The organism is Cupriavidus sp. JZ107, assembly GCF_053903255.1.
In genome coordinates this window covers 1,034,618-1,149,960 of record NZ_CP096481.1, presented here as the reverse complement: position 1 = coordinate 1,149,960, position 115,343 = coordinate 1,034,618, and the positions used below count along the sequence as shown (strand labels likewise).

Here is a 115,343-nt window from a genome sequence, read left to right as displayed (position 1 = left end):
AATAGCGAGCAGTAGTTCCGATCGACCCAAGGAGATAGGCATGGCTTCGTCAGCTGTTCTGCAAAACCACATCGATGTCGCGGTGCCCGCGGGGACCAGGACCGTCGCGGCGCCGGAGGGTGCCGCCAATTTCCTGGTCGCCGGCAACAAGGACAACGTCGCCAACTATGCGCGCGAAGGCAACGACCTGCTGATCGAGTTCAAGGATGGGCAAACGGTGCGCATCCAGGGCTTCTTCGCCAATGGCGTCAACTTCAACAACCTGGTGTTCGTCGAGGGCGAGTCGCGCTGGCTCGCGACCTTCGACCAGGCGCTGATGGCAGGCGGCGACAACGTCCTCGAATCGGCGGTGGTCTACGAGCCGATCGCCGATGGCAGCGCGGCGCTGCTGGGCATCCTTGGGCTGGCCGCTGGCGCCGGCGTGATCGCCGCCGCCGCGGGCGGCGGCGGCGGTGGTGGCGGCGATGACCGTCAGCCGACGGCGGCGCGTCCGACGGTCAGCCTGATCGACGACCAGGCCCCGGTCACCGGCGCGATCGCCAACGGCAGCGCGACCAATGACGCCACGCCGACGCTGCAGGGCACCGGCGCCATACCCAACGGCCGCATCCAGATCTCGATCGACGGCCAGCCGCCGGTGACCATCAACGCCGACGCCAACGGCAACTGGAGCTACACGCCACCCGCACTGCCGTCGGGCCAGCATCAGATCGTCGTCACGCAGACCGGCAGCGATGGCAAGACCAGCGAGCCCACGGTGATCGACGTGACGATCGACACCACGGCGCCCGCCACGCCGACGCTCAACCCCAGCAATGGCGCGACGCTCAGCGGGACCGCGGAGGCCGGCAGCACGGTCGGCATCGACCTGAACGGCGACGGCACGCCCGATGCCACGGTCGTCGCCGATGGCAACGGCAACTGGACCTATACCCCGACCTCGCCGCTGCCGGACGGCACCACGGTGACCGTGGTCGCCACCGACCCGGCCGGCAATACCAGCGAGCCCGCGACGACGACCGTCGACGCCCAGCCCCCGGCCACCCCGACCGTCAATCCGACCAACGGCACCACGCTGAGCGGCACCGCGGAAGCGGGCAGCACCGTCGGCATCGACCTGAACGGCGACGGCTCACCGGACGCCACCGTCACCACCGACGGCGGCGGCAACTGGACGTACACGCCGACCTCGCCGCTGCCGGACGGCACCACGGTCACCGTCACGGCAACGGACCCGGCCGGCAATACCAGCGGCCCCGCGACGACGACCGTCGACGCGGCCGCCCCTGCCGCGCCGGCGATTTCCGGCGTCACGGACGACACCGACCCGGTCAGCGGTCCGCTGACCTCGGGCGGCAGCACCAACGACACCACGCCGACGATCACCGGTACCGCGGAAGCGAACAGCACCGTGCAGATCTTCAACGGCGCCACGCTGCTCGGCACCGTGACCGCCGACGGCAGCGGCAACTGGACCTTCACGCCGAGCACGCCGCTGGCCGACGGCAGCTATTCGTTGACGGCGACGGCGACCGATGCGGTCGGCAATGTCAGCGGACCGGGAACCGCCTTCGTCCTCACCGTCGATACCGCCGCTCCTGCCGCCCCGGCCATCACGCAGGCCACCGGCACCACACTGGCCGGCACGGCCGAAGCCGGCAGCACCATTGCGATCGACCTGAACGGCGACGGCACGCCCGATGCCACGGTCACCGCCGATGGCGGCGGCAACTGGAGCTATACCCCCGCCACGCCGCTGGCCGACGGCACCACCGTCAGCGTGACCGCCCTCGATGCCGCCGGCAACAGCAGCGGGCCCGTCACCGCCACCATCGACTCCGTCGCGCCGACGGCACCGTCGATCGGCAGCGTCACCGACGACGTGGACCCGGCCAGCGGCCCGCTGACCTCGGGCGGCAGCACCAACGACGCCACGCCGACCATCGCCGGCACCGCGGAAGCCAACAGCACCGTGCAGATCTTCAACGGCACCGCGCTGCTCGGCACGGTCACCGCCGACGGCAGCGGCAACTGGACCTTCACGCCGACCACGCCGCTGGCCGACGGCGGCTATTCGCTGACGGCCGTTGCCACCGACGCCGCCGGCAACACCAGCCTGGCCAGCACCGCATTCGACTTCACGCTCGATACTGCCGCCCCTGCCGTACCGGTCATCGCGCAGGCCAATGGCACCACGATCATCGGCACCGCGGAGGCATACAGCACCATCGCGATCGATACCAATGGCGACGGCACTGCCGACGGCACCGTGACGGCCGATGGCCAGGGCAACTGGAGCTTTACGCCGGGCGTACCGCTGGCCGACGGCACCGTGGTCAGCGTCACCGCAACGGACGCCGCGGGCAACGTCAGCGCGCCGGCCGACGAGACGGTCGACGCGGCGCCGCCCGCCGTGCCGACCATCGATCCGACCAACGGCACGGTGCTCCAGGGCACCGCCGAGGCCGACAGCACTGTCCGGATCGACACCAACGGCGACGGCACGGCCGACGCCACGGTCACGGCCGATGGCGCGGGCAACTGGACCTACACGCCGGCCACGCCGCTGGCCGACGGCACCGTGGTCAGCGTCACCGCGACGGACGCAGCGGGCAACACCAGCGCGCCGGCGACCGAAACCGTCGATGCCGCGCCGCCCGCACTGCCGACCATCGACCCGACCAACGGCACGGTTCTGCAGGGCACGGCCGAAGCGGACAGCACGGTCAATATCGACACCAATGGCGACGGCACGTCCGATGCCACCGTCACGGCCGATGGCAGCGGCAACTGGAGCTACACGCCGGCCACGCCGCTGCCCGACGGCACCGTCGTCACCGTTACGGCGACCGATGCCGCCGGCAACACCAGCGCGCCGGCCACTGAGACGGTCGACGCCGCGGCGCCAACCGCGCCTTCGATCGACACGGTGGTCGACGACGCCGGTCCGGTCTCGGCGCCGCTGACTTCCGGGGACAGCACCAATGACAGCACCCCGACGATCGCCGGCACCGCCGAAGCGAACAGCACGGTACAGATCTTCAACGGCACCACGCTGCTGGGCACCGTCACCGCCGACGGCACCGGCGCCTGGACCTTCACGCCGACCACGCCGCTGACCGACGGCAGCTACTCGCTGACGGCCACCGCGACCGACGCGGCCGGCAATACCGGCCCGGCCAGCGCGGCGTTCGACTTCACGCTGGACACCGCCCCGCCGGCCCAGCCGTCGGTCGACGACAGCAACGGCACCACGCTGACCGGCACCGCGGAAGCCAACAGCACCGTGCAGATCGACACCGACGGCGACGGCACGCCCGAGGCGACCGTCACCGCCGACGGCAGCGGCAACTGGACCTACACGCCGACCACGCCGCTCCCCGACGGCACCGTCGTCACGGTTACTGCCGTCGATGCCGCCGGCAATGTCAGCACGCCCGATACGGTGACGATCGACGGCACGCCGCCGGCCGCGCCGGCAATCGACAGCGTCACCGACGATACCGGCACGGTCACCGGCCCGGTGGCATCGGGCGGCAGCACCAACGACACCACGCCGACGATCGCCGGTACCGCGGAAGCGAACAGCACCGTGCAGATCTTCAACGGCGCCACGCTGCTCGGCACCGCGACCGCGGATGGCACCGGCAACTGGTCCTTCACGCCGACCACGCCGCTGACCGACGGCAACTACGCGCTGACCGCGGTTGCCACCGACACCGCCGGCAACACCGGCCCGGCCAGCACGCCATTCGATTTCACCGTCGATACCGCCCCGCCGGCCGTACCGCAGATCACCCAGGCCAGCGGCACGACGATCGCCGGCACCGCGGACGCCAACAGCACCATCGCGATCGACACCAATGGCGACGGCACCGCCGACGCCACCGTGAGCGCGGATGCCGATGGCAACTGGAGCTACTCGCCTGCGACGCCGCTGGCCGATGGCACGGCCATCAGCGTCACCGCCAGCGACGCGGCCGGCAATACCAGCGCACCGGCCACCGACATCGTCGATGCCACGGCGCCGAACGCGCCGCTGATCACCACGGTGACCGACGACGCCGATCCGGCCAGCGGTCCGCTGACCTCGGGCGGCAGCACCAACGACACCACGCCGACGATCGCGGGCACGGCCGAGGCCAACAGCACGGTGCAGATCTTCAACGGCACCACGCTGCTCGGCAGCGTGACCGCCGACGCCACCGGCAACTGGACGTTCACGCCGACCACGCCGCTGGCGGACGGCAGCTACGTGCTGACCGCCACCGCAACCGATGGCGACGGCAATGCCGGGGCCGCCAGCGCGGTGTTCAACCTGACGGTCGACACGGCGGCGCCCGGCGTGCCGCTGATCACGCAGTTCACCGGCAACACCATCGCCGGCACGGCGGAGGCCAACAGCACCATCGGCATCGATACCGATGGCGACGGCACGGCGGACGCCACGGTCAGCGCCGACGGCAGCGGCAACTGGACCTACTCGCCGGCGACGCCGCTGGCCGACGGCACCGCCATCGCGGTCACGGCGACCGACGCCGCGGGCAACGTCAGCGCGCCGGCGACCGCGACCATCGACGCGGCCGTTCCTGCCATCCCGACGATTGCCAGCGTCACCGACGATGTGGACCCGGTCAGCGGCCCGCTGACTTCGGGCGGCAGCACCAACGACAGCACGCCGACGATCGCCGGTACGGCCGAGGCCAACAGCACGGTCCGGATCTTCAACGGCACCACGCTGCTGGGGACCGTCACCGCCGATGGCACCGGCAACTGGACCTTCACGCCGACCACCCCGCTGACCGACGGCAGCTATGCGCTGACCGCCACCGCGACCGATGCGGCCGGCAATGCCAGCCCCGCCAGCGCGGCGTTCACCCTGACCGTCGATACCGCGGCGCCCGCCGCCACGGTGGCCATCGCTGGCGTCACCGACGACACCGGCACCGCGGGAGACTGGATCACCGGCGATACCACGCCGACCTTCAGCGGGACGCTGAGCGCGCCGCTCGCTGCCGGCGACCGGGTCGAGGTCAGCTACGACGGCGGCAATACCTGGACGCAGGCGAGCGTCAACGGCACCACGTGGTCGTGGTCGGCAAGCAATCATCAGTTCGCCGACGGTAACCACTCGGTGGCGGTCCGGGTCATCGATGCCGCCGGCAATATCGGCAGCAGCACCACGCAGGACTTCACCATCGAGACCGACGTCGCGCCGGAAGTCTCCGCGCAGGAATCGGGCGGGCTGCTGGGCATCGTCGACGCCAACGTGCTGGGGCTGATCGACCTGAGTTCGCAGCAGGTGTTCGGCGCGAGCGACTACAACAACAACATCCAGCAGGTGGTGCTGCGCTACGGCGGCCTGATCGGCCTGCCGCTGCAGCGCCTCGGATACAACGCTGAGCTTGCCGCGGAGCTGGGCATCAACGTGGTTCCGCTGCACGACCCGGGCATCCTGGGCGTGATCGGGGCACTGTCGACGCTGACGATCACTTCCGCCGACGGCGGGCCGATCGATACGCTGCGGCTCAACGAGCTGCTCGGCTCGGTGACGATCGAAGGCGGCCTGCTGGGCGTCAGCCTGGACCTGCTGTCGAATTTCACGATCACCGCGACCGACACCACGGGGCTGACCGATACCGCCAGCGCCAGCCAGCTGGCAAGCGCCGAGGTACTCGCCGGCCTGCTGGGCTCGAGCCAGTCGAGCGCCATCGTCGAAGGCACGTCGGGGGCCGATACGCGTACCGGCACCAGCGGCAGCGACCGGCTGTACGGCTACGCCGGAGACGACACGCTCGATGGCGGCGACGGCAACGACCTGCTGCGCGGCGGCGCGGGCAACGACACGCTGATCGGCGGCAACGGCAACGACCTGCTGATCGGCGGCGCCGGCAACGACACGATGACGGGCGGCACCGGCAGCGATGTGTTCCTGTACGAGGTCGTCAGCAACGACGGTACCGGCGGCAACGGCAGCGACATCATCACCGACTTCACGGTGGGGACGGCGCCCGGACAAGCCGGCTCCGACGTGATCGACCTGTCGAGCCTGCTGGTCGGCTACACCGGCGATGGCGACGGTCCGGCGCACTACGTCGACGGCGTGGCGACGATCGATGCCGGCGACAACATTGGCGACTACCTGAGCGTGACCACCGACGGCACGAATACGGTGATCCATATCGACCGCGACGGCACCGGGGCCGCCTTCGGCTCGGAAGCGCTGGTCACGCTGAACAACGTCAATACCGATCTGGAGACGCTGCTGGCCAATCGTCAGGTTCTGGTCTGAGCGAGGCGGGCGGCGGTCTCCCCGTTCCGCCGCCCGCTTCGCCGGACCCTTTCCATCGATCCCGTCACCGACCCGTCATCGAGCCGACCACCAGGAGACGCGCCCCACCGCATCGACCCGCCCTGCACTACCCCGTCGGCCGCGACGCTGCCTCGCGACCGATGCGTGGCCACATGTCAAAGCCTTCACCGCGGACCGTGGTGATTTCGTGAAACCGACATCGTTGAGATCCATCGTGGCCCTCCTTGCCAACGGAGCGCGGACCCGGCAGCGCCCGCTCCATTCCCGGCATCGTGCCGGGGACACGCTGCGTACCCCGCCGGTATCGGCGACGCTGTCCGCCTTTGCCGCGCTGGCGATGCTGGTCCTGCCCTGCCCAGGGCCGGCATCGGCGGCGCCCTACACCGCTTCCACGACGCCGGCGCCGTCGGCGGCCTCCGCCGGCATGCCGAGCCCCTCCACGCCGCAGCGCATCGCCCTCGACGGTCTGACGCTGCGCAACGCGGTCGGCATCGCGATCGCGCGCCATCCCGACATCAGCCGGGCGAACGCCGTGGTCACGCAGAACCTTTCCGAGATCTCGGTCGCCAAGGCCGCCTGGTACCCGAAGATCGAATACGGCGTGCAGCCCGGCTACGGCGGCAGCTTCGGCAGCGGCGGCAACGACCTCGGCTCGCGCGCCTCGGTCGGCGCCAGCCAGTTGCTCTACGACTTCGGCCGCACCCGCAGCAAGGTCTCGGCGGCCGACGCCAATCTCGGCAAGAGCCAGCATCAGCTCGCCGATACCGTCGAGACGGTGGCGGCCAATACCGCCGATACCTTTGTCGAACTGGCCGCCAGCCAGGCCGTGATCGCGGCCGCGCAGCGGCAGGTCGAATCGATGAACGAGACGCGCGCGCGCATCGGCGAACGCGTGCGCGCCGGCCTGTCGGTGTCGTCCGACCGCGACCTGGCCGAGGTGTCCACGCTGCGTGCCAATGCCGAAGTGCTGAAGGCGCGCAACCGCTTCGACGTCGCCGCCACCAGGCTGGCCGAGCTGATCGGCGCGCGTCCGCAACAGGTGGCAGACCTGGCCAATACCAGTGGCGTGATCGAGCGGATCACGCGCGAAGGCGGCGGCGGCCGCGACGACCAGATCGACGACACGCCGTCGGTGCAGGCGGCACGCGCCGCCGTCGATGCCGCCGCGGCCAATGTCGACCTGGCGAAGGCCGAGCGCTACCCGTCGGTCAGCGTCGGCGTCAGCCGTTCTCTGTCGACCGGGCGCGCCAACGCCAATGACGATACCTGGGTCGGCCTGTCGATCCGCGGCGACTTCTCGCTGGGCCGGCTCGCGCAGCACCGCATCGCCGCGGCGCAGGCGCAGGAGCGCGCCGCCGCCGATGCGCTGGAGAACCAGCGGCTGCGCACGCGCACCGCGCTGTATGCGGCGCAGACCGAGGCGGAAGGCGCGGCCGCGCGGCTGGCCAGCTACCGCAACGTGATCGAGCTGTCGCGCTCCTCGCGCAATCTGTACTGGCAGGAATACATGCTGAACAAGCGCTCGCTGACCGAGGTGATCACGCGCGACCGCGAGATCTTCCTCGCCGAGGAAGAATGGATCAACGCCATGGCCGACGGCATCCGCGCCCGCATCAAGGCGTATGCCGCGGTCGGCAAGTTCGTGGAGCTGCTGCGGCAGCAGGAAGGCGCACGCGATGAATGACCCCACTGCGTTGAGCGCGCTGGCGCAGGCCGCCGGGCAGTCCCCGCAAACGCCCCCGCGGCAGGCCCAGGCTCAGCGCCAGGCCGAACCCGAGGCACAGGCGACGCTGCAGCCATGGATCGATGCGATGCTGCTCGCCGCGCGGCAGCTCAACGTGCAGGCCTCGCCCGAGCAGCTGCGCAATGCCGCGGCGTGGAGCGGGCGCGACGAGGCGCAGCGCGAGACCGCCATCGTCGAACTGGCCGCATCCGCCGGCCTGTCCGCGCAATTCGTCGCGCTGCCGCCGGCGTCGCTGTCGCCGGTGATGCTGCCGGTGCTGGTGCCGCTGGGCCAGGGCAACACCAGCTCGGTCGGCATGGTGATCGCCGTCGCCAACGGCGTGGCCACGCTGCTGCTGCCGCTGGACGGCAAGCCGGTCGAGCGCAGCCTGACGCTCGATGCGCTGGCGTGCGAAACGAGCGGCCGCATGCTGCTGGTGCAGGCGCGCACCACCCGGCGCGGCGACCGGCTCGACGCGTATCTGCGCGCGGCGCCGGACTCGTGGCTGACCGGCATCTTCACCGCGCACTGGCGCACGATGCTCGACCTGGGCCTGGGCTCGCTGTTCGGCAATCTGCTGGCGGTGGGTACCTCGCTGTTCGCGATGCAGGTGTGGGACCGCGTGGTGCCGGCGCGCTCGCTGCATACGCTGTGGGTGCTGGCCTCGGGCGTGGCGCTCGCGCTGGCGCTCGAACTGCTGATCCGGACCGCGCGCGTCTCGATCACCGACCATTTCGGCAAGCGCGTCGACATCAAGCTGTCGGCGATGTTCTTTGCCCGCGTGCTCGATATCCGCAACGATGCGCGGCCGCGCTCTCCCGGCACGCTGATCGCGCAGCTGCGCGATCTCGAACAGCTGCGCGAGCTGTTGACCTCGAGCACGCTTGGCGTGCTGATCGACCTGCCCTTCGTCGCGGCCTTCCTGTTCATCATCTGGGTACTGGGCGGCTGGCTGGTGGCGATTCCGCTGGCGGCGATCCCGCTGCTGATCCTGCCGGGGTTGCTGGCGCAGATCCCGCTGGCCCGGCTGTCGCGCGAGGGAATGGCCGAGGCCGCGCTGCGCAATGCGATCCTGATGGAGTCGATCTACCGCGCCGAGGACATCAAGTCGCTGCAGGCCGAGCCGCGCTTCCGCGGGCTGTGGGACCACGCCAACCACGTCAACGGCGAGATCGGGCTGAAGCAGCGCTTCATCGCCGGACTGCTGGTCAACGTGTCGCAGACGGTGCAGCAGATCGCCTATGTCGGCGTGGTGATCGCCGGCGTCTACGGCATCCTCGACGGCAACCTGTCATTCGGCGCGGTGCTGGCCTGCTCGATCCTCACCAGCCGGACCATCGCGCCGCTGGCGCAGATCCCCGCGGTGCTGGGCCGCATCCAGAACGCGCGCGTCGGCAAGAAGGCGCTGGACGAGCTGCTGCGGCTGCCGGTGGACCACGATCCCGACAGGGACACCTATCACAAGCCGGTGCTGCGGGGCGGCTATCGCTTCGAGAACGTGGCCTTCGGCTTCGACCCGCAGGAAAAGCCGGTGCTGACGGTTCCGCAGCTGCGCATCGCGCCGGGCGAACGCATCGCGATCCTGGGGCGCGTCGGCGCCGGCAAGTCGACGCTGCTGCGGCTCGCCGGCGGGCTGGCTTCGCCGACGCAGGGCCGCATCGTGCTGGACGACACGCCGATGGAGCTGATCGACGTCGCCGACATCCGCCGCGACATTGGCAGCGTGCTGCAGGAATCGAGCCCCTTCTACGGCACGCTGCGCGACAACCTGCTGATCGCCAATCCGCTCGCTACCGACGAGCAGCTGCTGCGCGCGCTGCGGCTTGCCTGCGCCGACCAGCTGCTGCTGAACCAGCCGCACGGGCTGGACCTGCGCATCCGCGAGAACGGGCTCGGCCTGTCCGGCGGCCAGAAGCAGGTGCTGGTGCTGGCCCGCACCTTCCTGCGCGACCCGCAGGTGCTGCTGCTGGACGAGCCCACCGCGTCGCTGGACGAGGGTACCGAACTGGCGGTGATCGAACGGATGCGCCAATGGCTGGGCCGGCGCACGCTGATCGTCGCCACACACCGCTATCCGGTGCTGGCGCTGGTCGACCGCATCGTTGTCCTCGAGCGCGGGCGCGTCGTCCGCGACGGGCCGAAGGACGAGGTGCTGGCCCAGCTCAAGCGCACGGCGGTGCCACGAACGGCGGCAGCGCAAACGCCGGCCAAGCCGGCGGCGCCCGCCCAGGCAACGGCCGCGGAGTAGCGCCATGGACAAGATCTCGATGCGTGCACGATTCGAAGACGGCGCCGGCGGCGCGCGCCTGCTGCTGTGGCTGGGCATCGGCGCGATCGCGGCCTTCCTGCTGTGGTCGGCCTTCGCCAGCCTGGACGAAGTCGCGGTCGGCGAAGGCAAGGTCACGCCCGCCTCCAAGGGCCAGATCATCCAGAGCCTGGAGGGCGGCATCCTGGCCGAGCTGGCGGTGCGCGAGGGCGATGTGGTCGAGGCCGGCCAGCAGCTCGCCACGCTGGACCCGGTGCAGGCCCGCTCGTCGATGGAGGAGACGCTGGAACGGATCGCCGCGCTGCAGGCGCGCGCCGCGCGGCTGCATGCGGAGATGAACGACGCCGACTCGGTCAACTTCCCGGCCGAACTGGCGCGCGATACCGCGGTGGTCGAACGCGAGCGGCAGCTATTCGTCGCCAACCGCCGGGCCTTCCGCGAGAACCTCGGCAATCTGCGCCAGCAGCTGCGCCTGGCCGAGCAGGAGCTGCAGATCGCGCTGCCGCTGCTGCGCACCGGCGCCACCAACGAGGTCGAGATCCTGCGGCTGCGGCAGAAGGTGGCCGAGTTCGCCACCAAGCTCGATTCGACGCAGAGCGAGTACTACGTCGCGCTGAAGGCCGATTACGCGAAGACGATGGCGGACCTGGGCCCGCTGCTGAAGGTGCGCGAGGGACGCGCCGACCAGCTGCGCCGCACCGCGATCACCTCGCCCGCGCGCGGCATCGTCAAGGACATTCGCGTCTCGACGATCGGCGGCGTGATCACGCCAGGCGGTGTGCTGATGGAGATCGTGCCGCTGGGCGACCAGTTGCTGATCGAGGCACGGCTGTCGCCGCGCGACATCGCCTTCATCCATCCGAACCAGGAGGCGACGGTCAAGATCACCGCGTTCGAGCCATCGATCTACGGCACGCTGCCGGCCAGGGTGGATCGGATCTCGCCGGACACCATCGAGGATCAGGTCGACCGGCGCATCTACTACTACCGCGTCTATGTGCTGACCCAGCATGCGTTCCTGGAGACGAAGGACGGCAAGCGCCATCCGATCCTGCCGGGCATGGTGGCGACCGCGGAGATCCGCACCGGCCGCCGCACCGTGATGGACTACCTTGTCAAGCCGCTGAACCGCGCGGCGGAAGCGCTGCGCGAACGCTAGCCCTTGCGCATCAGCCCCGCTCGACTAGCCCTTGCGCAGATAGGTGACCAGCCGGTCGATCACCGGCGCATTGCGCCGCGTCAGCAGGCTGACCACGATCGCGACCGCAAACCCGGCCGGCACGCCGAACGCGCCCGACGCGATCGGATCGACGCCGAACCAGCGGTCGCCGAAGATGCCGGTCATCCGCGTGAAGAACGGGTAGTTGACGAAGATGTAGTAGATCGACACCGACAGCCCGGCCAGCATGCCGGCGAACGCGCCGGCCGCGGTGGTGCGCTTCCAGAAGATCGCCAGCACCAGCACCGGGAAGAAGCTCGACGCGGCCAGCGAGAACGCGGCGCCGACCAGGAACAGGATGTTGCCCGGCCGCAGCGAGGTCACGTAGGCCGCGAACAGGGCGACGCCGAGCAGCAGGATCTTGGCGGTGGTCACGCGCCGCTGCTGGCTCGCGCCGCGGTCGACCATGTGATAGAAGACGTCGTGCGACAGCGCGTTGGCGATCGTCAGCAGCAGCCCGTCGGCGGTCGACAGCGCCGCGGCCAGCGCGCCGGCGGCGACCAGGCCCGAGATCACATACGGCAGCCCGGCGATCTCCGGCGCGGCCAGCACGATCATGTCGGGCTGGATCATCACCTCGGCCCACTGCACGATGCCGTCGCCATTGACATCGCGAATGCCGAACACCGGCGGATCGATGCGCCGCCATTGCGTGACCCAGGCCGGCAGATCGGTATAGGGCGTGCCCACCAGATGGTGCAGGAACTCGTACTTGACCAGCGCCGCCAGCGTGGGCGCGCTGACGTACAGCAACGCGATGAAGAACACCGCCCAGGCCACCGAATTGCGGCTCTCCTTGACCGACGGCGTGGTGTAGAGCCGCGTGAGGATGTGCGGCAGGCTCGCGGTGCCGAGCATCAGGCAGAAGGTCAGCAGCACGAAGTTCAGGCGGTCGGTCTTGCGCTCCGCTTCCGACGGCGAGGGATAGGGCTCGGTGGCCGGCACCGGCGGCTGGCTGCGTGCGAGCGCTTCCTCGCGCTGCTGGGTCCATTGCTGCAGGGCGGCGGCCGGGTCCAGCGGATAGTCGGCGCGCTCGCGCTCGACCGCCTTGATCTCGCGCAGCGGCGCGTTGCGGGCGCGCAGCTCGAGCAGCCGCGCATTGAGCCCGTCGCGCACCTCGTCGAACGACTGCGGCAGCCGCGCGATGCGCTCCTGCAGCTCGATCGCCTGCTGCCGGTAGTGTTCGCGCACCGCGAGCTCGGCCGGATCGCGCAGCAGCTCGCGTTCACGCTGCCCGACATCGGTCAGCACCGTGCCGTAGCCCAGCTGCGGCACCGCCTCGCCATGATGCTTCCACGCGATCATCGACACCGTGACCAGGAAGGCCACGATCATCACGATGTACTGCGCGACCTGGGTCCAGGTCACCGCGCGCATGCCGCCGAGGAACGAGCAGACCAGGATGCCGGCCAGGCCGAAGAACACGCCGACGGCAAAGTCCACGCCGATGAAGCGCGTGACCACCAGCCCGACGCCCTGGATCTGCGCGACCAGATAGACGAAGGAACACAGCGAGGCGGCCAGCACCGCGATGCCGCGCACCGGCAGGTTGCCGCCCGGCTTGCCGTTACCGTAGCGCGCGGCGAGGAAATCCGGAATCGTATAGCCGCCGTACTTGCGCAGATACGGCGCCAGCAGGAAGGCCACCAGGCAATAGCCGCCGGTCCAGCCCATCACATAGGCCAGCCCCTCGTAGCCGGAGGCGAACAGGATGCCGGCGAGGCCGATGAAGGACGCGGCGCTCATCCAGTCGGCGGCGATCGCCATGCCGTTGAACATCGCGGGCACGCGCCGGCCCGCGACGTAGTATTCGTGCAGGTCGGCGGTGCGGCAGATCAGCCCGATGCAGGCATAGATCGCGATGGTGATGAACAGGAAGACGTAGCCGAGCCACAGCGCGTCGGCGTTGGAACGCTCGAGCAGCCCCATCATGCCGATGAAGCCGAACAGTCCGAGCGTGAACAGGCCGTAGTACAGCAGCAGCCGGCGGCGAAAGCGCGACTGGGCCTGGGCCATGGGCGTGGGGTGGGCGGGACGGAGAGGAAGAAGGCGGCGGCAGCCAAATGCGAAGCGGGCGCCGTGATCGCGGCGCCCGCTTCGCGCGGCCGGTCTTACTTGGCCTGCCGCAGCTGTTCGAGGATCGCGGGATTCTCCAGCGTGGAGGTGTCCTGCGTGATCTCCTCGTTCTTGGCCAGCGAACGCAGCAGGCGGCGCATGATCTTGCCCGAGCGCGTCTTCGGCAGGTTGTCGCCGAAGCGGATGTCCTTCGGCTTGGCGATCGGCCCGATCTCCTTGGCGACCCAGTTGCGCAGCTCGTTGGCGATCTGCGCTGCCTCGTCGTCGGTCGGACGCGCGCGCTTGAGCACCACGAACGCGCAGATCGCCTCGCCGGTGGTGTCATCGGGACGGCCGACCACGGCGGCCTCGGCGACGATCGGGTTGGCGACCAGCGCCGACTCGATCTCCATCGTGCCCATGCGGTGGCCCGACACGTTCAGCACGTCGTCGATGCGGCCCATGATCGTGAAGTAGCCGGTTTCCTTGTCGCGCACCGCGCCGTCGCCGGCCAGATAGAGCTTGCCGCCCAGTTCGGCCGGGAAGTAGCTCTTCTTGAAGCGCTCCGGATCGCCCCAGATGGTGCGGATCATCGCCGGCCACGGACGCTTGACCACCAGGATGCCGCCGCTGCCGTTGGGCACGTCCTGCCCGGTCTCGTCGACCACCGCGGCCATGATGCCCGGCAGCGGCAACGTGCACGAGCCCGGCACCAGCGGCGTCGCGCCCGGCAGCGGCGTGATCATGTGGCCGCCGGTCTCGGTCTGCCAGAAGGTATCGACGATCGGGCAGCGGCCGCGGCCGATGTTCTCGTGGTACCACATCCAGGCTTCCGGATTGATCGGCTCGCCGACGGTGCCGAGCAGGCGCAGGCTCGACAGGTCGTACTGCTTCGGATGCACGGCCTGGTCGGCCTCGGCGGCCTTGATCAGCGAACGGATCGCGGTCGGCGCGGTGTAGAACACGCTGACCTTGTGCCGCGCGATCATGTCCCAGAAGCGGCCGGCGTTCGGATAGGTCGGGATGCCCTCGAACATCAGCTGCGTGGCGCCGGCCGCCAGCGGGCCATAGGCGATGTAGGTGTGGCCGGTGACCCAGCCGATGTCGGCGGTACACCAGTACAGGTCGTCGGGCTTGATGTCGAAGGTCCATTTCATCGTCATCAAGGCCCACAGCAGGTAGCCGCCGGTGCTGTGCTGCACGCCCTTGGGCTTGCCGGTCGAGCCCGAGGTATAGAGCACGAACAGCGGATGCTCGGCATCGACGGGCTCGGCCTCGCAGGTTTCGGGCTGGCCGGCGCAGACCTCGTCGAGCCAGCGGTCACGCCCCTCGACCCAGTTGACCTTGCCGCCGGTGCGGCGATAGACCACCACGTGCTTGACCGCCTCGCAGCCGCCCAGCGCCAGCGCCTCGTCGGCGATCGCCTTCAGCGGCAGCGCCTTGCCGCCGCGCATCTGCTCGTCGGCGGTCAGCAGCGCCACCGCGCCGACGTCGACCAGCCGCTCCTGCAGCGACTTGGCGGAGAAGCCGCCGAACACGACCGAGTGCGTGGCGCCGATGCGGGCGCACGCCTGCATCGCACAGACGCCCTCGACCGACATCGGCATGTAGATGACGACGCGGTCGCCCTTCCTGATGCCCAGCGCCTTCAGGCCATTGGCCAGCTGGCACACGCGCGCATGCAGCTCGCGATAGGTGACGCGGCTCACCGTGCCGTCGTCGGCCTCGAACACGATCGCGACCTTGTCGGCGTTGCCGTTCTCGAGATTGCGCTCCAGGCAGTTGTACGAGGCGTTCAATTGGCCGTCCTCGAACCACTTGTAGAACGGCGCATTGCTCTCGTCCAGCACCTTGGTGAAGGGCTTGGACCAGACCAGCTGCTCGCGGGCATGGCGCGCCCAGAAGCCTTCGTAGTCGCGCTCGGCCTCTTCGCACAGCGCGCGGTAGGCGTCCATGCCGGAAATGGCGGCGCTCTTGGCGAACGATTCGGGTGGGGGGAATACGCGATGCTCTTGCATCACCGATTCGATGGCGGACATAGCTCGTCTCCTGAAAGGCCGGATATGGCTTCGATACTTTTGCCGCAACGCTACGCTGCGCGGCTTACTGCAACCTGACGCTGTCCTTGCCTGTCCTTTCCGTCCTCCGCGTCCCTCCCCGCTTTCAGGGCGAAGGCGCATTGCGACGCAGCAATGATGCCGGCTGCGCGGGCGCGCCGCGGGGATGGTCGCGGCGTCCGCATGTGAAGCCTAAGCCTTAAGGCTAGCATAGCTATAATCGCGCGGCGCGTGCGATGGCGCGCGCTGCCGCGCCGATCGAGACTGGCTTGCGGCCCGCTCGCAGCGCGTTGGCAGCGCGTTGGCAGCCCGTTTTCGCCCAATATGCCGCGCGATCTCGGTCATCGCCCCGCTCGCGCGAAGTGCCACCGAGTACCGAACCCGTGCCCCCTTCCGTTCCCCTGAATGCCCTGCTGCTGGCCGCGTCGATGGCGCTGGTCGGCAGCAATGTCGGCCTCGGCAAGGCGATCGTCGCCCATGTGCCGATCCTGCTGTTCGCGCTGCTGCGCTTCGTGATCGCCATCGTCTGCCTGTCGCCGTGGTACCGTCCCGCGCGGATGCGCCGCGTGTCCCGCCGCGAGTGGTTCAACCTGTTCCTGCAGGCCTTCTTCGGGACCTTCCTGTTCACGCTGCTGATGCTCGGCGGCGTGCGCCTGACCAGCGCGATGTCCGCCGGCGTCATCACCAGCACGATTCCCGCAACGGTCGCGATCCTGTCGTGGCTGGTGCTGCGCGAACGGCTGTCGCGCCGCACCGTGCTGGCGGTGCTGCTGGCGGTGGTCGGCATCGCGGTGCTCAATATCGCCCGCGGCGGCCAGCCAGGCGGCGCGAGCGGCGATGCGCTGCTCGGCAACCTGATGGTGATGGGCGCGGTGGTCTGCGAATCGATCTACGTGATCCTGTCCAGGCGGCTGGCGCAGACGCTGGCCGCGATCGAGATCTGCGCCTATACGCATCTGATCGGCGGCCTGCTGATGCTGCCGCTGGGGCTGGTGCCGGTGCTCGACTTCGATGCGAGCGCCGTGCCGCTGCACGTGTGGGCCATGGTGCTGTGGTACGCGCTGTCCGCCAGCGTGTTCTCGTTCTGGCTGTGGATGAAGGGCATCCGCCATGTGCCGGCGCAACTGGCCGGCGTGTTCACCTCGGTGCTGCCGATCGCCGCGGCGCTGTACGGCATCGTGTTCCTCGGCGAAACGCCGGGCTGGGCGCACGGCGTCGCGCTGGTCTGCGTGCTGGCGGGCATCGCACTGGCGAGCTGGCCCGGCAAGTTGGCGCGCGCGGCGGCCGCACGCGGGGACCGCGGAGGCGTTGCCGGCGGCATGGAGCCCTCCCGTGTCGAGTCCGCCAGCGTCGAGTCCGCCGGCGTCGAGTCCCGACATGGCGCCACGGTACAATCCCGCGGCCGCTGACCGGCGCGCCGCATGATCGGCGGTCGGCCGGCGCGTCTTTTCCGTACCGAGCAACACAACCCCTTACGCAAAGCTAACGCAACCACCATGGCATCGAACTTATCGCCGGAGCCGCATCGGATGCGCCCGATTCCCCGTCTGATCTTCGCCTCGCGCTGGCTGCAGCTGCCGCTGTACCTTGGCCTGATCGTCGCGCAAGGCGTCTACGTCTATCACTTCCTGATGGAGGTCTGGCATCTGCTGGCCCACGTCACCGAGTACGACGAGAACAAGATCATGCTGGTGGTGCTGGGCCTGATCGACGTGGTGATGATCTCGAACCTGCTGATCATGGTGATCGTCGGCGGCTACGAGACCTTCGTCTCGCGGCTGGGCATCGACAACCATCCGGACGAGCCGGAATGGCTGGACCACGTCAATGCCGGCGTGCTGAAGGTCAAGCTGTCGATGGCGCTGATCGGCATCTCGTCGATCCATCTGCTGAAGACCTTCATCGACGCGGGACAGCGCGACACCCATACAATCATGTGGCAGGTGGTGATCCACGTCGCCTTCCTGTTCTCGGCGATCGCGATGGCGTGGGTCGACAAGATGATCACGCACTCGCATCCGGCGCTGCAGGATCGGGGGCTGTAACTCGAACTGCGCACTGAACAAAAACCGCGGCCGGCGCCGCGGTTTTTTATTGCGCCGCGGTCGTCGACCGTTTGTCCGATATTCGCGCACGATGTGGAATTAACGCAACTTTTAACGGCAGGCAGCCGCCCTCCGTCCGGGACGCGTCTGGCGAGGGGGTGTATGATTCGGGCGGAATTTTCGTCCGCTTTTGTCCGACTGCCCTCCCCCACAAGACATGACCGTCATCAAGCAAGAAGACCTGATCCAGAGCGTCGCCGACTCCCTGCAGTACATCAGCTACTACCACCCGATGGACTACATCACCAGCCTGGGCCGTGCCTACGAGCTGGAACAAAGTCCGGCGGCCAAGGACGCGATCGCGCAGATTCTGACCAACAGCCGCATGTGCGCCGAAGGCAAGCGCCCGATCTGCCAGGACACCGGCATCGTGACCGTCTTCGTCAAGGTCGGCATGGACGTGCGCTGGGACGGCGCCACCATGGGCCTGACCGACATGATCAACGAGGGCGTGCGCCGGGGCTACACCCACCCCGACAACGTGCTGCGCGCCTCGATCGTCAACCCGCCCGAAGGCGGCCGCAAGAACACCAAGGACAACACGCCGGCCGTGATCCACTACGAGATCGTGCCGGGCGACAAGGTGGACATCCAGGTCGCGGCCAAGGGCGGCGGCTCGGAGAACAAGTCCAAGTTCGTGATGCTGAACCCGTCCGACTCGATCGTCGACTGGGTGCTGAAGACCGTGCCGACCATGGGCGCGGGCTGGTGCCCGCCCGGCATGCTCGGCATCGGCATCGGCGGCACCGCCGAGAAGGCGATGGTGATGGCCAAGGAATCGTTGATGGAGTCGATCGACATCCAGGACATCATCGCCCGCGGTCCGAAGGACTGGATCGAGGAGCTGCGCGTCGAGCTGTACGAGAAGGTCAATGCGCTGGGCATCGGCGCGCAGGGCCTGGGTGGCCTGGCCACCGTGCTGGACGTCAAGATCATGGCCTGCCCGACGCACGCCGCGTCCAAGCCGGTGGCGATGATCCCGAACTGCGCCGCCACCCGCCACGTGCACTTCACGCTGGACGGCAGCGGCCCGGCCAGGCTGGAAGCGCCGGACCTGTCGCAGTGGCCGAAGGTCGAGTGGGCACCGAACACCGAAACCTCGAAGCGCGTCGACCTGAACACGCTGACGCCCGAGGAAGTGGCCTCGTGGAAGCCGGGCCAGACGCTGCTGCTGAACGGCAAGATGCTGACCGGCCGCGACGCCGCGCACAAGCGCATCGCCGACATGCTGGCCAAGGGCGAGAAGCTGCCGATCGACTTCACCAACCGCGTGATCTACTACGTCGGTCCGGTCGATCCGGTGCGCGACGAAGTGGTCGGCCCGGCCGGCCCCACCACCGCCACGCGGATGGACAAGTTCACCGAGACGATGCTGTCGCAGACCGGCCTGATCGCGATGATCGGCAAGGCCGAGCGCGGCCCGGTGGCGATCGAATCGATCCAGAAGCACAAGTCGGCCTACCTGATGGCGGTCGGCGGCGCGGCCTACCTGGTGTCGAAGGCGATCCGCGGCGCCAAGGTGCTGGCGTTCGAAGACCTCGGCATGGAAGCGATCTACGAGTTCGACGTCAAGGACATGCCGGTGACGGTCGCGGTCGACAGCAGCGGTACGTCGGTGCACAAGACCGGCCCCGCGGAATGGCAGGCCAGGATCGGCAAGATTCCGGTCGCGGCGGGTTAAGGGTCTGAGTTCGGTGAGTCTGCGGCGATAGCCATCGCCCGCGACCATCGGCCGCCCGTGCCCCTCTCCCCAACCCTCTCCCGCAAGCGGGAGAGGGAGCACACCCCGGGCAGTCTCCGGCGCGATTGGTTGGCTCCCCTCGCCCGCTTGCGGGAGAGGGGCCGGGGGAGAGGGCAACCGCCCCCTATTCCCCTTAGCAAGCTCTCCCCCGTGTCCCCCTTCCCCATCGGCATCTTCGATTCCGGCCTCGGCGGCCTGTCCGTGCTGCGAGAGGTGCGCGCGCTGCTGCCGCACGAAAACCTGCTCTATCTCGCCGACTCGCGCTATGCGCCCTATGGCGACAAGCCGCAGGCGTTCGTGCAGGCCCGCACGCTGCAGGCCTGCGAATGGCTGGCTGCGCAGGGCTGCAAGGCGCTGGTGGTGGCCTGCAATACGGCCACCGCGCACGGCATCCAGGCGCTGCGCGAGCGGCTGCCCTTGCCGATCGTCGGCGTCGAGCCGGGACTGAAGCCCGCGGTGGCGGCCAGCCGCAGCAAGGTGGTCGGCGTGCTGGCCACCGCCAATACGCTGGCCAGCGACAAGTTCGCGCGGCTGCTGCATTCGCTGGAGGACCAGTGCCGCTTCGTCTGCCAGCCCGGCGGCGGGCTGGTCGCGCGCATCGAACAGGGCGATGTCGACGGACCGCTGGTGCGCGAGCGGCTGCAGACGTGCCTCGCGCCGATGCTGGAAGCCGGCGCCGATACGCTGGTGCTCGGCTGCACCCACTATCCGTTCCTCAGCGAAACCGTGCGCGAGCTGATCGGCGGGCGGATGACGCTGATCGATACCGGCGTCGCGGTCGCGCGGCAACTGCAGCGCAAGCTGGCCGAGCACGGGTTGGCGGCCGACGCCGGCAGCGGCGTGGACGCTGGCGCGAATCCGATCGCGGTGGCGCGCTACTGCACCACCAGCGATGCCGAACACCTGCGCCGGATGGCGCGGGCGCTGCTGCATGTCGATGCCGCGGCGGAAACGGTGATGATCGAGCCGGCGCCGATCACGCCCTGATCTCGCGCCTCCTTGCGGCCCCCTTGCGCGGCGCCGCCCGGCGTTGTTGTCTTAGCGCACGAAGCCGACCTGACGGCGCTCCCTGACCTCCGGCTTGACCGCATGTTCCTGGCGCAGCTGCGCGAGGAATTCGTCGGGCGTCAGCGCCTCGCCCAGCAGCGCGCATTGCCGCTTGACGGTGGCAAAGTCGCCCGGCGTCAGCCCGTCGAGCCCGGCCAGCTCGCGCCGCATCGCCTCGTCGAGCGCGGACGCATCGCCATCGAGCGCCTCGTCGACGAACATCGATTCGCGCTGCGCCGGCAGCAGCGGCATGAAGCGGATCTTGAACGAGAAGCGGCGCAAGGCGGCCTCGTCGAGCCGGTCGAACAGATTGGTGGTGCAGACGAAGATGCCGTTGAACCGCTCCATCCCCTGCAGCATCTCGTTGACCTCGGACACCTCGTAATTGCGCACCGCCTGCTGCCGGCTCTGCATGAAGCTGTCGGCCTCGTCGAGCAGCAGCACCGCGCCGTCTTCCTCGGCGCGCGCGAACATCGCCGCGATCTGCTGCTCGGTCTCGCCGACGTACTTGCTCATCAGGTCCGAGGCCCGCCGCATCATCAGCGGCAGCTCCAGCGCGGCGGCGATATGTTCGGCCAGCGCCGTCTTGCCGGTGCCCGGCGGGCCGTAGAAACACAGCGTGCCGCGGCGCCGCGCCTGCAGCGCCTGGATGATGCGCTCGACGCGATAGCGCGTCTCCAGGTTCAGCCGGTCGAGCCGGTAATGCGTGACCACCGGCCGCGTCTCCGCTTCCGGCCGCAGGCCCATCGCGCGGTCGGCGTGCTCCAGCTGGCGCAGGATCAGCGTCTCGACCGGCTCGCCGATGCCGGGCTGGGCCAGCTGGACGAAGCGCGCAGCCGATTGCACCTGCGCCGGCGTCAGCGTGCGGCGCGCCGCCAGCGACGCGATAAAGCCATCGCTGACCGCCAGTCCGCCCAGATGCTTGCGGATGATGTTCTCGCGTACCTGTGGCGGCGGAATGCGCAGCTCCAGATGGAACTGGAAGCGGCGCAGATAGGCGGGATCGATCTGCCGGATCGAATTGGAGATCCAGATCACCGGCACCGGATTGCGCTCGAGCGTCTGGTTGACCCAGGCCTTGCCGTTGACCGAACCGCGCGTGTCCTCCTGGCCGAACAGGCTCATCAGCTCCCGCGCCGAGCCCGGGAACACGTCCTCGACCTCGTCGAACAGCAGCGCGGTATTGGCGCGGCCGCGCAGGAAGGCCTGCGACACCTGCAGCGAGCGGTAACGGTCCTTGCCCGACAGGCTGTTGCCGTCGCGGTCCAGGCAGTCGACCTCGTACAGCTCGCAGCCGGCCTCGCGCGCGAGCAGCCGCGCAAATTCGGTCTTGCCGGTGCCGGGCGGCCCGTAGATCAGCACGTTGACGCCCTCGGCATGCTGGCGCGTGGCGTTGGCCAGCAGCGCGGTCAGGTAGCGGGCATCGCTCTCGACATGGGGATAATCCGTGCTCGACAGCGTCGGCGGCGCGGCCGGCCGCGTGAACACCGCCATCATCTCGGCCTCGTCGGCGTAGTTGCCGAGCAGCACATGCAGCAGCCGGTCCGACAGCCGCATCAGGTCGCCCAGATCGGTCACGCTGTTCTCGGGCAGCGGCTGCTCGATCAGGTTCAGCGTCTCCAGCCGCGAGCCCGGCCGCAGCGAGGCGGCGACCTGGGCCGCGGTGGCGCCGGTCAGCCCGGCCAGGATCTGGAACGCCTCCTGGCTGTGCGCGACCTTGCAGTCGACCATCACGGCGCGCAGGTCGCGCTTGTACTTGGCCAGCGCGGCGAACAGCAACAGCTTGCGCTCGTGGTCGGGCAGGTCCAGCACATGGCTGAGCATGTCGATATTGCGGACCAGCAGCACGCGCTCGCCGTCGAGCCGCGCGGCCAGCGCGGCGGCCGATACCTCGAACACGGTCAACATGTCCTTGGCATGGTGCTTGACGTACTCGTCGAGGTAATAGAACAGCGCTCCCTCGTCGAAGGCGCTGTTCCACTGGCCGTGCCGCTCGAGAAACTCCTCCGGAGCGAGCCGGCCGGCGCCGCGCCAGGCCGGCATGTCGGCGCAGCGCGCGGCGAGAAAGCGCTGCACGCGCATTACCACGCCATAGGGCCAGACCAGTTCCTGCGCGCTGACCGTCAGCACGTCGTTGATATTGCTGCGCAGATTGAAACGCGGCCCGAGCGCGCAGACCACGCGCAATGCGAACTGGGCGCACATCCAGTCAAGCGCCGTGGTGGCGCCCGCCCCGGGGGCCGCGCGCAACAGCGCCGGCCGGTCCTCGTCGATGCTGCGGGTGAAATCCATGGGCAAGGCTCCTCGTCCCGGACGAGCGACGGGGGACCGTCGCCGCCGCTTCCTTCGCCGTTTTTTCGCTTGGTTCTCGGCCTGCTTTGCCGCTGTTCCTGCCGCGTGCTCTGTTATCGACCGCGATCGCCTGCTGTTTCGCCTGCTTCTACCGTTTGTCGCGCCGGCTGCCTGCCAGTTCACCGGGCCCTTTTTTCGTATGCTAGCTCGCTTTGCCGGGGGCGGTTAGTCGGGGCGACCCCGCAGGCATGGCCGGCAAACGACCCGGCCTTCAGCAGGGTCAAGTGGCGAGAAGGCCGACAAATAGGAATCATTATCGTTTATACTCACGCGCTGACACGCTGCCAGAGAGTGGCGCTCCCCCGGGCTTTGACTTTGAAGGAGCGTTTATCATGGAACTGCTGATTAGCCTGCTGGTTGGTTGCGGTATTTCGCTGGTGCTGTTTCGCCGTAAATAGATTGCTGGAACGGCTGCAGAACAGCCTCGGAACAGCCCAATCGCCGCGCCGCTCGCGCCCGACACACCGATGCCGCCTTCGGGCGGAAGGCCGCGCCTGCAACGCCGGTTAGCCGAAATTTGTTGTCTCACATGTTCGATCAACGTTTCCTCAAGATCACGCTTGCCGTTCTGCTTTTCCACGCCGGCCTGCTGTATCTGATTCAGAGTGGCCTCGCGCGCAAGATGACCGAAGCGGTGATCGCGCCCGAAATCATCGCCCGTATCATTCCGCTGGAACCGCCACAGCAGCCGGCACCGGAGCCGCCCAAGCCGCAACCGAAGCCGGAGACGCCGCCCAAGCAGGTCAAGGTCACCAAGCCGACGCCGCAGCCCAGGCCGCAACCGAAGCCCGAACCGCGGATCGAGCCGACGCCCGCGCTGCCGCCGACGCCGACCGCGGTCGAAGCGCCGCCCGCACCGCCGGCCCCGCCCGCTCCTCCGCCGCCGCCCGAGCCGGCACCGGTCGCCACCGGTCCGCGCGCCGTCGGCATCGGCGAGATCCAGTGCACGCCGCCGCAGCCGACCTACCCGTCGCAGTCGCGGCGGATGGGCGAGACCGGCAAGACCGTGGTGCGACTGACCACCGACGATACCGGCAAGGTCGTCAAGACCGCGGTGGTCAGCTCCAGCGGTTCGTCGCGACTGGACCAGGCGGCAATCGACGCGGTCCAGCGGATGCGCTGCAAGCCTTATGTCGAAAACGGCCGTGCGATCGCGGTCACCGCGCAGCAGCCGATCGCTTTCGAGCTGAACTGATTTGAACTGAACCCTCCATACGATTTACGACTTACCAGGAACCATCATGCAGGACCTCGGACTCAGCCATCTGTGGGCGCAAGGCGATTTCGTCATGCGTGCGACCGCCATCATTCTGCTCGTCATGTCGCTGGCGTCATGGATCGTGATTCTCACCAAGGCGTGGGATCTGGTCCGCCTGAAGAAAATGGCGCAGGGCGCGGAAAAGCGCTTCTGGCATTCGGACGATTTCGACCACGCGCTCGAAACGCTCGGCAGCAGCGAATCGAATCCGTTCCGCACGCTGGCGCTGACCGGCAAGGAAGCGGCCCAGCACCATCGCGCCAGCCAGCCGCAGTTGCATGACGTGATGGATATTTCCGACTGGCTGACCCGTTCGCTCAAGAGCGCGATCGACGACGCCGTGTCGCGCATGCAGTCGGGCCTGGCGATCCTGGCCTCGGTGGGCTCCACCGCGCCGTTCGTCGGCCTGTTCGGCACCGTCTGGGGCATCTACCACGCGCTGATCGGCATCGGCGCCTCCGGCGTGCCGACCATCGACAAGGTCGCCGGCCCGGTCGGCGAGGCGCTGATCATGACGGCCTTCGGCCTGGCGGTGGCGATCCCCGCGGTGCTCGGCTACAACGCGCTGACGCGCGGCAACAAGGCCGTGATCTCGAAGCTGAACCGCTTCGCCCACGATCTGCACGCCTACTTCGTCACCGGCGCCCGCGTGCGCCCGACCGGCGCGCGCACTGCCGACGACAACGCGGTGCGTCTCGCGGTCAAGAACTGAACTGACGCGGACCGCCCTCCGCTCGAAAGGAAGTCATCATGGCATTCGGTACCCTCGACGATGACGATGACGCAGTGATGAGCGAGATCAACATGACGCCGCTGGTCGACGTCATGCTCGTGCTGCTGATCATCTTCATCATCACCATCCCGGTGATCAATCACGCGGTCAAGATCGACCTGCCGCGTGCGACCAATCAGCCCAACGATCCCAAGCCGCAGAACATCAACCTGTCGATCGACGCGGCCGGCAAGGTGTTCTGGAACCAGCAGGAGATCGACGACGCGACGCTGCAGAACAATATCGCGCAGGCGGCGCAGCAGCAGCCGCAGCCCGAGCTGCATCTGCGCGCGGACCGCGACGTGCGTTACGAGCGTGTGGCCGAAGTGATGGCCGCCGCCCAGCACGGCGGTCTCGGCAAGATCGGCTTCATCACGGAGCCGAAGCAATAAGACCCCCAGCGGCGCGCAGTGCCGCGCCGCTTTCCCCAAGCCCCACCCGTGCGGTGGGGCTTTTTCTTTTGTGTTTCGAATGAAACCAAATGCGTTTTTTGGCAGTGTTGCATGGTGCGGCCCGATATCATGCACAGAGTCGTTGTAATGATAACGATTCTCATTTAATATCAACACAACGACGGCAGCCACCGATCCTGGTGCCGCGAAACCGACCATCCCCGAACAGGAGCCCCATCGATGAGCACCCTAGCCTTGCCGCTGACGCAACCGCGCGAAGTCACCCGCCGCCGCCTGTCGCTGCGCCGCGTGGTGGTGAACCAGAATCCGGCGCCGAATGCGCGCCGCGAGGCCGCGGCGCCGTCGGCGATGGCGACGGTCAAGTCGGCGGTGGCCCGCCTCGAAGCGCTGGTGCGCGACAATCGCGGCGCCACTGCGGCCGCTCATGCGGCGGCTCATGCGGCCCCGGCACCGGCGGCCGAGGCAGTGCCGCTCGAAGCGCTGATGCGCGGCGCGACCACGCTGCCGATCCTGCATAACGGCGAGGTCTACACGCTGCGCAAGACGCGCTACGGGAAGCTGATTCTGACGAAGTAAGCCGCCCGCCGGGGCATGCCGCATGGGTCGGCATCCCGGCTTCGGGCTACCCGCTCCAGGACGGAGCGAGCCCGGCCGCCGCAACCGCCGGCGGCCGTTGAAGGACGATCAGGCGCAGGCCGCCCGATCAGAGGCCAAGCGCGGCGATGCCGGCACGGCCGATCTGCGCATCCTCGCTGGACTTGACGCCCGACACGCCGACCGCGCCGACCACCTGGTCGCCGGCGATGATGGGCACGCCGCCTTCCAGCATACCTTGCAGCACCGGCGCGGTCATGAACGAGTTGCGGCCGTTGTTGATCATGTCTTCGTAGATCTTCGATTCGCGGCGGCCCAGCGACGAGGTGCGGGCCTTCTCGGTCGCGATATAGGCGGAGATCGGCGCTGCGCCGTCGAGCCGCTGCAGGGCCAGCAGGTGGCCGCCGTCATCGACGATGGCGATCGACACGGCCCAGTGATGGGCCTTGGCCTCGGCTTCGGCTGCGGCCATCACCTTCTTCACGTCTTCCGCAGTCAGCACGGACTTTTGCTGCATACCACTCTCCTGAATCGATAAACAATGAGCCGGCAGTATAGCGCCGGCACCACTTCGGTGACCATGACGCGCGGCGCCTTTGTCGGGCAAAACAGCCATGCCAAAAACGCAAAGGGCCCCGCAGGGCCCTTGTGATTCGGTTCGGATTCCGATCGCCGATTCGGCGATCTAGTGGCCGTGATGGCGATGTCCGTGGCCACCATGCCAGTGGCCATGCCGGCCGCCATGATAGTGCCGGCCAGGATGGCCGTAATAGCGCGGCGGGCCATAGTAGTGCGCGGGCGGCGGGCCATAGTAGCGCGGCGGCGGGCCGTAGTAGCCGTAACCCGGCCGCACCACCACCGGCGGCGGACCGTAATAGACCGGTGCGGGCGCAACTACCACGGGCGGCGGGGGATAGTAGGCAGGACCGCCGACCACGACGCCCGGCACGCCGATCACCACGCCGACGTCGACACGGGCCATCGCGGCGCCCGAGGCCATCGCAGCCAGCACGCCAAGCCCTGCGAGCAACCAACGTTTCATGATCTTGCTCCTCGCAAGGTTGATCTTGATACCCGTATTCTAGGCCTACGCCGGATCACAGGTGCAACGGCGAGTTCTACATTGTTACCGCCAGTAACATCCTTGTCGGCAAGGGTACGGGAGCGATCATGCGGCGCTTGCGTCCCGGGCGGCGACCGCCCACAATACCGGGCTTGCCGTGCGGCCGTGGAGAAATTGGTAGACTCAGCAGACTTAAAATCTGCCGCCCTTCCGGGCTTACGGGTTCGAGTCCCGTCGGCCGCACCACCCACGCCGCCAGCCCGCCCTCCTTCCGTTCTCTCCATCCTCCTCAGAGAAGCACCGCGCACAGCAGCGCGCCCGCGCCGACCAGGAATACAAACAGTAGCGCCGCCAGCAGCATCGGCTTGCGGCCCGCGCGCAGCAGGTCGCCGATCCGGGTATGCAGGCCGATCGCCAGCATCGCGCAGGCCAGCAGCCAGTTGTCGAAGGCAACCAGGCCCGGCTTCCATTCGCTCGGCACCAGACCGAAGGAGTTGATCGCCAGCACGGAGACGAAGCCCAGCGCGAACCAGGGCACCGCCGCGCGGATCCGGGCCCAATCGACGCCGCGGGGGCCTGCATCCGTGCCATGCGCGCGGTCCTCGGCACGCGGCCACAGCGCCAGCACCAGCAGCAGCGGGCCGAGCGCCAGCACACGAACCATCTTGGCCAGCACGGCGGCATCGCCGGCCGTCTCGCCTACCGCCTTGCCGGCGACGATCACCTGCGCGACCTCGTGCAGCGTCGCGCCGGTATAGATGCCGAAGGCGCGCTCGCCGACCGGCCAGTGCCACACGTTGGTCACCAGTTCGTACAGATAGGGATACAACAGCATGCCGACGGTGCCGAACAGCACCACGGTCGCCACCGCGACCGCAGTCTGCCGGTCGTCGGTACGCGCGATCGAGGCCACCGCAATCGCGGCCGCCGCGCCGCAGACCGCGCTGCCGGCGCTGACCACCACGGCTTCCCGGCGTGTCAGCCCCAGCCAGCGGGTGCCGACCCAGACGCCGACGCACAGCGTCGCGGCCAGCATCAGCAACGGGGCCACCACCCCGCCCACGCCGAGCGCCTCGATCGAGCCGAAGGTCAGCCGCAGGCCGTACAGCGCCACGCCCAGGCGCAGCAGCGTCTGCCGGGCCAGCTGCATGCCGGGCGCCAGCGGCGCCAGCCAGTGCCGCGGCAAGGTATTGCAGGCGACCATGCCGGCGCACATCGCCAGCATCAGCGGGCTGACACCCAGTTGCGACAGCGCCGGCAGCCCGGACAGTACCAGCGCGAGCCACGCGATCGCGCCCAGCGGCGCAAGCGTCAGCAGTCGGTAACGCAAGGGAATGGCGGTGGCGGGGGCGGCGGCAGGAATCGAGGTGGTCGGCATGGCGCAGGGACGACACGGTCGTGTAGGAATGACGCCAGCGTAACTACCGCCTCTTCATCTGTAAAACAGGTAATATCGTTATTTCTTACCTGGTTTATAGATATGCAACATCGCCCCTTGCGGCTGACGCTGCGTCAGCTCGCCGTCTTCGTCGCCGTAGTGCAGCACGGCAGCACGACCGCCGCCGCCGAGGCCGTGGCGATGTCGCAGTCCGCGGTCAGCGCCGCGCTGGCCGACCTGGAACGCGCACTGGACCGGCGCCTGTTCGACCGCGTCGCCAAGCGGTTGACCATCAACGAGACCGGCCGCCAGTTCTTCCCGCGCGCGCTGTCGCTGCTGGACCAGGCGCACGAACTGGAACGCTTCGCCGCCGACGCCGGCGTGCAGTTGCGGATTGCCGCCAGCAACACCATCGGCAGTTATCTGCTGCCTGCGCTGCTGACCGGCTTCCGTCAGGCCCAGCAACAGCCCTGCGCGCTGGACCTGCGCATCGGCAACACCCACGACGTGCTGCAGGACCTGTTGCGGCTGGACGCCGATATCGGCCTGATCGAAGGGACCTGCCACGAGCCCGAGCTGAGCAGCGTGCACTGGTGCGACGACGAGATGGTGGTGGTCGTGGGCGCCGGCCATCCGCTGGCACGGGCCGATGGCGATCTGGACGCGTTGCGGGAGGCGGACTGGCTGGTACGGGAGCGCGGCTCGGGGACGCGCGAGATTGTCGAGCAGCGGCTCGCCCCGCTCCTCGGACCGCTGCGCTTCGCGCTCGAACTCGGCAACGCCGAAGCGATCAAGCGGGCGGTGATGAGCGGCTTTGGCGTCAGCTGCCTGTCGCTGCATGTGGTGCGCGACGAGCTCGAACGCGGCGCACTGGTGGCGCTGCGCCGTGGCCTGCCGCGGCTGGTGCGGCCCTGGCACCTGGTCGTCCACCAGGACAAGTATCCGACCCAAGGCCTGCTGGCCTTTACCGAATACCTGCGCCAGACCGCGCCGCAGCTGGAACTGGAAGAACTGGAAGAACTGGAACAGCGGGAAGGATGAGAGCGCAATCCGGGGCCGCGGCCCCGGATTGGACGGTCAGGCCGCCTGCGCCTCGCCGGCCTCGCTCTGGCGCGCCACGTAGCGGTCCAGCCAGCGGAACAGCAGCGGATTGAGCACGATGGACAGCAAGGCGCCGGCGAGGATCAGGCTCTGCGCGCGCTCCGGCAGGATCTGCAGGAACACGCCGAGGCTCGCCAGAATGAACGAGAACTCGCCGATCTGCGCCAGGCTCGCGGCAATCGTCATGCCGGTCCGGTTCGAATAGCCGAACATCCGCACGATGCCGAGCGCCGCCAGCGACTTGCCGACGACGATGATCGATACGGTCGCCAGCACGCCCCACGGGTCGCGCACCAGCACCATCGGGTCGAACAGCATGCCGACCGAAACGAAGAACAGCACCGCGAAGGCATCCCGCAGCGGCAGCGACTCCTCGGCGGCGCGATGGCTGAATTCGGATTCGGCCAGCACCATGCCGGCGAAGAAAGCGCCCAGCGCGAACGAGACGCCGAACAACGAATAGGCGCCGAAGGCCACGCCCAGCGCGGTCGCCAGCACGCCGAGGCGGAACAGCTCGCGGCTGCCGGTCCAGACGATGCGCTCGAGCATCCATGGAATGAAGCGGCGGCCGATCACCAGCATCACCGCGACGAAGGCCGCGACCTTGCCGAGCGTCAGCGACACCGTCAGCAGGATGTCGGTGACGCTGGCCTCGGGGGCTTCACCGCCGCCGCCGGCCGGCACCAGCAGGCCCGACAGCGCCGGCAGCAACACCAGCGCCAGCACCATCGCCAGATCCTCGACCACCAGCCAGCCGACCGCGATGCGGCCCTGCTCGCTGTCGACCAGGTCGCGATCCTGCAAGGCCTTCAGCAGCACCACGGTACTGGCAACCGACAGCGCCAGCCCGTAGACCAAGCCCTGCCCCCAGCTCCAGCCGAAGCCCCACGCGACGCCCATGCCGAGCAGCGTCGCGATGCCGATCTGCGCCACCGCGCCGGGGATCGCGATCTTGCGCACCGCCATCAGGTCGCGGATCGAGAAATGCAGGCCCACGCCGAACATCAGCAGGATCACGCCCAGCTCGGCCAGTTCCGGCGCCAGCGCCTGGTCGGCGGTGTAGCCCGGCGTATGCGGCCCGACCACCACGCCCGCGCACAGGTAGCCGATCAACGGCGGCAACCGCAATCGCCCCGCCAACGCACCGAGGACAAAGGCCAGGACAATGCCGCCGACGATGGTGCTGATGAGCGGAGTAGCGTGATGCATGCGTGGTGGTTTCCTTCTGATGGCCGACGTAGCGCCGGGAAGTCGAACGGCGATCCGGTCCCGATCCGACGCGGACACGCCGCCATCGACGGAGCCTGATGCCGGCGCCGCCCGGGCGGACAATCTGCGGAAATGAAACCGAATGGGAATCGTCGCCACCGGCAGCGGCGCCCGGGGCGCGAGGCCCAGGCACGTTGCCGGCATGGTCCAGCATCGGCGACGACTAGTGCGATAGACGTAATGTATCACGCGCGCCACGCGTTAAAGCCGCGAAAAGGCGCAAGAAATACATGGTGCAGGAAAGAACCGGAGGCTGGAACCGCGAACCGGTGACGACAGCAGGGAGGAATTCGATGGAGGCGGGGGTCGGAATCGAACCGGCGTACACGGCTTTGCAGGCCGCTGCATAACCACTCTGCCACCCCGCCGGGTGACCTGGATGCTGGATTGTAGCCGCTGTGGCTTCCGGGTGCCGGAGACCGATGCGGCAGCATCGCAAACTAAAAAGGGAAGCGCTGCTTCCCTTTCGGACTGGAGCGGGAGACGAGTCTCGAACTCGCGACCTCAACCTTGGCAAGGTTGCGCTCTACCAACTGAGCTACTCCCGCATGACACCTGCTGCGGCGAACCCGGAACATGCTTCCGGATCGACCAGAAAATTCTGGAGCGGGAGACGAGTCTCGAACTCGCGACCTCAACCTTGGCAAGGTTGCGCTCTACCAACTGAGCTACTCCCGCAGTGTCCTGCGTACTGCACATGCAGCAAAACGGCGCTAAATCACTGCATATAGACCGCTTCTTGCTGCATCTCGCTTCGTTCGTTTTGTTTCGTCAGAAGCGAGAACGAAATTATGCAAACATCCGACAATGAAGTCAAGCATATTTTTGCACTGATCCTCACTTTTGCGCGGCGGCCCGGGCGGCGGCCGCGCTCCGCTCGCGGATCTGGGGCCACGCCAGCTTCATGTAATAGAACATCGACCACAGGGTCAGCACCGCGGCGACATAGATCAGCCAGCCGCCCAGCATGCCGGCGTCGATGCCCAACAGCGGCGCGTCGAACAGCAGCAGCGGGATCGCGACCATCTGGAACGTGGTCTTGAGCTTGCCCAGGAAGTTGACGGCAACGCTCTTTGACGCGCCGATCTGCGCCATCCATTCGCGCAGCGCCGAAATGGTGATCTCGCGGCCGATGATCACCAGCGCGATCAGATCGCTGACGCGGTCCAGCGCCAGCAGCGACAGCAGCGCCGCCGCGACCATCAGCTTGTCCGCGACCGGATCGAGGAAGGCGCCGAACGACGACGTCTGGTTCCAGCGCCGGGCGAGGAATCCGTCGAGCCAGTCCGTCGCCGCCGCCACGATGAAGAACACCGCCGCCGTCAGGTTCTTCGCCGGCATCGACAGCCAGGCGTCGGGCAGATAGAAGACGCCGACCACGAGCGGGATCATGGCAACGCGCAGCCAGGTCAGCAGGATCGGAATATTCATCGGCATAGGCGGAATCGGCAGGTCGAAGACGGGACAATCCCGCGATTGTCGCCGATTCCGACATCAATTGAGCATTTCCCGAAGCGAGCCCGGCCGGTTGCGTTCCGCGCCGGCGTCGGTCGCGCTGGTTGTGCCGGCCGACCCGCGCCGATCGCGGCGGGCAGCCGGCGCGCCGCCTCAATGCAACTGCCGGTAGATTTCCTCGGCCAGCGTGCGCGAAATGCCGTCGACGCTGGCGAGCTCATCGACGCTGGCGGCCATCACGCCGCGGATGCCGCCGAAGCGGGTCAGCAGCTTCTGCCGCCGGCGCGCGCCGATTCCTTCGATCTCTTCGAGCCGCGACGTGGTGCGCGTCTTCGCCCGGCGCGCGCGCATGCCGGTGATCGCAAAACGATGCGCCTCGTCGCGGATCTGCGCCACCAGCATCAGCGCCGCGCTGCCCTGCCCCAGCTCCAGTGCGGGACGTCCGTCGGCAAATACCAGCGTCTCGAGGCCGACCTTGCGGCCCTCGCCCTTGGCCACGCCGACCAGCAGCCCGATATCGAGGCCCAGTTCCTCGAACACCTGGCGCGCGACCTCGACCTGGCCCTTGCCGCCATCGATCAGCACGATATGCGGCATCGCGGCGCTGTCCTCCTGGCTGCGCTCGACCAGCTTCTGGTAGCGGCGCGTCAGCACCTGGCGCATTGCCGCATAGTCGTCGCCCGGCGTGATGCCGTCGATGTTGTAGCGGCGGTATTCGCTGTTCTGCATCGCATGGTGATGGAACACCACGCAGGACGCCTGCGTCGCCTCGCCGCCGGTATGGCTGATGTCGAAGCATTCGACCCGCAGCGCGCCCAGATCGTCGAGCTCGATGCCGATGGTGTCGGCCAGCGCCCGTGTGCGCGCCTCCTGGCTGCCCTGCTCGGCCAGGCGCCGCGCCAGCGCCAGCGCCGCGCCCTGCTGCGCCATGTCGAGCCAGGCGCGCCGCTGGCCCTGCGGCTGGCGCACCAGCGTGATGCGGCGGCCCGCCTGCATCGTCAGCGCCTCCATCAGCGCGCCGTCGGCCGGCGCGTGGCTGACCACCAGGATCGGCGGCACCGGCTGATCCAGATAGTGCTGCGCCATGAAGGCGGCCAGCACGTTGGCGGCGACGCGTTCGGCCATCGCGGCGCCCGACTCGGCAACTTCGGCCCCTTGCGCGGCCTGGGCCGCCTCAGCGGTTTCGCCGCCCACGGGCGTGGCGACGATCTCCTCGGCCTCGTCGTCGACGATCATCGCCGCCTCGTCGACATGCGCGGGAAAATACGCCTTGTCGCCGAGGTGGCGGCCGCCGCGGACCATTGCCAGGTTGACGCAGGCGCGTCCGCCCTGCACCGCCACGGCCAGGATATCGATATCGCTGCTCTGCCCGACTTCCTCGACGGCCTGGCGCTTGAGCACCGTCGACAGCGCCCCGATCTGGTCGCGCACCGCCGCGGCCTGTTCGAACTCGAGCCGCTCGGCGTGCTGCTCCATCTTCTGCTGCAGTCCCTCGAGCACCTCCTTCTGCCGGCCCTGCAGGAAGCGCGCGGCATTGCCCACGTCGCGCGCGTAGTCCTCCTCGCTGATCGCGCCGACGCACGGCGCCGTGCAGCGGTGGATCTGGTGCAGCAGGCACGGCCGCGTGCGGTTGTTGAAGACGGTGTCCTCGCAGGTCCGCAGCTGGAACACCTTCTGCAGGATCTGCATGCTCTCGCGCACCGCATGCGCGCTCGGGAACGGGCCGAAGTACTGGTGGCGCTTGTCGGTCGCGCCGCGGTAGTACGCCATGCGCGGATAGCGATGCGCCGACAGCTTCAGCAGCGGATACGACTTGTCGTCGCGGAACAGGATGTTGTAGCGCGGCGTCAGCGCCTTGATCAGGTTGTTCTCGAGCAGCAGCGCCTCGGCCTCGCTGCGGACCACCGTGGTGTCGATGCGGGCGATGCGCGACACCATCATCGCGATGCGCGGCGACAGCTGGGTCTTGTTGAAATAGCTCGAGACGCGCTTCTTCAGGTCGCGCGCCTTGCCGACATAGAGCACGCCGCCGGCCGCGTCGTAATAGCGGTAGACACCGGGAAGGCCCGGCAGCGCGGCGATCACCGGGCGGGGATCGAAGCTGGTTTCCAGCTCCGGCTCCGGTCGCGGCTGCGGCTCCTGCGACGGCGCGCCGGCCTGGGCAGGCACAGCCAAAACGTCGGTGGACGCTGCACCGGCTTCGGGCAGCGCCGGCTGGGGCGTGTCGATGCGCGGCTCCGCCTCGGCGGGCGTGCCAGTGGGTTGCGGATCCGGACGTGACATCGGGGAAGGCGGCAGGGACATGCGATCGGCCGCCGCGAACAGCGAACGCCTGACGCGCGGAGGCGCGAAGGCTCGCGGGGCTCTAAAATCGCAAGTTTAGAGCAATTCCGGCCATGACCATCCGCTCCTGGGACATCTTCTGCACCGTGATCGACAACTTCGGCGACATCGGTGTCTGCTGGCGGCTCGCGCGTCAGCTGGCCCAGGAGCATGGCCACGCGGTACGGCTGTGGGTCGACGATCTGGCGAGCTTTGCCCGCCTGGCGCCGGCGCTCGATCCCGCCGCCGGCCGGCAGCGGCTGGCCGGCGTCGAGGTGCGCCGCTGGACCGCGGGCAGCGACGCCGGCCTCGGTGAGCCGGGGGAAGAGATCGTGCCGCACGAGGCGGTGGTCGAGGCCTTCGCCTGCGAGCTGCCTGCGTCTTTCGTCGCTCGCATGGCGCAGGCCACGCGCAAGCCGGTATGGATCAATCTCGAATACCTGAGCGCCGAGCCCTGGGTGCGCGAGCATCACGGCATGGCCTCGCCCCATCCGCGCCTGCCGCTGGTCAAATACTTCTTCTTCCCCGGCTTCGAGCCGGGCACCGGCGGCGTGCTGCGCGAATCGCTGCTGGGCATGCAGCGGCGCGGCTTCATCGACTCGCCGGCGGCGCAGGCGCGACTGTGGCACCGGCTGGGCGTCACGCCGATCGACGGCGCGCGCCGGGTCAGCCTGTTCGCCTATCCGAATCCCGCGCTGCCGGCCCTGCTGGCCCACTGGCGCGACGGCGACGAGCCGGTGCAGTGCCTGCTGCCGTCCGGCCCGGCGGCGCAGCAGGCCTTCGCCTGGGCCGGCACGGACGCCTCCGCGGCAGCGTCGCCGGCAGCGGTATGCACGCTGGGCCGGCTGCATCTGCAGCAGGTGCCCTTCCTGCCGCAGGAACAGTTCGACGAACTGCTGTGGGCCTGCGATATCAATTTCGTGCGCGGCGAGGACTCGTTCGTCCGCGCCCAATGGGCCGCGCGTCCCTTCGTCTGGCACATCTACCCGCAGGCCGACGACGCCCACCGCGTCAAGCTGGACGCCTTCCTGGCGCGCTACCGGCAGCAGATCGGCGAGCCGGCCGACGCCGAGGCGCTCACGCGCTTCTGGCATGTGTGGAACGGCGCCGCCCCGCCCATGGACGTCGCGGCCGCGTGGGATGGCCTGCGCGCCGCGCTGCCCGGACTGGCGCGCACCGCCCAGCGCTGGCAGCACAGCCTGGCCGCGCTGGGCGACCTTGCAGCGAACCTCGTAGCGTTTTGCGAAAGTCGGGTAAAATAGCGGGTTGATTTGATGGCGACCGGGCTGGACATCCTGGGTTGCCCGCACGGCGCCTTCGGGCGTTCGATCCTGCGGGCCCCGCGCGGAACTGAGCACGGATCGCGAACGCGCCGCCCCGGCGCGCTCTCGCCACGCCGAACTCCCAGACATTCTTAATTCAGGAAGATTAGTTCAGATGAAAACCGCACAGGAACTCCGCGTCGGTAACGTGTTCATGATCGGTGCCGATCCGATGGTCGTGCAGAAGGCCGAGTACAACAAGTCGGGCCGCAACGCCGCGGTCGTCAAGATGAAGTACAAGAACCTGCTGACCGACGCACCGGGCGAGGCCGTGTTCAAGGCCGACGACAAGTTCGAAGTGGTCGTGCTGGATCGCAAGGAATGCACCTACTCGTACTTCGCCGACCCGATGTACGTGTTCATGGACGCCGACTACAACCAGTACGAAGTCGAAAGCGACAACATGGGCGACGCCCTGCACTACCTCGAAGACGGCATGAACGTCGAAGTGGTGTTCTACAACGACAAGGCCATCTCGGTCGAAATGCCGACCACGCTGGTGCGCGAGATCGTCTACACCGAGCCGGCCGTCAAGGGCGATACCTCGTCGGGCAAGGTGCTGAAGAACGCCAAGATCAATACCGGTTTCGAGCTGCAGGTGCCGCTGTTCTGCAACATCGGCGACAAGATCGAAATCGACACCCGCACCGGCGAATACCGCAGCCGCGCCAACTAAGGCGAAGGCTGCGGACGAACCTGACTGTCGTCCCCGCGAAAGCGGGGACCCAGTGACTGGTAAAAGGACGCTGGATTCCCGCATTCGGGGAACGGCGTAAAAAAGGCAGCCAGACCGGCTGCTTTTTTTCATTGCCAAGAGCGCTGCGGCTTAGCCGATCAGCGCCTCGTCGCGCAGCTGCCGCAGCGCGCTGCGATAGCCCGCGTCCTGCTCGAGCTTGTTCCAGTCCATCGCCTTGCCGCGCGCGAACAGCCGGCGCACGCGCCGCTGCGAGGCCTTGTCGATCGACACGTCGAGCTCGGCCAGCAGCTGGTCCGCGCGCTCGGGATGATTGCAGATCAGTACCATGTCGCAGCCCGCATCCAGCGCGGCGCGCGCGCCCTGCGTGACCGTGCCCGCGACGCTGGCGCCTTCCATGCTGAGATCGTCGCTGAAGATCACGCCCTCGAAGCCGAGCTGGCCGCGCAGGATGTCCTGCAGCCAGTAGCGCGAGAAGCCGGCGGGGTTGGGATCGACCTTCGGGTAAATCACGTGGGCCGGCATCACCGAGGCCAGCGTCATGCCCATCCACTGGTACGGCCGGACGTCCTGGTCGAGGATCTCTTCCAGCGTGCGTTCGTCGACCGGCACCGCGACGTGCGAGTCGGCCTCGACGTGGCCGTGCCCCGGGAAATGCTTGCCGCAGTTGGCCATGCCGGCCAGCAGCAGGCCATGGGTCAGATGGTTGGCGAGCATCGCGACCACGCGCGGATCGGCGTGGAACGCGCGATCGCCGATCACGCCGCTGCGGCCATAGTCGAGGTCGAGCACCGGCGTGAACGACAGGTCGATATCGCAGGCGCGCAGCTCGGCCGCCAGCACATAGCCGCAGGCCACCGCGGCGCGGGTCGCGGCCAGCACGTCGCGATCCCACAGCTCGCCCAGCTTCGCCATCGCCGGCAGATGGGTGAAGCCGTCGGTCTTGCAGCGCTGCACGCGGCCGCCTTCATGGTCGATGCAGATCAGCACGTCGTCGCGCAGCGCGCGAATCTCGCGCGTCAGCGACACCAGCTGCGCGCGCGACTCGAAGTTGCGCGCGAACAGGATCACGCCGCCGGTCAGCGGATGCGAGATGCGGCGCGCATCGTCGGCGTCCAGTTGCTTGCCCTTGACATCGAGCACGACCGGGCCCGGTCGCTTGCCTGCGTTCTTCTTGGTCATCGGTGAAGGGAGAAAGAGTTATCCGTGTTATCTGGGTAAGGCCACGCCCGATGCGTCGGCCGGCCCGGTCCGTTCCGCGATCGCAAAGGCGACCGCGTAGTCGTGTTCGTCGCTGACGCTGACGCGCACGGTCAGCCCGCGTTCGCTCAGCCATTGCGCCAGTTCGCCGTGGCAATGCGCATAGGGCTCGCCCGACGGCAGGTTCAGCAGTTCCATCGCGCGCCACGTCATCGGCCAGTGCATGCCCAGGCCGATCGCCTTGGAGAAGGCCTCCTTGGCGGCGAAGCGCGTCGCCAGGAAAGCCAGCCCGCGCTTCTCGACGCGGGCGCGGCGGCGATGATAGACCGCCAGCTCCTGCGGCCCCAGCACCTTCTCGGCGAAGCGCCCGCCGGTGCGGGCCATCACGCCGCGCACGCGCTCGATCTGGATGATGTCGGTGCCGACGCCGTAGATCACGCCGGAGCCTTCGGCGCGGGATAACGCGTGCCGAGCCGGGCGGCGACCATGATCGCCTTCATCTCGCGCACCGCGTTCTGCCAGCCGGCGAATACCGCGTGGGCGACGATGGCGTGGCCGATATTGAGTTCGGTGATGCCCGGCAGCGCGGCGATCGGCTGCACATTGGTGTAGTGCAGGCCGTGGCCGGCGTTGACGACCAGGCCGTGCTTCAGGCCGGTCTCGACACCGTCGGCGATCCGGCGGAATTCCAGCGCCTGCGCATCGGACGTCTCGGCGTCGGCATAGCGGCCGGTATGCAGCTCGATCACCGGCGCGCCGCTGGCCGCGGCGGCCTCGATCTGGTCGGCCTGGGCATCGATGAACAGCGACACGCGGATGCCCGCGTCGGCCAGCTGGCGGCACGCCGCCTTGACCTGCTCGAAACGGCCGGCCACGTCGAGCCCGCCTTCGGTGGTCACTTCCTCGCGGCGCTCGGGGACCAGGCAGACGTCCTGCGGCCGGATCTCGCAGGCGATGTCCAGCATCTCCTGCGTCAGTGCGCATTCCAGGTTCATCCGCGTCGTCAGCTGGGGCCGCAGCGCGCGCACGTCGGCATCGCGGATATGGCGGCGGTCCTCGCGCAGATGCAGCGTGATCAGGTCCGCGCCGGCCTCCTCGGCTTGCAGCGCCGCCTGGATCGGATCCGGATAGACGGTGCCGCGCGCGTTGCGCAGCGTCGCCACATGGTCGATGTTGACGCCGAGCGCGATGAAGCTCGAGTTCGCACCGGGATGAGCGTGGAAAATCATAGGGGGATCACAGGGCTTGCAGGTCGATCAGGATCTGCCGCGTCTTCAGCGGCACGCCTTGCAGATGATAATGCAGAAGAAAGCGCATCAGCGCGCGGCCCTGCGCGACGGTCTGCGGACGGCTGTAGTCGTCGCGGGACATGTCGAGCAGCGTCTGCCCCGACACCACGGGCCACGACGACGGATCGCTGGCATGCGCGCGCCGCACGCCGCGTTCGGGCTGGTAGACGTAGTCGAGCCCCGGCTGCACCGCCTCGCCGGTCGAGGTACAGCGATCGAAGGCGACCGCGAAGCCGGTCTCCTGCAGCAGCACGCGCTCGAACCCGCGCAGCACCAGTCCGGCCGGCTCGCCCTGCCCCAGCCGCGTCAGCGTCGCCATGTAGTGGCGGAACAGCGCCTCGTGCGCGTCCTCGCGCGGGCAGAAGCGCAGCAGCAGCTCGTTCAGATAGAAGCCAGACAGCAGCGCCTCGCCGGCGAGCGGCGGCATGCCGCCGATCCATTCGGCCTTCGTCAGCGTCTTGACCTCGCCGCGCCCGCTCCACGACAGCGAGATCGGCAGGAAATGCTGCAGCACCGCGCGCAGCGCCGAATGCGGGCGCTTGGCGCCCTTGGCGACCAGCGCCATGCGGCCGTGGTCGCGCGTAAAGACATCGACGATCAGGCTGGTTTCGCGATACGGCCAGGCATGCAGCACGAAGCCCGGCTGATTGACGACGCGCAGCTCGGTGCGCGCCGGCACGATCCGCATCGCGCGATCCATCATCGCGCGCGCGCCGGCCAGCTCGGCGCCGACGCTGTCGAGCACTTCGGCGGCTTCCTCTGCCACCGGGTCCGCGCGGCGCGCGGAGGCGGTCCCGCGCCGCGCAGGCGCCGGGACCGCCGGGCGGTCACTCATATCCGTAGGCACGCAGTCCGGCTTCGTTGTCGGCCCAGCCGCTCTTGACCTTGATCCACAGCTCCAGGTAGACCTTGCCGTCGAACAGCTTCTCCATGTCCAGGCGCGCCTCGGTGGAGATCTGCTTGAGCTTGGCGCCCTTGCTGCCGATCACCATCGCCTTGTGGGCATCGCGCTCGACCAGGATGGTCGCGAACACGCGCCGCAGCCGGCCTTTGGTCTCGAACTTGTCGATGATGACGGTGCTGGTGTACGGCAGCTCGTCGCCGGTCCAGCGGAACACCTTCTCGCGGATGATCTCCGAGGCGAGGAAGCGCTCGCTGCGGTCGGTCATCGCATCGGCGTCGTACATCGGCTCGCCTTCCGGCAGATAGGGCCGGATGATGCCGAGCAGCCGTTCGATATGGTCCCGCGTCTTGGCCGACATCGGCACCACCTCGCGGAACGGAAACTGCTGCCCCATCTTCTCGAGGAAGGGGAACATGATTTCCGAGCGCCGCTCGCCCGGCAGCCGGTCGATCTTGTTGACCACCAGCAGCACCGGCGTATTGCGCGGCAGCAGCGTCAGCACCTTCTCGTCGTCGGGCCCGTACTGGCCGGCCTCGACCACGAACAGCACCAGGTCGACCGACGACAGCGTCGAGGTCACGGCGCGATTGAGCGAGCGGTTCAGCGCGCTGGCATGCCGGGTCTGGAAGCCCGGCGTGTCGACGAACACGTATTGGGTGTCGTCGGTGGTCTGGATGCCGACCAGCCGGTGGCGCGTGGTCTGCGCCTTGCGGGAGGTAATGCTGATCTTCTGGCCGACCAGCGCATTGACGAGGGTCGACTTGCCGACGTTGGGCCGTCCGACGATGGCCACGGTGCCGCAGCGGAATGCCGCGGGCGGATTTGCCGCGGCGGAGTCGGTGGACTCCGGCTGCGGGCGGTTCGATTCGGTCATTCCTTCAACCTGAGAGACAACTGCGGATCCGGGGGAACGGGCTGCTTGCGGGTCTTGCCGGTGCGTTCGGCGCGGCTGCGCTTGAGCAGCTGGGGCACCAGCCGCTGCACCTCTTCCAGCGCCAGCTTGGCGGCCGCCTGTTCGGCGGCGCGGCGCGAGGCCCCGGTGCCGAATACCTGCACCTCCAGTTTAGGCACGATGCATTCGACTTCAAACTGCTGGTTATGGGCGGCGCCGTGGGTCGCGATCACGTTGTACTGGGGCAGCGCGATCTTGTGGCCCTGCAGGTATTCCTGCAGCAGCGTCTTGGCGTCCTTGCCGAGCGTGCGGGGATCGACCTGTTCGAGGATCGGGATATAGAGCTTGCGGATCAGGCTGCGGGCGGCCTCGAAACCGGCGTCGAGAAAGACTGCGCCGACGATGGCTTCGAGGGCGTCCGCGAGGATCGAGGGCCGGCGGAAGCCGCCGCTTTTCAGCTCGCCCTCGCCCAGCCGCAGCGACTCGGACAGCTGCAGCATCTGCGCGATCTCGTACAGCGCCTGCTGCTTGACCAGATTGGCCCGCACGCGCGACAGATCGCCTTCGTCGAGCTTGCCGAACATGCCGTACAGCATGTCGGCGACGGCGCAGTTCAGCACCGAGTCGCCGAGAAATTCCAGCCGCTCGTTGTGCTGCGCGCTATGGCTGCGGTGCGTCAGCGCCTGCTGCAGCAATTCGGGCTTGCTGAAACGGTAGCCGAGTCGTTGCTGCAAGGCGTCGAGGTTCATGTCAGTACTGCGTTCCCGAAGAGGTAGTCGAATGGCGCGCTCCGGCCGGCGGCCGCCGTTTATTGGAACGACCCCACCCGGCCCAGGTTGCCGAGATTCATCCAGATCAGGAATGCCTTGCCGACGATGTTCTCGTCCGGCACGAAGCCCCAATAGCGCGAATCCAGGCTGTTGTCCCGGTTATCCCCCATGACGAAATAGTGACCCGAAGGCACCTTGCAGGTCACGCCCTGCTGATTGTAAGTGCAGTTTTCGCGGAAGGGAAAATCCGGGTCGGCGCCCGCCACGAAGGCCGGGCGGTCGGCGTCATTCAGGATGCCATGGGGCGCGCCGCCCGGCAGGGTCTCCTTGTAATGCCTGGAATACGACAGCCGCTCCTCGTCCAGATACTCGGGCAGCGCGTCGTATTGCGCCGGCTTGCCATTGACGGTCAGCCGCTTGTTTTCATAGGTCACCACGTCGCCCGGCACGCCGATCACGCGCTTGATGTAATCGAGCGACGGGTCCTTCGGATAGCGGAACACCATCACGTCACCGCGCTGCGGCTCGCCCAGCGACACGATCTTCTTGTTGATCACCGGCAGGCGCAGGCCGTATTCGTACTTGTTGACCAGGATGAAATCGCCGATCAGCAGCGTCGGGATCATCGAACCGGACGGGATCTTGAACGGCTCGACCACGAACGAACGCAGCACGAACACCGCCAGGATCACCGGGAAGAAGCTGGCCGAATATTCGAGCCACCAGGGCTGGCGCAGCTTTTCCTCGGCCAGCCGGCTGCGCGAGGATTCGAACTCGGTGCCGGAGCCATGCCCCGGCATCGCGGCGCGGCGCGCATCGAACTCGGCGAGGGCGGCCTGCGCCGATACGCGGCGCTGCTTCTGAAAGACCAGCTTGTCGGCCACCCAGGCAATACCGGTGATGACCACCAGCACAAAAAGGATCAGTGCAAAATTCATGACGGCTAGATCGTTGGCGAAGTCTTATTGGTGCGGACCGGAGGGCATCGGGGCTGCGCCGGCGTTGCGCCGGTTCGCCACGCTTGCCGTCCGGCGCGTCATTTCTCTTCCACCTGCAGAATGGCCAGGAACGCTTCCTGCGGAATTTCGACCGTGCCGACCTGCTTCATGCGCTTCTTGCCGGCCTTCTGCTTTTCCAGCAGTTTCTTCTTGCGCGAGATATCGCCGCCATAGCATTTGGCCAGCACGTTCTTGCGCAACGCCTTGACGTTTTCGCGCGCGATGATGTTCGAGCCGATCGCCGCCTGGATGGCGACGTCGTACATCTGGCGGGGAATGATCTCACGCATCTTGGCGGCGACCTCGCGGCCCCGGTACTGCGAATTGGAACGGTGCACGATGATCGAGAGCGCATCGACCTTGTCGCCGTTGATCAGGATATCGACCTTGACCACATCGGAAACGCGGTACTCCTTGAACTCGTAATCCATCGACGCATAGCCGCGCGACACCGATTTGAGCCGGTCGAAGAAATCGAGCACGATCTCGGCCATCGGAATCTCGTAGGTCAGCTGCACCTGCTTGCCGTGGTAGCTCATGTTGACCTGCGTGCCGCGCTTCTGCGTGCACAGCGTGATCACCGCACCCACGTAGTCTTGCGGCATGTACAGGTTGACCGTGACGATCGGTTCCAGGATCGCGTCGATCTTGCTGGGGTCGGGCATCTTGGCCGGGTTCTCGACCTGGGCCATGGTGCCGTCGCGCATCTGCACCTGGTAGACCACCGTCGGCGCGGTGGTGATCAGGTCCATGTCGAACTCGCGCTCGAGCCGCTCCTGCACGATCTCCATATGCAGCAGGCCGAGGAAGCCGCAGCGGAAGCCGAAACCCAGCGCCTGCGAGACTTCCGGCTCGAACTGCAGCGAGGCATCGTTCAGGCGCAGCTTTTCCAGCGATTCGCGCAGCGCCTCGTACTGGTTCGCCTCGACCGGATAGAGGCCGGCGAACACCTGCGGCTTGACTTCCTTGAAGCCGGGCAGCGGCGCCTCGGCCTTGCGCGCCACCGTGGTAATGGTGTCGCCGACCTTGGCGGCCTTCAGTTCCTTGATGCCGGCGATCACGAAGCCGACCTGTCCGGCCGACAGCGCCTCGCGCTGGATCGACTTGGGCGAGAAGATGCCGACCTGCTCGACCAGATGCTGCGAGCCGTTGGCCATCAGCAGCACCTTGTCCTTGGGACGCAGCGTGCCGTTGACCACGCGCACCAGCATGACCACGCCGACGTAGTTGTCGAACCACGAATCGATGATCAGCGCCTGCAGCGGCGCGTCCGGATCGCCCTTGGGCGGCGGCACCTTGGCGATCAGCGCCTCGATCACGTCCTCGACGCCCTGGCCGGTCTTGGCCGAGCACGGGGTCGCGTCGTGCGCGTCGATGCCGATCACGTCCTCGATTTCCTGGATCGCGTTGTCGGGATCGGCCTGCGGCAGATCGATCTTGTTGAGCACCGGCACCACTTCGACGCCGAGCTCGATTGCGGTATAGCAGTTGGCCACGGTCTGCGCCTCGACGCCCTGCGAGGCGTCCACCACCAGCAGCGCGCCCTCGCAGGCGGACAGCGAACGGCTGACTTCGTAGCTGAAGTCGACGTGTCCCGGGGTGTCGATCAGGTTCAGGTTGTAGACCTTGCCGTCGCGCGCCTTGTAGCTGAGCGCCGCGGTCTGGGCCTTGATCGTGATGCCCCGCTCCTTTTCGATATCCATCGAATCCAGGACCTGGGCCTCCATTTCGCGGTCGGAAAGGCCTCCGCACAGCTGGATGATGCGATCGGCCAGGGTCGATTTCCCGTGGTCGATATGGGCAATGATCGAAAAGTTACGGATATGGTCCATCGGTTGGTCAGGGGAGCGCCGCGGCAGCGCATTGGCAACGGGCGATGGCGACGTACGCGCATCCGGCCGCGGCACAGCATGTCATGGGCGGAGGGACGGGCGGCCCGCCGGGCGCGCCTGGGCCCGGCCGCAGGTTGGTGGCGCGCGCCCGACCGTTCCCACGGTCGGCGGCTTTCGCGCCAGACGGCGATTTTACCGGATTTTCAAGGGGGTCCCGCAGCTCAATCGCGCAGCGGAACGGGAAAATGCGGAGCGGCCGAAATCGGTGGGGTGATCCCGTCGTCGCCACGCAGCGGGAAACCCGGCGGCGCGCGCGATGTGCGCGCGGAAAGACGCCAGGCCCCCGCTTGCGCGGCGACGACGGTGGGACGACGCGGGGACGGCGGTCAGCGCGCTGCGCCGCCGTTCGGGCGCAGCGTCAGCACCTGGGTCGCGTCGCCGCGGCGCACGAAGATCGCCGCCATGCGGCTCTTGTCCAGGCCCCGCACCAGTTCGTTGAACTGGCGGGCGCTGGTCACATCGGTGTCGCCCAGGCGCAGGATCACGTCGCCCGGACGGATGCCGGCGCGCGCCGCGACCCCTTCGGCCGCCTGAACCTCGACGCCCGACTTGATCTTCAGCTCGCGCAACCGGGCCTCGGACAGGTCGCCGACCACGAGCCCCAGCGCATTGGGCTTGGCGCCTGCCGCGCCTTCGTCGCCCGGCGTGGTGCCGGCGCGCGGACGCGGCTTGGCATCCGGCTCGAGCTCGGCCACGGTGATCGTGACCTCGCGCGTCCCCCCCTTGCGCCACAGCTGCATCGGCACCCGCGAGCCCGGCTTGGTCTCGCCGACCAGGCGCGGCAGGTCCGACGCGCGCTCGATATCGCGGCCGTTGAACTTCAGGATGATGTCGCCCGCCTCGATGCCGGCCTTCTCGGCCGGGCCGCCAGGCTCGACGCTGCCGACCAGCGCGCCGCGCGCGCGGCCCAGGCCCAGCGAATCGGCGACCTCCTTGGTGACATCGCCGATCGCCACCGCGATCCGGCCGCGCGTGACCTTGCCGGTCGACTTCAACTGCTCGCTGACGCGCAGCGCCTCGTCGATCGGAATCGCGAACGAGATGCCCATGTAGCCGCCGCTGCGGCTGTAGATCTGCGAGTTGATGCCGATCACCTCGCCGCGCAGGTTGATCAGCGGCCCGCCCGAGTTGCCCGGGTTGACCGCCACGTCGGTCTGGATGAACGGCAGGTAGTCGCCGGTGTCGCGGCCCTTGGCCGACACGATGCCGGCGGTCACGCTATTGTCCAGGCCGAACGGCGAGCCGATCGCCAGCACCCATTCGCCGACGCGGATCTTGTTCGAATCGCCCATCTGCAGGCGCGGCAGGCCATTGGCATCGACCTTGAGCAGCGCGACGTCGGTGCGCCGGTCGGTGCCGATCAGCTTGGCCTTGAACTCGCGCTTGTCCGGCAGCGTGACGTAGATGGTCTCGGCGTCGGCGACCACGTGGGCGTTGGTCATCACGTAGCCGTCCGCGCTGATGATGAAGCCCGAGCCGACCCCGCGGCTCTGCTCCTCGCCCTGTGGCGGCTGGCCGCGGCGCGGCGTCCCCGGCGGCGTGGGCGCGCCTGGCATCGGGATGCCGAAGAAGCGCCGGAAGAACTCGGCCATCTCCTCGTCCTCGGGCGTCATGCCGCGCGAACGGACGCGCTCGGTGGTGCGGATGTTGACCACGGCGGGGCTGACGCGCTCCACCAGGTCGGTGAAGTCGGGCAGGCTGTAGTTCGAGGCGGCGGCCTGCGCATGGACCGGCGTGGCCAGCATGGGACCCGCCGCCAGCACGGCGGCCAATGCCATGGTCCTGGCCACGGCGTAATAGTTTGACGACATGGTCGACTCCCGCGAGTTCAGCGTAACAGGGTAAGCAAGCCGGGGCGTCCGGTCCAGTCGGGGCCAGCCCGGAGGGTGTCCGCGGAATATCCGGAGAATGCCCGGCGTGTGCGGGCGGGCGCGCCGGCGGCGCCCCGCCGCCCGGCTCAGCGTGGCTTGGGCGCGCGGTATTCCACCGCGGCCGCGAACTGCTTGACCGTGGCCGCCGGCACTTCGCCGACGACGGTGATCCAGAAATCGGCGACCTTGCGCACCACCACCTGGGTCGCGCCCAGCGAGGCAACGCCCTCGCGCCGCACCCGCTGATCCGATACCGGTTCGATGAAGACCGACAGCCCCGTCAGGCCATCGCTGTAGACGACCTGCAGCACCTCGAACACCTGTTCGCGGCCGCTGCCTTGCGCGCTGCGCAGATCGCCCAGCGGGCGGCGCACCTCGCGAATCTTCTGGAAACCCTTGACCGGCACCGCGATCAGCCAGCCCTCTTCGGCGATATTGGCCGGCTGGTAGTTGATCTCGTAGCGCTGCCAGCTCGCGGCGCTCTTGATCGCGCCGAGGATCTTCTGCTTTTCGGACGGCACGCCGATCTCGATCTGCGAGAACGCGACTTGCTCGAGCACCTTGCCGCCCTCGCCGATGGTCTGCGCGCGCATCAGCAGGCCCGAGTGCTTCTCGGCCCAGAGGCGGACCGCATAGCGGGCGCCGTCGTGCGGCACCAGCGAAAAAACCTCGCACTCCATCCCGGCGACGCGCTCGGGCGACAGCCTGCGCATCTCGTAGAGATCCAGCACATCGCCCTTGTTGGTGGCCAGCAATGCCGGGAAGCGGTCCTTGGCGTCCTGGCGCTCGACCACCACGAGCTTGGCCTCGGGGATCAGGCTATGGACGATGTCGTTCTGGCGCAGCACCTCGCGCGGCTTGCCGTCGAGCGTCTCGAGCCGCTCGTACTCGTTGTGCACCAGATCGCTGAAATGCTGGATGCGCGACGCATGCATGACGCTGCCGCGCTGGTAGATCAGAGTACCGACGTAGTTTTCGCGCTGCGCGGCGCGGTGGATCTTGCCAAGCCAGGCCGCGGCATCGCGGCGCGCCAGCGTGGGCTCGGGCGTTTGCGCCGTCGCCACCGCGGCCGTCAGGCACAAGGCGAGAAAAAAGGACCTCCTCAGGGCCCTTATTCCTTGTGCGCCCGCTGCATGGGCGGGCGCCCATCCTTTTTGCATGTCCGGCATTATTCCTGCGTGTTGTCCTGAGAGAAGCTTGCACTATTGGCGACGTTGCGCATGGTCGGCACCATGGCATTGGTCGTCACGGACACCCGGTGAGCCCGCAGGTACTCGTCCAGGCGCGGATCGCGAATCATCTGGCCGGCGTCGGCGGCGACGGTCAGCACGCCGCTGGCCTTGGGCGCCGCGGGCACGCCTTCACTGGTGCTGGCGACGATGGCGCCGGGCGCGGCCGGATCGGCATCGCGCATTTGCGGCACGACCACCCAGCTGACTGCGGCGACGGCAGCCGCGATCGCGGTGCCCGGCATCACGCGGCGCACCCACGACGGGCGCAGCAGAAGCCGATGGCGGCGCACCGGCGCATCGGCCAGCGCGGCGGGCGCCAGCAGGTGCGGCTCGTCCTCGAGACGGCTTGCGAAGCGCGACACGAAGGCCGCGGTCGAGCCGGCATGGGCGAGTTCCTCGGAACGCAGCGTGTCGCCGATCAACTGGAACACCGACCATTGCTCCTGGCCCGGCTCGCTCTTGGCGAGCGCCAGCACGGCTTCGAATTCATGCGGCGCCAGTTCGCCGTCGATCAATGCGGAAATCTGCTCCGCTGCCTCGGGCGCATGAACCGATTGCCTGTGAGCCTGACCCATTTCCAACCCCTCGATAACCATCGAACACCGAACAATCCCGTCACAATACTGTCGCTTCTCGATGCAGGAGCAGGCTGCAACGCTGGCCGCACGACATGTCTTTGACTTCTACCACCGCTTGCCCTCTGCCGTTCCCAGCAGCGGGCGTAATTTTTCCGCAATCGCTTCGCGTGCCCGGAAGATGCGCGATCTGACCGTACCGATCGGACACCCCATCGCTTCGGCGATTTCCTCGTAGCTGAGGCCTTCGATTTCGCGCAGCGTGATGGCGGTTCGCAATTCTTCCGGCAGGGCCTCCATGGCGCGGTTGACGGTGTCCGCCACCTGGCGCGTATGGAGCATCGACTCCGGCGTATTGATATCCCTTAGTTGCTCACCATCCGCAAAAGTTTCAGCCTCTTCGGCATCGATGTCGCTGGACGCTTCCGGCCGCCTGCCTTGCGTGGCCAGGTAGTTCTTGGCCGTATTGACAGCGATCCGGTACAACCAGGTGTAAAACGCCGACTCCCCGCGGAATTGGGGCAAGGCGCGATATGCCTTGATAAAGGCATCCTGCGCCACGTCCTCCACTTCAGCGGGGTCCCTGACCAGACGCGAGATCAACCGGATGATCTTGCGGTGGTATTTGGCCACCAGCAGTTCAAAGGCCCGCTTGTCGCCCTGCTGGACGCGTTCAACAAGGAGCTGGTCGGCTTCGCGTTCGCTCACGAATAGTTCACCTGCAGTGTATCTCTTGGTATCGCCGTCAAAACAAACGTTGTATTTTACCTACGCCATACCCCGCGAAACGTCCGCAGAGCGAAAAGCGTATTGACAGCCGGGGCGAATGCCACCGGGCGTCAGTATGCATTAAGCGGCACCGCTTGGGCCGCCTATCGCGCTCAAAGCGACCCGGGAGCCCCATGCAACGCGCGCAGCAGCGCCCGCCGCGAGACATCGGCCGCGCAATTCCGGCCATCCGGAGCGCCAGCGCTGCTCATCAGCAGCACGCGCGGCACGTCGGCTTGCGCCGCGTGCGCGGGCGCCAGGCGCAGCACCGCGGCAATACCCCCCAACCGCCAGCACGCCACGACACGGACCCTCGCCTCGCCGCCCTCGGGCAACGCGACGACGATCTGCGCCGCCGAACCGCCCGGTGCAATGCCGACAAAGCGGCATGCCGCCGCCCGCCATCCGCCTCGCCACGCCGGGACACCCGACAGCACGGCCGCCGCTGCGAGGACCGCCCACCACAGCGGGCCCGTTTCGCGCGCCGCCCAACCCTCCCCCGCCCGCCACAGCAGCCACAGCAACGCGGCAAGCTCGCAGCCCAGGAACGCCGTCAGCAGCCAACGCTGCGGATGACGCCCCGGGAACGGGAAGCAAGGGAGCGGCCGGCGGGCGCCGGCTTCAGGCACGACGGAAGACGAGCGTGCCGTTGGTACCGCCGAAGCCGAAGTTGTTCTTGACGGCCACGTCGATCTTCATTTCACGCGCGGTGTTCGGCACGTAATCGAGATCGCACTCGGGGTCCTGATTGAAGATGTTGATCGTCGGCGGCGCGACCTGGTGATGCAGGGCCAGCACCGTGAAGACCGACTCCAGGCCGCCGGCGCCGCCCAGCAGATGGCCGGTCATCGACTTGGTGGAGTTCACCGCGATCTTGTAGGCATGGTCGCCGAAGGCCAGCTTGATCGCGTCGGACTCGTTCTTGTCGCCCAGCGGCGTCGAGGTGCCGTGCGCGTTCAGGTAGTTGACTTCGTCCGGGTTGACGCCCGCGTTCTTCAGCGCGTTGACCATGCAGCGGCGCGGACCGTCGGTGCTCGGCGCCGTCATATGGAACGCGTCGCCGCTCATGCCGAAGCCCGACAGCTCGGCGTAGATCTTCGCGCCGCGCGCCTTGGCCGACTCGTATTCCTCGAGCATCATCACGCCGGCGCCCTCGCCGAGCACGAAGCCGTCGCGGTCGACATCCCACGGGCGCGAGGCAGCCGCCGGATCGTCGTTGCGGGTCGACAGCGCGCGTGCCGCGGCGAACCCGCCGATACCGAGCGGCGACACGGTCGATTCCGCGCCGCCGGCCAGCATGGCGTCGGCGTCGCCAGCCTCGATCAGGCGTGCGGCCAGGCCGATGCTGTGCAAGCCGGTGGTGCAGGCGGTCACGGCGGCCAGGTTCGGGCCCTTCAGGTTGTGGTTGATCGACAGGTGGCCGGAGATCATGTTGATGATCGAGCCCGGCACGAAGAACGGCGAAATCCGCCGCGGACCGCGATTGGTCAGCTCCGCGTGCGTGTCCTCGATCATGGGCAGGCCGCCGATGCCCGAGCCGACCAGCACGCCGATGCGATCGGCGTTGGCCTCGGTCACTTCCAGGCCGCTGTCGCGCAGGGCCTGGGTGCCGGCCGCGATGCCATAGTGGATGAAGGTATCCATATGGCGGGCTTCCTTCGCGGGAATGTAGTCCTCGACGTTGAAGCCCTTCACTTCGCCGGCGAAATGCACGGCCAGCGCGGAGTGATCGAATTTGGTGATGGTGGCAATGCCGGACTTGCCGGCAACCAGATTGGCCCAGCCTTCGGCAACCGTGTTTCCGACCGGAGACACAAGGCCGAGCCCGGTGACGACGACGCGACGACGGCTCACTATGATTTCCTACGGGTGGATGAGGCAAGGCGGAACGGGCGGCAGCCCGCGGCACCGTCAAGGCGCCAAGGCGATTCCGCCGCGCCGGCAGGCCGGCGCATCGGCCAGCCTGCCGGCCGGACTGACGGCGCGAATCCCGGCCGGCAGTTCAGCGGCACGATGGCCGATGATGGAGCCAACTTCGGCCCCACCGCAACTCCGCTTGCTCGAACAAACGAAAGCCACAGAAAACGGCACAACGGGATCTGACGACCCCTCCGCCCGTTTTCTGTGGCCCGGAATCCGGATACGACAGGCTTAGGCCTTGACGTGCGCCGACGCGTAGTCGATGGCCTGCTGCACGGTCGTGATCTTTTCGGCTTCCTCATCGGGAATTTCCATGCCGAATTCATCTTCCAACGCCATCACGAGTTCGACCGTGTCGAGCGAGTCGGCGCCGAGGTCGTTCACGAACGAGGATTCGTTCTTGATGTCGGCTTCGGCGACGCCGAGTTGCTCTGCCACGATCTTCTTGACGCGTTGTTCGATATTGTCCATTTAGCCCTCCAGGGAAGTTCGACAAAAAAGTGGGCGCATTTTAGCAGGTTTGGCCTCTGAAAATGCCGTCCGCAGTCTTTCGCAAGAAATGCACCCGTTCTTCTAAAAAAGGGGGTGACGCCAGGGCGTCGCGCCCCCTCAGTTCATATACATGCCACCGTTGACATGCAGCGTGGTGCCGGTCACATAAGCCGCCTGCGGACCGGCCAGGAAAGCCACCGCATTGGCGATGTCCTCCGGCTGACCGAGCCTGCCGAGCGGAATCTGGGTCTTGAGCGCGGCATGCTGCTCTTCCGACAGCACCTTGGTCATATCGGTATCGATGAACCCAGGTGCGACGCAATTGACGGTGATGTTGCGGCTGCCGATTTCGCGGGCCAGCGCGCGCGTCATGCCTTCCACGCCCGCCTTGGCCGCAGCATAGTTCATCTGGCCCGGGTTGCCGGTCGAACCGACCACCGAGGTGATGTTGATGATGCGTCCGCCGCGGGCCTTCATCATCGGCCGCAGCACACCGCGCGACAGGCGGAATACCGCCGACAGATTGGTGTCGATCACCGCGCTCCAGTCCTCGTCCTTCATCCGCATCGCCAGCTGGTCCTGCGTGATGCCGGCATTGTTGACGAGGATGTGGATGCCGCCGTGATTCTTGACGATCTCGTCGATCAGCGCCTCGCAGCGCGCCGCGTCGTTGACGTCGAGCACCGCGCCGGCGCCCTTGAGCTGCTCGGCCGCCAGGTATTCGCCGATCGCGGCGGCGCCCTTCTCGCTGGTGGCCGTGCCGATCACCAGCGCGCCCTGCCGGGCCAGTTCCAGCGCGATCGCGCGGCCGATGCCGCGCGAGGCGCCCGTCACCAGCGCGACCTGATTATCCAGGGTCTTGCTCATCCCGTTGTTTCTCCTTGTTGCGGTGCGTGCGGATCAGCCGCGCACCAGCGCCAGCGTGTCCTGCAGCGAGGCCGGATCGACGATGGCGCCGCCGACCAGATTGCCGTCGATGCGCTTGGTCAGCCCGGCCAGCACCTTGCCCGGACCGCATTCGATCACATGCGTGACGCCGTCGGCGGCCATCTTCTGCACCGACTCGACCCAGCGCACCGGCGCCGCGGCCTGACGCACCAGCGCGTCCTTGATCGCCTCGGGATCGTCGACGATGGCGACGTCGACGTTGTTGATCAGCGGAATCGACGGCGCCGAGAACGTCAGGCCGGCCATGCGCTCGCGCAGGCGGTCCGAAGCGGGCTTGAGCAGCGACGAATGGAACGGCGCCGACACCGGCAGCGGCAGCGCGCGCTTGGCGCCCTTGGCCTTGGCGATTTCGCAGGCCTTCTCGACCGCCGCCTTGGCGCCGGCGATCACGACCTGCGCCGGGGCGTTGAAATTGACCGCCTCGACCACGCCGGCCGCCGAGGCCTCGGCGCAGGCGGCGCGCACGTCGTCGTCGGACAGGCCGAGGATCGCGGCCATGCCGCCCTCGCCCACCGGCACCGCTTCCTGCATCGCCTGCGCGCGGAAGCGCACCAGCGGCACGGCGTCGGCAAACGCAATCACGCCGGCGGCGACCAGCGCCGAATACTCGCCGAGGCTATGGCCGGCCACCAGCGCCGGAGCCGGACCGCCGGCGTCGAGCCAGGCACGGTAGATCGCCACCGCGGCGGTCAGCATCACCGGCTGGGTGTTGGTGGTCAGGTTCAGCTCTTCGGCCGGACCTTCGGCGATCAGGCGCGCCAGGTCCTGGCCGAGCGCGTCGGACGCTTCCTGCAGCGTCGCGCGCACCACCGGGTTGTCGGCGAAGGCATTGAGCATTCCGACCGACTGCGAGCCTTGGCCGGGGAAGACGAATGAGAATTTCATCGGTTTCCGATCGGTTTGAAAATGGAATCGTCGGCGCCATCGCGCATCGGCCGCGCACCTCATCGTGCCGCGCCCCGATACCTGGCACCGGCTTGCGAATTACATGCGCAGCAGCACCGCGCCCCAGGTGAAACCGCCGCCCACGCCTTCCATCAGCACGTGGTGGCCGGGGCGGATGCGTCCGTCGCGCACCGCGACGTCGAGCGCCAGCGGGATCGACGCGGCCGAGGTGTTGCCGTGTTCATGCACGGTCGCGATCATGCGCTCGAGCGGCAGGCCGAGCTTCTTCGCGGTGCCCTGCATGATGCGGATATTGGCCTGGTGCGGAATCAGCCAGTCGAGCTTCTCGGCGGGGAAGTCCGCCGCGGCCAGCGTCTCGCGCGCGACCTTGTCGAGCACGCTGACGGCGAGCTTGAACACCGCCTGTCCATCCATGTGCAGGAAGGCATTGCCGGTGATATTGCCGGCCGCGACATTGCCCGGCACGCACAGGATATCGACGTGGCTGCCGTCGGCGTGCATCGCCGAGGACATCACGCCGGGTTCGTCCGACGCGGTCAGCACCACCGCGCCGGCGCCGTCGCCGAACAGCACGCAGGTGGTGCGATCGTTGAAGTCGAGGATGCGCGAGAACACTTCGGCGCCGATCAGCAGCACGTTGCGATGCGAGCCGCTGCGGATGAACTTGTCGGCGGTGGCCAACGCATAGGCAAAGCCGGAGCAGACGGCCTGCAGGTCGAACGCCGCGCAGTGGTTCGTGATGCCGAGCTTCTGCTGCACCAGGCAGGCGGTGCTCGGGAACACGTAGTCCGGCGTCGACGTGGCGACGATGATCAGGTCGATCTGCTGGCGGTCGATGCCGGCCGCTTCCAGCGCGCGCTCGGCCGCCTTGACGGCCAGATCGCTGCTGGTCACATCGGGCTCGGCCCAGTGGCGCGCCGAGATGCCGCTGCGCGAGACGATCCACTCGTCGCTGGTCTCGATGCCTTTCTCGGCCAGCTGCGCCGCGAGCTCGTGATTGGTGACGCGCCGCGGAGGCAGGTAGCTCCCCGTGCCGATGATTTTTGCGTAGCTTGTCATGTGGTGTCGGATCGTATTGCCGGACTCAGCGCGACCCCGGCGCGGCGGCTTGCCGGCCTGGCCGGTGCTGGCGCGCGGGGCGTGGGACCAGGGGCACCGGCGTCGCCGCTGCCTCGGTGATGCTGGGCAGGATCATGCGGCGTGTGCGCTGCGACCCGCGCTGGGCGGGTCCGTCTCCTGGCCCGCGGATGCGGTGCCCGCGGTGCTCGTCTTGTTGGCGAACGCCTGCGAAATCCGGGCGATGACGCCATTCCTGGCCGCATCATACCCGCGTTTGATTGCCCACTCAAAAGAGTGGGCATCGGCGGAACCGTGGCTCTTGATCACCAGCCCGCGCAGCCCGAGCAGCGAGGCGCCGTTGTAGCGGGCCGGATCGAGCCGGCGCGCCAGCCGCGTCAGCACCGGCATCGCGATGCCGGCCAGCAGCTTGGTGAACCAGGAGCGGGTGAATTCCTCCTTGATCATGCTGCCGATCATCTTGGCCAGGCCCTCGGTGCTCTTGAGCGCCACGTTGCCGACGAAGCCGTCGCACACCACGATGTCGGTGGTGCCCTTGAAGATGTCGTTGCCCTCGACGTTGCCGTAGAAGTTCAGCTCCGAGGCGCGCAGCAGCTCGCCGGCGCGCTTGACCACCTCGTTGCCCTTGATCACTTCCTCGCCGATGTTCAGCAGGCCGACCGTCGGGTGGTCCTTGTGGTCGACCACCGCGACCATGGCCTCGGCCATGCGGGCAAATTGCAGCAGATGTTCGGGTTCGCAGTCGGCGTTGGCGCCCAGGTCCAGCACCGTGGTGCCCCAGCCCTGCTCGTTCGGAATGGTGGTGGCGATGGCCGGGCGCTCGATGCCCTCGAGGGTCTTGAGCACATAGCGCGACACCGCCATCAGCGCGCCGGTATTGCCGGCCGAGATGCAGGCGTCGGCGGCGCCTTCCTTGACCTGGGTCACCGCGACGCGCATCGACGAATCCTTCTTCTTGCGCAGCGCGACCTCGACCGGGTCGTCCATCGTGATCACTTCGGTGGCGGCCACCACGGTCACGCGCGGATGGTTCTGCGCGTGCAGCTTGCGCAGCTGCGGCTCGATGGCATCCGGCCGCCCCACGAGCACCATCTCGGCATCCTCGTGGGCGGCAAGAAAACTGATCGCCGCCGGCACCGTCACGGATACGCCGTGATCGCCGCCCATGCAGTCGATAGCGAGTTTGATCGTCATTGTTTGCTGATGCGCGAGGCGCCGAATCCGCGCTGCGGAGGCCTCGCAGGGAATGCCGCGCCAGCGTCCACGCTTGCCGCGGCCAACAAAAAAGCGGCAAGGAGTTTGCCGCTTCTTTGTATGTCTTCTACCTGCAAGCGCGTGCGGGACGCAGCGTCACGCCGAGCGAATGCTTCAGTCGTTCTTGGTCTTGACGACCTTGCGGCCACGGTAGTAGCCGTTCGGGCTGACGTGGTGACGCAGGTGCGTTTCACCCGTGGTCGGCTCGACTGCCAGCGGCGCGACGGACAGGTGATCGTGCGAACGATGCATGCCGCGCTTGGACGGCGACTTCTTGTTCTGTTGAACAGCCATGATGACTCCTTGGAGAATTTGCGGATATTAACACACGCATCCTGCACGAGGCGTAGCCGGGCCCGGCCGGATGCTGATTAGGGGTACGACGTTGCTACTGCCGAAGCGCGCCGCCGCGGACCGTGTCCGCGCGTCAGTGCTTCGTCTTCAGACTGGCCAGCGCCGCGAAGGGCGACGGCCGCTTTTCCTCTTCCTGCTCGGCCTCGGGTTCCGGTTCGACGCTGCCGTCGGCTCCGGTCACCAGGCTCTCATGCACCTGCGGGCAGACCTCGTGCTTCGGCGCCACCGGCAGCGACAGCAGGATCTCGTCCTCGATCAGCGCCAGCAGATCGAAGCGGCGCGACCCCGCGATGACATCGATCTCGTCGTCGTCCATCGGCGCGGCATCGGCCTCGGCTTCGCTGGCCATCACCTCGAACCGGGTCGCGGTCGCGATCGGCTCGGCGTAGACCGCCAGACAACGCTGACAGTTCAGCCACATGCCGCCCTGCACCGCCAGGTCGAGGAACAGGCGCCGGCGCGCCGGCTTGCCGGGCTCGGCCGCTTCGTCCTGGACGGAACCGCTCATCGTGTAGCGGAACAGTTCGTCCGGGGCCGAGGCTGGCGCTTCGGCGGAGGTCTCGGCTATGATGCGCGGCAATTCACGCGCCGCGATCTCGCCGGCCGCCGAGCCCGAGGACCGGCAGAACTCGAAGAGATCGAACGCTTGCAAGTCGATGGGCTGAGTCATGTCGCTGAATGCGCCTGTGATACATGGCGCTGGCAATGCTGCTGAACGCTGGTCCCGTCGCCGCGGCGGCCATCGAGTGACGAGGCCTCCGCATTGCGCCGCACGAGGCGCTGGCAGGACACCACGCGGCGGATGCCTGCGCGGTAAAACGCGTGATTATACGTCGAAATCTCCGCCGCGGTCAAAGTCGAAAGCGCTTTGCCTGTTGCGCATTCCCCTTTCGCTTCAATCACTTATATGTCTTCCGCCGTGACACCCGCCGTGCCACCTCATTCACCACTGCCTGCGGCTCCCAGGCTGATTCTCGGCTCCAGTTCGCGTTATCGCCGCGAACTGCTGGAGCGCCTGCGCATTCCATTCGAGATCGACGTGCCGGACATCGACGAAACGCCGCTGTCCGGCGAGGCACCCGAGGCGACCGCACTGCGGCTGTCACGCCGCAAGGCCGAGGCGATCGCCGCCCGTCACCCCGGCGCGCTGGTGATCGGCTCCGATCAGGTCGCCACGCTGGACGGCGTCCAGGTCGGCAAGCCGGGCTCGCACGAGCGGGCACTGGAGCAGCTGCGCTGGATGCGCGGCCGCACCGTGACGTTCCATTCGGCGCTGTGCCTGCTGGACGGCCGCAGCGGCGAGGTCCAGCTGGAGGAGGTGCGTACGCTGGCGACCTTTCGCGAGCTCGGCGACAGCGAGCTGGAGGCCTATCTGCGGCTCGAGCAACCCTATGACGTGGCGGGCAGCGCCAAATCCGAAGGACTCGGCATCGCGCTGCTGTCGCGCGTCGAGTCCGACGATCCGACCGCGCTGGTCGGCCTGCCGCTGATCGCGCTGACCGGCATGCTGCGGCGCGTCGGCTATCCCTTCTTCACGGCCTGATTCCACGGGCCTCCCCCTCTCCGCTGTCGAGGACATCCGCCCATGAGCGGCACGCTATACCTGATTCCGAACACGCTGGGCAAACGCGACGAGGCCGATCCGCTGCCGGCCGTGATCCCCGCCGACGTGCAGCAGATCGCTGCCAACCTGGACTACCTGGTCGCCGAGAACGCCAAGACCGCGCGCGCCTATCTGAAGAAACTGGGGCAGACCTGCCCGCTGGCGCGGCCGATCCAGCAGATCGAGATCCGCGAACTGAATGTCAATACGCAGGAGGCCGCGCTGGCGGAATTGCTGGCCCCGGTGCTGGCGGGCCGCGACGGCGGCCTGCTGTCCGAGGCCGGCGTGCCGGCCGTGGCCGACCCGGGCGCCAATCTGGTGCGGCTGGCCCATGCGCGCGGCGTGCGGGTGCGGCCGCTGGTCGGGCCCAGTTCGATCCTGCTGGCGGTGATGGGCTCGGGGCTGAACGGCCAGAGCTTTGCGTTCAACGGCTATCTTCCGGTCGATCCGGGCGAGCGCACGCAGCGCCTGCGCGAACTGGAGCAATGGTCACGCAAGCACCGGCAAACCCAGGTCTGGATCGAGACGCCGTATCGCAACGAGGCGCTGCTGGCGGCGCTGAAGGCCAGCTGCGCTGGCACCACGCTGCTGTCGATCGCGGTGGACCTGACGCTGCCGACCGAGACCATCGTCACGCAGCCGCTGTCGGCCTGGCAGCCGGGCCGGCTGGAATTGCACAAGCGGCCGGCGATCTTCTCGATCCTCGCGGCCTGAGCGGGCCTTGCCCGGGCCCCGCCGTCAATACAGCGACTGCAGCCGCGAGCTCCACATCAGCGTCCTGGCGGCCGCGGTCCCGACCGCGGCGCCGAAGCGCTTGGCGACGCGCTCGGCGATGTTCTCCTTGACGGTGTAGTCGACGATCTCCTCGGCCTTCAGCACATCGCGCGCCACCGACTCGGCGCTGCCCAGGCCGTCGGCCAGCCCCAGCTCGATGCTGCGCTCGCCCGACCAGAACAGCCCCGAGAACAGCGTCGGATCGTCCTTCAGCCGGTTGCCGCGCCCTTCCTTGACCACCGCGATGAACTGCTCGTGGATCTGGCGCAGCATCTGTTCGGCAAACGCCTTCTGCTGCGGCGATTCCGGCGAGAACGGATCGAGCATCCCCTTGTTCGCGCCGGCGGTATACAGCCGCCGCTCGACGCCGAGCTTGTCCATCAGCCCGGTGAAACCGAAGCCATCCATCAGCACGCCGATCGAGCCGACGATGCTGGCCTTGTCGACATAGATCTTGTCGGCCGCGGCGGCCACGTAGTAGCCGCCCGACGCACAGATTTCCTCGACCACGACATACAGCGGCTTGGACGGATGCAGCGAGCGCAGGCGCTGGATCTCGTCGTTGATGATGCCCGCCTGCACCGGCGAGCCGCCCGGGGAATTGATCTTCAGGATCACGCCGGCCGCGTTGGCATCGGCGAAGGCCGCCTGCAGCGAGGCGTTGATCGACTCGGCGCTGGCCGGCGTGCCGGCGGCGATCTCGCCCTCCAGCGTGACCATCGCCGTATGCCGGCCGCTGGTGATGGCGCCGTCGGTCTTGAAGTCGAACAGCGAGAACAGCACCAGCGCGATCAGCGCGAAGCCGGCCAGGCGGAAGAAGATCTTCCAGCGGCGCGCCGCCCGTTGCTCGCGCAGCGTGGCCATCAGCACGCGCTCGAGCACATCGCGCTCCCAGCCGGCGCCGGTCTTGACCGGGCCGGCCGACTCGCCCTTGAGCCGCGCCTTGCGCTCGACCGACTCGCGGCGCGCGGCGGCCTCGGCATCGCGGACCTCGGCCTCCAGCGGGTAATCGGCGTGGCGCGCGGTTTCGAGCCGTTCACCGGCGCCGTGCCCGCTCGGGCTCTCGTCGCCGCGGCCCGGCTCGGCATCCGGCTCGTTGGGCTTCACCGGCGGTTTGTTCTCGTCTGTCATGCAAATACTCTCGAACGGGCGCCGCTACGCGGACGTCGCCGACGTTGCGCTGGGGCCCGAAAGTTTCCCGTCAAAAAAAAGCAATGCCGATGCGCGGCCGCGGCGCCCCGCCTACGGTACGGGCGGTGGCGACGGCAGCGAGGGCGGATCGTCGTACGGCGACTCTGGTATCCAGTAGACGGCGCCGTCGCGCTCCTCGACGCGCAGCTTGGCGAGCGAAGCGCCGCGGCACGGTCCGCCGACGCACAGCCCGCTGTCGGGCGCATAGGTCGCGCCATGTGTGGCGCACATCAAGTATAGGCCCGACGACTCGAAAAAGTGGCCTTCCTGCCAGTCGAGCTCCATGGGCACATGGGCGCACTGATTCAGATAGCCATGGACCTGCCCCTCGTAGCGCACCGCGAAGGCGCCGATCTCCCGGCCGCCGACCGCGACAGTGAAGCGCACGCCGACGCCGCCCTCGACCAGCTCGTGCGCCGCGCACAGCCGGCGCGCCCCGGCCGGCAGTGCCGGCACGGCTGGCGTAGTCGGCAGCGGCCCGGTGTCGGGCTCGGTATCAGCCATGGGTATGCAGCCAGTCGCTCAGGTCGGCGATCGAACTGGCGCAGTGCAGCGGCGTCATCGCGCGCAGCGAATCGGCGGGGTGGGCGCCGTAGCAGACGCCGATGCCGTGGGCGCCGGCGTTGACCGCCATCTGCAGGTCGTGCGTGGTGTCGCCGATCATCACGGTGCGCCCCATCTCCTGGCCCAGTTCACGGGTCAGCTCGTGCAGCATCGCCGGGTGCGGCTTGGAGAACGTCTCGTCGGCGCAGCGCGTGGCGTCGAACAGCGACGTCAGGCCGGTGGCGGCCAGCGCCCGCTGCAGCCCGACGCGGGTCTTGCCGGTGGCGACACCGAGGAAATAGTGCTGGCCGCGCAGCGCCTGCAGCATCTCCAGCACGCCCTCGAACAGCACGAGTTCGGCGTCGCGGGTCAGGAAATGGTAACGATAGCGTTCGGCGAGGCGCGGATAGTCGACCGGGTCCAGCGTCGGGATCGCATATTCCAGCGCGTCCTTCAGCCCGAGCCCGATCACATGGCGCGCGGCGTCCTCGTCGGGCACCGGCAGGCCCAGGTCGCGGCTGGCCAACTGGATGCACTTGGCGATGGTCGGAGTGGAATCCATCAGGGTTCCATCCCAGTCGAAGACGATCAGGTCGAAGCGTTGCCGGGCCATGGGAGTTCTCGATCGAATAATGGAGTTGCCGCGGCGGATGAAGGCGTCATCCGCTACAGGGCATGGGGAGTCGGAGCCGGATCTGCCTGCCCTGGCTGCGCCATCTGCTTCAGTTGCCGCAGGAAGGCCTCGCACTCCGCCGGCAGCGGCGCGCTCAGCGTCAGCGCCTGGCCGGTACCGGGGTGCACGAACGTCAACCGGTGCGCGTGCAGGAACATCCGCTTCAGGCCTGGCTTGACGCCGGCCCGGGCCAGCGCCTTGTTCAGCGCGAAATCGCCGTACTTGTCGTCGCCGACGATCGGAAACCCGAGTTGCGCCAGATGCACGCGGATCTGGTGAGTGCGGCCGGTCTTCAGTTCCGCCTCCAGCAGCGTGTAACCAGGAAAGGACGCCACGCGGTTGAAGACCGTATGCGAGGGCTGGCCGTCGGCCTGCACGCGGACGCGGCGCTCGCCATCCGGCGTGGTGTATTTGAACAGCGGGAAGCGGGCATGCTGACGGTTGTGGCCGAATTCGCCGGCGACGCAGGCGAAATAGCGCTTGTCCATCGCGTTGTCGCGGATCTGCTGATGCAGATGCACCAGCGCCGCGCGCTTCTTGGCCAGCAGCAGGATGCCGGAGGTCTCGCGGTCCAGCCGGTGCACCAGCTCCAGGAAACGGGCCTCGGGCCGCGCCTGGCGCAGCTGCTCGATGACGCCGAAGGCGACGCCGGAGCCGCCATGGACCGCCACGCCGGCCGGCTTGTCGATCACCAGCAGATGGGCGTCCTCGAACAGCACCGGAAACGAGGCCGCGGGCACGTAGCTGTCGGCCGTCGCCGTCGCCGCCACACGAAGTGGCGGAATACGCACAACGTCGCCGAGCTTCAGCCGATAGGTCGCATCGACACGCCCTTTGTTCACCCGCACCTCACCGGAGCGCAGGATCCGGTAGACATGGCTCTTGGGCACGCCCTTGGCCACGCGCAGCAGGTAGTTGTCGATCCGTTGGCCGTCGGCGTCTTCCCCGATGGTCACATACGCCACCTGGGGCGCATCCGTGCCGGATCGCACCTCTTTTTCAATTCGATGGCGTAACTCATTCATTTTCAAATATAATTTCCGCGCTACCCCGGCCAAAGCCGGCAGCGCAAGCGGTGTAAGCGAATTGTCGCATTTTACACTTCGGGTCACCGCTGGCCCGGCCCGGTCCCCCGCCCTCGCGTAATCCGCAGGCGCCGGACGGGCAAATTGGCGGTACGGGCCGACAGCTCCGCTGGCGGCCTGTCGCAGTAAATCAAGTAACAAGCAGCACGCACGGTACCGGCTGTGCGCAGGAAAACCGCCCAAAGGCGGGTTCGGCGCGGACTCGGTTCACGTGGGAGCAGAGTGTTCAGGTAGAACAGAATTTGATGGCGGATGCCGATACGGCATTCGCTTCGGTGAGAGAAAGTCCCGCCGCACCGGAAATCGGTGCCGGCCGGTTGCCTGGCCCCTCGCCTGATCGACGACATGGTGACAATCGCGGCGCCCGGTCGCAGAACTCCAACAAGCAGCAGGTGCGCCTGCCTTGTCGGTCGCTCAGGTCGTGGTGGCATGCCGCCGCGTCCGACAACCTTGCTCTTTGACGCGTCCTGGCCGTTCGTGGCCGGCCCCGGTGCGAGCCGAAGCGCAAGCGGCATCCTGTCGTCGCTGCCCTCCCCCGCACCCCGGCCTCCGTCCGATATCGCCGCCTGACCCTGCGCGCAGCTCGCGCATGGCCGGCATGGCGGTCCGAACCCCGCGCAGCGCGCCGACGTCTCTCTCTTTCACCCGTGCCCAGCCGGCGGCTTGCATTCGCCCCGGCGCCTTTGGCAATTCTCACGCCACCTCTCGCTTCCTCGCGTGCTTTCGAAACGCCGCGCGGCACTACCGGTGCCGGCCGCGGCATTGGAACGAGGGTTTGCGATGAAACGCATGCTGTTCAATGCGACGCAGCAGGAGGAATTGCGCGTCGCCATCGTCGACGGTCAGAAGCTGATCGACATCGATATCGAGACCGCCGGGCGCGAGCAGCGCAAGGGCAATATCTACAAGGGCGTGATCACCCGCATCGAGCCGTCGCTCGAAGCGTGTTTCGTCAACTACGGCGAAGAGCGCCACGGTTTCCTGCCGTTCAAGGAAGTGGCCCGGGCCTACTTCAAGGAAGGCGTCGACGTGCGCAACGCGCGCATCCAGGACGCGCTGCACGAAGGCCAGGAACTGATCGTCCAGGTCGAGAAGGAAGAGCGCGGCAACAAGGGCGCGGCGCTGACCACGTTCATCTCGCTGGCCGGCCGCTACCTGGTGCTGATGCCGAACAACCCGCGTGGCGGCGGCGTGTCGCGCCGGATCGAGGGCGAGGACCGCCAGGAACTGCGCGAGACGATGGGCCAGCTGACCGTGCCCGACGGCATGAGCATCATCGCCCGCACCGCCGGCATCGGCCGCTCGGCCGAGGAACTGCAGTGGGACCTGAACTACCTGCTGCAGCTGTGGAAGGCCATCGACGGCGCCGCCGGCGACAACAAGGCGCCGCTGCTGATCTATCTCGAATCGAGCCTGGTGATCCGCGCGATCCGCGACTACTTCCAGCCCGACATCGGCGAGATCCTGATCGACACCGACGACATCTACGAGCAGGCCCGCGCCTTCATGAGCGTGGTGATGCCCGACAACATGAACCGCGTGAAGAAGTACCGGGACGACGTGCCCCTCTTCTCGCGTTTCCAGATCGAACACCAGATCGAATCGGCGTATTCCCGCATGGTGATGCTGCCGTCGGGCGGCGCCATCGTGATCGACCACACCGAGGCGCTGGTCTCGGTCGACGTCAACTCGGCGCGCGCCACCAAGGGTGCCGACATCGAGGAAACCGCGCTGCGCACCAACCTCGAAGCGGCCGACGAGATTGCTCGCCAGCTGCGCCTGCGCGACCTGGGCGGCCTGATCGTCATCGACTTCATCGACATGGAGTCGAACAAGGCGCAGAAGGACGTCGAGACGCGCCTGAAGGACGCGCTGCGCCATGACCGCGCGCGCGTGCAGATGGGCAAGATCAGCCGCTTCGGCCTGATGGAGCTGTCGCGCCAGCGCCTGCGTCCGTCGCTGTCCGAGGGCTCGCATATCACCTGCCCGCGCTGCAACGGCACCGGCCATATCCGCGATACCGAATCGTCCGCCCTGCAGGTGCTGCGCATCATCCAGGAAGAGGCGATGAAGGAAAACACCGCCGCGATCCACTGCCAGGTGCCGGTCGAGGTCGCCGCCTTCCTGCTCAACGAGAAGCGCCAGGACATCAACCTGATCGAGCTGCGCTTCAAGGTCAACGTGCTGCTGATCCCGAACAAGCATCTGGAAACGCCGCACTACAAGCTCGAGCGCCTGCGCCACGACGATCCGCGCCTGGAAGAAAGCACCGCCAGCTACCGCATGGCCGAGGCCGCCGCCAAGGAACTGGAGGCGGACACCAGCTACAGCAGCCGCAAGAAGGAAGACGCCAAGCCGCGCCAGGAAGCCGCGGTCAAGGGCATCACCCCCGAGCAGCCGGCGCCGGTTTCGGTGCCGCGCCCCGAGCGCGCTCCGCGCCAGGAAGCCCCGGCGGCCAAGCCGGCCGCTCCGGCCGCGGCGACGCAGCCGATCGGCAGCGGCGGCTTCATCGCCTGGCTCAAGGGCCTGTTCGGCGCCCGTCCGGCACCGGCCCCGGTGCAGCCGGCCAAGCCGGCCGCGGCGGAAGCCCGCACCGGCGGCAATGGCGAGGGCGGCCGGCGCGAGCGCGGCCAGCGTGGCGAACGTGGACAGCGTGGTGAACGCGGCGAGCGCGGCGACCGTACCGAACGGGGCGAGCGTGCCGAACGTGGCGAGCGCCAGGCTGGCCGCGGCCAGCGTGCGGAACGCGGCGAGCGTGCCGAACGTGGTGAGCGCACCGAACGCGGTGAACGTGCGGAGCGCGGCGAGCGCGGCGAGCGGGCCGACCGTCAGCAGCGCCAGCCGCGCCAGGCCGAGGCGCAGCCGGCGCAGGCCGAAGCGCGCCAGCCGGACGCCGTGCAGGGCGAACGTGGCGAGCGCACCGAGCGCAGCGAGAACCGTCGCGAACGCAACCAGGAACGCCGCGAGCGCCAGCGCGAACGGCAACGTGAGCGCAGCGAGACCCGCGCCGCCGATGCCGAGCTTGCCGACGTGGAAGCCGGCGCGCCGATCCAGCCGGTGCCGGTTGCCGCGCTGACCGACGAGGCCGGCGCCGTCCGCGCCGAACTGCCGGAAACCGCGGACATCGCTGAAAACGGCGAGGGCGAAGAGCGCCGCCGCCGCAATCGCCGCGGCCGCAACCGCTATCGCCGCGAGCGCGAGGAAGGCGCCACCACGGAAGCCACCGAAGCCGCCGAGGCTGCGGACGCCGAAAGCGCCGAGGGCCAGGCCGGCGGCACGATGGCCGCCATGCCGGCCACCGGCCAGGCGCTGGCCGAAGCCGGCGAGGCTGCCGGCGTGACGCCGGTGCCGGTCGCCGCGGTCGCGGCCGCGGAAGCGGAAACCGCGGGCGTCGCCCCGACCGCCGCGATGCCGACCCAGGCCATGCCGGCCGAACCGGCCCCCGCTCCGGTGATCGCCGCCGAACTGGCGCCGGGCCGCTCGGCCGCGACGCAGGTGTCGCCGGCCGAAGCCGTCGACCCGACCGCGCCGGCCCCGCAGGCGCCTGTCACGGCAGCTGCCGAGCAGGTGCCCGCCGAGGTCGCCACTCAATCCGCCAACCAGGCCGCCACCGAAGCCGCGCCCGCAACGGCGGCCGAAGTGACGACGGAAGCCGCGCCGGTAGCGACGCCCGAAGCGGCGCCGGTATCGACGCCGACAGCGGCCGTCGAAGCGGTCAGCGCACCGGCAGCGCAGCAGCCGCAAGCCGCCCCGGTCACCGCCCCCGCCACGGCGCTGTCGGCCGACGCGCTCGAGCCGATGCTCAATGCCGCCGGCCTGCAATGGGTGCACACCGACAGCGCCAAGTACCGTGCCGCGCAGGAAGCCGCCGCGCGCATCGTGCCGGCGCCGCGCGTGCCGCGCGAGCGCAAGCCGCTGCCGCCGCTGCCGCAGGGCCCGATGGTGCTGGTCGAGACCGGCGGCCGCGAGGTCACGATGGACTCGCAGCAGTCGGCCGCGCAGCAGTAAGGCGCGACGGACAGGCGCCTCTCGGCGCCACGACGGCAGAAAAGGGGACGGCACCGCCGTCCCCTTTTTCTTTGCCCGCCCGCGCCAACCGGCCGTCCCGGCGATCCCTCCACGCAAGCTCGGCTAGAATGGCGGCAGAACGGCGCCGGGCTGGCGGCGACCTATCACGACATGACCGAATCCGTCATTCCCATCTTCGATCTGCGCGAGCATCGATACCACTCGATGAAGCCCGCGATCCCCGCGCGGCTGGAAACGCCGAGCGGGCTGCTGGCCGACCGCCGCGGTCGGCCGCTGCACGACCTGCGCATCTCGGTGACCGACCGCTGCAATTTCCGCTGTGTCTACTGCATGCCGAAGGAGGTGTTCGACAAGGACTACACCTTCCTGCCGCATTCGGAGCTGCTCAGCTTCGAGGAGATCGAGCGCGTTGCGCGCCTGTTCGTCGCCCATGGCGTCGAAAAGATCCGGCTGACCGGCGGCGAGCCGCTGCTGCGCAAAAATATCGAGAAGCTGGTCGAAATGCTGGCGCGCATCGAGACGCCGGCCGGCAAGCCGCTGGACCTGACGCTGACCACCAATGCCTCGCTGCTGGCCCGCAAGGCGCGTGCGCTGCGCGACGCCGGGCTGACGCGGGTCTCGGTCAGCCTCGATGCGATCGACGACGCCACCTTCCGCCGCATGAACGACGTCGACTTCGCCGTGGCGGACGTGCTCAAGGGCATCGAGACCGCGCAGGCGGTCGGGCTGGCGCCGCTGAAGGTCAACATGGTGGTCAAGCGCGGCACCAACGACGCCGAGATCGTGCCGATGGCGCGCCATTTCCGGGGCAGCGGCATCATCGTCCGCTATATCGAGTTCATGGACGTCGGTGCCAGCAACCATTGGCGCATGGACGAGGTGCTGCCGTCGGACGAAGTGGTCGCGCGCATCGACGCGGCGTTTCCGCTCGAACCGATTGCGGCCAACTACAGCGGCGAGACCGCGCAGCGCTGGCGCTACCGCGACGGCGCCGGCGAGATCGGCGTGATCTCCAGCGTCACGCACGCCTTCTGCGGCGATTGCAGCCGCATCCGGCTGTCGACCGAGGGCCGGCTCTATCTGTGCCTGTTTGCCACCGAGGGCTACGATCTGCGCACGCTGCTGCGCGACGGGCACAGCGACCTCGAGATCGCCAACGCGATCGCCGGCGTCTGGCGCGAGCGCACCGACAACTATTCGGAGCAGCGCGGCGACGAGCAGGTGCGCGCGGCCCGCGCGGCGCGCAAGATCGAGATGTCCTATATCGGCGGCTAGGCGCGCCGCCTCGGCTCCGATCCCATCAACGCTTCAACGCTTTACCCCTTTTTCTCCTGCACCGCGATGATCGAACGCGAAGACATTACCGGCCTGATCCTGGCCGGCGGACGCGGCAGCCGCATGGGCGGCACCGACAAGGGCCTGCAGTCGCTGCGTGGCGCGCCGATGGCGATGCACACGATGATGCGGCTCTCGCCACAGACCGGCGCGCTGCTGATCAATGCCAACCGCAACCTGGCCGCCTACGAGTCGTTCGGCGTGCCGGTGGTCACCGACTCGGTGCCCGACTTCGCCGGCCCGCTGGCCGGCATGCTGGCCGGCCTGGAACAGTGCCAGACGCGCTGGATGGTCACCGCGCCGTGCGATTCGCCGTTCCTGCCGACCGATCTGGTGGCGCGGCTGGCGCAGGCGATCGAACGTGAAGGGGCCGAGATGGCGATGCCGGTCACCCTCGACGAGCAGGGCCGCCGCCAGACGCAGCCGGTGTTCCTGCTGATGCCGCATACCGCGCTGGACAGCCTGGTCGCCTTCCTGAACGGCGGCGGCCGCAAGATCGAGGCGTGGGCCTCGCAGCACCGGCTGGCCGAAGTGCCGTTCGACGATGCGGCGCCGTTCGCCAATATCAACACGCTGGACGAACTGCGCACCTTCGAGGCGCGCTGAACGGAGCAAAGAGCGCGGCCCCGGCCGGCCCGCGGCTGAGCTTTCCGACCGGCACCCGCTGCGCCCAAACCGAACCCAACCCCGAACCTGATCCCTACCCGAACCCTGCCATGCCGTCCTTGCAATCCGTGATCTCCTGCCTGTCCGACTACGATCCCACCGCGCTGCCGGTGGCGCAGGCCAACCGGATCATCGCCGACGTGGTCGAACCGGTCAGCGGCATCGAGCAGGTCGCGATCCGCGCGGCGCTGGACCGCGTGCTGGCCGAGGACGTGGTGTCGCCGCTCGACGTGCCGGCGCACGACAACTCGGCAATGGACGGCTATGCCTTCGCCAGCGCCGCGCTGCAGGCTGCAAGCGGCGGCGAGGTGACGCTGCGCGTCATCGGCACCGCGCTGGCCGGCGAGGCGCACGGCCTGGTCCCGGCCGCCGGCGAGGCGGTACGGATCATGACCGGCGCGGTGATGCCGGCTGGCTGCGATACGGTAATCCCGCAGGAATTCACGCAGCGCCTAACGCAGGGGACGGGCGAGACAGCAGGCGAGGCAGCAGGCGAGACCGTACGCTTTGCCGCCGACGCGGTGCGGGCCGGCGACAACCGCCGCCTGCGCGGCGAAGACCTGGCGCGCGGCAAACCCGCGCTCAGGCAGGGCCGCGTGCTGCAGCCCGCCGACCTCGGCCTGCTGGCCTCGCTCGGCATCGCCGAGGTCAAGGTCCGGCGGCGGCTGCGCGTGGCCTTCTTCTCGACCGGCGACGAGCTGCGTTCGATCGGGGAGCCGCTCGACGCCGGCTGCGTCTACGACTCGAACCGCTACACGCTGCACGGCATGCTGCGACGGCTGCATGTCGATCTGATCGACATGGGCGTGGTGCACGACGATCCCGCCGCGCTCGAGGCCGCGCTGCGCAGCGCCTGCGAAAACGCGGATGCGGTGATCACATCGGGCGGCGTGTCGGTCGGCGAGGCCGACTACACCAAGCAGATCATGGCCGAACTCGGCGACGTGACCTTCTGGAAAATCGCGATGCGCCCCGGCCGGCCGATGGCCTTCGGCCGCATCGCGTCGAACGGCCATCAGGCGCTGCTGTTCGGCCTGCCCGGCAATCCGGTCGCGGTGATGGTGACCTTCTACCATTTCGTCCGCGCCGCGCTGCACCGGATGATGGGCGCGGACATCTCGCCGCCGCCGCTGATGCGCGTGCGCAGCGCCCAGGCGATCCGCAAGAAGCCGGGCCGCACCGAATACCAGCGCGGCATCCTCGCTCGCGGCGCCGACGGCCAGTGGGAGGTGCGCATCACCGGCCAGCAGGGCTCGGGCGTGCTGCGCTCGATGAGCGAGGCCAACTGCTTCATCGTGCTGGCACACGAGCAAGGCGGCGTCGCGGCCGGCGATCCGGTCGAGGTCATGCTGTTCGAGGGCCTGCTGTAAGGTCGCCGCCCCCACCATTCGCTCCACCGCGGCACGGCGGCACCGCCCCGCTCCACTGTCGTTTTTTTGCTTACCGAAGCCGTGCCGGCGGCCGCTTTTGGCCGGCCCGGCGGGGCGAGGCTATGCGCCACGCCACCCATTCGCTACACTTGCCGCAACCCAACTCTTCCCCACTGCCACGCTGTCATGAATCAGGAGATCGCTTACCTCCACCCCGTCAAGACCGCACGCGCGCTCGTCCTGGTCTATCTGTGCTTCTCGGTGCCGATCGTGTCGATGGGGTTGTTCGTGGCCTTTGTCCGCTATGGCGATCTGCCCGGCATCACGGTGTTCACCGCGCTGATTCTGAACGCGCTGGTCGGCTTCGGCCTGCTGTGGCTGGCCTGCAAGGCCTACAACTGGGTGGCGGCCCGCTTCGGCGGCATCGAGGTGACGATCCGCAATCTGCCGAACGAAGGGCAATAAGGAAAAGCTTGTCGTCCCCGCGCAGGCGGGGACCCAGTGACTCCCAAAGACGCTGGGTTCCCGCGTGCGCGGGAACGACTTGATACCGCGATCAGAAGCGCATCCGATGGATGCGTTTTTTTATTGCGGCGGCTCCCCGCCTTGCCCGCTCTCCCCTCGTTCCCCGCGTTCCTCGTCCTCCGGCAAGCCGAGCAGCTGCTCGGCCGCCTCCGACGGCAGCGCCTCGACCTTGCGCAGCTTGCGCGCCATCTGGCGGCTGCGCACCTCGGCCTGCTCGATATTGCGGGCGGCGCGCTCGAGCGTGTCCCGGGTGCGCGCCAGCACGTCGCCGAACTTGCCGAACTCGGTCTTGACGGCGCCCAGTACCTCCCACACCTCGCTCGAGCGCTTTTCCAGCGCCAGCGTGCGAAAGCCCATCTGCAGGCTGTTGAGCACCGCGGTCAGCGTGGTCGGGCCGGCCACCGTCACGCGGTGATTGCGCTGCAGCAGGTCGGTCAGTCCCGGCCGGCGCAGCACCTCGGCATAGAGTCCCTCGGTCGGCAGGAACAGGATCGCGAAATCGGTGGTGGCCGGCGGCGACAGGTACTTCTCGGCGATGGTCTGCGCCTCGCGCTTGATCGCGACTTCGAGTTCTCGGCCGGCGGCGGCCACGCCGTCGACATCGCCATGTTCCTGCGCATCGGTCAGCCGTTCGTACTGCTCTTTCGGAAACTTGGCGTCGATCGGCAGCCAGACCGTGCCGTTGCCGTTGCCGTTGCTATTACCCGCGGCGTTGCCGACGCCGACCTCCTTGCCGGGCAGCCGGATCGCGAACTCGACCCGTGCGCCCGAATTCGGCACGGTCTCGACGTTGCGCGCGTATTGCTCGGGCGTCAGGATCTGCTGCAGCAGCATCTCGAGCTGGACCTCGCCCCAGGTGCCGCGCGTCTTCACATTGGTCAGCACGCGCTTCAGGTCGCCGACGCCCTGCGCCAGCATCTGCATCTCGCCCAGGCCCCGATGCACCTGCTCGAGCCGGTCCGACACCATGCGGAACGATTCGCCCAGCCGCTGCTCCAGCGTCGCGTGCAGCTTCTCGTCGACGGTGCGGCGCATCTCGTCGAGCCTGGCGGCGTTGTTGGCCTCGATGTCCTTGAGCTTCTGTTCCAGCGTGTTACGCACCTCGCCCAGGCGCCGCTCGTTCGATTCGGTCAGCTTGGCCAGCTGCTGCGCGAACATGTCGATCTGGTTGTTCTGCAGCGTGGCGATATGCGTCATTTGCGCCGACAGCGTCTGCTGGAAGCGCATCATCTGCTCGCTGGTCTCGTCGCGCCCGAGTCGCGCGGCCTCGGCGACCTCGCCGCGCAGGCTGCGTTCGAGCCGTTCGCTGTCGCGTTCGCCGCGTTCGCGCCAGTCCGCCAGCCGTTGCAGCAATTCCGCGTGGCCGCCGTCGCGCCCGCGCGTCAGCAAGAGCACCAGCGTCAGCAGGGACAGCAGCAGGATTGCCGCCAGGGCGATCAGGATCAGCGAGGAGGAGGACATCGGGGACGGGGTCGTCAACAAGGCGCCGCCGCGGCCAGGGCAACCGCGACGGCGACGGTGCGCTAGCGGCACGCCAGCACTTCCGGGTTCAGCGCGCAGGGCGGCCTGCCGGCATCGGGGCCAGCGCCGAGCGCCGCGATCAGATTGTCGGCCGCCAGATTCGCCATCGCGCGCCGCGTCTTCTCCGAGGCGCTGGCGATATGCGGGGTCAGCACGACGTTGGGCACCTCGAGCAGCGCGGGATGCACCTTGGGCTCGCCTTCGAACACATCGAGACCGGCGGCGAAGATGCGCTTCTCGCGCAGCGCCTCGGCCAGCGCCGCGTCGTCGACAATGCCGCCGCGCGCGAGGTTGATCAGCGTCGCGGACCGCTTCATCTGCGCCAGTTCGGCCGCGCCGATCGCATGGTGGCTCTGCTCGCTGTACGGCAGCACCAGCATCAGATGGTCCGACTCGCGCAGCAGTTCGGCCTTGCTGACGTAGCGCGCGCCCAGCCCCTGTTCGATCTCGGCCGGCAGCTGGCTGCGGTTGTGATAGCGCACCGTCATGCCGAAGCCGGCGGCGCGGCGCGCCAGCGCCTGCCCGATGCGGCCCATGCCGAGGATGCCCAGCGTGCTGCCGTGCAGATCCATGCCGAGGAACATGTCGTAGGACCAGCGCTCCCATTTGCCGGCGCGCAAAAAGTGCTCGGACTCCGTGACGCGCCGGGCGGTCGCCATCAGCAGCGCCCAGCCGAAGTCGGCGGTGGTCTCGGTCAGCACGTCCGGCGTGTTGGTGGCGACGATGCCCGCCGCCGTCAGCGCCGGCAGGTCCAGATTGTTGTAGCCGACCGCCATGTTGCAGACCGCGCGCAGCTGCGGCAGCGCGCCGATCAAATCCGCGTCGATGCGATCGGCGGCATTGGAGAGCACGCCGGCCTTGCCGGCCAGGCGCGCCTTCAGCGCGGCGGCGTCGAGCGGCACGTCGGGCTGGTTGTGATCGACGTCGAAATACTGCGCGAGGCGTTCGATCACATCGGGGAAGATCGCCCGCGTGACCAGCACGGCGGGGCGCGAGGAAGCGGATTGCGGTTGCGGTTGCGGTTGCGAAGCCATCGTGTACCTCAGACGCGGAAGAACAGCAGGGTCATCACCCCGAACAGCGGCACCAGGATGCCGCAGGACCACAGCATATAACCGAAGAAGCTCGGCATGCGCACGCCGCGGTTCTCGGCGATCGCCTTGACCATCAGGTTCGGCGCATTGCCGATATAGGTGTTGGCGCCCATGAACACCGCGCCGGCCGAGATCGCCGCCAGCGTGGTGGCGTCGCGCGTCATCAGCGTGGCCGCGTCGCCGCCGGCGGTATTGAAGAACACCAGGTAGGTCGGCGCGTTGTCGAGGAACGACGACAGCAGGCCGGTGGCCCAGAAATACATGCCGTCGATCGGCTGGCCGTTGCTGTCGCTGACCGCGCGGATCACGCCGGCGAAGGCGCCGTCGGTGCCCGCCTTCAGCATCGCGATTACCGGGATGATCGTCAGGAAGATGCCGGCGAACAGCTTGCCGACTTCGAGAATCGGATCCCAGTTGAATTCGTTGCCGGCGCGCGCGCTGTGCGGCGTGATGGCCAGCGACACCAGCGCCACCACCACCAGCGCGACGTCGCGCACCAGCGCCTGCAGCGGCACCACCGTGCCCAGTACGTCGAATTCGATGCCCGGCTTCCACAGGCCGCTCATCAGCACCAGCGCCATCACCGCCAGCAGCAGCGCGAAATTGGCCTTGCCCTCGATGCGGATGCCCGGCGAATCCGGCGTCGGATCGAGCCGCGGCGGCAGCTCTTCTTCGCGATTGAGAAAGTAGTAACGATCGACGAAATAGAAGATCGCCAGCAGCGCGCCGCACAGGAACAGCGTCTCGGGGAAGATGTGCCGCGTGGTCCAGAAGAACTCGACCCCCTTCAGGAAGCCGAGGAACAGCGGCGGATCGCCCAGCGGCGTCAGCGAACCGCCCGCATTGGCGACCAGGAAGATGAAGAAGACCACGACGTGCGCGACATGGCGCCGGTTGTCGTTGGCGCGCAGCAGCGGCCGGATCAGCAGCATCGCCGCGCCCGTGGTACCCATCACGCTGGCCAGGCAGGTGCCGAGCGCCAGGATCCCGGTGTTCAGCTTCGGCGTGCCATGCAGATTGCCCTGCACGCAGATGCCGCCCGCGACGATATACAGCGCGCCGATCAGCACGATGAACGGAATGTACTCGGCCAGCAGCGCATGCACGACGTTGGCCGCCGCGGCATGCGTGCCGAAGGCCAGCGCGAACGGCACGAGGAACAGCAGGCCCCAGGCGGCCGCGACCTTGCCGAAGTGGTGATGCCAGAAGCGCGGCGCCAGCAGCGGGAACAGCGCGATCGACAGCAGGATGCCGGCGAACGGCAAGGCCCACAGCGGGCCCAGGGTGGCGCCGTCGAGCTCGGCGGCGCCGGCCAGGGCGGGGAACATCGCCAGCATGGCCGGCAGCGCCAGCCGGGGCGCGTTGATTACGCGCGGCGCGAAGGCGGACTGCATCGTGTTCGGTCTCCTGTCATTGGTCTTGTTCGAAACGGGATGCCCGCCTCCGTGCGAAGGCGGCGAGATGCAATGGGGTGCGAGGCCCGCAGCGGCGACGTCCCGCGTGCCGTGCCGCAGGCTCGCTCAGGCCTGTTCGACCAGCACCACGTGCACGCGATACGGGCCGTGCGCGCCAAGCACGATGGTCTGTTCGATATCGCCGGTACGGGATGGGCCGCTGATGATGTTGGTCGCGCGCGGCAGCTCGCCGCGCTCGGCGCGCACCAGCGCGAAGGCTTCCTCGAGGTCGGCGACGATGCGCCCGGCCGGCACCACCGCGATATGGGTCTCGGGCAGCAGCGCGCCAGAGGCGAAGGTCTCCGGTCCGGACAGCAGCATCAACGAACCGGTCTCGGCGATCGCGCAGAAGCACCCGGTGATGCCGACCAGGTCGCCATGCTCGCGGTCGGCCTGCGGATCGCGCAGCGGCGGCCGCGCTTCGACCGCGATGCCCTGTGCCTGCCAGTCGAGCGCACCGAGCGCCGGCCAGGCGACCGCGCGCGGCGGCAAGGCCAGCCCGCTCAGATAGTGCGCCACCGCCGCCGCCACGTCGGCCAGCGTGGCGACGCGCTCGACCGTCGAGGCCATCTTGCGCGCCTGCACGCTGAAGGCTTCGACCAGATCGCCGGCCACGCCGGGACGCGGCCCCTGCGGATGGCGCGCCAGATAGTCGGCCACCGCCTCGCGCTCGCCCCGGGTCGGTTGCGCCGGCCGCCCCTGGGCGGCGCGGATACGGGCGAAGATGCGGTCGCGAGCGGAATCGGTATTCATGGTTCGGACGATCGGAGTCGGGAGGCGGGAGCAGCGGGCATTATAAGTCCCCCTGCCCGCGCCCTTCGACGGAAAACGGCACCAAGATCAGGCTGGCTCAGGCGGTCTCCACGCCGAACACCTGGCGCAGATAGCCGAGGTAGGCCGGGTCGTCGCACATCGTCTTCTCCGGCGTGTCCGACAGCTTGGCGACCGGCTGCCCATTGCAGCGGACCATCTTGATGACGATCTGCAGCGGCGTGTAGCCCAGGTCGTTGGTCAGGTTGGTGCCGACACCGAACGCCAGCCGGCAGCGGCCGCCGAAGCGTTCGTACAGCTCGATCACGCGCGGGATATTGAGGTTGTCGCTGAAGATCAGCGTCTTGCTGCGCGGATCGACGCGGTTCCTGGTGTAGTGCGCCAGCATCCGTTCGCCCCAGGCCACCGGATCGCCGGAGTCGTGCCGCACGCCGTCGAACAGCTTGCAGAAGTACAGATCGAAGTCGTTCAGGAAGGCGTCGAAGCCGTAGGTGTCCGACAGCGCGATGCCGAGGTCGCCGCGATATTCGCGCGCCCAGGTCTCGAGCGCGAACACCTGCGAATCGCGCAGCCGCGGCCCCAGCGACTGGCAGGCCTGCAGATATTCGTGCGCCATCGTGCCGAGCGGCGTCAGGTTGTGCTGGCGGGCGAAATGCACGTTGCTGGTGCCGGCCAGCTGCGGTCCGAGCAGCTGCTGCATCGAGGCCAGCACCTCGCCCTGCCAGTCGCGCGAGAAGCGGCGGCGCGTGCCGTAGTCGGCGATCACGCAGTCGTCGCGGCCCGGCATGCGCAGCAGCGCCAGCTTGTCGACCAGGCGGCGCCGGCCCTCTTCCCAGTCGGGCTGCGGCTGCGTATGGCGGAAGTACACCTCGTTGACGATCGCCAGCAGCGGCACCTCGAACAGGATGGTATGGAGCCACGGGCCGCGGATCGTGATGTCGATCTCGCCGGGGTGCGTCGGCGACGGGCGGACCGACACGTACTTGGCGTTGAGCTGGAACAGCCCGAGGAAATCGACGAAATCGCTCTTGATGAAGCGAAAGCCGCGCAGGTATTCCAGTTCGTCCTCGGTGAAGCGCAACTGGCACAGCAGTTCGATCTGCGCGCGGATCTCGTCGGCGTACGGCGTCAAATCCACGCCGGCATTGCGGCATTTGAAGCGGTACTCGACCTGGGCCGCGGGGAAATGATGCAGCACCACCTGCATCATCGTGAATTTGTAGAGGTCGGTGTCGAGCAGAGACTGGATGATCATGGCGTAACCCGCACAAGTGTGCCGAATCAGGCCCACATGCTACCCCATCGCGCGACCTCGTCGTGCATGGGGCCAATACAAGACCGTTGCGGATCGCACCGGCAAACCAGCACCCGATGACCGTGCGCCAATGCCGAACAGGCTCGCATAAAGAAATAAGAAAACTATCTGATTCGGCTATATAGGGCCGCTGTGCGGGACGAACGGGTCGGCTACAATACCGATCTTTGAAAGGCCGCGGTCGACGCTCGTCCCCGCGCGTGCGGGCGTTGTACGGGCACCAGTACCGACACAAGCGGCCAAAAACAGTCTCCCATCGAAGCCGATCCGTTTTCCTGGAACCGAAATGACTCACGTTGTCACCGAATCCTGCATCCGTTGCCGCTATACCGACTGCGTTGACGTGTGTCCGGTCGATTGTTTCCGCGAGGGCCCGAACTTCCTCGCGATCGATCCGGACGAGTGCATCGACTGCGCGGTGTGCGTCGCCGAGTGTCCGGTCAACGCGATCTATGCCGAGGAAGACGTGCCAGGCGACCAGCAGCAGTTCATCGAACTGAACGCCGAACTGGCCCGCAGCTGGCCTTCGATCACCAAGACCAAGGCCCCGCTGCCCGAGGCCGAGGAATGGAAGGACGCCACCGGCAAGCTGCAATACCTGGAGCGCTGAGCCGACGCGCCAGCCGCACCCACCCGATAGCGACAAAGAGAAAGCCGTCCCCACGCGCTTTCCCGCAATGCCGGGCACAGACCGTGCCCCCAAACGTATCAGGACGCATATGGACTTGAGCATCCCCAACCCCGTCGCGGACACCACCAACCAGGTCGGCGGCAACGCTGGCGGTGGCCAGCCCCTCGAAATCGACGCGCTGATCGTCGGCGCCGGTCCGGTCGGCCTGTTCCAGGTCTTCGAACTCGGCCTGCTCGAGATCAAGGCGCACGTGATCGACTCGCTGAAGGTCGTCGGCGGCCAGTGCGTCGAGCTGTATCCGGACAAGCCGATCTATGACATCCCCGCGGTACCGATCTGCACCGGCCAGGAGCTGACCGACAACCTGCTCAAGCAGATCGAGCCGTTCGAGCCGACCTTCCACCTCGGCCAGGAAGTCTCGGTGGTCGAGCGCCAGGAGGACGGCCGCTTCTTCGTCGAGACCTCGCTCGGCACCCGCTTCCTGACCAAGACCATCTTCATCGCCGCCGGCGTCGGTTCGTTCCAGCCGCGCACGCTGAAGGTCGAGGGCCTGGACAAGTTCGACGGCAAGCAGCTGTTCTACCGCGTCAAGGATCCGAGCCGCTTCCATGGCCGCAATCTGGTGGTCGTCGGCGGCGGCGACTCGGCGCTGGACTGGACGCTGGATCTGGTCGGCAAGGCCGAGTCGGTGGTGCTGATCCACCGCCGCGACGGCTTCCGCGCCGCGCCCGCCTCGGTGGCGAAGATGAAGGAACTGTGCGAGCAGATGGAAATGCAGTTCATGGTCGGCCAGGTCACCGGCTATGAGGAAAAGGATGGCGTGCTGACCGAGATCAAGGTCACCGGCGGCGACGGCGTGACGCGCCGCATGCCGCTGGACGATCTGCTGGTGTTCTTCGGCCTGTCGCCGAAGCTCGGCCCGATCGCCGAATGGGGCCTGGACCTGGAGCGCAAGCAGATCAAGGTCGATACCGAGAAGTTCGAGACCAACATCCCGGGCATCTTCGCGGTCGGCGACATCAACACCTATCCGGGCAAGAAGAAACTGATCCTGTCGGGCTTCCACGAGGCCGCGCTGGCCGCCTTCGGCGCCGCGCCGTACATCTTCCCCGAGAAGAAGATCCACATGCAGTACACGACGACCTCGCCGAAGCTGCACAAGATCCTCGGCGTCGAATCGCCGGTGTTCGACTGAACGATTTCGCGATCGGATGACGAACCAGAAAACCGCCTTCGGGCGGTTTTTTGTTGCGCCCCGCAAATTCTTCTTGGCATTCGCGGCGTTCGCCGTCTATAATGCGCCCCTCGCCAACGCACATTCGCGGCACCGGATCGGCCCCACGGCTTCCGACCCAACGAATGGGCAGGCAAGCCGGACACTTCGGCGCAACGTTTGGCGGATGACGCAACGACAACAAAATGTCGAAACGTTGTTGACGAAGTAACGAGAAACTGGCTATAATCCTTTTCTCAGCTGTTCCCCGATAGCTCAGTCGGTAGAGCGACGGACTGTTAATCCGCAGGTCCCTGGTTCGAGCCCAGGTCGGGGAGCCAAAGAATAAAAGGCCCGCCATCCGAGATGGCGGGCCTTTTCACTGGTGCGCTGGCATCTTGCGTGACCGACGTCGTCGCGACTCGCACGCCCACCCTTCCGGTCCACTGCCCCGCCACGCTTGCGGGGTTTTGCCAACACCCAGCTCCGCGGGTATCGGCAGCGAGCGCAGGCTCGAGGCTGCCGAGGCTCACCGTTCCACCCCGCCGCAGCAGCGGCACCCCGAAGGACACGCTTTGACCAAGATCGTTTTGAAGCCGGGCGAACCGGTTGATGTCGCCATGCGGCGATTCCGCCGGGCCATTCTGCAAAATGGCCTGATCGTCGAACTGAAGAGCCGCACGGCCTACGAGAAGCCGACGACCGAGCGCAAGCGCAAGAAGAAGGCCGCCGAGTCGCGCCTGCGCAAGCGTCTGCGCATGCAGATGCTGCCGAAGAAGATGTACTGAGCCTCTTCGACTGCCGGGGAGTCCCGCGGGCGCGGCGCATCGCCCACCGCGTGACCCCCTGCCGCTCTTCCCTGCCTGGGAGCGCCCCCTCGTCCAGCCTTCTGGCCGACGACACCCGCTGCGCCACCCATCCCGCCAGCCGATATCGGGCACCTGCCCCGGCTGCTACATTACGTTCCTGTTGTCTCGCCTCAGGAACCGTTTCCGCATGTCTTCCCGCACGCCTTTCCGTCCGTCATCCAGTCTGACGATCGGTCGGTCGCCATGGCGCCTTGCGTTCTGGCTGTGCCTGTGCGCCGTGCTGACGCTGGCGCTGATGCCGCCGGCCGCGCCGATGCCGACCACCGGCTGGGACAAGAGCAATCATCTGCTGGCCTTTGCCACGCTTGGCGTGCTCGGATGGCGCGCCTATCCGTCGCGGCCCTGGCTCGTGCCGATCGGCTTGCTGGTCTATGGCGGACTGATCGAGTGGCTGCAGTCGATGACGCCCTATCGCTCCGCCGACGCGATCGACGTGCTGGCCGACGGGCTCGGCCTGGCGCTGGGCTGGCTGCTGCACGGGCTGGTGCGTTCGCTGATGCGCCGCCTGCGGGCCGGACCCACGGCCTAGCAGCCGCGACCCGTACCGCGACGGGCCAGACAGACGCAGGACCGCGCCGCTTGTGCTGCGGCGCGCCAAGGACCGATCGCAGGCGGATCGGCATAATGGCGGGATTGCGCCAGGCGCGCTTCACCGGAACGCTGCGTTGACTGCCATTCTCGAGTTGCGCCACGTGCGCAAGCAATACGGCGATACCGTCGTCGTCGACGATCTGAGCCTGCAGGTGCAGCGCGGCCAATGCTTCGGCCTGCTGGGCCCCAACGGCGCCGGCAAGACCACCACGCTGCGCCTGCTGCTGGGGCTGACCACGCCGGCCTCCGGCGAGCTGACGCTGTGCGGCGAACCGGTTCCCGCACGCGCGCCGCAGGCCCGCATGCGCGTCGGCGTGGTGCCGCAGTTCGACAATCTGGACCCGGACTTCACCGTGGTCGAGAACCTGCGCATCTTCGGCCGCTACTTCGGCCTGCCAGCCGCCGAGATCGAACGACGCGTGCCGATGCTGCTCGAATTCGCCCGCCTGGAAAACCGCGCCGACGCGCATGTGCGTGACCTGTCCGGGGGCATGCGCCGGCGCCTGACCGTGGCGCGTGCGCTGATCAACGATCCGGACCTGCTGGTGATGGACGAGCCGACCACCGGGCTCGATCCGCAGGCCCGCCATCTGATCTGGGACCGGCTCAAGTCGCTGCTGGCCGCCGGCAAGACCATCCTGCTGACCACGCATTTCATGGAGGAGGCCGAGCGGCTGTGCAACTATCTGTGCGTGATCGACGGCGGCCGCAAGATCGCCGAAGGCAAGCCGCACGAGCTGATCGACCGGCAGATCGGCTGCGACGTGGTCGAGGTCTATGGCGAGGAGCTGGACGCGCTGCGCGAGCGGCTGGCGCCGCTGGCCGAGCGCACCGAGAAGAGCGGCGAGACGCTGTTCTGCTACGTGCGCGAGCCCGAGCCGCTGCTGGCCGCGCTGCACGGCAATGGCGGTATCCGCTATCTGCATCGTCCGGCCAATCTGGAGGATGTGTTCCTGAAGCTGACCGGCCGCGAGATGCGGGATTGATCGCCATCGACCAACCCGCCCGCGACGCACCGAACCATCGAGAGAAACCATGAGCGAACGAGACCCGGACCCGGGCAACGACGGCAAGCTGGCCACCGCGGCGGCCCCGGCCGGCGGCGCGACCGTTGCCGCGCGGCGCTATCCGCAGCCGCTGTGGCCGCTGAACCTGCGCAACTGGACCATGGTCTGGTACCGCAACTACCGCGTCTGGCGCAAGCTGGCGATCCCGTCGATGATCGGCAACCTGGCCGATCCGATGATCTATCTGTTCGGCCTCGGGCTGGGGCTGGGAGTGCTGGTCGGCCGCGTCGACGGCGTCTCTTACATCGCCTTCCTGGCCGCCGGCACCACCGCCTCCAGCGTGATGATGTCGGCCAGCTTCGAGTCGATGTATTCGGCCTTCTCCCGCATGCATGTGCAGCGCACCTGGGAGGCCATCATGCACGCGCCGCTGACGCTCGGCGACGTGGTGCTCGGCGAGGTGCTGTGGGCCGCCAGCAAGGCGGTGCTGTCCGGCGTGGCGATCATGCTGGTGGCCAGCGCGCTCGGCTATGCGCAGATGCCGAACGCGCTGCTGGCGCTGCCGGTGATCGCGCTGGCGGGCATCGCCTTCGCCAGCCTCGCGATGATCGTCACCGCGCTGGCGCCCAGCTACGACTTCTTCATGTTCTACCAGACGCTGGTGATGACGCCGATGCTGCTGCTGTCGGGCGTGTTCTTCCCGCTGGAACAGCTGCCGCCCGGCGTGCAGTCCGCCACGCAGGCGCTGCCGCTGGCGCACGCGGTGGCGCTGATCCGGCCGCTGATGCTGGACCGCCCGGTCGAGCAAGCGGGACTGCATCTGGCCGTGCTGGCCGCGTATGCGGCGGTGGCGCTGGTCGTGGCGCTGATGCTGCTGCGCCGGCGGATGCTGCGCTGAGGCGGGACACCTTCGGCGTCGTTCCCGCGCAGGCGGGAACCTAGCGTCGTGGATAGCCACTGGGCCCCCGCCTGCGCGGGGACGACGGACTGGCTGAAAGCAAAAAGCCGGCCCCGGGGCCGGCTTTTGTTCTTGCTGGCCCAGCGAGCCGGGATCAGTCGCGCAGCCCGCGCAGCAGATCCGCCTTCAGGTCCTCGACCGACTCCAGCCCCACCGCCATGCGGATCAGGCCCTCGCCGATGCCGGCCGCGGCCTTGGCCTCGGGGCTGACGCGCGCGTGCGTGGTGGTGTACGGATGGGTCACCGTGGTGCGCGTGTCGCCCAGGTTGCCGGTGATCGAGCACAGCCGCGTGCTGTCGATCACGCGCCAGGCATTGGCGCGCTGCTGTTCCGGCGTCGCGCCCTTCAGTTCGAACGACACGATCGCACCGCCGCCGCTCTGCTGCCGCATCGCGATCTCGTGCTGCGGGTGCGACTTCAGCGCGGGGTGATAGACCCGCGCCACCGCCGGATGCGATTCGAGGAACTGGGCCAGCGCCAGCGCACTGGCCGAATGGCGCTCCATGCGGATCGCCAGCGTCTCCATGCCCTTGAGCATGACCCAGGCGTTGAAGGCCGACAGCGTCGGGCCGGCGGTCCGCACGAAGGGGAACACCTTGCCCATGATGAAATCCTGCTTGCCCAGCACCGCACCGCCGAGCACGCGGCCCTGGCCATCGATATGCTTGGTCGCCGAATGCACGACGATGTCGGCGCCCAAGCGCAGCGGCTGCTGCAGCGCCGGCGAGCAGAAGCAGTTGTCGACCACCAGCAGCGCGCCGGCATCGTGCGCGATCTCGGCCACCGCCGCGATGTCGGACACCTCGGTCAGCGGATTCGACGGCGTCTCGAGGAAGAACAGCCTGGTATTGGGCCTGACCGCCGCGCGCCAGCCGGCCAGATCGGTGCCGTCGACGAAGGTGGTCTCGACGCCGAACTTCGAGAAGATGTTCGAGAACAGCGTCATCGTCGAGCCGAAGATCGCGCGCGAGCTGACCAGATGGTCGCCGGCCTGCATCGACGACAGCACCACCGACAGGATCGCGCTCATGCCCGAGGCGGTCGCCATGCAGGCCTCCGCGCCTTCGAGCGCGGCCAGCCGCTGCTGGAACATGCTGACGGTCGGATTGGTGAAGCGCGAGTACGTATAGCCCTGTTCCGAGTTGGCAAAGCGCTCCGCGGCCTCGGCGGCGCTGCCGAAGCAGAAGCTCGACGTCAGGTACATCGCTTCCGAATGCTCCATGAACTCGCTGCGCAGCGTGCCGGCGCGCACGCCGAGCGTATCAATGCCGAGGGAGTCGAGGTCGAGCGGTTCGTTCATGGTCGGGAATTCGTGGGTAGTGATGGACTGGCTCCCCTCTCCCGCTCGCGGGAGAGGTGTTCGGGGAGAGGGCAAACAGCGCTCGCCATGCCAACGTCCTTGCCATGACGAACGCCCTGCCCTCTCCCCCGCCCCTCTCCCGCCAGTGGGAGAGGGGAGAAAGTGGGCGCCTGGGAAGACAGCCGTGAAACCTTACTCGTTGCCGCCCGAGCGCTGCAGATGCAGCTGCGAACGCTCGGTGTCGCCGCCGCCCTCGCGGTCGGCTTCGCTGCGCGCGGTCTCGAGGCGGTCCAGATAGGCCTCGTCGATATCGCCGGTGATGTACTTGCCGTCGAAGCACGAGGCCTCGAAGTCCTTCAGCGCGGGGTTGATGTCGCGCACCGCCTGCTTCATCGCCTCGACGTCCTGATAGACCAGCTGGTCGGCGCCGATGATGCGGCAGATCTCGTCATGGCTGCGGCCATGCGCGACCAGTTCGCTGCGGGTCGGCATGTCGATGCCGTAGACGTTCGGGAATTTCACCGGCGGCGCCGCGGACGCGAAGATCACCTTGTTGGCGCCCGCATCGCGCGCCATCTGCACGATCTCGAACGAGGTGGTGCCGCGCACGATCGAGTCGTCGACGATCAGCACGTTCTTGCCCTTGAACTCGACGCCCATCGCGTTGAGCTTCTGGCGCACCGACTTCTTGCGCACCGCCTGGCCCGGCATGATGAACGTGCGGCCGACATAGCGGTTCTTGAAGAAGCCCTCGCGATAGTTCAGGCCCAGCTTGTTGGCAACCTGCATCGCCGCCGGCCGGCTCGAATCGGGAATCGGCATCACCACGTCGATATCGCCGGCGCTGACCTCGCTGCGGATCTTCTCGGCCAGGTAGTCGCCCATGCGCAGCCGCGCATCGTAGACCGGCACGCCGTCGATGCACGAATCCGGCCGAGCCAGGTAGACGTATTCGAAGATGCAGGAGTTCAGCAGCGGATTGTCGGCGCACTGCCTGGTGTAGAGCTTGCCGTCCAGATCGATGAAGATCGCCTCGCCCGGCGCCACGTCACGCTCGAGCTTGTAGCCGATGCCCTCGAGCGCCACCGACTCCGACGCGACCATCCATTCCTTGCCGTGGGGCGTCTCGACGCTGCCCAGGCACAGCGGACGGATGCCGAACGGATCGCGCACCGCCAGCATGCCGTAGCCGGCGATCTGCGCGGCGATCGCATACGAGCCGCGCACGCGGCGGTGCATGCCGGCCACCGCGGCGAAGATGATCTCGGGATCGAGCGAAGTGCCGTTGCTGGCGCGCTGCAGCTCGTCGGCCAGCACGTTCAGCAGCACCTCGGTATCCGAATGCGTATTGATGTGGCGGCGATCGCGCCGGAACATCTCCTCGCGCAGCTGCTGCCAGTTGGTCAGGTTGCCGTTATGCGCGAGGATGATGCCGTACGGCGCATTGACGTAGAACGGCTGGGCCTCTTCCTCGCTGGAGGCCGAGCCTGCGGTCGGGTAGCGCACCTGGCCGATGCCCGCCGCGCCCGGCAGGCCGCGCATATTGCGCGTGCGGAACACGTCGCGCACCAGGCCGTTGGCCTTGTGCATGTGGAAAGTGCTGCCGTTGGCGGTCGCGATGCCCGCGGCGTCCTGACCGCGGTGCTGCAACAGCAGCAGACTGTCGTAAATCAACTGATTGACGGGCGTGGCAGACACCACACCGACGATACCGCACATGCCAAGCTCCCAGGAAAGGCTTTGATTCGGCGCGCCCTGCGCGCTGCCGACGGCAGACCAGGCGCGAAAAGTTCATGCCGGGCGTACGCCCGGCCTCAAGTTCTGACGTATTTGGCGATTTCCGGCGGCAACCAGGGCCGCAGCGACTCCATCGCGGCGATCACGTAGGGGCGCGACACCGCGTCGCGCCAGAATGGTTCGTCGGGCAATTTGGTGAAGCCGGCCAACGTGACCAGCAGCATCACCACCAGCGCGCCGCGCGCCACCCCGAACACCAATCCCAGCCCGCGGTCCGCCGGCTTCAGGCCGGTGGTCTCCAGCAGCTGGCCGATCACCGCGCCGACCAGCGCCGCACCGATCACGGTGCCGAAGAACAATACCGCGAATCCCGCGGCGCTGCGCGCGAGCGCTCCGCCGGGCAGCGACTCGGGCATCCATTGCGCCGCGACCCCGACATAGTTGTAGGCCACGAAGAACGCCGCGATCCAGCCCACCAGCGACAGCAGTTCGCGCATCAGGCCGCGCAGCGCGCCGACCAGCCCCGAGGCGATCAGCACGAACACGACCGCGTAGTCGAAGAACGTCAGCTGCATTCCCGCCAGCACCGCTGTCCGCCGCCGCTCAGAGCTCGACCACGCGGGCCGTCAGGCCGGCCGCGCGGACCCGCTTCTCGGCGGCGTCGGCGGCATCGCGGTCGGAAAACGGGCCGGCGCGCAGCAGGATGCGTTCGCCGTCGGCCAGCGCCTTGCGTTCGATATATGCGGGCACCTTGTTCGCCTTCAACTTGCTCATCCACTGCTTTGCCTTGTCCTCGGTCGAGAAGGCGCCGACGAGGATCACATATTTGCCGCTGCCGGACGATTTGGCTTCCGCTCTGGATTCGGGCTTCGATTCCGGCCTGGGATCGGCCTTGGCCACCGTTTCGGTGCGCTCGGCGGGCTTTTCCGCCGGCTTGTCGGCCGGCTTGTCGACCCCACGGGCTGCCGGTGCGCTGACCAGTTCCTCGCCGGCATCGAGCGCCTGCGCATCGAGGCGGGATTGCTGCTGCGGGGCCAGCGGCGCCGCCTTGCGCGGCTCGGGCCTGGCCTGCGCCTCGCCCTGGCCGCCGCTCAGGCGCACCGCGATCTGGTCGGCGGCGGGACGCGGCTCGGTCTCGAACACGATCGGCAGCACGATGACCGCGGCCACCGTCATCACCAGCGCGCCGATCAGGCGGCGCCGCGCGCGTTGCTTCTGCGGGAATTCCGGGTCCAGCATGTCGTCCGCATAATCGTCGGCACCTCGATCGGCACCCCGGCGCGTATCGCGGCTGCCGGCGCGGGTGCCGGCGGCCCCGGCGTCGCCGCGGGCGCGCCGTGCGCGCTCCGGTGCCGCGTCTTTGCCCTTGCGGAAGGAAAACAGCGAAAGCAGGCCCATAGATTGGTTCGGTGCGGGCGGCAGGCGCGGCCGCCCCTTGGTTTGTCGCTCGACCGCGGCGCGTGCCCCGGAAGTGCCCGCGTAGTGCCCTGGAAAATGGTCCGCAGGCTAGTTGGCCTGGGTCGCGCGGTACGCCATCACGCCGGCCACGGTGTAGAACGATCCGAAGACCAGGATTCTATCATTCTCGGTGGCACGCTCGATGGCGTCCCGATAGGCCGCCTCGGGGCTCGCGAAGCATGCCGCGGTGGCATCCGGACCGGGCCGGAAGCCGCCCTGCTCCAGGTGCTCCAGCAGGTCCTGGGCGCTGGCCGCGCGCGGCGTCGGCAGGTCGCACAGGCACCAGTGATCGACCTTGTCGCTCAGGTGGCGCAGCACGCCGGCGATGTCCTTGTCCGCCATCGCGCCGAACACCGCGTAGGTGTAGCGGAAGAACCCCATGTTGTCGAGGCTCTGGCCCAGCGTCGCGGCGGCATGGGGGTTGTGGGCGACGTCGAGGATCACCGTCGGACGGCCCGCCATCACCTGGAAGCGCCCGGGCAGATCGACGAAGGCCAGCCCATTGCGCACTTCCTGCGCGCTGACCGGCAGCCGGTCGCGCACCGCCTGCAGCGCGGCCAACGCGGCCGATGCGTTCAGCAGCTGGTTGGCGCCGCGCAGCGCCGGATAGCCCAGACCATTGAGCTTGCGGCCGCGGCCGCTCCAGTCCCACTGCAGGCGCTCCTGGCCCTTGGCGGCCTGGTGCTGGAAATCGCGGCCGACCAGCCACAGGTCGGCGCCGATCGTCTCGGCGTGCTCGACCAGCGAGGCCGGGGGCATCGGGTCCCCGCAGATCGCCGGCACATGCGGGCGGAAGATGCCGGCCTTCTCGAAGCCGATCTTCTCGCGCGTGTCGCCCAGGTACTGGGCATGGTCGATATCGACGCTGGTGACGATCGCGCAGTCGGGATCGAACACATTGACCGCGTCAAGCCGGCCGCCCAGCCCGACCTCCAGGATGATCGCGTCGAGCTGCGCGGCGGCGAAGGCATGGACGATCGCCAGCGTGGTGAACTCGAAATAGGTCAGGCTGACCGGGTCGGCGAAGCTGGTGCGGGCGCGCTCGACCGCCTCGAAATGCGGCAGCAGCTGGGCGTCGGTGGCGATCTCGCCGTTGATGCGCGCGCGCTCGTTGAATGACAGCAGGTGCGGCGAGGTATGGCAGCCGACCTTGTAGCCTGCTTCCAGCAGGATGCGTTCGAGCATCGCGCAGGTCGAACCCTTGCCATTGGTGCCGCCCACGGTGAAGACCAGCGCGTCGATGCGCAGGCCGAGCGCTTCCTTGACCCGGCTGATCCGGGTCAGGCCCATGTCGATGCCGACCGGATGCGCGGTTTCGAGGTGGGCCAGCCACTCGGGGAGGGAGGAGAAGATAGGCATGATGCTGCGGTGATCAGCTGCGGTTCGCGGGCCACCGCTCCCCTCTCCCGCTTGCGGGAGAAGGGCTGGGGGAGAGGGCAAGCGGTGGCGGCAGGCCCTGGGCGGGTTCCAAACCACCCCCTCTCCCCAACCGTCTCCCCCCGAGGGGGAGAGGGAGAACAGCACCCGTGAATCGATACTACTCAATGAAAAACGCGGACCAGGTCCGCGTCGTCAAACCATCCTTCGGCGATCGGCGTCCGTTCAGGCCACCGCGTCGGCCGGCTGCTTCTGCAGCAGCGCCAGCAGTTGCGCGAGCTCGGCACGCAGCTTGCGCCGGTCGACGATCATGTCGATGGCGCCCTTCTGCAGCAGGAACTCGGCGCGCTGGAAGCCTTCGGGCAGCTTTTCGCGCACGGTCTGCTCGATCACGCGCGGGCCGGCAAAACCGATCAGCGCCTTCGGCTCGGCGATCACCACGTCGCCCAGGAAGGCGAAGCTCGCGGAGACGCCGCCCATGGTCGGGTCGGTCAGCACGCTGATGAACGGCAGCCTGGCCGCCGACAGCTTGTTCAGCATCGCGGTGGTCTTGGCCATCTGCATCAGCGACAGCAGGCTTTCCTGCATGCGCGCGCCGCCGGTGGCGCTGATGCAGATGAACGGCACCTTCTGCTCCAGCGCCGCCTGCGCGCCGCGGGCGAAGCGCTCGCCGACCACGGAACCCATCGAGCCGCCCATGAAGGCGAATTCGAAGCAGCTGACCACCACCGGAATGGTGTGGATCGCGCCGCCCATCACGACCATTGCGTCGGTCTCGCCGGTCTCGTCCATCGCGGCCTTGATCCGGTCCGGATATTTCTTCGAGTCCTTGAACTTCAGCGCGTCGACCGGCACGATTTCCTGGCCGATCTCATAGCGGCCCTCGGAGTCGAGCAGCGAATCGAGCCGCTCGCGCGCGCGGATGCGCATATGGTGGTCGCACTTGGGGCAGACATGCAGATTGGCCTCGACGTCGGTCCGATACAGCACGGACTCGCACGAGGGGCATTTGACCCACAGGCCCTCGGGGATGCCCTTGCGGGACGAGGGGTCGGTCTGTTGAATCTTCGGGGGCAGGAGTTTATCCAACCAGCTCATCAAAACGCTCCTTTCGGATAAGGCCGCGGCCCGGCGCATCGCAGCGTGGCATTGCCGCTTGTTACGGCGCACGTGCGCGCAGGTGCAGGCCCGGCCATCGGCCAAGGCGGCGAATGTACCACGCTCGCCGCCCAGGGGCCGACTTTCTGTGCTGCGGAAGGCAGGGATCGGCGGCTGCCGGCGGTGAAATATCGCCGAAGTGCGCCAATATGAGGCTAATGCGTCACGCCTTGCCGTCCAGCGCCGCGCGGATCTCCGCGATAAACGAACGCAGCGATTGTACCGCCTGTTCCCGCGGCGCTTCCTCCAGCAGTTGCACCAGCCGGCTGCCGATCACGACCGCGTCGGCCACGCTGGCGATCGCGCGCGCGGTCTGCGCGTCGCGGATGCCGAAACCGACGCCGACCGGCAGGTTGGCGTGGCGCTTGATCACCGGCAGGCGCGCGGCGACGCTGTCGAGGTCGAGCGCGCCGGAGCCGGTCACGCCCTTCAGCGACACGTAGTACAGATAGCCGCTGGCCACCCTGGCGACCTGCGCGATGCGGGCGTCGGTGGTGGTCGGCGCCAGCAGGAAGATCGGATCGACGTCGTGCTCGCGCATCAGTTGGGCGAACGCCTCGCACTCCTCGGGCGGGTAATCGACCACCAGCACGCCGTCGACGCCGGCCTCGCGGGCGGCCTGCGCGAAGGCGCGCTCGCCCATCCGCTCGATCGGATTCGCATAGCCCATCAGCACCACCGGCGTGGCGGCGTCGCGCTGGCGGAATTCGCGCACCCACCCCAGCACCTGGGTCAGGCTGACGCCGTTGGCCAGCGCCCGCTCGGAGGCGCGCTGGATCACCGGGCCGTCGGCCATCGGGTCGGAAAACGGCACGCCCAGCTCGATCACGTCGGCACCGCCCTCGACCAGTGCATGCATCAGCGCGACGGTCAGGCCGGGCTCGGGATCGCCGGCGGTGATGAAGGGGATCAGGCCCTTCCTGCCTTGTGCGGACAGCGCCGCGAAAGTCGTTTGGATGCGGGACATGGTCAGGATGCGAGGTGAGGCAGCGCGTCCGCCGGACCGGCGTCGTTGGCGGCTGCCGGGGTAGACGGGACGGCGGCGATCGAAGCGGCGGCGGCTTCGGCGGCTTCCGCCGCCTGCGCCGCATCGGCCCGGGCCAGCGGCATCACCGAGGCCACGCGGGCGCGGGCGACGTCGACATAGGCGGGATTGATCTCGAAGCCGACGAAGCGGCGCCCGTGGCGCGCGCAGGCGACCGCGGTGGTGCCGCTGCCGGTGAACGGATCGAGCACCAGGCCGCCGGGCGGACAGCTCGACAGCACCATCCGCTCGACGATCTGCAGCGGCTTCTGCGTCGGGTGGTCGGCGCGCTCCGGGTCCTGCCGATGGATGCGCGGCACGCTCCACAGGTCCTTGGGGTTGTAGCCGACCTCCAGCCACTTCTTGCCCTCGAAACGCGGGCGGCTGCGCGCCTTCTTGGTCTCGGCGTCGTACGGCACCCGCACCGAGTCCAGGTCGAAGTAGTAGTCCCGGGCCTTGGCGAAGAAGCCGATGTTGTCGTGCACCGACGAATACTTGCGCGTGGTGCCGCCCATGCTGGGCACGCGCCGGTCCCAGATGATCTCGTTGACCATCGTCAGCCGGCGCTTGAGCATCACGAACAGCTCGGGTGAGTACTGCCAGGTGCAGAACAGGTACAGCGAGCCGCGCGGCGACAGCTTGGGCACCACCGCGTCGATCCAGCGCTCGGACCATTCCAGATAGGCCTGGCCGGACAGCCGGTCCGAGTCGTTGCCGTAGTCCTTGCCGAGCCCGTACGGCGGGTCGGCGACCACCAGATCGATCGAACCGTCGGCCAGCCGGCGCACGCCGTCGAGCACGTCCTCCTGGTACAGCAGGGCCGGCAACGCCGGCGTGGCGGTCAGCGCGATCGCGTCGCCGCCGACCGTCGGCGTGATGGTGTCGGCGGCGGCGCCCGGTGCGGCTTCGGGAAGCGTGCGCATCAGAGCGTCAACCCCGCACGTTCGGCGACCGTGTGCATGTCCTTGTCGCCGCGGCCGGACAGGTTGACCAGCAGCAGCTTGTCCTTGGGCAGCGTCGGCGCCAGCTTGCACGCGTAGGCGATCGCATGGCTCGATTCGAGCGCCGGGATGATGCCCTCGATCCGGCAGCAATCGTGGAAGGCGCGCAGCGCCTCGTCGTCGGTGATGCAGACGTATTGGGCACGGCCGCTGTCCTTGAGCCACGCGTGCTCGGGACCGACGCCCGGATAGTCGAGCCCCGCCGACACCGAATGCGTCTCGATGATCTGCCCGTTCGGATCCTGCAGCAGATAGGTGCGGTTGCCGTGCAGCACGCCGGGCGAGCCGGCGCTCAGCGAGGCCGCGTGGCGGCCGGTGTCGATGCCGTCGCCGGCCGCCTCGACGCCGATCAGCTCGACGTCCTGGTGGTCGATATACGGATAGAAGATGCCCATCGCGTTGGAGCCGCCGCCGACGCAGGCGATCACCGCATCGGGCTGCCGGCCGGTCATCTCCGGCATCTGCACCTTGGCCTCCTCGCCGATCACGCACTGGAAATCGCGCACCATCGCGGGATACGGGTGCGGGCCGGCGACGGTGCCGATGATGTAGAAGGTGTTCTCGACGTTGGTGACCCAGTCGCGCATCGCCTCGTTCAGCGCATCCTTCAGCGTCTTCGAACCACTCTCGACCGGCACCACGGTGGCGCCCAGCAGCTTCATCCGGTAGACGTTGGCGGCCTGGCGCTTGACGTCCTCGGCGCCCATATAGACCACGCATTCCATGCCGAAGCGCGCCGCGATGGTCGCGGTGGCCACGCCGTGCTGGCCGGCGCCGGTCTCGGCGATCACGCGCGGCTTGCCCATCTTGCGGGCCAGCAGCGCCTGGCCGATCACGTTGTTGATCTTGTGCGCGCCGGTGTGGTTCAGGTCCTCGCGCTTGAAGTAGATCTGCGCGCCACCGAGCGTCTCGCTCCAGCGCTGCGCATGGTAGATCGGCGACGGACGGCCGACGAAATGCTTCAGTTCACGGCGGAATTCGGCTTCGAACTCGGCGTCGTTGCGCAGGTTGGCATAGGCCTCGCGCAGTTCGTCCAGTGCGTAGGTCAGGGTCTCGGAGACGAAGGTACCGCCATAGGGGCCGAAGTGGCCGCGGGAATCGGGCAGGTTGTACATGAGTGGGGCTTCCGGGTGGCGCGGCCGTCTTCGTTGGATCGGCCGCGGCAGGGGAACAGGGTGGCTTGCGGGACCGGCGCGATGTCTGTGATCGGCGCCGGTCGTTCGCCAGGCTCAGGCGGCGTGGTTGGCATCCGCGGCGCGCACCGCGCGCACGAAGTCGGCGATGCGGGCGGGGTCCTTGACGCCCTTGGCCGCCTCCACGCCGCTGCTGACATCGACGGCGTAGGGGCGCACGCGCTCAATCGCGCCAGCCACGTTTTGCGCGTTCAACCCACCACTCAAAACGATGCGAGGAGCGGCGCTTGCGGTTCGATTGCCGTTGCATGTCGATGTGCCGGGATCAGGCGCAATCCATCCGGGAGGGATCAGGGTCCAGTCGAAGGCGTGTCCGCCGCCGCCATAGCCTTCGACGAAGGCATCGAGCAGGATGGCCGCGGCGTCACGATATTGATCGCCGAATTCTACCAAATCGAGACCGGGGCGCACACGCGCCGCGCGCAGGAACGGCAGCCGGCAGCGCTGGGCGGCGCGCGCGCAGTCCTGCGCGCTCTCGTCGCCGTGGAACTGCAGCAGCGACAGCGGCACCCGTTCGGCCACGTGGGCGACCTCTTCGGCGTCGGCATTGACGAACAGGCCGACCACCGCGACGAAGGGGCCGGCGGCCTCGGCCAGCGCGGCGGCGCGGGCCACATCGACATGGCGCGGGCTGCCGGGATAGAACACCAGCCCGATCGCGTCGGCGCCGGCATCGACCGCCGCGCGCACGTCCTCCTCGCGAGTCAGCCCGCAGATCTTGATGCGGGTGCGCGGGCGGACCGGCACGAACTGCGCCTCGGCGCCGGGCACGCTAGTTGGCGAAGGCATCGGCAAACACTCCATGAAACAGGCTGCCGGCCGGATCGGCGGCCGGGATGCCATAGGGCTCAGGATACCTGACCCCGGCCAGATACAGGCCGTCCGGCATGAAGGTCGGCGCGGCCATGCTGCGCTGGCGCGAGACCAGCACCTCGGGCAGCCACGAGGCCGGATAGCGCCCCCGCCCCACCGCCACCAGGCAGCCCATCAGGTTGCGGACCATGTGGTGCAGGAAGGCGCTGGCGCGAAAACGCAGGAATACCCAATCGCGGTCGGCGTGGATGCGGATCTCGTACATCGTCTTGACCGGCGACCTGGCCTGGCACTCGGCGGCGCGGAAGGCCGAGAAATCGTGCTCGCCGATCAGGCAGGCGGCGGCCTCGCGCATCGCGTCGACGTCGAGCCGCTTGCCCGGCGGCAGCATCAGGTAGCCGGCGCGGCCGTGCACCAGCGGCGCGCGGTGCGGACCGGTGTAGAGCGCGTAGTAGTAGGTCCGCTCGAACGCGGCGAAGCGCGCGTGGAAGTCGTCGTCGACCGGCTTGGCCCATTGCAGCGCGATGGTCGGCGGCAGGAAGGCATTGACGCCGCGCACCCACGAGAACGGCTCGCGCGACAGCACGGTATCAAGGTGGATCACCTGCCCCAGCGCATGGACGCCCGCGTCGGTCCGCCCCGCCACCGTGGTCGGCAGCCGCTCGCCGGCGAACTGCGCGATGGCGTCCTCCAGCACGTCCTGCACGGTATTGCGGTGCGGCTGCGACTGCCAGCCGGAGAAGGCGGTGCCGTCGTAGTGGAGGCCGAGGGCGAGACGGGTCATGGATGCGCGTTTTGGATGCGGGCTTACGAACGCGGCGGCGTGCCGGGGGACGTATCGGAGGACGTATCGGAGGACGTATCGGGGGGCGCCATGATATCAGGCGAGCCCTCGGCGGAACGGTTGCCGGCATCGCCGCCATCGAAATCGAGCGAGATCCCGCCGAGGTCGAAGGCCAGCGGACGAGGCGCGGGCGCGGTCGTGCGCGGCGTGTGCGGTTCGTCGGCCCCGATGTCCTTGCCGTCGTCGGCCTCCACCGGGAGGTCGGCGAACGCCTGCGCCGCGGACGCCGGCGCGGCGATCGGCTGGTCGCCGGTGGGCGCCGGAAAGGCATCCAGCGGCAGGCTCAGGCCAGTCAGCGCGATCGGGGCTCCGGCGAGGATATCGGCGCCAGCGGTCGGAGCCCCAGGCTCCCCCGGCTCTGCGGCCAGCGGACGGCGCTGGCGCCGGTACAGCGCGTAGCCGCCCAGCAGCGCGAGTGCGATGCCACCGCCGGGCAAGGTCCACGGGCTCTGCAGCAACGTATCGAACCAGGAGGCCGAGGCGTGCAGCGGGGATGTGGGGGCCGAGGCGGCACCCGATGCCGATGCCGAGGCCGCCGGCGCGGCCGCGCTGTGCCGCGTGCCTGGCGCGACGGTGGCCGGCGCTGCCGGAGCGCTGGCGCCCTGCCCCGGCTGCTCCGGCTTGCCGTCCTGCCCCAGCCTGGCCAGCTCGGCGCTCTTCATCTCGAGCAGGCGCTGCATGTCGCCGACGTTCTTGCGCAACTGCGTCAGGCGCTCCTCCGCCTCGCGCAACTGGCGCTCGCGTGCGAGCTTCGCCTCGGCGCTCTCGCCGTTGGGCGCCACGGCGCCCGCCTCCGGCTTGCTGAGCCGCAGTTCGTCGCGCGCCTGCTCTGGCACGGCGGCGTCGCGCACGCGCGCGGTGATCTGCCCGCGCTGCTGCTGGCCGCTCTGCGGCTGCACCTGCATCGCCGCGGCCGCATCGGCCAGCCGGTTGCGGTAGGCATCGAAGGCGCGGGTATGCGCGACGATCTCGCGGCGCGCCTCCGGCCCGGCGATCGATCCGGACTGTTGCGCCGACGGCAGCGACAGCACCGCGCCGGCCTTCAGCCGGTTCATGTTGCCGGCGATGAAGGCATCGCGATTGGCGCGGTACAGCGCGACCACCATTTGATCGAGCGAGACGGCGTCGCGCTGCTGCACCAGTTCGCGCGCGATGCCGTACAGATGGTCGCCGCGGCGGACCGTGTAGCTGCCGCCGGCCATGCCCGGCGACTTCGTGGCAGGCTTGGCGGCCGGCTTCGTGGCCGGCTTCATGGCCGAGCCGGCGGCCGCGGCGGCCGGCGGCTGCGCGGGAGGAGCAACCGCCGGCGCGGCCGGCTCCGGCGTGGCGGCCTGCACCAGCGGCGTCGTACCGGCGTCCGGCTGGGCGGCGATGGTCGGATCCGCTGGCGGCGCGGCCAGCAGCACGGTGTAGGCCCGAGTTGTCGTTGCAGTCGTCCCGGCGGCGCCGGTAGCCCCGCCCGGCCCGCGCAACTCCAGCAGCAGATCGATGAAGTTCCCGCCCACCGGCTGCGCCGAGCGCAGCCGCGCCACATGGCGGCCGTCGGCGTTGCGCGCCAGCTGGATCTGCAGCCACTCGGCCCCCGCCGGATAGGTCAGTCCCGCCGCCGCATAGGCCTGGGGCGAGGCCAGCGCCAGCGTCAAACCCTCGGCCTCCCCGGCCGCGACATCGCGCAGCTCGATCTCGGCCTGCAGCGGCTGGCCCTGCGCCGAGCGCACCTGCAGCGATCCCAGCGACGCCGCTTCAGCGGCCGAAGGCGGCAGCGCCTGGCTCAGCAGCACGCCGAGGGCGGCGGCCGCCAGCGCGTGGCGGCGCGGCCGGCGTGGGCCGTGCGGACGAGGTGGTCGAGGTGGACGCTGTGGGTGCTCTGTCGTGGGGAGGCGGCGATGGTGGCTCACTGGGACCTCATGCGGGGTGGGGGTTCGACGGGCGATCGCGCGAAAGCACGGTATTGTGACCCAAGACCCCGACGGGACAATGTCCGGAAACGACAACGCCGCGCATCGGCGCGGCGTCGTTGGCCAGCGGGTGGCGGCGCGGCGGCCGGGATGTCGGCTCGCCGCAACGCCACGTCAGCCGGTCGGCAGGCGATCAGCTCTCGATCAGGATCCGCAGCATGCGGCGCAGCGGCTCGGCGGCGCCCCACAGCAGCTGGTCGCCGACGGTAAAGGCCGACAGGTATTCGCCGCCCATCTGCATCTTGCGCAGTCGGCCGACCGGGATCGTCAGCGTACCGGTCACGGCGGCCGGCGTCAGGTCGGTCATGCTGGCTTCGCGGGTGTTCGGCACGACCTTGGCCCACGGGTTATGGGCGGCCAGCATGCCTTCGATCTCGTCCAGCGGCACGTCGCGGCGCAGCTTGATGGTCAGCGCCTGCGAGTGGCAACGCATCGCGCCGATGCGCACGCACAGCCCGTCGACCGCGATCGGCGTGGCACCGGTGGCACCGAGGAAGCCGTCGCCACGGCCCAGGATCTTGTTGGTCTCGGCGCCGCCCTTCCATTCCTCGCGCGACACGCCGTTGCCCAGGTCCTTGTCGATCCACGGAATCAGGTTGCCGGCCAGCGGCACGCCGAACTGCTTGGTTTCGTCGGCGGACAGGCCGTGCTGGGTCGCCAGGATGGTGCGGTCGATTTCCAGGATCGCCGAGGCCGGATCGTCCAGCAGCGGCTTGACCGCGGCGTTCAGCGTGCCGAACTGGGTCAGCAGCTCGCGCATGTGCTGGGCGCCACCGCCCGAGGCGGCCTGGTAGGTCATCGAGGTCATCCACTCGACCAGGTCGTGCTGGAACAGCCCGCCCAGGCCCATCAGCATGCAGCTGACCGTGCAGTTGCCGCCGATGAAATTCTTGACGCCCTTGGACAGCGCGTCCTTGATCACACCCTGGTTGACCGGATCGAGCACGATGATCGCGTCGTCCTTCATCCGCAGCGACGAAGCGGCGTCGATCCAGTAGCCCTTCCAGCCGGCGGCCCGCAGCTTCGGGAAGACCTCGTTGGTGTAGTCCCCGCCCTGGGCGGTCAGCACGACGTCGCAGCGCTTGAGCGCTTCGATGTCGTTGGCGTCCTGCAGCGTGGTTTCGTTCTTGGCCATCGCCGGCGCCTTGCCGCCTGCGTTGGACGTGCTGAAGAAAACCGGCTCGATATGGTCGAAGTCGCGCTCTTCCTGCATGCGTTGCATCAGCACGCTGCCGACCATTCCTCGCCAACCGACGAGACCTACAATCATGACTAACCTCGGATGTGATTGAAAACTTCCCCGCATTTTCCTCGCCCGGCGTGGCTGCGCGGGGAAGACGGGCAGGCACGACGAACGATCTAGGCGATCGTGGTTTTGATAATGGTTTTAATCGTCGTTGCGGTGATGGCGCCGCGCGTACCCGCGCCCGCCGTGGCGCGCAGGGCGGCCGGCGAGGCAATTTCCGTCGGGAGGAATCGGGCGATTCGGGGCATCGGCGCAGTCTACACGATTTTCCGGGGTTGAGCTGGGGCTGCCCTCTTCCCGGCCCTCTCCCGCATGCGGGAGAGGGAGTACACCAGCGGCACTGAACCACGCTGCCGGTTCTCTCCCCTCTCCCGCTCGCGGGAGAGGGGCCGGGGGAGAGGGCAACCGGCGCCCTCGATCCTTACAACGCTGCCAGTACCGCCTCGCCCATCTCGCGGGTGCCGACCTGCTTGCAGCCCGGCGTCAGGATGTCCGAGGTGCGGTAGCCCTGGGCCAGCACGGTCTTGACGGCGTTTTCGATGCGGTCGGCCTGCTCGGCCTTGTTCAGCGAATAGCGCAGCATCATCGCGGCCGACAGGATGGTCGCCAGCGGGTTGGCGACGCCCTTGCCGGCGATGTCCGGCGCCGAGCCGTGCGACGGCTCGTACAGGCCCTTGTTGTTGGCGTCCAGCGAGGCCGACGGCAGCATGCCGATCGAGCCGGTCAGCATCGCCGCCTCGTCCGACAGGATGTCGCCGAACATGTTGCCGGTGACGATCACGTCGAAGCTCTTGGGCGCCTTGACGAGCTGCATCGCGGCGTTGTCGACGTACATGTGCGACAGCTCGACGTCCGGATATTCCTTCGACACCTCGATCACGATGTCCTTCCAGAACTGGAAGGTCTCGAGCACGTTGGCCTTGTCGACGCTGCACAGCTTCTTGCCGCGCTTGGCCGCGGCCTGGAACGCGACGTGGGCGATGCGGCGGATTTCCGGCTCGCTGTAGCGCATCGTGTCGAAGCCCTCGCGCGCGCCGGGGAACAGCCCGTCGGTCGCCGTGCGCACGCCGCGCGGCTGGCCGAAGTAGATGTCGCCGTTCAGCTCGCGCACGATGAGGATGTCCAGGCCCGCGACCAGCTCGGGCTTCAGGCTGGAGGCGCCGGTCAGCTCGGGATAGCAGATCGCCGGGCGGAAGTTGGCGAACAGCTGCAGATGCTTGCGCAGGCCCAGGATCGCCTGCTCGGGGCGCAGCGCGCGCTCCAGGCTGTCGTACTTCCAGTCGCCCACCGCGCCGAACAGGATCGCGTCGGCCTGCTGCGCGAGCTTCAGCGTTTCCTCGGGCAGCGGATGGCCCTTGGCCTCGTAACCGGCGCCGCCCACCGGCGCGGTTTCCATCTCGAACTTCTCGCCGAGGGCGTTCAGGACCTTGACGGCCTGTTCGACGATCTCGGGGCCGATGCCGTCGCCCGGCAGGACTGCGATCTTCATGCTGTGTTTGCCTTGTTGTCGTTTCGGTTCGTTGCGGTTCGCCTGCAATGCAGGCAGCGCGCTGCGCGGTGCTACGCCGGCGTCAGCCGACCAGCCGGTGGTTCAGCCACGGCATCTTCGCCACGCGCTCGGCCTCGAAGGCGCGGATCTTGTCCGCGTGGCGCAGCGTCAGGCCGATATCGTCGAAGCCGTTCAGCATGCAGTACTTGCGGAACGGCGCGATGTCGAACTCGAAGCCGGCGCCCGACGGCGTGATCACGGCCTGGCGCTCCAGGTCGATGGTCAGCTGGTAGCCGTTGAAGGCATTGGTCTCGTTGAACAGCTGGTCGACCTGGGCTTCGGTCAGCACCACCGGCAGCAGCCCGTTCTTGTAGCAGTTGTTGAAGAAGATGTCGGCGAAGCTCGGCGCGATCACCGCGCGGAAACCGTACTGGGTCAGCGCCCACGGCGCGTGTTCGCGCGAGCTGCCGCAGCCGAAGTTGTCGCGCGCCAGCAGGATCGACGCGCCCTGGTAGCGCGGCTGGTTCAGCACGAAGTCCGGGTTCAGCGGGCGCTTGCTGTTGTCCTGGCCCGGCTGGCCGACATCGAGATAGCGCCATTCGTCGAACAGGTTCGGACCGAATCCGGTGCGCTTGATCGACTTGAGGAATTGCTTGGGAATGATCGCGTCGGTATCGACGTTGGCGCGATCGAGCGGCGCCACCAGGCCCTTGTGTACAGTGAACTTTTCCATGGTCTCGTCCTTGGTTCCGGGGTCGGCGAGGCGTCAGCCGAGCTGGCGGATATCGACAAAATGGCCTTCGATCGCGGCCGCCGCCGCCATCGCCGGGCTGACCAGATGCGTGCGGCCGCCGGCGCCCTGCCGGCCCTCGAAGTTGCGGTTCGAGGTCGAGGCGCAGCGCTCGCCCGGATCGAGCCGGTCGGCATTCATCGCCAGGCACATCGAGCAGCCCGGCTCGCGCCATTCGAAGCCGGCGGCCTTGAAGACCTTGTCCAGCCCTTCGCGCTCGGCCTGTTCCTTGACCAGGCCCGAGCCCGGCACCACCATCGCCAGCTTGACGTTGGAGGCGATGCGGCGGCCCAGCTTCTGCACCACCCAGGCGGCGGCGCGCATGTCCTCGATCCGGCTGTTGGTGCACGAGCCGATGAAGACCTTGTCGATCCGCACGTCCTGGATCGGCACGTTCGGCTGCAGGCCCATGTACTGCAGCGCGCGCTCGATCGCGTTGCGCTTGTTCGGATCCTTTTCCTTGTCCGGATCGGGGATGCGGTCCTCGATGCTGATCACCATCTCGGGCGAGGTGCCCCAGGTGACCTGCGGTCGCACTTCCTCGGCCCGCAGCTCGACCACGCGGTCGAAATGCGCGCCCGGGTCCGAATGCAGCGTGCGCCAGTAGGCGACCGCCTGCTCCCACTCGGCGCCCTGCGGTGCATAGGGACGGCCCTTGACGTAGTCGAGCGTGACGTCGTCGACGGCGATCAGGCCGGCGCGCGCGCCCGCTTCGATCGCCATGTTGCAGACGGTCATGCGCCCTTCCATCGTCAGGTCGCGGATCGCCGAGCCGGCAAACTCGATGGTGTAGCCGGTGCCGCCCGCGGTGCCGATCTTGCCGATGATGGCCAGCACGATGTCCTTGGCCGTGCAGCCGGGCGGCAGCTTGCCCTCGACCTTGACCAGCATGTTCTTGGCCTTCTTGCCCAGCAGCGTCTGCGTGGCCAGCACGTGCTCGACCTCGGAGGTGCCGATGCCGTGCGCCAGCGCGCCGAAGGCGCCGTGCGTGCTGGTGTGCGAGTCGCCGCAGACCACCGTCATGCCGGGCAGCGTCGCGCCCTGCTCCGGTCCGATCACGTGCACGATGCCCTGGCGATGGTCGGTCATCTTGAACTGCGTGATGCCGTAGGCGTCGCAGTTGGCGTCCAGCGTATCGACCTGCAGCTTCGAGATCGGGTCGGCGATGCCGTGGCTGCGGTCGGTGGTCGGCACATTGTGGTCCGACACCGCCAGGTTCGCGCTGATGCGCCACACCGGCCGCTCGGCCAGCTTCAGCCCTTCGAACGCCTGCGGGCTGGTCACCTCGTGCAGCAGGTGCCGGTCGATATAGAGCAGCGTGGTGCCGTCTTCCTCGACGTGCACGGTATGGTCGTCCCAGAGTTTGTCGTAGAGCGTCTTGGCCATGTCGCGGGGGGCGGCGACAGCCTCGCCGAAGCGGGCCGGCACCGCTGATAGAAGTTGCGGGGAGGAGGTCTTCGCAGCGTCGAAGGCAGCGCGGGGCTGCGTGGCTGCGTTTGCTTGACTTCGGGGGGAATTATGCCGGAAACCCCGGCGAAACAAGGGTTTGCCGCCGGCGGCGATGTAATGTGATTGGCGAAAGGGGGATTTCGCGGATGGCGAAAACGCCGTTTTTTCGCGGCGTTTTCGTCGACAAGGGGCTGCGCAGGCCGGCCCCGGCACCCCTTCAATCGAGCCGGAAGGTCCGCACCACGCCGGCCAGCCGGCCCGCCTGGTCCTGCAGCATCGTCGCCGCCGCGGTCGACTGCTCGACCAGCGCCGCGTTCTGCTGGACCATCTGGTCCAGCTGCCCCACCGCGGCGTTGACCTCCTGGATGCCGCGCGTCTGCTCCTGCGCCGCATGCAGGATTTCTGAGATCACCTGCGACACGCTGGTCACGTTGCCGACGATCTCGCGCATGGTGCCGCCGCTGCGCTCGACCTGCTCGGAGCCCGCGTTGACGCTGCTGACCGTCGACTCGATCAGCGTCTTGATCTCCCTGGCCGCCTGCGAGCTGCGCTGCGCCAGCGAGCGCACCTCGCCCGCCACCACCGCGAAGCCCCGCCCCTGCTCGCCGGCGCGCGCCGCTTCCACGGCCGCATTCAGCGCCAGGATATTGGTCTGGAACGCGATGCCGTCGATCACGCCGGTGATGTCCGACACCTTGACCGCCGCCTGCTGCACGTCGCCCATGGTCTGCACCGCGGCCTGGATCGCGTGGCCGCCCTCGTCGGCGACCTGCTTGGCCTGCACCGAAGAGCGCTCGGCGGCGCGGGCCGACGCCTCGGACTGCCCCACCGTCGCGGTGATCTGCTCCATCGACGCCGCCGTCTGCTGCAGGCTCGCGGCCGCCGACTCGGTGCGGCGCGACAGGTCGGCATTGCCGGCGGCGATCTCGTTGGCGGCCCCGTGCACGGCCTCGCTGGCATCGCGGATCTGCCGCATCACGCCGACCAGCTTGTCGGCAAAGGCGTTGAAGGCGCCGGCGATCTGCGCGACCTCGTCCTTGCCCTGCGCCGGCAACCGGCGCGTCAGGTCGCCGTCGCCACTGCCGATGGCCGCCATCGCATCGCGAATCGACGACAGGCGGCGGAACGAGACGGCCGTCACGGCCGCCATGATCAGCGCGGCGGCCAGCGCCACCACCACCAGCGAGATCACCGAGGCGACCAGCACCGAGCGCATGCCGGCGGTGGCCTCGGCCTTGTCCAGCGCGATCACCGCCATCCAGTCGGTGCCCGGCACGGCCGTCACGCCCAGCAGCTTGGCCTCGTCGCCGACCATCACCTCCATCGGCGTGTCGATGCCCAGCTGCGCGGCCAGCTTGTCGCCGTCCAGGCCGGGGATCAGTTCGCCGATCGGCTTGAGCATCATCTTGTCGTCGCCATACGCGACGATCTGGCCGTTGCGCGCCACCAGGATGCCGAAGCTGCTCGGGGTCGGATGGATCGAACGCACGTTCTCGACGACGCCGTCCATTGGCACGTTGCCGCCGACCACCGCGCGCAGGCTGCCGTCGCGGATGATCGGCACCGCGAACGTCACCACCATCTTGCCGGTACTGGCCGACACGTAAGGCGGGGTGACCACCGGCTTGCCCGCGGCCGACGCGAGCTTGTACCACGGCCGCGAGGTCGGGTCGAAGCCCGGCTTCACGCTCTCGGGATTGGAAAAATGGTGGCGCTTGTCGGGGTAGCCGACAAAGGTGTTCAGGAAGCCGCCGGCCTCGACGATCAGCTTCAGCACCGGACCCGGGTCCTCCTGCAGCGCCGCCTCGTGCAGCGCGGCCATGCTGGCCGTATGGGCGGACACCCATTCGGCGATCGCGTCGACATGGCCGGCCTGCACCGCGCGCAGATTGTTGCGGATGGCTTCGTCGTTGTAGCGGGAGGCAACCAGATGGTTGACCACGGCGTTGCAGACCAGCGCGACGACGACGATGGCCACCGAGAATCCAACGATGCGCGCGCGCAGCGAGCCGAACATGTGACTACCCCTTCTCTTGTGATGGGCGGGATGCAGACGATTGCTGCATCGATTTACGGCGCATCAGCCGAAAGGGTTGAGTAGGGACAATCCCTGTTCAGAAATCCGCGGACATAAAAAAACGCCCCGTGCCGGGGCAAGGGGCGTTCTTCGACGCGGTTGGCGCGAGCGCGGATCAGCGCTTGCCCATCTCCGGCACGTCGCGGGTCGCGGCGCCGTTGAACAGCTGGCGCGGGCGGCCGATCTTGTACTCCGGATCGGTGATCATCTCTTCCCACTGCGAGATCCAGCCCACGGTGCGGGCCAGCGCGAAGATGCAGGTGAACATCGAGGTCGGGATGCCCAGCGCGCGCTGCACGATGCCCGAGTAGAAATCGACATTCGGGTACAGCTTGCGGCTGACGAAGTACTCGTCTTCCAGCGCGATCTTTTCCAGCTCCATCGCCAGCTTGAACAGCGGGTCGTTGTGCAGGCCCAGCTCGTTCAGCACCTCGTGGCAGGTCTCGCGCATCAGCTTGGCGCGCGGGTCGTAGTTCTTGTAGACGCGGTGGCCGAAGCCCATCAGGCGCACGCCCGAGTTCTTGTCCTTGACCTGCTTGATGAACTCGCCGATGTTGTCGACGCTGCCGATCTCTTCCAGCATGTTCAGCGCCGCTTCGTTGGCGCCGCCGTGAGCCGGGCCCCACAGGCAGGCCACGCCCGAGGCGATCGCCGCGAACGGGTTGGTGCCCGACGAACCGGCCAGGCGCACGGTCGAGGTCGACGCGTTCTGCTCGTGGTCGGCGTGCAGGATGAAGATGCGGTCCAGCGCGCGCTCGAGCACCGGGTTGACCTGGAACGGCGCGCACGGCGTGGCGAACATCATGCGCATGAAGTTGCCGGTGTACGACAGGTCGTTCTGCGGATAGATGTACGGCTGGCCGATGTTGTACTTGTAGGACATCGCGACCAGGGTCGGCATCTTCGCGATCAGGCGGATCGCCGAGATTTCGCGCTGGTGCGGATCGTTGATGTCCATCGCGTCGTGATAGAACGCGGACATGCCGCCCACCAGGCCGGTCAGCACGGCCATCGGGTGCGCATCGCGGCGGAAGCCCCGCATGAAGAACTGCATCTGCTCGTGAACCATCGTGTGGTTCATCACGCGGCCGACGAATTCTTCCTTCTGCTTGGCGTTGGGCAGCTCGCCCTTGAGCAGCAGGTAGCAGACTTCGAGGAAGTCGCACTTCTCGGCCAGTTGCTCGATCGGATAGCCGCGGTACAGCAGTTCGCCCTTGTCACCGTCGATGTAGGTGATGCGGGAATTGCAGGAGGCCGTCGACATGAATCCCGGGTCGTAGGTGAACTTGCCGGTCTGGCCGTACAGCTTGCGGATGTCGATCACGTCCGGGCCGACGGTACCCTTGTAGATCGGCAGCTCGACGCTGGGGGACCCATCGGAGAACGATAGCGTGGCTTTCACATCGGACGGCGTCATGTCGGTTCCTTCAAATGCTAAGAATAATAGTGTTGACCAAACTCACACCGAGCGCAGCAGGCCAAGCAGCTTGCGCATCGGCGGCGTGTCGAGCTCACCGTCCAGCTCCTTGCGGGCAAGCAGCAGGTCCATCAACTCGTTGTCGCTGAGCTCGAGCAGCTCGCTCAGCGATGCCACGTCCTCGTCGGACAGGCTCTCCTCGTAACGGTTGAAAAAACGTTCGACGATGATGTCGTTCTCCAGCAGGCCGCGGCGCGCGCGCCAGCGCAGTCGCGCCCGCTTGTGCGGGTCGGCCTGATGGGAGAAAGTGGTGGGGTGATCCGTCATATGGCTTGGCCTTCACGGACGACGCCGCGCGGCGTCGTCCGGTCCAGCAGGTTCAGACCGCGCGGCGAACCATCAATTCCCGAATCTTGCCGATCGCCTTGGTCGGATTCAGTCCCTTCGGGCACACATCCACGCAGTTCATGATGGTGTGGCAGCGGAACAGGCGATACGGGTCGTTCAGGTCGTCCAGACGCTGGCCGGTGGCCTGGTCGCGGCTGTCGGCGATGAAGCGGTAGGCCTGCAGCAGGCCGGCCGGGCCGACGAACTTGTCCGGGTTCCACCAGAACGACGGGCACGAGGTCGAGCAGCTCGCGCACAGAATACACTCGTACAGGCCGTCGAGCTCGTCGCGCTCTTCCGGCGTCTGCAGGCGCTCCTTCTCGGGGGGCGGCTCGTCGTTGATCAGGAACGGCTTGATCGAGTGGTACTGCTTGAAGAACTGCGTCATGTCGACGATCAGGTCGCGCACGACGGGCAGGCCCGGCAGCGGACGCAGCACGATGCGGTCCGGCAGCTCGCGCATGTTGGTCAGGCACGCCAGGCCGTTCTTGCCGTTGATGTTCATCGCGTCCGAACCGCACACGCCTTCGCGGCAGGAGCGGCGGAACGAGATGCTCTCGTCGAGCTTCTTGAGCTTGACCAGGGCATCGAGCAGCATGCGTTCGTGACCGTCGAGCTCGACCTCGTAGGTCTGCATGCGGGGCGCCGCGTCCTTGTCCGGATCGTAGCGGTAGACTTCGAAAATACGCTTCATTTCTGTGGGTCCTGTAGTCGTCTGTAGTCGCCTACGCGGTGCTTAGAAGGTGCGGGCCTTGGGCGGAACGCTTTCCACCGTCAGCGGCTGCATCTTGACCGGCTTGTAGTCGAGACGGTTGCCTTCGCTGTAGAACAGCGAGTGCTTGAGCCAGTTCTCGTCGTCGCGGGTCGGGAAGTCGCTGTGGGCGTGGGCGCCGCGCGATTCCTTGCGGGCCGCCGCCGAGATCATCGTGGCCTTGGCCACTTCGACCAGGTTGGCCACTTCCAGCGCCTCGACCAGCGCGGTGTTGAACACCTTCGACTTGTCCTTCAGGTGGATGCTGTCGGCGCGCTCGGCCACTTCCAGGATGCGCTGCACGCCTTCGTCCATCAGCTTCTGCGTGCGGAACACGCCGGCGTGCGACTGCATGTTGCGGCGGATGTCGTTGGCGACGTCCTGCGCATACTCGCCCGACGAGGACGACTGCAGCTTCGCGAGGCGCGACAGCGCGAGGTCGGCGGCGTCGGCCGGCAGCGGCTTGTGTTCCTTCTGCTTGAGCGCGGTCGAGATGATGTGGTTGCCGGCGGCGCGGCCGAACACCACCAGGTCCAGCAGCGAGTTGGTGCCCAGGCGGTTGGCGCCGTGCACCGACACGCACGAGCATTCGCCGATCGCGTAGAAGCCGTTGACGACCTCGTTCGGATTGCCGTTCTTCGGCACCACGACCTGGCCGTAGTAGTTGGTCGGAATGCCGCCCATCTGGTAGTGGATGGTCGGCACGACCGGGATCGGTTCCTTGATCGCGTCGACGTTGGCGAACTTCAGGCCGATCTCGCGGATCGACGGCAGGCGCTTCATGATCTTCTCGGCGCCGACGTGGGTCAGGTCGAGCAGCACGTAGTCGCCGTTCGGACCGCAGCCGCGGCCTTCCTTGATTTCCTGGTCCATCGAGCGCGAGACGAAGTCGCGCGGCGCCAGGTCCTTCAGCGTCGGCGCGTAGCGCTCCATGAAGCGTTCGCCATCCTTGTTGCGCAGGATGCCGCCTTCGCCGCGCACGCCTTCGGTGATCAGCACGCCCGCGCCGGCCACGCCGGTCGGGTGGAACTGCCAGAACTCCATGTCTTCCAGCGGCACGCCAGCGCGCGCCGCCATGCCCAGGCCGTCACCGGTGTTGATGAAGGCGTTGGTCGACGCGGCGTAGATGCGGCCGGCGCCGCCGGTGGCGAACAGCGTGGTCTTGGCCTCGAGGATGTAGACCTCGCCGGTTTCCATTTCCAGCGCGGTCACGCCCAGCACGTCGCCGTCCTGGTCGCGGATCAGGTCCAGCGCCATCCACTCGACGAAGAAGTGGGTCTTGGCGCGGACGTTGCGCTGGTACAGCGTGTGCAGCAGCGCGTGGCCGGTACGGTCGGCCGCGGCGCAGGCACGCTGCACCGGCTTCTCGCCGTAGTTGGCGGTGTGGCCGCCGAACGGGCGCTGATAGATCGTGCCGTCGGGGTTGCGGTCGAACGGCATGCCGAAGTGCTCGAGCTCGTAGACCACCTTCGGCGCTTCACGGCACATGAACTCGATGGCGTCCTGGTCGCCCAGCCAGTCCGAGCCCTTGACCGTGTCGTAGAAGTGATAGTGCCAGTTGTCCTCGCTCATGTTGCCGAGCGAGGCACCGATGCCGCCCTGCGCCGCCACCGTGTGCGAGCGCGTGGGGAACACCTTGGAGAGCACGGCGACGTTCAGGCCGGCTTCCGCGAGCTGGAGGGATGCGCGCATCCCGGCGCCGCCCGCCCCGACGATGACCACGTCAAAGCGCCGACGCGGCAATCCAGTCTTGACTGCGACCATGAATTACACCCTCCAGAGAATCTGAGCAGCGTAGCCCGCGCATCCGACGAGCCACAGAATCGTAAGAACTTGCAGCACGAGGCGAACCGCCATCGGCTTCACATAGTCCATCCAGATGTCGCGCACGCCGATCCAGGCGTGATAGAGCAGCGACAGGATCGTGACGAACGTCAGGATCTTCATCCATTGATTGGCGAACAGGCCTGCCCAGCCCTCATACGAGGCACCGTTCGACAACAGGAACGCCACCGCCAGCACGACGGTGTAGATCACCATCACCACGGCGGTCACGCGTTGGACCAGCCATTCCTTCATGCCGTAGTGGGCACCGACGACCAGACGCTTGGGACCGATATTGTTATTTGCCACCTTGCATGCTCCTCAAAACACGCCGAACAGCTTCAGGCCGAACACCGCGGTCAGCAGCAGGCTGACGATCAGCACGGCGATGGCCGACTTGGCCGACGACGGCTTGTCGACGCCGACGTGCATGTCCAGCAGAAGGAAGCGGATACCGGCGCAGAAATGATGCAGATAGCCCCAGATCAGAACCAGCAGAACCAGCTTGACGAAGCCACCGGACAGAAGGGCCGAGAACTTTGCGAAGCTCAGTTCGGAAGTGACGCTCTGCTCGAAGAGGTAGAGGATGAAAGGAAGGAGGAGGAACAGCAGCGCACCGCTGACGCGATGCAGGATGGACACCTTGCCGGCCCAGGGCAACCGGTAGCGTGCGAGTTGCCCGATACCGATATTCCGGAACTCCGGCCTGGCTTGTTTGACGGCTTCAGCCATGCGAGACCCCATTAGCGATAAAAAAACGAAAGAGCCGAATGCACAATGTGCAAATCCACGTGATTTTAGCGCCTTTGTTGCGCGGCGCACCAATAATTTTCGACTATCGCACACCAACATGGCGGCCGCGACAATCGCGTGCAACGCCGCTTTGCGACGATCGCGCGACGGCCGCGCGAACCGGATTTCCACCCTTTGCCGCGCATTCCGATCGCCCTGCGCAATGCCGGCCGCGGTTGGCGGCAAGGCGCGCAACAATCGCCCTGAAAATCGCCCCGACAATCGCCCGCGTCTTCGCCCAGTTCGCGCCTGAGCGCGCGGCGCCGGTCAGCTCAGATCGTTCTGGTAATAGTGCCGCGTGGTCACATACAGCCCGCGCCGTACTTCGACGGGACGGTCGCCGTAGGTGAACGAGACCCGCTCGACCGACAGCAGCGGCGAGCCGGGTTCGACCGACAGCAGCGCGGCGGCGGTCTCGTCGGCGCTGACCGCGCGGATCTTCTCGGTGGCGCGCACCATGCGCGTACCGAACTCGGCCTCGAACAGCGCGTACATCGGCCCTTTCCACTCGGTCAGCTTTTCCGCCGTCAGACCCTTGAAGTTGGCGCCCAGCAGCCAGATGTCGTCGAGCACGGTGGCTTCGCCGGAGAAGAACAGCACGCGGCGGATCTGCACGACGCTGTCGCCGGTGCGGATATCGAGCAGCCGCGCGATCTCGGCGGGCGCCCGCAGGCGCTTGCATTCGAGCACCCGGCTGGCGCCGTAGTGCGGCTCGCCCTCGTCCGGGACCAGCCGCAGGAATCGGAACTTGACCACGTCCTCGTGATGGGTCGTCACGAAGGTACCCTTGCCCTGCCGGCGCGCCACCAGGTTCTCGGCGGCGAGCTCGTCGATGGCCTTGCGCACCGTGCCCTGGCTGACCTTGTAGCGGGCCGCCAGCTCCATTTCGCTCGGAATCATCTCGCCCGGCTTCCATTCGCCGGACTGCAGGCTCTGCAGGATCAGCGACTTGATCTGCTGGTACAGCGGACTGAAGGTCGGGGAGACGCCGCCGGCGGCGGCGCCGGAGGCGGCCGAAGCCGGCGGCACACTGGCGGGCGCGGACGCCGACGTCCCGGCGCCGGGCGTGGCGGCGCCGTCTTGCGCGGCCGGTACGGCGGCGGCGAGGGACGTGGGCAACGTGGACATAGGCGGATTTCACCACAGATCGGCAAAGCGCGTCCAGCGCTGCATCAAATGTCTTATGTCTTATATAAGACATATGAATTGACAGCGCATGCCACGGCGCCTACACTCGCCCCGTCTCGTGCGCCCCCGGTGCGCGCTGCGGGTGCGCTGTGGTGCTGTCGCGTCCGCCTCCGCCGGAATACGGCTGGATGCGGTCCGCGGCTTCGCAGTAGACTTACGCCTTGTCGTCATCCGCGGTCTTCCGCAGCCGCCGCACCCCCGCCCGCCCTGCCGAGCCCGGCGCCGGACGGTGCGCCGCCGCCCGTGGCGACAACCTCCCTCCCGGTGTGCCCCGGCGCGATCGCGCGACAAATCGCGCGCCGCGCCTCGTGCCGCACCGGCCGGTTTCCCTTTCTTCGTTTGGAGACTTACAGATGGCTAAAGCCCCCATGCGCGTCGCAGTGACCGGCGCCGCTGGCCAGATCGGCTACTCCCTGCTGTTCCGCATCGCCAACGGCGACATGCTCGGCAAAGACCAGCCGGTCATCCTGCAGCTGCTGGACCTGCCGCAGGCCCAGAACGCCGTCAAGGGCGTCGTGATGGAGCTGGAAGACTGCGCGTTCCCGCTGCTGGCCGGCGTGGTGATCACCGACGATCCCAAGGTCGCGTTCAAGGATGCCGACGTCGCGCTGCTGGTCGGCGCCCGTCCGCGCAGCAAGGGCATGGAGCGCAAGGACCTGCTCGAAGCGAACGCGCAGATCTTCACGGTGCAGGGCAAGGCGCTGGACGAAGTCGCCAGCCGCAACGTCAAGGTGCTGGTGGTCGGCAACCCGGCCAACACCAACGCCTACATCGCGATGAAGTCGGCACCGAACCTGCCGAAGGAAAACTTCACCGCGATGCTGCGCCTGGACCACAACCGCGCGCTGTCGCAGATCGCCGCCAAGACCGGCAAGCCGGTGTCGTCGATCGAGAAGCTGTTCGTCTGGGGCAACCACAGCCCGACCATGTACGCCGACTACCGCTACGCGACCGTCGACGGCCAGAGCGTCAAGGATCTGATCAACGACCACGCCTGGAACAACGACGTGTTCCTGCCGACCGTCGGCAAGCGCGGCGCCGCCATCATCGAGGCGCGCGGCTTGTCGTCGGCCGCGTCGGCCGCCAATGCGGCGATCGACCACGTGCGTGACTGGGTGCTCGGCTCGAACGGCAAGTGGGTCACGATGGGCATCCCGTCGGACGGCTCGTACGGCATTCCGCAGGACGTGATGTTCGGCTTCCCGGTCACCACGGCCAACGGCAAGTACGAACTGGTCAAGGGCCTCGAGATCGACGCCTACAGCCAGGAAAAGATCAACATCACGCTGAAGGAACTGGAAGAGGAACGCGCCGGCGTGCAGCACCTGCTGGGCTGATACCCTTCCCTTCGCCGCATGCGAAACCGGGGCACCGCATCGAACCATCGAAGCGGGCCCCGGTTTTTTGTTGGTCCCCGCGTAGGCGTACGTCCGATACCGGCCGCGCCGCCTTCGCTGTAAACGGGTGGTTCCGGCGTTTGCCGTCGTTGCCTTGCCTGTCGCAAGGCGGCACGGCGGACCAACCCGCTTTCCGCATTTTCCCGATTCCCTCTGACACCGTTAAAGACGAAGACGACGTGCATCCATCCGAAGTCTTGTTCCAGGGCGAAGCCGTACCGGTCCAGCTGCCGGTCTGCGACCACTATGCCGGCAGCGAGAAGCTGATGCGCAAATCGCTGGCGCTGCAGCAGGAGCTCGGCCCGGTGTTCGACCTGACCCTCGATTGCGAGGACGGCGCCGCGGTCGGCAGCGAGCGCGAACACGCGCAGCTGTGCGCGCAGCTGATCAACGGCCCGCTGAACCTGTTCAACCGCGTCGGCGTGCGCATCCACGACCCGGCGCACCCGAGCTGGGGCGACGACGTCGATATCCTGGTTGCCGGCGCCGGCGCCCGGCTAGCCTATGTGACGGTGCCCAAGGTCACCGACGTGGTCGAGGTCGCCCGCGTGACCGACCGCGTCAACCAGGCCGCGCGCGCGGCCGGCATCGCCCGCCATATCCCGATCCATGTGCTGATCGAAACCCACGCGGCGCTCGAGCAGGTGTTCCGCATCGCCTCGCTGGTGCAGGTCGAATGCCTGAGCTTCGGCCTGATGGATTTCGTCTCGGCGCATCACGGCGCGATTCCCGGCGAGGCGATGCGCTCGCCGCAGCAGTTCGAGCATCCGCTGGTGCGCCGCGCCATGCTGGAGATCGCGGCGGCCTGCCATCGCCACGGCAAGGTGCCGTCGCACAACGTCAGCACCGATATCCAGAACCCCGAGCGCGCCGGCGAGGACGCCCGCCGCGCCCGCGCCGAACTGGGCTTCCTGCGCAAATGGAGCATCCATCCGGCGCAGATCGGCCCGATCGTGCGGGCCTTCCAGCCGGGCCACGAGGAAATCGGCCTGGCCAGCGCGATCCTGCTGGCCGCGCACGAGAACAACTGGGCGCCGATCCGGCACCAGGGCGAACTGCACGACCGCGCCAGCTACCGTTACTACTGGGCGCTGCTGCAGCGTGCCCATGCGACCGGCGCCACGCTGCCGGCCAATGTGACGGAACTGTTTTTCGGCTGAGCCGGCTGCCGGGCCCACGACCGGAGCCATCGCAGCCCTCGCGAAAGACGGTGCGCCGGCGGTCCGGCAAATCGGAGAGAATAGCGGCGCCGCGTCCGGGTAGAACCCGGACGCGGCATGCCCGCAAGGCCAACAACAACAAGCGCGACAGCGCAGAATCCGCAGAATCAAACCTGCAATTTTTCCGCATCCACCCATCATCTCGAGGAAGTATCCGATGAAACACCTCCTGCTCGCCGCCTGCCTCGGCGTCTTCACGCTGTCGGCCGGCAGCGCCGCCATCGCCCAGGAAACCGCCAAGAAGGCCAGCACGGCCAAGAAGAGCGCCGCCAAACCGAAGGCCAAGGCCAGCAGCAAGAAACGCACGACCAAGGCCGCGGCCGCCGCGGCCCCGGTGGTACCGGAAGGCGAGAAGTGGCAGTGCGAACTGGGCAAGTCGCTGTACGTCGCCGGCAACATGCTGCGCGACGAAGTGATCACCGTGCACTGGGACGGCCGCAACCACCGCCTGCCGCGCCAGGCCACGGTGACCGGCGCCGACCGCTATTTCGACCCGCAATCGGGCCTGGACCTGGTGGTGATCCCGAGCAAGGCCATGCTGTTCGACCGCAACCACGGCCAGCGCCTGGCGGACGAGTGCCAGACCTCCGCGATGCTGGCCGGCGCCGCCGCGCCGACGCAGTCCGGCGCGCTGCGCGCCCCGGTGACCAAGCCGCTGCTGGTTGCGCCGTCGGCGCCGGCCCAGGGCAGCGAGCCCGGCGCGACCGCCCCGGCCGCTCCGGCCGCTCCGGCAGCGCCGGCCGCCGCGGCTCCGGCTGCCGGCGCCACCGAGCAGCAAGCGGCGCCGCGCCAGTAAGACGCGGCACCCGGCCCCGCGGGTGCCTGCCCGCGGGGCCACGCAGCACCACACCGAGGGGAAGTGTCGTGTCGGCAGCCAATCCGCATCTCCATCCGAATCTGCGTCCGGACCTCCGTCCGGACGCCCGTCCCGAGCCGGACGAGGTACTGGTCGACATTGCCGACTATGTGACCCGGTACCAGGTCAAGAGCGCCCTCGCCTACGACACTGCCCGCAACTGCCTGATCGATACGCTGGGCTGCGGCCTCGAGGCGCTGTCCTACCCCGCCTGCACCAAGCTGCTCGGCCCACTCGTGCCGGGTACCGTGGTGCCGCACGGCGCCCGGGTCCCCGGCACCCAGTTCCAGCTCGACCCGGTACAGGCCGCCTTCAACATCGGCACGATGATCCGCTGGCTGGACTTCAACGACACCTGGCTGGCGGCCGAATGGGGCCATCCGTCCGACAACCTCGGCGGCATCCTGGCCACCGCCGACTGGCTGTCGCGCCAGCGCGTCGCGGCCGGCAGAAAGCCGCTGACGATGAAGGACGTGCTGACCGCGATGATCAAGGCCCACGAGATCCAGGGCTGCATCGCGCTGGAGAACGCGTTCAACAAGGTCGGGCTCGATCATGTGGTGCTGGTCAAGGTCGCCTCGACCGCGGTGGTCGCGCAGATGCTGGGCCTGTCGCGCGACGAGATCGTCAATGCGCTGTCGCTGGCCTGGGTCGACGGCCAGAGCCTGCGCACCTACCGGCATGCGCCGAACACCGGCAGCCGCAAGAGCTGGGCGGCCGGCGATGCCACCAGCCGCGCGGTGCGGCTGGCGCTGATCGCCAGGACCGGCGAGATGGGGTATCCCTCGGTGCTGACGGCAAAGACCTGGGGCTTCTACGACGTGCTGTTCGGCGGCAAGCCGTTCCGCTTCCAGCGCCCGTACGGCTCCTACGTGATGGAAAACGTGCTGTTCAAGATCTCGTTCCCGGCCGAATTCCACGCCCAGACCGCGGTCGAAGCCGCGATGACGCTGCACGGGCTGCTGGACGGCATGGGCCGCGGCGCGGCCGAGATCCGGCGCGTGACCATCCGCACCCACGAGGCATGCCTGCGCATCATCGACAAGCAGGGGCCGCTGGCCAATCCGGCCGACCGCGACCACTGCATCCAGTACATGGTGGCGGTGCCGCTGCTGTTCGGCCGGCTGACCGCCGAGGATTACGAGGACAGTGTCGCCGCCGATCCGCGCATCGACGCGCTGCGCGAAAAGATCGTCTGCGTCGAGGATGCCGGCTTTACCGCCGACTATCACGATCCGGACAAGCGCTCGATCGCCAATGCGCTGACGGTGGAGCTGGCCGACGGCACGGTGCTGCCTGAGGTGGCGGTCGAATACCCGATCGGGCACCGGCGCCGCCGCGCGGACGGCATCCCGCTGCTGGTCGAGAAGTTCAGGACGAACCTGGCACGCCGCTTTCCGCCGAAACAGCAGCAGGCGATCCTCGACGTGTCGCTGGACCAGGCGGCGCTGGAGGCCATGCCGGTGCACGAGTACGTCGATCTGTACGTCATCTAGCGCCGTGAAAAGTCGTATCAGCCCCGGCGCGGCATCCTTGGGTTGCCCTTCGGTTACCGATCGGGCGTCTCGGGAAACCATCCCAAGATGTGATTTGTTCCGCTCTTTTACTGGTATAGCATGCGCAAAGCCCCAAGTGGCGTGCGGGTTGCCCGTGCCGGAGGTGACGCATAAAGTAATGCTGATGCCGTCACCCAGCACCGCGTTCTCCGCCATGGCCATCCGCCACGTGATGCCGACGCGCAGCAAAGCTCACACAACGTCCCGTACGAAGTCCGCACCAAGTCCCGCAAACAGCACCTCTTCGATTGGAGTCAGGCAATGCCCCACAACTTGAACGACACGCTCAAAGAATTCCAGATCGGCCCTTCCACCAAGGGACAGTTCTACTCGCTGCCGCAGCTGGGCAAGGCCCTGGGCGTCGCCGTCGAGCGCCTGCCGGTGTCGATCCGCCTGGTGCTCGAATCGGTGCTGCGCAACTGCGACGGCAAGAAGGTGACCGAGGAACACGTGCGCCAGCTGGCCAACTGGGACCCGAACGGCGCGCGCGTCGACGAGATCCCGTTCGTGGTTGCCCGCGTGGTGCTGCAGGACTTCACCGGCGTGCCGCTGCTCGCCGACCTGGCCGCGATGCGCAACGTGGCCGAGAAGATGGGCCAGAACCCGAAGAAGATCGAGCCGCTGGTGCCGGTCGACCTGGTGGTCGACCACTCGGTGCAGGTCGACCACTTCCGCGAGAAGAAGGCGCTGGACCTGAACATGCAGCTCGAATTCCAGCGCAACAACGAGCGCTACCAGTTCATGAAGTGGGGCATGCAGGCGTTCGACACCTTCGGCGTGGTGCAGCCCGGCTTCGGCATCGTGCACCAGGTCAATCTCGAATACCTGGCGCGCGGTGTCCACCAGAAGGAAGGCGTCTACTACCCGGACACGCTGGTCGGCACCGATTCGCACACGACGATGATCAACGGCATCGGCGTGGTCGGCTGGGGCGTCGGCGGCATCGAGGCCGAGGCAGGCATGCTGGGCCAGCCGGTCTACTTCCTGACCCCGGACGTGGTCGGCGTCGAACTGCAGGGCCGGCTGCGCGAAGGCGTCACCGCCACCGACCTGGTGCTGACGATCACCGAGATGCTGCGCCGCGAGAAGGTGGTGGGCAAGTTCGTCGAGTTCTTCGGCGAAGGCACCGCCAGCCTGTCGGTGCCGGACCGCGCCACCATCGGCAACATGTCGCCGGAGTACGGCGCGACCATGGGCTTCTTCCCGGTCGACGAGAAGACCATCGAGTATTTCCGCGGTACCGGCCGCACGCCCGAGGAGATCGCCGCGTTCGAGGCCTATTTCCGCGCGCAGCAGCTGTTCGGCGTGCCGCGCGCCGGCGAGATCGACTACACCAAGGTGCTGACGCTGGACCTGTCGACCGTCGCGCCGTCGCTGGCCGGCCCCAAGCGTCCGCAGGACCGGATCGAGATCGGCAACGTCAAGCAGACCTTCGCCGACCTGTTCAGCAAGCCGGTCGCCGAGAACGGCTTCAGCAAGGACCCGGCCGACCTGGAGCGCGTCTACAAGACCTCGGACGGCATTTCGGTGCGCAACGGCGACGTGCTGATCGCGGCGATCACCTCGTGCACCAACACGTCGAACCCCAGCGTGATGCTGGCCGCCGGGCTGCTGGCCAAGAAGGCGGTGCAGGCGGGCCTGCACGTCGCGCCGCACATCAAGACGTCGCTCGCCCCCGGCAGCCGCGTGGTCACCGAATACCTGAAGGCCGCCGGCCTGCTGCCGTACCTGGAGAAGCTGGGCTTCGGCGTCACCGCCTACGGCTGCACCACCTGCATCGGCAATGCCGGCGACCTGACCCCGTCGCTGAACGAGGCCATCGTGCAGAACGACCTGGTGGCCGCCGCGGTGCTGTCCGGCAACCGCAACTTCGAGGCGCGCATCCATCCGAACATCCGCGCCAACTTCCTCGCCTCGCCGCCGCTGGTCGTGGCCTATGCGATCGCGGGCAATATCCTGTGC

At 67.9% G+C, this 115,343-nt stretch carries 97 protein-coding genes and 5 tRNA genes (1 of these 102 cut by a window edge); 35 read left to right on the top strand and 67 right to left on the bottom strand.

Annotation, left to right across the window (positions count from 1 at the left end; all coding sequences use genetic code 11):
- Positions 1–40 precede the first annotated feature (40 nt).
- The 4 genes from M1D55_RS14765 (at position 41) to M1D55_RS14750 (ending at position 11,461) form a co-directional block, all read left to right on the top strand.
- A complete protein-coding gene (locus M1D55_RS14765; RefSeq protein WP_456282471.1) occupies positions 41–6,292 on the top strand; it encodes an Ig-like domain-containing protein in 6,252 nt (2,083 codons plus the stop codon).
- Between the two features lie 235 nt (positions 6,293–6,527).
- Positions 6,528–7,997 carry a TolC family protein gene (locus M1D55_RS14760; RefSeq protein ID WP_064576010.1) on the top strand — a complete coding sequence of 490 codons (1,470 nt, stop codon included), beginning with the start codon at positions 6,528–6,530 and terminating at the stop codon, positions 7,995–7,997.
- A complete protein-coding gene (locus tag M1D55_RS14755; RefSeq protein ID WP_456282470.1) occupies positions 7,990–10,284 on the top strand; it encodes a type I secretion system permease/ATPase in 2,295 nt (764 codons plus the stop codon). The genes M1D55_RS14760 and M1D55_RS14755 overlap by 8 nt, the downstream gene beginning before the upstream one ends.
- 4 nt (positions 10,285–10,288) lie before the next feature.
- A complete protein-coding gene (locus M1D55_RS14750) occupies positions 10,289–11,461 on the top strand; it encodes an HlyD family efflux transporter periplasmic adaptor subunit (protein ID WP_006578865.1) in 1,173 nt (390 codons plus the stop codon).
- A gap of 24 nt (positions 11,462–11,485) precedes the next feature.
- Here the strand turns inward: M1D55_RS14750 and M1D55_RS14745 are convergent, their stop codons facing one another.
- Entirely contained in the window at positions 11,486–13,537 is a 2,052-nt protein-coding gene (locus tag M1D55_RS14745; RefSeq protein WP_006578866.1) for a VC_2705 family sodium/solute symporter, read from the bottom strand.
- Between the two features lie 95 nt (positions 13,538–13,632).
- Complete coding sequence (acs, locus tag M1D55_RS14740) at positions 13,633–15,615, bottom strand: acetate--CoA ligase (RefSeq protein ID WP_456282469.1); 1,983 nt, start codon at positions 15,613–15,615, stop codon at positions 13,633–13,635.
- Between the two features lie 401 nt (positions 15,616–16,016).
- Here acs and M1D55_RS14735 point away from each other — a divergent pair, with 401 nt between their 5' ends.
- The 4 genes from M1D55_RS14735 (at position 16,017) to murI (ending at position 20,466) form a co-directional block, all read left to right on the top strand.
- The gene (locus M1D55_RS14735; RefSeq protein ID WP_456282468.1) at positions 16,017–17,042 is read left to right on the top strand and encodes a DMT family transporter; all 1,026 of its coding nucleotides are present in this window, start codon (positions 16,017–16,019) and stop codon (positions 17,040–17,042) included.
- Positions 17,043–17,129: 87 nt separating this feature from the next.
- Positions 17,130–17,678 carry a TIGR00645 family protein gene (locus M1D55_RS14730; protein WP_043441654.1) on the top strand — a complete coding sequence of 183 codons (549 nt, stop codon included), beginning with the start codon at positions 17,130–17,132 and terminating at the stop codon, positions 17,676–17,678.
- 217 nt (positions 17,679–17,895) lie between these two features.
- Positions 17,896–19,419, top strand: coding sequence for a fumarate hydratase (locus tag M1D55_RS14725; RefSeq protein ID WP_006576876.1), 1,524 nt, complete (start codon positions 17,896–17,898; stop codon positions 19,417–19,419).
- A gap of 210 nt (positions 19,420–19,629) precedes the next feature.
- Positions 19,630–20,466: a glutamate racemase gene (murI, locus tag M1D55_RS14720; protein WP_456282467.1), complete on the top strand. Its 837-nt coding sequence runs from the start codon at positions 19,630–19,632 to the stop codon at positions 20,464–20,466.
- 51 nt (positions 20,467–20,517) lie between these two features.
- Here murI and M1D55_RS14715 read toward each other — a convergent pair whose 3' ends face one another.
- Positions 20,518–22,818 (bottom strand): AAA family ATPase, encoded by a 2,301-nt coding sequence (locus tag M1D55_RS14715; RefSeq protein WP_456282466.1) that lies wholly within the window; start codon positions 22,816–22,818, stop codon positions 20,518–20,520.
- 589 nt (positions 22,819–23,407) lie between these two features.
- On the opposite strand from M1D55_RS14715, the gene M1D55_RS14710 reads away from it, so the two are divergent.
- From M1D55_RS14710 to M1D55_RS14695, 4 genes are all read left to right on the top strand, one after another.
- A complete protein-coding gene (locus M1D55_RS14710; RefSeq protein WP_064576004.1) occupies positions 23,408–24,073 on the top strand; it encodes an energy transducer TonB in 666 nt (221 codons plus the stop codon).
- A gap of 46 nt (positions 24,074–24,119) precedes the next feature.
- Positions 24,120–24,848, top strand: coding sequence for a MotA/TolQ/ExbB proton channel family protein (locus tag M1D55_RS14705; protein WP_023263789.1), 729 nt, complete (start codon positions 24,120–24,122; stop codon positions 24,846–24,848).
- 38 nt (positions 24,849–24,886) lie between these two features.
- Positions 24,887–25,300 (top strand): ExbD/TolR family protein, encoded by a 414-nt coding sequence (locus M1D55_RS14700; RefSeq protein ID WP_006579474.1) that lies wholly within the window; start codon positions 24,887–24,889, stop codon positions 25,298–25,300.
- Between the two features lie 240 nt (positions 25,301–25,540).
- Positions 25,541–25,897 (top strand): hemin uptake protein HemP, encoded by a 357-nt coding sequence (locus M1D55_RS14695; RefSeq protein ID WP_043437977.1) that lies wholly within the window; start codon positions 25,541–25,543, stop codon positions 25,895–25,897.
- A gap of 127 nt (positions 25,898–26,024) precedes the next feature.
- Here the strand turns inward: M1D55_RS14695 and M1D55_RS14690 are convergent, their stop codons facing one another.
- Both M1D55_RS14690 and M1D55_RS14685 read right to left on the bottom strand, forming a co-directional pair.
- Complete coding sequence (locus M1D55_RS14690; protein ID WP_006578772.1) at positions 26,025–26,432, bottom strand: heme-binding protein; 408 nt, start codon at positions 26,430–26,432, stop codon at positions 26,025–26,027.
- 168 nt (positions 26,433–26,600) lie between these two features.
- Entirely contained in the window at positions 26,601–26,957 is a 357-nt protein-coding gene (locus M1D55_RS14685) for a hypothetical protein (protein WP_006578771.1), read from the bottom strand.
- A 180-nt stretch (positions 26,958–27,137) separates the two neighbouring features.
- On the opposite strand from M1D55_RS14685, the gene M1D55_RS14680 reads away from it, so the two are divergent.
- Positions 27,138–27,224 (top strand) — tRNA-Leu (locus M1D55_RS14680).
- Positions 27,225–27,267: 43 nt separating this feature from the next.
- Here the strand turns inward: M1D55_RS14680 and M1D55_RS14675 are convergent.
- Entirely contained in the window at positions 27,268–28,356 is a 1,089-nt protein-coding gene (locus tag M1D55_RS14675) for a YeiH family protein (protein WP_456282465.1), read from the bottom strand.
- Between the two features lie 102 nt (positions 28,357–28,458).
- Between M1D55_RS14675 and M1D55_RS14670 the strand changes: the two genes are divergently transcribed.
- The gene (locus M1D55_RS14670) at positions 28,459–29,397 is read left to right on the top strand and encodes a LysR family transcriptional regulator (protein WP_456282464.1); all 939 of its coding nucleotides are present in this window, start codon (positions 28,459–28,461) and stop codon (positions 29,395–29,397) included.
- A 36-nt stretch (positions 29,398–29,433) separates the two neighbouring features.
- On the opposite strand, the gene ybaL is transcribed toward M1D55_RS14670, so the two are convergent.
- From ybaL to uvrC, 6 genes are all read right to left on the bottom strand, one after another.
- Positions 29,434–30,666 (bottom strand): YbaL family putative K(+) efflux transporter, encoded by a 1,233-nt coding sequence (gene ybaL, locus M1D55_RS14665; RefSeq protein WP_006578768.1) that lies wholly within the window; start codon positions 30,664–30,666, stop codon positions 29,434–29,436.
- Positions 30,667–31,020: 354 nt separating this feature from the next.
- A tRNA-Cys gene (locus M1D55_RS14660) sits at positions 31,021–31,094 on the bottom strand.
- A gap of 104 nt (positions 31,095–31,198) precedes the next feature.
- Positions 31,199–31,274: transfer RNA gene (locus M1D55_RS14655), tRNA-Gly, on the bottom strand.
- Between the two features lie 54 nt (positions 31,275–31,328).
- A tRNA-Gly gene (locus tag M1D55_RS14650) sits at positions 31,329–31,404 on the bottom strand.
- Between the two features lie 159 nt (positions 31,405–31,563).
- Positions 31,564–32,163 (bottom strand): CDP-diacylglycerol--glycerol-3-phosphate 3-phosphatidyltransferase, encoded by a 600-nt coding sequence (gene pgsA, locus M1D55_RS14645; RefSeq protein WP_006578767.1) that lies wholly within the window; start codon positions 32,161–32,163, stop codon positions 31,564–31,566.
- A gap of 171 nt (positions 32,164–32,334) precedes the next feature.
- Positions 32,335–34,464, bottom strand: a complete 2,130-nt coding sequence (gene uvrC / locus M1D55_RS14640) for an excinuclease ABC subunit UvrC (RefSeq protein WP_456282463.1) — start codon at positions 34,462–34,464, stop codon at positions 32,335–32,337.
- A gap of 113 nt (positions 34,465–34,577) precedes the next feature.
- Between uvrC and earP the strand changes: the two genes are divergently transcribed.
- Both earP and efp read left to right on the top strand, forming a co-directional pair.
- Positions 34,578–35,765 carry an elongation factor P maturation arginine rhamnosyltransferase EarP gene (gene earP / locus M1D55_RS14635; RefSeq protein ID WP_456282462.1) on the top strand — a complete coding sequence of 396 codons (1,188 nt, stop codon included), beginning with the start codon at positions 34,578–34,580 and terminating at the stop codon, positions 35,763–35,765.
- 175 nt (positions 35,766–35,940) lie between these two features.
- Positions 35,941–36,501, top strand: coding sequence for an elongation factor P (efp, locus tag M1D55_RS14630; protein WP_006578548.1), 561 nt, complete (start codon positions 35,941–35,943; stop codon positions 36,499–36,501).
- A 150-nt stretch (positions 36,502–36,651) separates the two neighbouring features.
- On the opposite strand, the gene nagZ is transcribed toward efp, so the two are convergent.
- From nagZ to M1D55_RS14525, 21 genes are all read right to left on the bottom strand, one after another.
- A complete protein-coding gene (gene nagZ, locus M1D55_RS14625) occupies positions 36,652–37,701 on the bottom strand; it encodes a beta-N-acetylhexosaminidase (protein ID WP_064575996.1) in 1,050 nt (349 codons plus the stop codon).
- Between the two features lie 27 nt (positions 37,702–37,728).
- Positions 37,729–38,157, bottom strand: coding sequence for a holo-ACP synthase (acpS, locus tag M1D55_RS14620; protein WP_064575993.1), 429 nt, complete (start codon positions 38,155–38,157; stop codon positions 37,729–37,731).
- The gene (gene pdxJ, locus M1D55_RS14615; RefSeq protein WP_456282461.1) at positions 38,154–38,948 is read right to left on the bottom strand and encodes a pyridoxine 5'-phosphate synthase; all 795 of its coding nucleotides are present in this window, start codon (positions 38,946–38,948) and stop codon (positions 38,154–38,156) included. Before pdxJ ends, acpS begins: the two co-directional genes overlap by 4 nt.
- A gap of 7 nt (positions 38,949–38,955) precedes the next feature.
- Positions 38,956–39,843 (bottom strand): DNA repair protein RecO, encoded by an 888-nt coding sequence (recO, locus tag M1D55_RS14610; protein WP_006578552.1) that lies wholly within the window; start codon positions 39,841–39,843, stop codon positions 38,956–38,958.
- Positions 39,836–40,786 carry a GTPase Era gene (gene era / locus M1D55_RS14605; RefSeq protein ID WP_456282460.1) on the bottom strand — a complete coding sequence of 317 codons (951 nt, stop codon included), beginning with the start codon at positions 40,784–40,786 and terminating at the stop codon, positions 39,836–39,838. The genes recO and era overlap by 8 nt, the downstream gene beginning before the upstream one ends.
- A complete protein-coding gene (rnc, locus tag M1D55_RS14600) occupies positions 40,783–41,553 on the bottom strand; it encodes a ribonuclease III (protein ID WP_006578554.1) in 771 nt (256 codons plus the stop codon). The genes era and rnc overlap by 4 nt, the downstream gene beginning before the upstream one ends.
- Before the next feature lie 59 nt (positions 41,554–41,612).
- A complete protein-coding gene (lepB, locus tag M1D55_RS14595) occupies positions 41,613–42,512 on the bottom strand; it encodes a signal peptidase I (RefSeq protein WP_456282459.1) in 900 nt (299 codons plus the stop codon).
- A gap of 98 nt (positions 42,513–42,610) precedes the next feature.
- The gene (gene lepA, locus M1D55_RS14590; protein WP_006578556.1) at positions 42,611–44,404 is read right to left on the bottom strand and encodes a translation elongation factor 4; all 1,794 of its coding nucleotides are present in this window, start codon (positions 44,402–44,404) and stop codon (positions 42,611–42,613) included.
- A 386-nt stretch (positions 44,405–44,790) separates the two neighbouring features.
- Positions 44,791–46,275 (bottom strand): DegQ family serine endoprotease, encoded by a 1,485-nt coding sequence (locus M1D55_RS14585; protein ID WP_064575983.1) that lies wholly within the window; start codon positions 46,273–46,275, stop codon positions 44,791–44,793.
- Between the two features lie 146 nt (positions 46,276–46,421).
- On the bottom strand, positions 46,422–47,495 hold the full coding sequence (locus M1D55_RS14580; protein ID WP_043436864.1) for a MucB/RseB C-terminal domain-containing protein: 1,074 nt from the start codon (positions 47,493–47,495) through the stop codon (positions 46,422–46,424).
- An 8-nt stretch (positions 47,496–47,503) separates the two neighbouring features.
- Positions 47,504–48,142, bottom strand: coding sequence for a sigma-E factor negative regulatory protein (locus M1D55_RS14575; RefSeq protein ID WP_023263373.1), 639 nt, complete (start codon positions 48,140–48,142; stop codon positions 47,504–47,506).
- A gap of 108 nt (positions 48,143–48,250) precedes the next feature.
- Complete coding sequence (gene rpoE, locus M1D55_RS14570) at positions 48,251–48,850, bottom strand: RNA polymerase sigma factor RpoE (RefSeq protein ID WP_006578764.1); 600 nt, start codon at positions 48,848–48,850, stop codon at positions 48,251–48,253.
- A gap of 173 nt (positions 48,851–49,023) precedes the next feature.
- The gene (locus tag M1D55_RS14565) at positions 49,024–49,539 is read right to left on the bottom strand and encodes a hypothetical protein (protein ID WP_456282458.1); all 516 of its coding nucleotides are present in this window, start codon (positions 49,537–49,539) and stop codon (positions 49,024–49,026) included.
- Positions 49,532–50,764 carry a beta-ketoacyl-ACP synthase II gene (fabF, locus tag M1D55_RS14560; RefSeq protein WP_006577663.1) on the bottom strand — a complete coding sequence of 411 codons (1,233 nt, stop codon included), beginning with the start codon at positions 50,762–50,764 and terminating at the stop codon, positions 49,532–49,534. Before fabF ends, M1D55_RS14565 begins: the two co-directional genes overlap by 8 nt.
- A gap of 297 nt (positions 50,765–51,061) precedes the next feature.
- The gene (gene acpP / locus M1D55_RS14555; protein WP_006577662.1) at positions 51,062–51,301 is read right to left on the bottom strand and encodes an acyl carrier protein; all 240 of its coding nucleotides are present in this window, start codon (positions 51,299–51,301) and stop codon (positions 51,062–51,064) included.
- Positions 51,302–51,439: 138 nt separating this feature from the next.
- Positions 51,440–52,189, bottom strand: a complete 750-nt coding sequence (fabG, locus tag M1D55_RS14550; protein WP_006577661.1) for a 3-oxoacyl-ACP reductase FabG — start codon at positions 52,187–52,189, stop codon at positions 51,440–51,442.
- A 33-nt stretch (positions 52,190–52,222) separates the two neighbouring features.
- A complete protein-coding gene (gene fabD, locus M1D55_RS14545) occupies positions 52,223–53,155 on the bottom strand; it encodes an ACP S-malonyltransferase (protein ID WP_006577660.1) in 933 nt (310 codons plus the stop codon).
- Between the two features lie 99 nt (positions 53,156–53,254).
- Positions 53,255–54,235: a beta-ketoacyl-ACP synthase III gene (locus tag M1D55_RS14540; RefSeq protein ID WP_006577659.1), complete on the bottom strand. Its 981-nt coding sequence runs from the start codon at positions 54,233–54,235 to the stop codon at positions 53,255–53,257.
- 132 nt (positions 54,236–54,367) lie between these two features.
- A complete protein-coding gene (plsX, locus tag M1D55_RS14535) occupies positions 54,368–55,447 on the bottom strand; it encodes a phosphate acyltransferase PlsX (protein WP_023263341.1) in 1,080 nt (359 codons plus the stop codon).
- A gap of 174 nt (positions 55,448–55,621) precedes the next feature.
- The gene (gene rpmF / locus M1D55_RS14530; RefSeq protein WP_006577657.1) at positions 55,622–55,801 is read right to left on the bottom strand and encodes a 50S ribosomal protein L32; all 180 of its coding nucleotides are present in this window, start codon (positions 55,799–55,801) and stop codon (positions 55,622–55,624) included.
- A gap of 133 nt (positions 55,802–55,934) precedes the next feature.
- Entirely contained in the window at positions 55,935–56,531 is a 597-nt protein-coding gene (locus tag M1D55_RS14525; RefSeq protein ID WP_006577656.1) for a DUF177 domain-containing protein, read from the bottom strand.
- 237 nt (positions 56,532–56,768) lie between these two features.
- Here M1D55_RS14525 and M1D55_RS14520 point away from each other — a divergent pair, with 237 nt between their 5' ends.
- Positions 56,769–57,404, top strand: coding sequence for a Maf-like protein (locus M1D55_RS14520; protein ID WP_006577655.1), 636 nt, complete (start codon positions 56,769–56,771; stop codon positions 57,402–57,404).
- 42 nt (positions 57,405–57,446) lie between these two features.
- Positions 57,447–58,178 (top strand): SAM-dependent methyltransferase, encoded by a 732-nt coding sequence (locus M1D55_RS14515; protein ID WP_064575970.1) that lies wholly within the window; start codon positions 57,447–57,449, stop codon positions 58,176–58,178.
- A gap of 24 nt (positions 58,179–58,202) precedes the next feature.
- On the opposite strand, the gene M1D55_RS14510 is transcribed toward M1D55_RS14515, so the two are convergent.
- From M1D55_RS14510 to M1D55_RS14495, 4 genes are all read right to left on the bottom strand, one after another.
- Positions 58,203–59,369 (bottom strand): S49 family peptidase, encoded by a 1,167-nt coding sequence (locus M1D55_RS14510; protein WP_023263339.1) that lies wholly within the window; start codon positions 59,367–59,369, stop codon positions 58,203–58,205.
- 111 nt (positions 59,370–59,480) lie between these two features.
- A complete protein-coding gene (locus M1D55_RS14505) occupies positions 59,481–59,933 on the bottom strand; it encodes a Rieske (2Fe-2S) protein (protein ID WP_456282457.1) in 453 nt (150 codons plus the stop codon).
- Positions 59,926–60,585: an HAD-IA family hydrolase gene (locus M1D55_RS14500; protein ID WP_006579740.1), complete on the bottom strand. Its 660-nt coding sequence runs from the start codon at positions 60,583–60,585 to the stop codon at positions 59,926–59,928. The genes M1D55_RS14505 and M1D55_RS14500 overlap by 8 nt, the downstream gene beginning before the upstream one ends.
- Positions 60,586–60,638: 53 nt before the next feature.
- Positions 60,639–61,670, bottom strand: coding sequence for an RluA family pseudouridine synthase (locus tag M1D55_RS14495; RefSeq protein ID WP_064575962.1), 1,032 nt, complete (start codon positions 61,668–61,670; stop codon positions 60,639–60,641).
- Positions 61,671–62,510: 840 nt separating this feature from the next.
- On the opposite strand from M1D55_RS14495, the gene M1D55_RS14490 reads away from it, so the two are divergent.
- From M1D55_RS14490 to M1D55_RS14470, 5 genes are all read left to right on the top strand, one after another.
- A complete protein-coding gene (locus M1D55_RS14490; protein WP_456282456.1) occupies positions 62,511–65,738 on the top strand; it encodes an Rne/Rng family ribonuclease in 3,228 nt (1,075 codons plus the stop codon).
- Between the two features lie 171 nt (positions 65,739–65,909).
- Positions 65,910–67,034: a GTP 3',8-cyclase MoaA gene (gene moaA, locus M1D55_RS14485; RefSeq protein ID WP_456282455.1), complete on the top strand. Its 1,125-nt coding sequence runs from the start codon at positions 65,910–65,912 to the stop codon at positions 67,032–67,034.
- A 66-nt stretch (positions 67,035–67,100) separates the two neighbouring features.
- Positions 67,101–67,700: a molybdenum cofactor guanylyltransferase MobA gene (mobA, locus tag M1D55_RS14480; RefSeq protein ID WP_064575957.1), complete on the top strand. Its 600-nt coding sequence runs from the start codon at positions 67,101–67,103 to the stop codon at positions 67,698–67,700.
- A 110-nt stretch (positions 67,701–67,810) separates the two neighbouring features.
- Positions 67,811–69,130, top strand: a complete 1,320-nt coding sequence (gene moeA, locus M1D55_RS14475) for a molybdopterin molybdotransferase MoeA (protein WP_456282454.1) — start codon at positions 67,811–67,813, stop codon at positions 69,128–69,130.
- A 186-nt stretch (positions 69,131–69,316) separates the two neighbouring features.
- Positions 69,317–69,595: a hypothetical protein gene (locus tag M1D55_RS14470; protein ID WP_006576515.1), complete on the top strand. Its 279-nt coding sequence runs from the start codon at positions 69,317–69,319 to the stop codon at positions 69,593–69,595.
- A 120-nt stretch (positions 69,596–69,715) separates the two neighbouring features.
- On the opposite strand, the gene M1D55_RS14465 is transcribed toward M1D55_RS14470, so the two are convergent.
- The 5 genes from M1D55_RS14465 to pncB form a co-directional block, all read right to left on the bottom strand.
- Positions 69,716–71,116, bottom strand: coding sequence for a DNA recombination protein RmuC (locus M1D55_RS14465; RefSeq protein WP_456282453.1), 1,401 nt, complete (start codon positions 71,114–71,116; stop codon positions 69,716–69,718).
- Positions 71,117–71,178: 62 nt separating this feature from the next.
- Positions 71,179–72,210, bottom strand: coding sequence for a 2-hydroxyacid dehydrogenase (locus tag M1D55_RS14460; RefSeq protein ID WP_456282452.1), 1,032 nt, complete (start codon positions 72,208–72,210; stop codon positions 71,179–71,181).
- Positions 72,211–72,218: 8 nt separating this feature from the next.
- A complete protein-coding gene (locus tag M1D55_RS14455) occupies positions 72,219–73,664 on the bottom strand; it encodes a sodium:proton antiporter (RefSeq protein WP_456282451.1) in 1,446 nt (481 codons plus the stop codon).
- A 126-nt stretch (positions 73,665–73,790) separates the two neighbouring features.
- Positions 73,791–74,477: a LutC/YkgG family protein gene (locus M1D55_RS14450; protein ID WP_456282450.1), complete on the bottom strand. Its 687-nt coding sequence runs from the start codon at positions 74,475–74,477 to the stop codon at positions 73,791–73,793.
- 97 nt (positions 74,478–74,574) lie between these two features.
- Positions 74,575–75,750, bottom strand: a complete 1,176-nt coding sequence (gene pncB, locus M1D55_RS14445; protein ID WP_006578044.1) for a nicotinate phosphoribosyltransferase — start codon at positions 75,748–75,750, stop codon at positions 74,575–74,577.
- A gap of 346 nt (positions 75,751–76,096) precedes the next feature.
- Here pncB and fdxA point away from each other — a divergent pair, with 346 nt between their 5' ends.
- From fdxA to M1D55_RS14410, 7 genes are all read left to right on the top strand, one after another.
- Positions 76,097–76,420, top strand: a complete 324-nt coding sequence (gene fdxA / locus M1D55_RS14440) for a ferredoxin FdxA (RefSeq protein ID WP_006578043.1) — start codon at positions 76,097–76,099, stop codon at positions 76,418–76,420.
- A 109-nt stretch (positions 76,421–76,529) separates the two neighbouring features.
- Entirely contained in the window at positions 76,530–77,636 is a 1,107-nt protein-coding gene (locus tag M1D55_RS14435; protein ID WP_006578042.1) for an NAD(P)/FAD-dependent oxidoreductase, read from the top strand.
- A 283-nt stretch (positions 77,637–77,919) separates the two neighbouring features.
- Positions 77,920–77,995, top strand: a tRNA-Asn gene (locus M1D55_RS14430).
- 234 nt (positions 77,996–78,229) lie between these two features.
- On the top strand, positions 78,230–78,442 hold the full coding sequence (rpsU, locus tag M1D55_RS14425) for a 30S ribosomal protein S21 (protein WP_006578041.1): 213 nt from the start codon (positions 78,230–78,232) through the stop codon (positions 78,440–78,442).
- A 208-nt stretch (positions 78,443–78,650) separates the two neighbouring features.
- The gene (locus M1D55_RS14420; protein WP_232205881.1) at positions 78,651–79,052 is read left to right on the top strand and encodes a VanZ family protein; all 402 of its coding nucleotides are present in this window, start codon (positions 78,651–78,653) and stop codon (positions 79,050–79,052) included.
- A 136-nt stretch (positions 79,053–79,188) separates the two neighbouring features.
- Positions 79,189–80,100, top strand: coding sequence for a nodulation factor ABC transporter ATP-binding protein NodI (gene nodI / locus M1D55_RS14415; protein ID WP_006578039.1), 912 nt, complete (start codon positions 79,189–79,191; stop codon positions 80,098–80,100).
- Between the two features lie 49 nt (positions 80,101–80,149).
- Positions 80,150–81,019, top strand: coding sequence for an ABC transporter permease (locus M1D55_RS14410; protein ID WP_456282449.1), 870 nt, complete (start codon positions 80,150–80,152; stop codon positions 81,017–81,019).
- 154 nt (positions 81,020–81,173) lie between these two features.
- On the opposite strand, the gene M1D55_RS14405 is transcribed toward M1D55_RS14410, so the two are convergent.
- The 25 genes from M1D55_RS14405 to M1D55_RS14285 all read right to left on the bottom strand — a co-directional run bounded on the left by M1D55_RS14405 (position 81,174) and on the right by M1D55_RS14285 (position 108,292).
- The gene (locus tag M1D55_RS14405; RefSeq protein ID WP_064575946.1) at positions 81,174–82,379 is read right to left on the bottom strand and encodes an O-succinylhomoserine sulfhydrylase; all 1,206 of its coding nucleotides are present in this window, start codon (positions 82,377–82,379) and stop codon (positions 81,174–81,176) included.
- A gap of 192 nt (positions 82,380–82,571) precedes the next feature.
- Positions 82,572–84,098, bottom strand: coding sequence for an amidophosphoribosyltransferase (gene purF, locus M1D55_RS14400; protein WP_023264524.1), 1,527 nt, complete (start codon positions 84,096–84,098; stop codon positions 82,572–82,574).
- 95 nt (positions 84,099–84,193) lie between these two features.
- Positions 84,194–84,691, bottom strand: a complete 498-nt coding sequence (locus M1D55_RS14395) for a CvpA family protein (RefSeq protein WP_006578036.1) — start codon at positions 84,689–84,691, stop codon at positions 84,194–84,196.
- Between the two features lie 28 nt (positions 84,692–84,719).
- A complete protein-coding gene (locus tag M1D55_RS14390) occupies positions 84,720–85,514 on the bottom strand; it encodes an SPOR domain-containing protein (protein WP_064575943.1) in 795 nt (264 codons plus the stop codon).
- Positions 85,515–85,622: 108 nt separating this feature from the next.
- Positions 85,623–86,933, bottom strand: coding sequence for a bifunctional tetrahydrofolate synthase/dihydrofolate synthase (gene folC, locus M1D55_RS14385; protein WP_006579933.1), 1,311 nt, complete (start codon positions 86,931–86,933; stop codon positions 85,623–85,625).
- A 243-nt stretch (positions 86,934–87,176) separates the two neighbouring features.
- Positions 87,177–88,049 (bottom strand): acetyl-CoA carboxylase, carboxyltransferase subunit beta, encoded by an 873-nt coding sequence (accD, locus tag M1D55_RS14380; protein WP_456282448.1) that lies wholly within the window; start codon positions 88,047–88,049, stop codon positions 87,177–87,179.
- 223 nt (positions 88,050–88,272) lie between these two features.
- Complete coding sequence (gene trpA, locus M1D55_RS14375) at positions 88,273–89,076, bottom strand: tryptophan synthase subunit alpha (RefSeq protein WP_064575940.1); 804 nt, start codon at positions 89,074–89,076, stop codon at positions 88,273–88,275.
- 2 nt (positions 89,077–89,078) lie between these two features.
- On the bottom strand, positions 89,079–90,056 hold the full coding sequence (locus M1D55_RS14370; protein WP_456282447.1) for a DNA-methyltransferase: 978 nt from the start codon (positions 90,054–90,056) through the stop codon (positions 89,079–89,081).
- Positions 90,056–91,249 (bottom strand): tryptophan synthase subunit beta, encoded by a 1,194-nt coding sequence (trpB, locus tag M1D55_RS14365; RefSeq protein ID WP_456282446.1) that lies wholly within the window; start codon positions 91,247–91,249, stop codon positions 90,056–90,058. Before trpB ends, M1D55_RS14370 begins: the two co-directional genes overlap by 1 nt.
- A gap of 114 nt (positions 91,250–91,363) precedes the next feature.
- Positions 91,364–92,116 carry a phosphoribosylanthranilate isomerase gene (locus M1D55_RS14360; RefSeq protein ID WP_043439894.1) on the bottom strand — a complete coding sequence of 251 codons (753 nt, stop codon included), beginning with the start codon at positions 92,114–92,116 and terminating at the stop codon, positions 91,364–91,366.
- Positions 92,100–92,924 (bottom strand): tRNA pseudouridine(38-40) synthase TruA, encoded by an 825-nt coding sequence (gene truA / locus M1D55_RS14355; protein ID WP_064575936.1) that lies wholly within the window; start codon positions 92,922–92,924, stop codon positions 92,100–92,102. The genes M1D55_RS14360 and truA overlap by 17 nt, the downstream gene beginning before the upstream one ends.
- Before the next feature lie 23 nt (positions 92,925–92,947).
- Complete coding sequence (locus tag M1D55_RS14350) at positions 92,948–94,765, bottom strand: type IV pilus assembly protein FimV (protein ID WP_456282445.1); 1,818 nt, start codon at positions 94,763–94,765, stop codon at positions 92,948–92,950.
- Between the two features lie 310 nt (positions 94,766–95,075).
- Positions 95,076–96,212, bottom strand: a complete 1,137-nt coding sequence (gene asd / locus M1D55_RS14345; protein ID WP_006578096.1) for an aspartate-semialdehyde dehydrogenase — start codon at positions 96,210–96,212, stop codon at positions 95,076–95,078.
- Between the two features lie 89 nt (positions 96,213–96,301).
- On the bottom strand, positions 96,302–96,436 hold the full coding sequence (locus M1D55_RS14340) for a hypothetical protein (RefSeq protein ID WP_255567009.1): 135 nt from the start codon (positions 96,434–96,436) through the stop codon (positions 96,302–96,304).
- A 173-nt stretch (positions 96,437–96,609) separates the two neighbouring features.
- Positions 96,610–97,677 carry a 3-isopropylmalate dehydrogenase gene (leuB, locus tag M1D55_RS14335; protein WP_064575932.1) on the bottom strand — a complete coding sequence of 356 codons (1,068 nt, stop codon included), beginning with the start codon at positions 97,675–97,677 and terminating at the stop codon, positions 96,610–96,612.
- An 82-nt stretch (positions 97,678–97,759) separates the two neighbouring features.
- A complete protein-coding gene (gene leuD, locus M1D55_RS14330) occupies positions 97,760–98,410 on the bottom strand; it encodes a 3-isopropylmalate dehydratase small subunit (protein ID WP_023263465.1) in 651 nt (216 codons plus the stop codon).
- A 33-nt stretch (positions 98,411–98,443) separates the two neighbouring features.
- Complete coding sequence (leuC, locus tag M1D55_RS14325; protein ID WP_064575929.1) at positions 98,444–99,853, bottom strand: 3-isopropylmalate dehydratase large subunit; 1,410 nt, start codon at positions 99,851–99,853, stop codon at positions 98,444–98,446.
- A 280-nt stretch (positions 99,854–100,133) separates the two neighbouring features.
- A complete protein-coding gene (locus M1D55_RS14320; protein WP_456282444.1) occupies positions 100,134–101,933 on the bottom strand; it encodes a methyl-accepting chemotaxis protein in 1,800 nt (599 codons plus the stop codon).
- A gap of 175 nt (positions 101,934–102,108) precedes the next feature.
- Positions 102,109–103,410: a citrate synthase gene (gene gltA / locus M1D55_RS14315; protein WP_006578089.1), complete on the bottom strand. Its 1,302-nt coding sequence runs from the start codon at positions 103,408–103,410 to the stop codon at positions 102,109–102,111.
- Positions 103,411–103,452: 42 nt separating this feature from the next.
- Positions 103,453–103,737 (bottom strand): FAD assembly factor SdhE, encoded by a 285-nt coding sequence (locus tag M1D55_RS14310; RefSeq protein ID WP_006578088.1) that lies wholly within the window; start codon positions 103,735–103,737, stop codon positions 103,453–103,455.
- Between the two features lie 52 nt (positions 103,738–103,789).
- A complete protein-coding gene (locus M1D55_RS14305) occupies positions 103,790–104,491 on the bottom strand; it encodes a succinate dehydrogenase iron-sulfur subunit (RefSeq protein ID WP_006578087.1) in 702 nt (233 codons plus the stop codon).
- A gap of 42 nt (positions 104,492–104,533) precedes the next feature.
- Entirely contained in the window at positions 104,534–106,312 is a 1,779-nt protein-coding gene (gene sdhA / locus M1D55_RS14300; RefSeq protein ID WP_006578086.1) for a succinate dehydrogenase flavoprotein subunit, read from the bottom strand.
- Between the two features lie 3 nt (positions 106,313–106,315).
- A complete protein-coding gene (sdhD, locus tag M1D55_RS14295; protein ID WP_052511249.1) occupies positions 106,316–106,627 on the bottom strand; it encodes a succinate dehydrogenase, hydrophobic membrane anchor protein in 312 nt (103 codons plus the stop codon).
- Between the two features lie 66 nt (positions 106,628–106,693).
- Positions 106,694–107,104, bottom strand: a complete 411-nt coding sequence (gene sdhC, locus M1D55_RS14290; protein ID WP_006578084.1) for a succinate dehydrogenase, cytochrome b556 subunit — start codon at positions 107,102–107,104, stop codon at positions 106,694–106,696.
- Positions 107,105–107,431: 327 nt separating this feature from the next.
- The gene (locus M1D55_RS14285) at positions 107,432–108,292 is read right to left on the bottom strand and encodes a GntR family transcriptional regulator (protein WP_064575923.1); all 861 of its coding nucleotides are present in this window, start codon (positions 108,290–108,292) and stop codon (positions 107,432–107,434) included.
- A 413-nt stretch (positions 108,293–108,705) separates the two neighbouring features.
- Here M1D55_RS14285 and M1D55_RS14280 point away from each other — a divergent pair, with 413 nt between their 5' ends.
- The 5 genes from M1D55_RS14280 to acnA form a co-directional block, all read left to right on the top strand.
- A complete protein-coding gene (locus M1D55_RS14280) occupies positions 108,706–109,689 on the top strand; it encodes a malate dehydrogenase (RefSeq protein ID WP_006578853.1) in 984 nt (327 codons plus the stop codon).
- A 239-nt stretch (positions 109,690–109,928) separates the two neighbouring features.
- Positions 109,929–110,909 carry an HpcH/HpaI aldolase/citrate lyase family protein gene (locus M1D55_RS14275; protein ID WP_006578854.1) on the top strand — a complete coding sequence of 327 codons (981 nt, stop codon included), beginning with the start codon at positions 109,929–109,931 and terminating at the stop codon, positions 110,907–110,909.
- A 217-nt stretch (positions 110,910–111,126) separates the two neighbouring features.
- Entirely contained in the window at positions 111,127–111,765 is a 639-nt protein-coding gene (locus M1D55_RS14270; protein WP_064575920.1) for a hypothetical protein, read from the top strand.
- A gap of 101 nt (positions 111,766–111,866) precedes the next feature.
- Positions 111,867–113,321, top strand: coding sequence for a bifunctional 2-methylcitrate dehydratase/aconitate hydratase (locus M1D55_RS14265; RefSeq protein ID WP_456282709.1), 1,455 nt, complete (start codon positions 111,867–111,869; stop codon positions 113,319–113,321).
- Between the two features lie 321 nt (positions 113,322–113,642).
- Positions 113,643–115,343, top strand: the 5' portion of a protein-coding gene (gene acnA, locus M1D55_RS14260; protein ID WP_064575918.1) for an aconitate hydratase AcnA. 1,005 nt of this gene lie beyond the right edge of the window; 1,701 of the gene's 2,706 nt are visible here — the first part of the coding sequence; its start codon is at positions 113,643–113,645; its stop codon lies off the right edge, out of view.

Coding starts and splice junctions, on each gene's coding strand:
- M1D55_RS14765 (WP_456282471.1), top strand. CDS start 41: ATGGCTTCGTCAGCTGTTCTGCAAAACCACATCGATGTCGCGGTGCCC.
- M1D55_RS14755 (WP_456282470.1), top strand. CDS start 7,990: ATGAATGACCCCACTGCGTTGAGCGCGCTGGCGCAGGCCGCCGGGCAG.
- M1D55_RS14750 (WP_006578865.1), top strand. CDS start 10,289: ATGGACAAGATCTCGATGCGTGCACGATTCGAAGACGGCGCCGGCGGC.
- M1D55_RS14745 (WP_006578866.1), bottom strand. CDS start 13,537: ATGGCCCAGGCCCAGTCGCGCTTTCGCCGCCGGCTGCTGCTGTACTAC.
- acs (WP_456282469.1), bottom strand. CDS start 15,615: ATGTCCGCCATCGAATCGGTGATGCAAGAGCATCGCGTATTCCCCCCA.
- M1D55_RS14730 (WP_043441654.1), top strand. CDS start 17,130: ATGGCATCGAACTTATCGCCGGAGCCGCATCGGATGCGCCCGATTCCC.
- M1D55_RS14725 (WP_006576876.1), top strand. CDS start 17,896: ATGACCGTCATCAAGCAAGAAGACCTGATCCAGAGCGTCGCCGACTCC.
- M1D55_RS14715 (WP_456282466.1), bottom strand. CDS start 22,818: ATGGATTTCACCCGCAGCATCGACGAGGACCGGCCGGCGCTGTTGCGC.
- M1D55_RS14710 (WP_064576004.1), top strand. CDS start 23,408: ATGTTCGATCAACGTTTCCTCAAGATCACGCTTGCCGTTCTGCTTTTC.
- M1D55_RS14705 (WP_023263789.1), top strand. CDS start 24,120: ATGCAGGACCTCGGACTCAGCCATCTGTGGGCGCAAGGCGATTTCGTC.
- M1D55_RS14700 (WP_006579474.1), top strand. CDS start 24,887: ATGGCATTCGGTACCCTCGACGATGACGATGACGCAGTGATGAGCGAG.
- M1D55_RS14695 (WP_043437977.1), top strand. CDS start 25,541: ATGAGCACCCTAGCCTTGCCGCTGACGCAACCGCGCGAAGTCACCCGC.
- M1D55_RS14690 (WP_006578772.1), bottom strand. CDS start 26,432: ATGCAGCAAAAGTCCGTGCTGACTGCGGAAGACGTGAAGAAGGTGATG.
- M1D55_RS14685 (WP_006578771.1), bottom strand. CDS start 26,957: ATGAAACGTTGGTTGCTCGCAGGGCTTGGCGTGCTGGCTGCGATGGCC.
- M1D55_RS14675 (WP_456282465.1), bottom strand. CDS start 28,356: ATGCCGACCACCTCGATTCCTGCCGCCGCCCCCGCCACCGCCATTCCC.
- M1D55_RS14670 (WP_456282464.1), top strand. CDS start 28,459: ATGCAACATCGCCCCTTGCGGCTGACGCTGCGTCAGCTCGCCGTCTTC.
- ybaL (WP_006578768.1), bottom strand. CDS start 30,666: ATGCATCACGCTACTCCGCTCATCAGCACCATCGTCGGCGGCATTGTC.
- pgsA (WP_006578767.1), bottom strand. CDS start 32,163: ATGCCGATGAATATTCCGATCCTGCTGACCTGGCTGCGCGTTGCCATG.
- uvrC (WP_456282463.1), bottom strand. CDS start 34,464: ATGTCACGTCCGGATCCGCAACCCACTGGCACGCCCGCCGAGGCGGAG.
- earP (WP_456282462.1), top strand. CDS start 34,578: ATGACCATCCGCTCCTGGGACATCTTCTGCACCGTGATCGACAACTTC.
- efp (WP_006578548.1), top strand. CDS start 35,941: ATGAAAACCGCACAGGAACTCCGCGTCGGTAACGTGTTCATGATCGGT.
- nagZ (WP_064575996.1), bottom strand. CDS start 37,701: ATGACCAAGAAGAACGCAGGCAAGCGACCGGGCCCGGTCGTGCTCGAT.
- pdxJ (WP_456282461.1), bottom strand. CDS start 38,948: ATGATTTTCCACGCTCATCCCGGTGCGAACTCGAGCTTCATCGCGCTC.
- recO (WP_006578552.1), bottom strand. CDS start 39,843: ATGAGTGACCGCCCGGCGGTCCCGGCGCCTGCGCGGCGCGGGACCGCC.
- era (WP_456282460.1), bottom strand. CDS start 40,786: ATGACCGAATCGAACCGCCCGCAGCCGGAGTCCACCGACTCCGCCGCG.
- rnc (WP_006578554.1), bottom strand. CDS start 41,553: ATGAACCTCGACGCCTTGCAGCAACGACTCGGCTACCGTTTCAGCAAG.
- lepB (WP_456282459.1), bottom strand. CDS start 42,512: ATGAATTTTGCACTGATCCTTTTTGTGCTGGTGGTCATCACCGGTATT.
- lepA (WP_006578556.1), bottom strand. CDS start 44,404: ATGGACCATATCCGTAACTTTTCGATCATTGCCCATATCGACCACGGG.
- M1D55_RS14585 (WP_064575983.1), bottom strand. CDS start 46,275: ATGTCGTCAAACTATTACGCCGTGGCCAGGACCATGGCATTGGCCGCC.
- M1D55_RS14580 (WP_043436864.1), bottom strand. CDS start 47,495: ATGCAAAAAGGATGGGCGCCCGCCCATGCAGCGGGCGCACAAGGAATA.
- M1D55_RS14575 (WP_023263373.1), bottom strand. CDS start 48,142: ATGGGTCAGGCTCACAGGCAATCGGTTCATGCGCCCGAGGCAGCGGAG.
- acpP (WP_006577662.1), bottom strand. CDS start 51,301: ATGGACAATATCGAACAACGCGTCAAGAAGATCGTGGCAGAGCAACTC.
- fabG (WP_006577661.1), bottom strand. CDS start 52,189: ATGAGCAAGACCCTGGATAATCAGGTCGCGCTGGTGACGGGCGCCTCG.
- fabD (WP_006577660.1), bottom strand. CDS start 53,155: ATGAAATTCTCATTCGTCTTCCCCGGCCAAGGCTCGCAGTCGGTCGGA.
- M1D55_RS14540 (WP_006577659.1), bottom strand. CDS start 54,235: ATGACAAGCTACGCAAAAATCATCGGCACGGGGAGCTACCTGCCTCCG.
- plsX (WP_023263341.1), bottom strand. CDS start 55,447: ATGACGATCAAACTCGCTATCGACTGCATGGGCGGCGATCACGGCGTA.
- rpmF (WP_006577657.1), bottom strand. CDS start 55,801: ATGGCTGTTCAACAGAACAAGAAGTCGCCGTCCAAGCGCGGCATGCAT.
- M1D55_RS14525 (WP_006577656.1), bottom strand. CDS start 56,531: ATGACTCAGCCCATCGACTTGCAAGCGTTCGATCTCTTCGAGTTCTGC.
- M1D55_RS14520 (WP_006577655.1), top strand. CDS start 56,769: ATGTCTTCCGCCGTGACACCCGCCGTGCCACCTCATTCACCACTGCCT.
- M1D55_RS14515 (WP_064575970.1), top strand. CDS start 57,447: ATGAGCGGCACGCTATACCTGATTCCGAACACGCTGGGCAAACGCGAC.
- M1D55_RS14510 (WP_023263339.1), bottom strand. CDS start 59,369: ATGACAGACGAGAACAAACCGCCGGTGAAGCCCAACGAGCCGGATGCC.
- M1D55_RS14505 (WP_456282457.1), bottom strand. CDS start 59,933: ATGGCTGATACCGAGCCCGACACCGGGCCGCTGCCGACTACGCCAGCC.
- M1D55_RS14500 (WP_006579740.1), bottom strand. CDS start 60,585: ATGGCCCGGCAACGCTTCGACCTGATCGTCTTCGACTGGGATGGAACC.
- M1D55_RS14495 (WP_064575962.1), bottom strand. CDS start 61,670: ATGAATGAGTTACGCCATCGAATTGAAAAAGAGGTGCGATCCGGCACG.
- M1D55_RS14490 (WP_456282456.1), top strand. CDS start 62,511: ATGAAACGCATGCTGTTCAATGCGACGCAGCAGGAGGAATTGCGCGTC.
- moaA (WP_456282455.1), top strand. CDS start 65,910: ATGACCGAATCCGTCATTCCCATCTTCGATCTGCGCGAGCATCGATAC.
- mobA (WP_064575957.1), top strand. CDS start 67,101: ATGATCGAACGCGAAGACATTACCGGCCTGATCCTGGCCGGCGGACGC.
- moeA (WP_456282454.1), top strand. CDS start 67,811: ATGCCGTCCTTGCAATCCGTGATCTCCTGCCTGTCCGACTACGATCCC.
- M1D55_RS14470 (WP_006576515.1), top strand. CDS start 69,317: ATGAATCAGGAGATCGCTTACCTCCACCCCGTCAAGACCGCACGCGCG.
- M1D55_RS14465 (WP_456282453.1), bottom strand. CDS start 71,116: ATGTCCTCCTCCTCGCTGATCCTGATCGCCCTGGCGGCAATCCTGCTG.
- M1D55_RS14460 (WP_456282452.1), bottom strand. CDS start 72,210: ATGGCTTCGCAACCGCAACCGCAACCGCAATCCGCTTCCTCGCGCCCC.
- M1D55_RS14455 (WP_456282451.1), bottom strand. CDS start 73,664: ATGCAGTCCGCCTTCGCGCCGCGCGTAATCAACGCGCCCCGGCTGGCG.
- M1D55_RS14450 (WP_456282450.1), bottom strand. CDS start 74,477: ATGAATACCGATTCCGCTCGCGACCGCATCTTCGCCCGTATCCGCGCC.
- pncB (WP_006578044.1), bottom strand. CDS start 75,750: ATGATCATCCAGTCTCTGCTCGACACCGACCTCTACAAATTCACGATG.
- fdxA (WP_006578043.1), top strand. CDS start 76,097: ATGACTCACGTTGTCACCGAATCCTGCATCCGTTGCCGCTATACCGAC.
- M1D55_RS14435 (WP_006578042.1), top strand. CDS start 76,530: ATGGACTTGAGCATCCCCAACCCCGTCGCGGACACCACCAACCAGGTC.
- M1D55_RS14420 (WP_232205881.1), top strand. CDS start 78,651: ATGTCTTCCCGCACGCCTTTCCGTCCGTCATCCAGTCTGACGATCGGT.
- M1D55_RS14410 (WP_456282449.1), top strand. CDS start 80,150: ATGAGCGAACGAGACCCGGACCCGGGCAACGACGGCAAGCTGGCCACC.
- M1D55_RS14405 (WP_064575946.1), bottom strand. CDS start 82,379: ATGAACGAACCGCTCGACCTCGACTCCCTCGGCATTGATACGCTCGGC.
- purF (WP_023264524.1), bottom strand. CDS start 84,098: ATGTGCGGTATCGTCGGTGTGGTGTCTGCCACGCCCGTCAATCAGTTG.
- M1D55_RS14395 (WP_006578036.1), bottom strand. CDS start 84,691: ATGCAGCTGACGTTCTTCGACTACGCGGTCGTGTTCGTGCTGATCGCC.
- M1D55_RS14390 (WP_064575943.1), bottom strand. CDS start 85,514: ATGGGCCTGCTTTCGCTGTTTTCCTTCCGCAAGGGCAAAGACGCGGCA.
- folC (WP_006579933.1), bottom strand. CDS start 86,933: ATGCCTATCTTCTCCTCCCTCCCCGAGTGGCTGGCCCACCTCGAAACC.
- accD (WP_456282448.1), bottom strand. CDS start 88,049: ATGAGCTGGTTGGATAAACTCCTGCCCCCGAAGATTCAACAGACCGAC.
- trpA (WP_064575940.1), bottom strand. CDS start 89,076: ATGTCCCGCATCCAAACGACTTTCGCGGCGCTGTCCGCACAAGGCAGG.
- M1D55_RS14370 (WP_456282447.1), bottom strand. CDS start 90,056: ATGCGCACGCTTCCCGAAGCCGCACCGGGCGCCGCCGCCGACACCATC.
- trpB (WP_456282446.1), bottom strand. CDS start 91,249: ATGTACAACCTGCCCGATTCCCGCGGCCACTTCGGCCCCTATGGCGGT.
- M1D55_RS14360 (WP_043439894.1), bottom strand. CDS start 92,116: ATGCCTTCGCCAACTAGCGTGCCCGGCGCCGAGGCGCAGTTCGTGCCG.
- truA (WP_064575936.1), bottom strand. CDS start 92,924: ATGACCCGTCTCGCCCTCGGCCTCCACTACGACGGCACCGCCTTCTCC.
- asd (WP_006578096.1), bottom strand. CDS start 96,212: ATGATTGTAGGTCTCGTCGGTTGGCGAGGAATGGTCGGCAGCGTGCTG.
- M1D55_RS14340 (WP_255567009.1), bottom strand. CDS start 96,436: ATGCCCCGAATCGCCCGATTCCTCCCGACGGAAATTGCCTCGCCGGCC.
- leuB (WP_064575932.1), bottom strand. CDS start 97,677: ATGAAGATCGCAGTCCTGCCGGGCGACGGCATCGGCCCCGAGATCGTC.
- leuD (WP_023263465.1), bottom strand. CDS start 98,410: ATGGAAAAGTTCACTGTACACAAGGGCCTGGTGGCGCCGCTCGATCGC.
- leuC (WP_064575929.1), bottom strand. CDS start 99,853: ATGGCCAAGACGCTCTACGACAAACTCTGGGACGACCATACCGTGCAC.
- M1D55_RS14320 (WP_456282444.1), bottom strand. CDS start 101,933: ATGTTCGGCTCGCTGCGCGCGCGCATCGTTGGATTCTCGGTGGCCATC.
- gltA (WP_006578089.1), bottom strand. CDS start 103,410: ATGACGCCGTCCGATGTGAAAGCCACGCTATCGTTCTCCGATGGGTCC.
- M1D55_RS14310 (WP_006578088.1), bottom strand. CDS start 103,737: ATGACGGATCACCCCACCACTTTCTCCCATCAGGCCGACCCGCACAAG.
- M1D55_RS14305 (WP_006578087.1), bottom strand. CDS start 104,491: ATGAAGCGTATTTTCGAAGTCTACCGCTACGATCCGGACAAGGACGCG.
- sdhA (WP_006578086.1), bottom strand. CDS start 106,312: ATGGTCGCAGTCAAGACTGGATTGCCGCGTCGGCGCTTTGACGTGGTC.
- sdhD (WP_052511249.1), bottom strand. CDS start 106,627: ATGAAGGAATGGCTGGTCCAACGCGTGACCGCCGTGGTGATGGTGATC.
- sdhC (WP_006578084.1), bottom strand. CDS start 107,104: ATGGCTGAAGCCGTCAAACAAGCCAGGCCGGAGTTCCGGAATATCGGT.
- M1D55_RS14285 (WP_064575923.1), bottom strand. CDS start 108,292: ATGTCCACGTTGCCCACGTCCCTCGCCGCCGCCGTACCGGCCGCGCAA.
- M1D55_RS14280 (WP_006578853.1), top strand. CDS start 108,706: ATGGCTAAAGCCCCCATGCGCGTCGCAGTGACCGGCGCCGCTGGCCAG.
- M1D55_RS14270 (WP_064575920.1), top strand. CDS start 111,127: ATGAAACACCTCCTGCTCGCCGCCTGCCTCGGCGTCTTCACGCTGTCG.